Consider the following 108,037-nt stretch of genomic DNA (forward strand, 5'->3'; position numbering starts at 1 on the left):
CGATCGGTGAAGAAGACGCTCCAGTCGGAGGGGAGTTCTGCCTCCAGCGCAGAGCGCGCCGCAACGACCTCGGGGTTCTCCTCGTCCCAGACCATCCCGGTGAAGTTCTTCTCCTTTCTCTCGGGCGGACCCAACGGAACTGCCCAGCTCTCGGTCTTCTCCAACTCTCCGCGCATCAGACGCGTAAGTTGCCGATAGGCATTTACCTCGCCTACCGCGACGACAAGCGCTTTCTCTCCCGCGGGGCTGTAGGCGGAGATGCCGTAGGTCACGACCTTCCCGGCGGGCACCCAGAACGACTCGGGATCGACGACATGAATCTCCCAGCCGGGCGGCAGCGCGTTCTCGGCCTCCGTCTTCGCGACCTCTAGCTCGGGGTCGAGTTTCCGTTTCCAAAAGGGCATGGGACCTCCTAGGTAAGAGTGGGACGACGATCGAGTCTCGTCTACCTCGTCCGGAGAAGCGGCTTCCGTCGTCGATGTGCTTTCGGCCCCACGACAGACACTGCCACCATGCCAGCGAACGCCAGGAGGTGGGCACCCACTAGTAGCCCAGCATCAGGACATCGTTGCATGTCTTTGAAGGTGGGCCAGCTTCGCCTACGTCGCCCGCTGGTCAGGGAGTGGGCAGTAGATTGTGCGAGGCAAAGACGAAGGGCGGGGGACTTGCCAGGGTGGCGCGGAGTAACTCAACTAGTTGCATTGGTGGTCGCGGTCGTGGCGATCGGTTGCGGGGGCGATGCTGCCAAGCCTGACGCGTACAGTACGACGGCAGAGGACGCGCCTGCCGACACGGATACATCGACCCCGACGGCAGACGACGCGCCTGCCGACACGGATACATCGACCCCGACGGCAGACGACATCGAGATCTTCGACGCGGTGGTCTCCTCGAGCGCTGTGGTTCAGCGAGCCATGCAGCCGCTCTATGTCTGCTTGCCGGGCGAGGTCTCCTGCTTGAAGAAGGCAGCCCCGGGCGTAGCCGAGGTCATCGCTCAGGAGCGGAGCGCCGTCGAGTCGATGATCGAAGACGCCGATGACCCTTGTATCGAGAGGTATGTGGCGCTCTACGAGGAGTCGCTTGAGGCATACGAGGCCTCGGCGCGCGCTGCTGAGGAGGGCAACGGTCCCGCCTTCGAGCGGGAGTTGGCGAGGTCGACCCGGGTTGAGAAGGCGTACGTGCGCGAGTGGTCGCGATGCGGCTTCTTCGATCGCCAGCAATCTCGGTTCATAACCGCGCTCGGAGATGCCCTCTTCGATGTCCTTGACGCCGGTGAGGAACTCGTCGAGTGCGCCACCGTTCGCTGCATCAACCGAGGAGCTCGCAAGATCGAAGCGGCCGCCCGATCGGGAGTCGAGCTGGTAGACGACGCATCGACGGAGGCAGGGGAGAGCCCGGAGTGCGTGCAGGACGCGCTGGAGAACGCTCGGCTCACGTTCAGCGCGATGGGCAAGGCCGCCCGTTCCATACAAGAGGGCAGGTTTCGGAGGGCGGAGCAACAGGCGGAACGCGGCGCCCGCTTCGGGATAGCGACCCAAGACCTGTTCGCTTCGTGCACTCAACAGCTGTTCCAGCAATGAGGACCTTCGCGAGGGATCGCAGACGGCGACTAAGTGTTGGCGATCGATGGCATCAGGGACCGAGGGGTCCACATGGTTCGCTACCCCGGGCGGCCTGGACCTGTGGCTGAACTCGTTCAAGGCCGGCTGGTGCATCCGGCCGGTGTTCGGTCTCTGCGCCCGTTGCGGCGAGATCCACTACGACCGGGGACCTCGGCCTCTAGATCTTCCGGACGTGTATCACATGCCAGGCCGAACTGGTCGAGCTGGCTGTCGAGCTCCACCTCGGAACGGAGGTGGAGTGAGCGATTCCCTCCTCCATCGGTCGCTGGCGCGCTGCGACCTCGGGCGGCAAAATCATGCCGTGGGAAAGAGCATCGGCAAGAACAAGGTTTCCAAGGCTAACGCTCTTGAGATAGCGGAGTGTCAATCACGGCAGCTTCCATGGAAGGAGCCTGTGCGCCTCAGCCAAGTCCTGTTCGGAATGTGGATAGCGGGCGGACCAACTTTGCGACCTTCCACAGCCTCCCGTCCACGGCTGCGCTTCACCTAGCACCGGCCACTCCGGCGTCATCGCGGCCACACGCGGTCGCCGCGCATCACGTTGAGGTCCACACCTCCCTCGATTCCGTGAACGCTGGCGTATCCGTGGAGCTGCCAGATCGCCCATGCGGCGCTCGGACGGAGGAGGAACCGGCGCAGCCACAGCGGCCGGCTCTCGCGCTCTCCGAGTGGATACGCCTCACGCCAATCGTTACCGACATAGAGGACCGTCTCCCGCTCCCATCGCTGCTCGACCTGCTCGAGGAATACGTCAAGCTCCTTCATCACGTCGTCTTGTGGGGGCCGGGCCGAGCAGTTGCCCGCCAGCTCGAGATCAACGGCAGGAGCGAGTGCGTCGGGATCCGGTCGCGCGACGCGCAGGAAGTTTTGAGCTTGAGCCCGGCCCGGCGTGCACAAGGTGAAGAAGTGGTAGGCACCCCGCTGCAGTTCGGCTTCACCGGCGTCGCGCCAATTCACCTCGAATCGGTTGTCTACGAAGTCGCCGCCCTCGGTCGCCTTGATGTAGGCGAACTCCATGTCGTCTCCGGCCACGGCTTCCCAGTCGATGGCCTCTTGATGTGCGGAGACGTCGATCCCGTAGATCTCGCCGTTCCGCAACGGGGGCCGCCAGTTCGGGATCCAGTGGAACCACCAGGCTGAAGCGGCGCCTCCGACCAGGATCAGCACCGCGCCCAGCCTCAACGCCATTCCGCGACTGTTCGTCCGTTGCGTCGTCATGGCTGAAATGGTGACAGACGTGGGTTAAGGGCAGCAGGGGCAAGATAGAGGTATGTCGAGTTCTGCCGCGTCGCGGTCAAGAGGTGAGAGCAGCTCGTCGGTAGTGTTCAGAACCGCAGCGATCATCTTGGGGCCGTTCATGGTCATAGGCCTCCTGCTGTTGACGGTCTTCTTGCTGTTCGCAGCGATCGGCGACGCTGTCTGCGCCGACTACAACTCGTTCTCGAATGACTTTTGCGACGAGTGGCATTACGACACGCCTCCGGAGGACGCGTTACCAGTGTTCCCTGGGTGGGAGGTGGAGTGGTACGAGTTATCGTGCGGCAGTGGTGGTTGCCCGGCGCGGATGTACGTGCTGTCGTCGCCTGACGAGCCGGCGGGCCCTACGGCTACGCCGACCAATTACGCAGACGGGGGTGGCAGCTCTACGACCACCCCCGATCGACTCTGGTCACGTATCGCAGAGGGAACGTTGAGCTGGACATCTCAGATAGCAAGAGCTCATACCTGAAGACCCTGTACCCGAAGCGCTTGCAACGGGATGATCACGTAGTGGTGTCCGTGAGCCTCATCGACGACTAGGAATCAACACGCGAGACCACAAGCCATATTTAGTGAACCTGACTTGGTCGGGTCGCGGACTAACCAGCCCCTTTGTACGACCGCCACGTAACCGATCTTCCACAGCCTCGCCGTCGAGGCTCCTCTTTCACCTAGCACCGGAAGTGAAGCCGCCGTCGACCGTACTCACCTTCGTTCCGTCCGCTCTCGGGCTTCGCCCGAAAGGTCAAGAACGACACGTCGCCTCTCGGTCGCTCGGCCGTTCACCGTCATGGCTTCGCGGGCATAGCGGGCGGGCTACAACCGGTGACGAAGCTCTCTGCTGGTGTCGAAGCAGGGACCCTCGAGCCCGAAGGGGTGTGGGTTGTCGGCTATCCCCGGGCCGTCGTAGCTGCAGGGCCCTCGGCGAGTGCGCCAACTCGTTTCCGCGTACCAGCGATAGTTGGCAACATCTCGCCCTAAGAGCCTCTCCGGGAAGCGGACGACGAGGGTTCGTCGGTTCGGTCTCCGAACGGTCGCTTTGCCTACCTCTTCGTCGAGTGTGGCGTGTAGGCCACCTGAGGCTCGCAACACCACAGCGCGTAGCCGACCATCCCTGTAGTCGATCCAGACCTGTCTCTCGGGTCCTTCCGGATCACGAGGCCCGTCGTTGGTGCTGATCCAGAACACGATCCAGCGGTTGTACCCCCGGAGAGACTTGCCCCTCCACCCTTTATAGGTGCTCAGGCGATGAACGAGTTGTTTCCTGCCGTGGCGTTGAGCTACCGACTTGATGTCGAGAGGGCCTGGTGAGTCTTGCCTATCTGCCTGCCGAGCCGTGTCTGCCATGACCGGGGCCAAGAGGAAGAAGCTGAGGACCAAGGGCAAGATCGCCTGCCTGCGCATCCAGCGAGTCTGACAGCTGCAACCCGAAAAGACCATCCCCCACCCGTTGTGACTGCATTCGTCCGCCGACCTTCCACAGCCTCCTCCATCGACGGCTTCGGCTTGCCGGACCTAGCACCGATCGCTACGTCCTCAAAGCGGCTCCGGTACCGCTGCGCTGCTTATCCTCGCCGCCGCCTTCGGCGGTCCCTTTGACGACTCCGCGTCCTCGGCGCTTCGACGGTCCGGCAAGCCGTCGAAAGAAGAGGAGGCAGACGTGGAAGAAACGATCGGCTACGAGGCTCTCTTCTCCGCCGAAGAGTGGGCATCACTGGATCTGTTCGAGTGGGAGGACCCGGACCCCGAGCCGCCGAAGCACCGAGTCACGATCTGGTATCCGCCAGGTGAGGCCGTCGGAAACGAACGCAAGTACGAGCTCGAGTGCGAGAGCTGCGGGCTCATCGCTGCAACGGAGTCAAAGGACGAAGCAGATCTGGTGGCCCGGCTCCACGAAGTTGTCGGTGCACGTCGCATCGACACGCTGGAGGTGGGGGAGTGAACACCCACCTCTGCCGCTGCAGCCGCGGCAACGACATGACCTGTCCCGCGGCCCAGCCCCTGGAGACGCTGACCGCGCGGCTGGAGAAGGCGGGTTACGAGCGTGAGATCCACGTCGTCGACGCGCGCTGGGCCAGCAGCTTGATGGCGAACTGCACGAACTGCGGCTCGCGCGGCGGCTTCGACGCGCTTGGCTTCCGCAAGAAGAACAACGTCAGGGCCTTAGAGGCCGAACCACTGGCGATATATGCGGACGCCGTGTAGGCCCTGCTGACTAGTCGCGCTCCCTGGCTGACCTGAGTTCGAGGACCATCTACAGACGAGACGGCCGGACGCAGCTGATCCTCGATCGCCACGATGTAGTCGTCCTCGCCCGCATTCCGGACCTGGACGACTTCCCAGCGGCCGCTTGCTGAGGTAGCTGATGGTTACTCCGCGTAGGTTCATGTCCTCGCACCTCCGGTAGCTCGGCGTTGATGGAGTCACACGAGCGGCGGCCGAGCGCAGCCGTCAAGGGGACCCGAAGGGCGCCGAGGAACGGGAGCGACGCGGGCACCGTAGGCGCCATGGCGGAGGAGCGGGTGGCGCTAGGTCTTCGGTCTCCGACGCGCGAGCTAAAGGTTTAGAGCGCGAGGCGCAGGGCAGCAACGTCGCAGGACCACGTTCGCTGTGCGCGGCCGCTGCGTCGTATGAGTCACTGAGGCGATCGTGGGCGAGAAGACGAAACAAGACAAGCATCGGATCATGAGGCCGGCTAGTCACTTGCCTAAGCCCGAACAATTGGGGCGGCCAGAGAACGATGCAGCCGCTGCACATACGGCTGTCAGATCGCGAGGGGACAGGTAGATGGCAGGTCGAGCTCCCGTGACCAGGGCGTTTGCTTTCCTGTTGGGAGCCACCGTGGCATCGATCGGGGCGGACACTGGGGCCCACGCCCACCCACCCGGCGACCTAGTTGCATACCGCTGGCACGCCGAGAGCCAGGACGGTGCCTACCAGGTGCACCCCGACGGTGTGACTCCCAAGCGCAGGCTGGCGCCCACCACGCCATATTTCCAAAGTGCGACTACGGAGATGGCGATCAGCCCGGACCGCGGTCGCGTCGCCTTCGAGGGAGGCACGGCTTCTCGCAGCAACATCTTCGTGGCCGATCTGACAACAGGAGAAGTTGAACAGATCACCTTTGGGCGCAGGATGATTCAGCACCCCTCGTGGTCTCCCAACGGGCGAATGCTCGTAGCCGATTGCGGTCGGCAGATCTGCAAGATGAGAAGTGATGGTGAGGGGCGAACCGTCAAAATCACGCACAACCGATACCCGGAAGCGAACCCGGTGTGGTCCCCGGATGGGACGCGGATAGCCTTCGAGAGTCGGCGGGGCCTTTTGACTATCAAGCCCAACGGCAGACGTCTTCGACGACTCACCCGTAAGCGGGATGATGGCTCACCGAGGTGGTCCCGGGATTCCGGGCAGATCGTTTTCACGCGGGACTCGGGCACGACTGGTTCTCTAGTCCTCGTCAATCGCAACGGATCTGGTCGAACTCGCCTCACTGAGGCCGCCGGTTATGACCGTGAGCCTGACTGGTCGCCAGATGGTTCGGCGATCGTGTTCGTGCGAACGGAAAGCGACCCCAGCGGGGTGGACGAGCTGTGTTCGTCCATCTGGACGGTGGAGCGAAGTGGAGCCAACCCACGTCAGCTAACGGAAACGTGTTTCCCCCACACCGGTTACGCCGCGTTCTTTCCGGTCTGGTCTCCGGATGGCGAGAGGATCGCCTATACGGCTACGACGCGACCCGCATCGGGGGGTGAATCGCGAGGCGACATCTTCTCCATGAACCGTGACGGGTCTGATGTAAGTAACCTGACGCGGGAAGAGGAGATTAACGCCCGTTACTTCGGGCTCGATTGGTAGGCCCGCGCCTCTGCGCCCACTGGCAGGCCTCCTGTTGGACCGCCCGCGCACTCCTCTATGCGTAAGCGAGGAGGGGACCGTCAGGGGCGAAAGGTGCCCGCAGCAGATCGAAGAGCGGCTGACGGCGCTCCCTCATTGACACAGTTGTTGTCGCGTCAGGCCTCTAACTCTCGCAGTTGCTGAGCGTCTCGCCGTTGGTGCAGGCGTCGGTTCCTGGCCCACCATCTAGCTCATCACTGTCGTCACCGCCGTCGAGGAAGTCATCACCTTCCTGGGCATTGATGACGTCGTTGCCCGGCCCACCCATCAATGTGTCGCCGGCTCCGCCCGGATAGAGATCGAACGCGAAGTTGTTGTCGCCCCACAAGATGTCGTCACCGTTGCCGCCATCGAGTACGTCCGACTTCCCCGGCTCCTCGGAGTTGTCACCGATGATCAGGTCGTTGCCGTCACCGCCGTAGAGACGGTCGCGCGCACCACTCTCGCTGGAGTCCCCGTAGACGCGGTCGTCGCCGTCACCGCCGCGGAGGACGTCGGTGCCGTCGAGGCCCTCGAGGTCGTCGTTGCCGGCGCGCCCCGAGATGCGGTCGGCGTCTTCCTGGCAGCAGTAGGGCCCGCCGCTGAGGTCGTTATCGAATTCGTCGCCGCGAAGGACGTCGTCGAAGGAAGATCCCCGCACCGACTCGACGCTGTTCGAGATGCGGTCTCTGCCTTCGCCGCGGCCGAGGTTCCGGGCCAGATCGACGTATATGTCTCTGTCTGAATGCTCGTACGAGACGATGTCCAGACCGGGGCCGCCTCGGAACCTGTCCTTGCCGGGACCGCCGTACATACGATCGGTCTCTCCAGGCCCGGCATAGATGACGTCGTTGCCTCCGCCGCCACAGATCACGTCGGCGCCGTCCAGCCCATAGATCACATCGTTGCCACCGCGAGCCACGATCACGTCGTGGCGACGCGTCGCGCGGATCACGTCGCCGCGATCGGTGCCGGTGTGCGTCGCCACGAACCCGTCACATTTCGGTCGCCCCGCCACTGCAGGGGCCATCGGCAGGATGGTCACTGTCATAGCGGCTCCGGCCACCAGCGCCGACACCTTCTGCTTCAACCTCACTTTGATCCCCCTCGAGATCTGATACCGCAGCTTGATCAACCAACGTGGGGAGCGTCCCCGTTGTTCCTACCCGGTGTGACGATCGAAGCCGCCGCGTCTGCTTGGCATTGTCCGGTTGACTTCGGGCGGCGGACCGCACCGGACCGATAGCAGTACAGCCGAAGATGAGCCCCGAGCAGTGTCACCCCATAGATCGTCTTCTCTTCGTGCTTACCCGACGCCTGAGGTGCCCAAGACGCTGCACGCCTCAGGACATCAGTGGAAAGAGGCGGAGCAGACCCACCTGTGACGCCGTAGCCACCCTGACGCGCAGCGAGGAGCGGGGTCAAGGGCTTTGGTCCGCGTAGCGGATCGAAGGGGCGAAGCGGCTGGAGCGTAGCCCCGGCGACCCTTGACGGCACAGCTCCGAGCGAGCACCTGAGCCGTGGGATTCAGGCGACCTTGGTGAGTAAGGTCGCGCCGTGGGGTTTGCGGACAAGCAGAAGGTCAAGGTCGACGAGCGCATCAGAACTCTGGTCGCGTCATCCCTCGAACCGGGGGAGGCCATCCGCGAACAGTTCCAGGCCATGACCCTCTTCCGCTTCTGGCCGGTCTTCCTTGGCGCCTTCCCCATCGCCTTCTATCTCGAGTACACGGGGAGAGGCGACCTCGTGCCGTGGCTGATGGGGCTGAGCATCGGGGCGTACTTCGTGATCAAGGTGCGGACCTATCTCTTAGTGCTCACGGATAGGCGTCTCCTGATCTTGCTGCTCAGACGCATGTCAGCCAAGAGGCTCGAACGGACCGACACCTACACGCGAGGAGACGTGAGTGAGGCCTCGTTCAGCGACGGGTTCCTGAACGGCCGGTTGAACCTGAGGACGCACGACGCAACATTCGATCTGAAGATCGGAGTCCCGTTCAAGGATCGCGCTCGTCGCCTTGTTGACGACCTCAGGGCGCCTAAGGACTGACCGTCGCGTCCGGGCAACGAACGACCCACGGGAGTCCCTTCCCCGGAGGCCCTCGACGGCCTCCGAGCGAAGCAAGCGTCGTGCGCACGGATAGCGAGAGCCCCAAGAGAGAGAGGTGAAGGAGGAGGGTGGCAACGACAGTCGATTACGTTTGCGTACGAGCGCGGCGGGACTGTCGTGGACCTATGCAAGATCATCTTTGGGGGCGACGGGTCGTACTACGTCACTGCGCCGTACCACCCTCATAATCGGGCGCTCGTCTCGAGGCTGACCATCAACTATGCCGCTGGCGCTCCGTTTTTCTCTCTGAGCGATGCTTTGGACCTTGCGGTTTTCGACGATGATCAGCGGAGGCTGAAGTTGTCACATCACCCTGATGGGTTCCTTCAGTTCTCGGGTGAGGGTGTGACATCAGGCCGCGAACGGGACGGTCGAGCGAAGGGGATTGGGACTCGATCGTGGCCCCTGCAAAAGCCCACCATGGGTCCAGCTTTCGCGATGTCCTTCTCGGATCCGCTGGAGTTGGGTCGTCCAACGGCTGGCAAACCCAGGACTCTTGTGTTCACTGAGGCAGACATCGAACACATGCGTCCGGCGAAGGACACCACGGGGGGCCTTGGTGTCACTGGTTTCTATTTTCCTGTGCCGTGGAGGCAGTACGTGGAGCGAATCGGTGATGGCGAATACCAGCTCCGGTTGGTCAACCCATCGGCTCAGGCAATCCTGCCGCTTCGGGTGCTGCTCGCGTCAAAGACATGCAGCTATCCAGGGCTGATCGGAGTTCACGTAGAGCCATGTCTGCCGCGCTATAGATGGGTCCACCGCGCCGAGTCGTAACGGCAGGCGGGCTGTCGACCGATGCCGTGGTGCCGCAGGGATTCAACCGCCCGCGCTGGTCGAGCTACTTCATCGATTGGGCGCTGGTTGATCCCGCGGCCGCCCCGAGCTCAACCTGACAACTCGACGACCAACGGCGTACAGACGGTGAACCAACGCTCGAGCATCCCTCTGATCCGTTCTGAGGTTGGGAGGCCGGTTCTGTGATTGAGATATGAAAGCCGGTCGAAGACGGTGAGGGTGCCGCAGTAGATCGCTCGTGCCGTTTCGTATTCGTCTCGATCCCTTATCTCACGGGCGGTGCCTTGGAAGGTGCCTCCTCGCATGCGAAGGTTCACCTGCGGTTGCCCCTGGATGTTGCGGAACCATGAGCTGTATCGGCCGGGCAGCGACACCAGGTAGACCTTGTCGCCGTCTCGAATCGCGCGCACGCATTTGCGGCGCCTCTTGCCGGTCTTGCGCCCCGTGGTGGTAAGGACGGCGTAGCCGCGCGGCGGCAGAAGCATGAAGAACGGCTGTTGTAGCGCGTTGAGGATGCGCGGGCCCGTACGCTTGGTCGTCGTGAGCGGGTTCCCCCACTCGCCTTCTAGATAGGCCTTACGTTGCTCCTCCCTTGAGGTCGCCCCGCCGGGCGAAGGCTGATCCTGAGTCACCGTCCATCCTCCTCCCTACTCTGACAATATTCCTTATCACATATCTGATAAGGTAGCATGTCAGATATGCCCACACAAACCGCGCAGCGTGTGTACGCAGGCATGACGGCTACCCAGCGCCGCGCCGAGCGCAGGAGCCGGCTGCTCGACGCCGCAATCGACGTGCTTGCGAGCCAGGGGTGGGAGCGAGCCACCGTTACCGCCATCTGCGAACGAGCAGGCCTCATCCCGCGTTACTTCTATGAGAGCTTCAGGGACCGTGAGGCGCTTTTGATCTCGGTCTTCGACTCGATCATCGACGAGGTTTCCGAAGAGATTGGCAAGCGCGCGACCGATGATCGGTCCGTGGAGGGACTCATCCGGGCGACCATCGATGCGTGGCTGGCGGTCGCTTCGCGGGACCCACGCAAGGGCCGCGTCGCCTTCGTCGAGGCTCTCGGTAGCGAAGCGTTGATGCAACGACGCCTTGATGCGACGCACGCGTATGCCGAGCTGCTGCTAGATCGATCTATATCGACCCCGCACCGGGCAGGTCATTCCCGAGCTGCCGTGCAGTGCGCGAGCCTCATCACAGCCGGTGGGTTGATCGAAACCATGATTGAGTGGATGCGCGGCAACGTCGACCTATCCGCAGACGAGATCGCCGAGAACTACACGCGGCTATGCACAGCGGCATTCCGTACTGCCGGGGGTCGTGGAAATTGAACTAGCCACCGCTCGCTACCGGTGATCTCGACCGCGTGCTCCGTCGCTTCGTTCGGCGCTGCACTGCGCCGAGATGACGTTTTCTGCTCGCGCAACCGTACTCCGCTAGTTGCTTCACGCAACCGCACGCTGCGCGTGAGAACCGACATTCCGTCTCCCGCCTCGCTCGCTGCGACCTCGCTCGGCAGATGGGAAAGCCCGTCTAGAGGACAGCTTCCGCATAGCTGTCGAACTGCGTGAAACCCATCCGTCGGTACATCGACTCAGCCATGTCCGATGGTTCCAGGACAACGGCACGGTGACGGCGTCTGGCGGCCTCGTCTATGGCGGCTGCGGTAAGCGCGGTGCCGAATCCACGGCGGGCACCGTTGGGTCGGGTGGCGACGCTATAGACGCCGGCGAGCCCACCACCTTCGGTTTCCGCGAGCACGGATGTGGCCACCGGCTCTTCGTCGACGTATCCGATGAACACCGTAAAACGCGGAACGGCGAGGAGGTTAGTTCCCAGCTCGCGTCCGATGCTGGCGTTGTCCGCATCGAATCCTTCTGCGAGGCATCGCACCGCGTCGTCGATGTTGGTCTCCGTGGCTGGGACGACCGAGAGCTCTTCGGGGATCGCGGGAGCTTCGTAAGCATCCATCGAGAGCGCGAACAACGGGACAGGGGAGAACTCCACGGCGCGACCCTGAGCCTTCTCGAGCATCGCGCTGTCCCGTTCAGGATGGAGCTTGAGGAGCCATCGGAGGTTTGCTCGGCGGTAGCGATTCACAACCGCGTCGAGTGCTTCGGGCGGCGAGGCGACAACGTGGGAAGGGAACGCGGGATTGAAGGATGGGCTTTCCGAGCCGGTGGCTATACAGGTGACGCCGTGGTGGTCCTCCACCCACCCGTCCGGGATCGAGAGGGCGAGGAGTGTCCAGACCTCCCGCACGTGCTCATGGAACCGTTCGAGGAGCGTCATGATTCGCCGATTCTCTCCTGAGCTAGCCGGCTTATCACCCACTACCTGGCGCGCCGCTGACCCCTACCAGCCATTCCTGCTTACGCAACCGTAGTCCGCCAACTCCTCCACGCAACCGCACGCTGCGCGTGAGAAACGACGCTTGGTCGTTCTCGCTTCGCTGCGCTGCGACCGCGGTCCGCAGGGCGGCCTTCGGGCGAAAGAGCGGGTTTGCTCTGAGCCGTGGTGCCGTCGGTGAATAGGTGCATGATTGAGGCGCTATTAACAAAGAAGAGGACCTCCTTACGCTCCGCATGAACTTGGTGACGAACGCCGACCCGTTCTGGATGCGATTGCGGGCGCTCTTTGAGGAGAAGGGCATCGATCCGAATACGTGCCTGTTCGACCTTTGGAGCGAAGACACATCGATGGAGGAAGGGTGGGTGGTTACTTCCGAGGGTGAGGTCTATGGGTTCGACCTTACTTTTGGCGGCGGCGATATCGCCTCGCAGGCTCGAAACGCATCGCTCACGCGTTGGAATCATCTGACCCACGCGAAGGAGAAGTGGTACCCCCGGGAGGATGTGGAGCTGGCTCTGTCGATGGTCCGTCGCCCGTCCTAGTTGGTTCCCTCCCTCGTTCTCTGCGGCAGACGTTCTTTTTGACGGCACGTTAGGACGGCCGCTCCTTCGGTCAACCCTGAGTCCTGCGCGTCCATGGATGCTCGGACCGGCTTTAGTTCCGCCTTCGGTCGGTCTCTGGGGGCTGCGACCTCATGCGGCGAGAAACATCAACGTTCAGCAGGTTCGAAGGCTTCACAACCGTCGTGCTCGAACATGACCTGTTTATCGAACGGTGACGCTTCATTCGTGCACGCGCCGTAGTCGCTATGAAAGACGCCGGTGAGTGCGATCCAGAACCGGCAATTCAGACATTGCTCCGCGTACCACTCATCCCGATAGTTTTCTGACTCCTGGACGCGGTTTCGCCACGTCATCCAACGCTCGTGAACTCGCCGGAAGTGATGTGGGTCATCCCGAAGCGTCATCTGTTCAACGCAGCAAGTGCAAAGCCGCCGGTTGCCCTCGTCGCTATCTCCGCCCTGAAACATGGGCCGTAAGAACGTCTAAGCGCCGCAGGAGGCGCGAAGGAGGTAGCACCATGAACCAGGTCGCTCTAGTCGGAAACGTCACCGACGATCCCGAGCTCCGCTATACCCAGAGCGGCGCGGCGCTCGCAGGCTTCACGGTCGCGGTCAGTCACCGCTCCAAGCGCAACGGCGAGTGGCAGGACGTCATGACGGGTTCTTCCGCGGCGCGGCATGGCATTCGGTCGCCGAGAACGCAGCGCAGACCGTGAAGGAGGGCATGCAGGCGAGGGGCCAGCGCAGCTGGCAGGGTTCTTTTTGATTTCGATTTTGATCTTGATCCTGGGTTTCCCCGCTGAGGTCGCCAAGGCGACCCAAAGCGGCTGAACGACGGCAACAAGCGGCAGAGCGTCGAGATCCAGGTCACCCACGTGGGACCGGACTTCAGTTTCAGTCGGTCGAGGTCAGGAAGTCGGCGGCGGACGGTCCTCCGGTGCGTGCTCGGCCGCGTAAGGCAGGGAGCCTAGAGAGCCTCCGGCGAACTGCCGGAGGCTCTCGCCACGTGGACTAGCAGCCGCGGAAGTTCGGCCGGCCCGTCTGTTCGGTAGGCGTTCCCATCGCTAGGCGTTGCTCTCCGGCACTTGGGTAGCCAGGTTCTTCTTGGATGGGGGCGAAGTTGAGCACTACCGTATCGACATCTCTGAAGGTCGCACTCGTAAGTGCGGCATCCGGGGGGATCGAAGCGACCTCAGTAGAGTTGCTCTTGACGTCGTAATTGAAGACAACCTCATAACCCGCCCTCTGAAGAACATCGCGCGCCGCATCGGCGGTCTTCTCTTCGAGGGCGTAGCAGTAGAGGGCGCCGCTCGGAGCGAGTTCGTTGCTCCAATCCATGTTTCGCGCCCAGTATTCCTCCCCGGGCTTGGCTGCGCGCCCGACGACCAACGTCATTGGACCTGTTACCGAGCCGGGAATCTCGAGGATTGATGTTCGCTCGCACAGGGCTGCAGTTGGGCCGCAGTGTTCGGCAACCGATTCGTAGCGATAGTCAATCTCACCGACATAGGAGTTCAGGAGCGCGAACGTTTCTGCATCGACATCAGTGGTCGGGTCGAGATACAGGTGGAACCACTTGCCGACGAGGGCGTCCTTCACCGGGACCACTTGGACTTGAGCCTCGATTCCTTCTTCAGCGAGCTGTCGCTCAACCGCTGATGGGTGCGCCAGCGCGTCCTGCGCCGACACAGGCACGACCTTGTCGCCCGCGATTGCCGAAGCCAACACCAAGGCGCTAGCGCTGAGTACGACAAAGACGGGGATGGTCACAGTTGGACGCCGCCACCGAGGCCGCTTGGGGACCGGTCGGAGCTCTCCTGCGTGAGCTTCGATCCGAGAGAACACCGCAGCCCCGGCGTCACTATCAGCCCAATTGGATTCGCCGGTCTCGGGCACGGGGTTGTGAGTCTGGAGCACGAGCAGGTCGTCTGTCTTGTTCTTCATCGCGCTTCCTCCCGTGCTGGTGTTGGGGTGGTCAATGAGGATCGTGGAAAGGGCTCGTCGATCTTGCTCAGCCGTTGTCGTAGGCGTTTTCGAGCCCGGTGGAGCCGTAGTCGGAAGTTCGTGTTCGACCAACCCATGGCCGCCGCAGCCTGAGAGTGATCAAGGTCGTCCCAGGCGACGAGGAGAAGGACTTCACGGTCGGCAGGCGACAAGGATGCGAGTGCCTTACGCAGTTCGTCCGGAAGCTCGTGTTGATCAGAGGCATCGTCGCGCTCTGGTCGAAGTGTGGCTATGCGCGCCGTTATCCGTGCGTGGCGTCTGCCTGAACGTTGCAGGTTACGGATGACGTTGCGCGCTATCCCGAACAACCAAGGGACCGGATCATCCTGTGGAACGTCCTGCACCCGGCGCCAGGCGACGAGGAAGGTTTGGGCCACGACCTCCTCGGCATCGTGGGCCGGTACGCGTCGCTGCGCGTATCTGAGGACTCGATCAGCATGCCCCTTATAGAGGGCTTCGATGGTGTCTCTCGGCTGTGTGTGCAGGGCCGCCTCCTAGGTAGGTCTACGACCCCATATGTCCGCCATAGCTCACCATGTTTCACCTTCCCGGACTTGATTCGACGTTCCCTTCGTGGCCCGGGTCCCTGCGGCGGCCGCCGGCTAACCCCTCCTCACCCGGCACGTTAGGAGCCCGGCGTTGGCCGGGCTCCTAGCGTGCTTGTTTAGACCTCGGTGCGAGGCTTCCTCGACAGCGGGGCACTGCTCAGCTGGCCAGCACTGCCCGGAGCGCCGATTCGTCACCCTCGATGCGAACGGACTTGCGGATGTCCTCGAATCGGAGCGCTCCGGCGGCGAGGCCGAGGGTTGTCAGTGCGTCGGCGTGGAGCACTGCGTCGAGTTCACGTCCAGCGTGATGCTCCATGGTCATGTCGGACGGTGACGCGTGAACTTGAACGACTTGGTTGTCGATCGCAAAGCCAACCCTGACCGTTCGCCGCGACGCCCATCGGGGACGAAGGAGGGCGGGTAGCGCGACCATGAGCCATTCAAGCTGGAACTCGTCGTCGCCCTGACCGGGGATCATCAGTGGCTCGGACCAGCGGATGAGCCCGTCAATGGGTTCGCGCAGTTGCGCTCCCCACTCGGTGAGCCCGTAGGCGACCGCGTTGGCGTCCGCGGCCGGACGCCGCTCAATGACCCCAGCGGATTCGAGATCCCGCAGACGAGCGGACAGGAGGTTGGTGGCCATTCCCGGCAGGCCGTCGAGGAGCTCGCCGTAGCGGGCCGGCGCGATAAGGAGCTGGCGGACGATGAGGAGATTCCAGCGGTCGCCGACCACGTCGAGCGCGCGGGCGAGACCGCAGAACTGGCGATAAGACCTGGCACTCATTGGTCACTCCATTCGATCTTGATGTCGTCGAACCTCAGGTCCAAAAGGATCGGGTGCGGGAGCACCCGCCGTCCCGGGCCGCGTGGGAGCACCCGGCGGTGCGTGGGGAAGAGAAGTCCGTCGATCTCGCGATGCTGGTCGCAGTAGAGGGCGGCAGTGGCCCTTCGTCCGACCGGTTCTGCAAGGAAGTCGTGGCGGCGGATCAGGCCATCGGGGTCGACGTAGAACGTTTGGTGTCGGCAGTGGGTGTGGAACCCGGTCGGGAAGGTCGATTCCAGCCGACGCCAGGTCTCGCCGCGTTCGCGCCACGCTTTGCCTTCGCGGAGCTCCACACCATCACGCGCCAGTAGCCACGGCGATGTCAGGTAGTTCCACGAGGCGTAGCCGCCGAAGTAGGCGACGTCGAGTGAGTCCCAATGGAAGTTGCGGCGGAATCCGCCCAGCCCGAAGAACGCTGCACGTGCGCCGGCGCGAGTCTCGAGCGGCGTGCCGTCTTCGGATTCGATCCGAACGTCTCCGCGGTCGAAAACGGCCCGCTTGCCAGGACCCGGGAAGCCGTGGATCGCCGTCTGCTGCTCAGCGGTACGGATCTTGAAACTGAAGTCGGCCAGCTTGTTTCCGGAAAAGCGCTTGGGCAGCAGACCCTCGATGTGGCCCGTGGCGGTGATCGTAGAAACCGAGTTCCAACGATCTGCTCCGCCATGCGCCGTCAGCACCTCTTGAAGGAGTGCCGTCTTCACGTCCGCCTCCCTGATGCTTGACTTTCTAAAGTGCGCTTGAAAGTATCACGTCACACTTTAGGTGAGGACACATGAAGACACGTATCGCACTGGCGCTCGTCGCACTGTTCGCAACGGTGATTCTGGTCGAAGCACCGGCGCACGCCGGTGACCGGGTGCCGTGGTCGTGCAGGTTTGACGGGGCGGTGACGTTCAAGCCAGCAGTCCGAATCCTGCCCACCGAGATCTCTGCCGTCACCAAGGCGACTGGCACGTGTGACGGCCAGCCGGCCACCTGGAAAGCCACCAATGCGGGCGCCGCCTCGTGCGCCCTGCTCTCCGGACCGGAAACGGGGTGGCTCACTGTCGGTGACCAGACCACCAAGCACCCGACGCAGACGGCGATCCTTGCCGGGATCGGGACGATCACCCTTCCCGGCACGCCGCTCCTCGCCTATGCCCACCTGCAGCCCTCCGGCGGGCTCGGCGTCCTCACAAGCTGCCTGACCACGGGAGCATCGAGTGCACCGATCCACATCCAGATGCTCAACACGTCCCTGAACTGAGCGAGGGATCAAGACATGGCCACTGCACAGCCAGTCGGCGAGCGCCCGGCGTGGGTTGACGACGAACTCTTCCCATTCGAAAGCCGCTTCGTCGAGATCGACGGGAGCCTCGTGCACTACGTCGACGAAGGGTCGGGGCCGATCCTGCTGTTGCCGCACGGCAACCCGGTCTGGTCCTTCGTCTGGCGCGACGTGATCGCTGAGCTCCGCGACCGATTCCGTTGCGTCGCCCTGGACTTCCCTGGGTTCGGCCTGTCGGCCGGGGCGGCCGACTACGGCTACACCGCTCAAGCCCACGCGGACCTGCTCGTGTCCTTCGTCGACCGACTGGACCTATCGGGCATCACCTTGGTGGGCCACAACTGGGGCGGGCCCTGGGGTCTGTACGCCGCCGAGCAACGACCGAACCGCTTCGAACGCTTCATCCTCAGCAACACGTGGGCATGGCCACTGAACGGAGACCCGAGCAGCGAATTCTTCTCCCGCGGCATCGGCAACCGAGCCGGCCGGGCGATGCTCCGGCGCTTCAACCCCCTCGTCAACCAGTTCATCCCGTCAGCACACAAGCGCCGCACGCTCTCCGAAGTGGAGATGCGGCACTATCGTGACGCGACGCCCACGCCGGAGCGTCGCCACGCTGCAGCGATGCTCCCCGGCGAGCTCGTCGGCGCACGGGAGTTCTTCACCGGCCTCGAAAACCGCCTCGGCCCGCTGTTGAACCGTCCGACCCTGATCGTCTGGGCCGACAAGGACCCGATCTTCACCGACAAGTACCGCCGACGGCTCGAGCGGACCTTCCCGGATGCGACAACGAAGCTGATCACCGGCGCCGGCCACTTCGTGCCGTCTGACGCTCCCGGGGAGTTCGCGGCGGCGATCCGCGAGTGGCGGTGCGCACTCGATGGGCGGCGCGCATCTCCGGCTCGCGGGAACACCCGGCGCGCAACGCCAAGCGAGTCGTAGTGGCCTACGACGTGCACCTGGCCGACCGAGTCCGAGAGCTGCTGGTGGACGGCTCGCCGGTGACCGAACAGTTGATGTTCGGAGGACTCGCCTTCCTCGTCGCCGGGAAGATAGCGGTAGCGGCAAGCAGCCAGGGCGGCCTCTTGGTGCGGGTCGATCCGGCACGCGCCGACCTTCTCCTCGCGACCACCAACGCGCGGTCGATGGAGATGAAAGGCCAGGTGATCCGGGGCTGGCTGCACGTCGACGGCGATGACCTGCGTACCGAGCGCCAACTGGCCCAGTGGATCGCCGTTGGGACAGCCACCGCCAGAAACGCGCCCGCCAAGAGACCAAATCGATGACCGAGACCCCTAGGCGAGGTCTGGACCCTGACTCCCAGGAAGGTGCTGACATGGTCCCGGCTGCGACGCACAGTGGTGCACCCCACACCCTGGCCCAGGCTCGTGCGGCGTTGCGGGAAGTTGTGCCCCGCCTTGTCGCACTTGTGCGCAGCGTCCCTGACGCCAACTCCGCTTCGGTCGGTACTTGGACGGTGGGCGATGTCGCTGCTCACCTATCTCATTGCTTTCGCGCCGACACCGACGCCATCGCCGGAAGACCGGTCCCGGAAGCCATCGTGACGAAGGCGGGAATAGCCGAGGCCACCGCGAAGATTCTGGCCGAGGACAGTGAACGGCACCCAGCCGTACTCGCGGATCGCATGAGCACGCTTGCCACCGAGTTCGACGACGTCGCGTCGCGTTCGCGATCAGCCACCGTCGATTGGCTGCAAGGCACGCGCCTGCCACCGGCGGCGGTCGCGTGTCACCTGCTCAACGAATGCCTGGTCCACGGCCACGACATCGCCAAAGCCACCGGGCGCCCGTGGCCGATACAGCGTCACCACGCCCTGCTCGCGATCGAGGCCTTCGTGCTGCCGCTGATCGCGGCGCTGCCGCCCACCGCTTTCGTGAACCAGGAGCAGGCCGGCTCCTTCCGCGCCCGCATCGAACTGCGCCTGCGCGGAGGTGGACGCACGGTCATGGTCTTCGACCGCGGTTCATTGACCCTCGACACGGCGCGCGCACGTGACGTTGACGCACACATCTCTGCCGATCCTCCGACTCTCATGCTGGTTCTCATCGGCCGACAAGGAATATGGAAACCGCTTCTCGAAGGGAAACTCACCGCTTGGGGGCCTCGGCCTTGGAAGCTCACCCGCATGCTCACCATCATGAGCCCCCCGTAGCCCGTTGGGGAAGATCGACCAGAAATACGGGCAATGGGACCATTCGGGTCGCCTACGCCTGTAGCAGGGATCGGCGGGAGCCGTAGGGGGGTCGAGGGGCGGCTCGCGGGGCATGCCAGACGAGGCACCATAGGGAGCCATGATGCGCGACGAGCTCGGATCCGAACTCGCTCACTGGGCGCAGCTGCTCGAGGAGCTGCGCTGGGCGGGGTTCCTCGTGGACCGCGACGCGCGCCTGGTGTGGGTGTCGCCCGATCTCCAGCGCTTTGCCGGCTCTCCGGCCGACGACGAGCTGGGCTACGGCCTCCACGTCCTAGAGGCGTTCTCCCTCGAGCCGTGGCGGCGGATCGCTACCCCAGAGAGCAGCATGCGACTGATGCGGGACCTGGCTCCCGTGGTCATGGGCGTCACCGACGAAGGGAAGGTCGATCTCGAGGCCGTCGCCGAGTGGATGAGGGAGCTCGTGGCGGACGTCGAGCCGCGTCCCTTCACGCTTCCGGTCGCGACGTCCTTCGATTACGTCGAACCGGGAGGCGAGGGCGGTAGCGATCTGCCCGTCATGCGTGTGAACGTGCTGGCCGCACCGATCCGATCCGAGGACGGGGAGCTGCTGGGTGCGGTCGCCATCGGCTATGCGGGGCTTCGTCCCGGCCTCGTGTCCCTGCTCGCGCGCGGCGACGAGGCCATGTACGAACGGATGGCGAAGCTCGTCGAGCCGGCGTCGCGCCAGGGAGCAGTCCTGTTCTGCGACCTCGAGGGTTCTACCGAGCTGGCGCGCACGCTGCCGACCGCGCAGTACTTCCGGCTGATCAGGAGCCTGTGGACCGAGATCGACGCGCTGGTCGCCCGCAACTCAGGCATCGTCGGCAAGCACGCCGGTGACGGTGCCACCGCGTTCTTCCTGGTCGACGATATCGGTTCTCCGTCGGAGGCGGCCGCGGCCGCGATCCGCACGGCGCGCGAGATCCATGAGCGCTCCGGGGACGTGTTCGGCGCCGCGCTGGACTCGTCGTGTCTGATGCGCGTCGGGTTGCACTGGGGAGGCTCGCTCTACATCGGCCAGCTGGTGCCGGGCGGTCGGCTCGATGTCACCGCGCTGGGCGACGCGGTCAACGAGTGCGCCCGCATCCAGGAATGCGCCGACCCCCACGAGACTCTGGCGTCCAAGGAGCTGATCGAGCGTCTGTCAGACGACGACAAGGCCGCGCTCGGGATCGACCCCGAGAAGGTCCGCTACCGTCCGGTGTCGCAACTGCCGCACGTCACCGAGAAGGCCGCGGCCGCCGCGGGGGCGATCCCCGTGACGACTCTGTAGCGCTCCGACCCCCGCTCGAGCGCGGCCGTACAACGGCAAGGTCGCGTCGCGCAGCGCGCCGGCCGGCTCGCTCACGAGGAACGAGATCGCCGCGGCGACCTCCTCGACCGAGACCCAGCGGGAGGTGTCTGCATCCGGCAGCGCGCTTCGGTTGGCGGGCGTGTCGAGCGTCGAGGGCTCCACGGCGTTCCCTCGTATGCGAGCTTGGCGACTGACTTGTTGACCCCCTCCTTCGGCACGCTTGTTCATCTCCTCGTCTGGACGCTGCTGCGCGCCGATATCAGCCGTTCCTTGTGACGCAACCGTAGTCCGCTAACTCCTCCACGCAACCGCCCGCTGCGCGTGAGAACCGACGCTCGGTCGTTCTCGCTGCGCTGCGACCTCGCCGGGCAAGATCAGATGGGTTTCGGTTCTTCGCCCCACCACGGTTCAGTCACGACCACCTCGGTGTCGGGAAGAGAGCGGCGAATAGCAGCTAGGCATTTCTGACCTTCCGCGAGCCAGTCGGGATCACCCGGTCCCTCGAGCGGTAAACGGTCCTCGGCGTAGTTGGTGGTCCATTCCTGTATCGCCTGGCGGACGTCATCTGCAATGGGGAGTTGATCGAGGGACACGTTGCGACCCTTCTCCCACAACGGACTATGTACGCCGTAGTCGGGCCAGAACTCGAAAGTGCGATTCGCCACTCACTGAGTTTGTCACGGAGAACGAAAGGCGGCGGTTGACCTCGTCGACTAGGGGACGGCGCTTCACGCCTCCGGCTCGGAAAGCCGCCGAGCAACAGGAGGTGCAGTGATGAAGCAGCGGGGAGTAGCGATTTTCGCCGACTGAGTCGCGTTGCCTTCGAGAGGTGCAGGAAGGCTCTTCGGCTTGTTTGATGGTGGTGGGGAACACCACGGAACGGCAACTGGAGGGAGTCGACATCACGCTGGACTCACGCCACGACATCGCCGAGACCGCAGCCCGTGGTACGGCGTTGATCGATATGAGCCATCCGGTTCGGCTTCCGGAGGCTCTTCGTTAGGGGTCGCTGGAACTCGATGTCGGGCGGCATGAAGCGCGCTGGGAGGGCAGGTTGATCAATCTCTCGCCCCCGCAGTTTCGCATCATGGAGGTCCTGGCCCTAGCCGCGGGTTCGCTCGTAACCGACGACGGTGATGGCGAGAAGCTGATAGAAGAGCTCCTCAAGGGTGCGCTGACCGGCTAATGAACAAAGGCGGCTTCTCCATGGAAGCGCTTGGTCGGCATCAGCGGTGCCAAAGCCCGCATCTCGCGCAAGACACGTCTTTGAATTGAAGTGCAGCGCCTGGCTAGCGCAGCGGAGCCGCGTTGGTGAAGGTGGCGACTAGGCCCTCCCCCTCAGAGCCGGCAGAGCCGTTGGGGACGACCCCATCAACGAATGTTGCCCACGGCCTCCCCCTCGCATCGATCTGGACATCGATGAAATCGAGGAGCCAGGGACAGCGACCAGGGCCGCACGAGCCTTCGACCAAGGGATCAGACAACCGATTGACGCGGGCTGTGTAGAAGAGCGGTCGCCTGCCGACAGCATCGAAAGCTATCGCGATATACCCGTTCCAGGTCGGCGTGATCGGCATGATGGTCTCGTCGCGGCACCCGTTGCCGGTCCCACATTCTTGAAACAGCGAGTTCTCACTGCCGACGTATGCGAGCGCGATACCTCCTGTCGGACTGGCTGCGATGGTCGCCAGGTTCGACTCTCGAACACGTGGCGCGCCCACCATCATTGGATTACCCCACGTCAGGCCGCCGTCGCGTGACACCGCGAGGTAGGGCAGCCGGTCGTTGGCTATCCAGAGGTAATAGACGTTTCCCCTCCGATCGACCGCCACCGCGGGATCGGTTCCGCCGCGCGGCGTGCTTCCCTTTGCCACGCGAACTCGCGTCCATGTCAGGCCCTCATCGCGGCTGACGGCGAGCCACGGACCGCCGCAGTGCGCCTTGGGGAGGTAGATCGTTCCGTCGGGTCCTGCGACCCCTTGCCCGTGCCAGCCGGGACAGGGATTCCCATCCGCGTAGAAGTCCGCGGCGAACGCGGGCGATCCCGTGGGCAAGAACGTGACCCCACCGTCGAGGGATTTGGAGCACGCGGAATTCGCGAGATCACTGAAGCAGTAGTAGACGACGCGTGGATAGTCGATTGGCGTGTTGTTAACGGGTCGTCCCGTGAAGAGCGTCTGATGGTCGTTGACAGGCCTGCCGCAGGCCAGCGGGTTCGTCGTCCACGACATCCCCCGGTCATCACTGAACGATAGAAAGGAGCACGCGACCGTAAGGTCCACTGTGAATACTCGATTTGTTGCGGCGTCGACATAGAGGTATGGATCGGCAGATAGAAGGTGAGTGTTCTGCTCACCGATCGTGGGGGATACGACATCCCACGTGTTGGCTCCGTTCGATGAACGAAGCACTTCGATGCGCGAGCTCGTCTCGAACGCAGTGAAGAAGATGTCCCCACGACGCGTGACCCCTAGCGTGGGCTCGATCGCCGCGTGGCCGACGCCGAACAGATGAGGCCGCGGCCTATGACTGCGATTGTCGTTGGAAGAGGCAGGGACTCCTCCTGGGTAGTGAGCGACCGCGGGCTCTCGCGAGACATCAGATCTGCGGCCGGTGTTCGCTGTACCTCTCATCGGTACGAGCATTAGCGCGACGAGCATGACTACAACGATTGGTGGTGGCCCGCGATAAGACTCGTTCGGAGCACCTGAATCACGAGTGCCCATGACGCTGATCACGGCAGGTTCGAGAGCACGGTTGTGATCGTGCCGGATGAGGCCATCGCTGGCGTCCCGTCACTGCAAGGGCCAGCGAACACCCAGACGAGGAATTGTTCATCGGATCCGAGGAAGACTGTTTTCTCTGTAGTGCCACAGAACTCCGCGACGATGTGATTCGCCTCGATGTCGGTTATGAAGCCGTGGACCGGCAGGCTGAGGGCATCGGCGATCTCCACCCGTGCGAACAGCTCGCCCGGCTTGGGCGTGATGAGAATGCATCCGGCTCCGTCTCCGTGCTTGCAGGCCCCGTAGAATTCGCCGCCGACCGCGACGCCCGCTGCGGGGGCCTCGTAGGGCGCCTCAATCGTACGTTCGACGCGGTTCGGTTTCTTACGCTTGGCCGCGGACACCGGTACGGTTGCAACGTTCAATACCAGGCTCCCAACCATGACTGCCACCAGCAATCGCTTCATGGTCCCTCCCTCCGTTCTGGAACGTTTGCTCGCAGGTTTATGTTCGATGTCCACTCCCTCCTTCCGCTGACGCAGCCCGTCTGATTTGCGACCTTCAAAATCCGCGTCGCGCCAGTTCAGCTGCGAGCTCCGCGTTGGTAGCGACACGGAAGTCGTCGCGCAGGGCAGCGAGCCGGCGGTAGACGCTGCGGTCCGTGATGTCCAGTTGCCTGGCGATGTCCTGAGCGGCACGTCCGCGAGCTACGAGCTCAAGAAAAAGGGGGTCGCCAGGCGCCTGCTGCCGTTTGCCTTCGATCAGGGAGGAGACTTCCCCCGGAAGCAGGGGCACGAGGAGCATTTGAACGGCGCGCTCGGCCCATTCCGCCGGGACATCTGTCCCCACAGGAATGAGCACGCACGCCGGTCCACCTAGGTCCCTTGAAGATGAGGACATCACCAGCTCCGAGTCGTCGCGTTTCGCCAATGACCATGTCGCGAGGGATACGGATTCGGGGAGGGACGCGTCACGCGTGGCAGAGGGACCAGGGGCGCTTATGACGGCAAGCGTCGGTATTGCGACAACCGCACCGTCGCGAGTGACGTCACGTGTTGTGGCCACGTATAAAGAGGGGCAAGACGCGCTTACTGGGCATGGCTAGATGGAGGTGGCGGTGGAAGATCAGGGAAGAGCGTCTTTTGAGGTTGAGTGGCCCGCCCTAGCGCGCGAACTTGGCTCGATGCTGCGTCGTCGGCGAGTCCCTGAGTGGCTCGCAGACGACATCGTCCAGGAGACCGGGATAAAGCTGTGGAAGATGTGGGACGACGTCGATCCCGATCGTCCGGTCGCAGGACTAGGCAAGGCCGTCGCGGTGAATGTCTTGCGCGATTACTGGCGACAGTCCGCACGGCGAGAAGTGACCGGGGCGGTACCCGATCGAGCAGGGATCGCCGATGTTGAACGAGAGGGACTGGCGCGGACGGAACTTAGAGCGGTTGGTCGTGCTCTCCGGCAGCTCCAGCCGGATTATCGAGGAGTCCTCCTTGCAGAGGTTGGGCTGATGGACGAGCCGGTGAGGTCGGGACGCGGGGCGATCCGGATGCTGCGCGTTCGAGCACGGCGAGAACTGGAAGGCTTGGTAGACCGTGGGTCAAGCTGGGGAGTCGTGTTCGGCGAGAGGGTTTCCGGCATGGCCCGCGACTTCGCCGGCCGTATGTCTGCGCGCCTTGGCCCCCGCGAGGCAGAAGGTCTCGCGTACGCAGCGGTCGGGATCGTGGCTGTTGTTGTGGCAGGAGGTTTGCTGCCGGGTGACCTATTTGACAGGTCGGGACTAGATGGCCGAGCTGACACGGACCCGGTGATGGTTGCTCCGAACGCGCGAATGGACGTGATTGCTTCCTCGGCCGCGTCGAAGATGCATGATCCCGCAAGCATCCACGGTCTTAGAGGTCTGACGAGAGAGGCTTTCGACCACGCGAACGACCTGCTTGGAACAGGAAGGAAGCGGCCTTTGGCCAAAGGCCGACTAGGGGGGATGGGTGGGGTAGCAGCAAAAGGGCAGATCGAAACGCTGGGGGTACGGATCGGGACGGCCGACGACGGGTCATTGTTCGTCGGTTGTTCAGACGGCACTGAAACGGGTGCAACTGGTATCGGGGAGTGCGACATCGGCCAGGGGCAAACACGCGCGAAGGCGGAGGTGCAGTACAGATTCCGCGACAAGAAGGGTCGAGTGCGCCTAGGCACGGACCGCCGGCATCGTCTGAGCCTGCCCTGACCCGCAGCGCCTCCACCGAGTGAGCGACTCGTGACCCGCAGTTTCACACCTCCGCACGGCGGCTAGTTCCTTCCTTCTAGCCCCGTCTGCCTCGCCGTCAAGGCGGGTGCGGTACCGCTGTCGCTCCTTATCCTCCCCCGCCCGCTCAAGCGGGCTTCCCTTGACGCCTCCTGGTAAGCAGCGCTGATCGCTCACGCCGGTTCGGTCGGGTTCGAGGTCGTCGTCACCGCAAGGGCAACGAGAACGGGTACTGCGACTTCCTCAACAAGAAGATCGGTGCGACCCGATGTAGCACCGGCTCAAGCCGTCAAGACCCTGATCCACGAGCTCGGCCACGCTCTCCTCCGTTCCGAGGGTCCTGTGGCAAGTCGCGAGGTCGCCGAGACCGAGGTCGAATCGGTCGCATTCGCCGTATGCGATGCGATCGTACTCGACACCGGCGACTACAGCTTCCCCTACGTCGCCCGCTGGTCATCGGGTGACGTCGGCAAGGTCAAAGGGATAGGCGAGCGAGTTGTGCAGTGTGCCGGCGAGATACTTCGGGCGCTCGCAGTAGAAGAAACGACCGCTAAGGCGGCGTCCTGATTGATGAATCGCTCCCGCGACCATAAGGAGGCGGAAGCGGGAAGGCAAAGCGCTCCGCCAGCAGCGTCATATCTCGCCGGTCGCCGTCGTCTGGTTCGTAGCCAAGGTGAGTTTCGACCTGGAGCTCTGGCGTGAGGCATCGAACCGTTCGGTGGCCGATCGTGCCTTCGCCGCTGAGCCCTTCCGGCGTGAAGTAGAACTCGGAGCCCCAGCTGTCCCCTTCATACAGTTGTTGCGTAGCGCCGCCCTCGTGGTCGAGGGTGACCAGGTCAAAGGTCACGGCGACTCCGTCTCTTCGCCCAAAAGCAAGTTGGACGGGCATGTTGTCCTTGGTGGTCTCCCATTCGGGTGCCCTGAAGATCTGTCTCAGCTGTTCAGCAGACTCGATCGGAACGAGGAGATCGATGTCCTTGTGTTGCCGCGTCTGCGTTCCGATAAGGGCATCTATGCCCCAGCCGCCGTGAACCCACGTGTGGATTCCGGCCTCATCAAGGAGATCGAGGACGGCCATCAGGTCAGAGACTTGTGTCGTCATCTTCTGGCGATTGTCACAGGTCGTTCAACGGCCTCGGGTTGCACGCTGGGCTGGGGGGTCTGAGGATCAAGGAGACCGCTCGGATGGATGGTCGAGTGCGCCAAGTCCACCTCGGGTGCCTGACGGTCGTCTCGGAGGATGATGAAGAGATGGAGAAGGCGTCGTGACTGAGCCGACTGCTGTTGTACTGACCACAACGCTGAAGTGGCAGCATGATGCCGGTGGAGAGCGTGCCCTGCTGGCTTCGAGCTCTACGATCAAGGGTGGCCGCTAGCGCATCGGGACTTCGGACTCAGTGGACTCGCGGTGCGTGCGCGGTCTCGTGATGGCGCGAAGCAGAGGACGATGATGTCTGACTTCGAAGCGGAGGGGCCAGTGAGTGGACGCGTCGTGGGCGTCGTGGGGTTACTGATCCTGTTCGTGCCGCTGGTCGCGTACCACCTTCGCAAGGCGCACGAGGCGACGCGAAGGCGCGACGTGATCACCCGGCATGCCCGTGCCGGGAACTTGATCGTCGTGGGTGGTGTCGGAATCACAGCTCTGATCGTGGGAGACGACATCAGGCGCTTCCTGCCCGCGATCGTCCTGTTGATCCTGCTTCCGCTGGTCGTGATCGTGTGGGCCGGGCTGAAGTATCGGAAGTCGGAGCGGATGCCGTAGCGTGCCGACCGTCTGCAACGGAGCGGCAGGAGCGCGACACGAGCGTCGTCGGCTGCGTCTGTGCTTAGACCGTCGGCGTTAGGCGGAACTTCATAGGCTATGCCTATGGGCGATGACGTGGGCAAGAGAGTGCGACTCGTGTTGGGCCTGGTGATCCCTGGGCTCGTGGCACTGGTCTTGGTGGGAGCGGCCGTGCTGGCGGCGCTGCGTTCAGGGGACTGGGGATTCGTGGGTGCCGAGATCCTGATGCTGCTGGTTCTCCTAGGACCGTTCTTCATCTATTACTTCGTGCTGCGGACTGCGGAGTTCTCGATCGCCATAGGCGCCTTGCTGGTGGCGACTGCCACGTACGCAGCTGTGGACTTCCTCCGGGCTACGGATCGGGGTAGCTCGACTGCCGCACTTGCGGTGCTGTGGGTGCCGATGATCGGATATCCGGTGGTTGCTGTGGGCGCGTTCCTGGACGTATGAGTCGCTGATCGTGGGGCCTTATCCGAGAGGATGTAGATGAGCGTGATGCAGTGGCTTGCGATCAGCGGTGTCGTGCTGTTCCTCGTCGTCCTTTTCGCCTTGTTCTGGGCCTACGCGGCCGGGAGGTTGAAGGCCGCGTCCAACCAGCCCCGTGTTCGGTTGCGCTGGCTCCCGCATTCCTTGAGGACGAGGCCTCTCGGTCACGGCATCTACCACGCACACGACGAGCGCCGAGCCGAGCGACAGGCGCGGGACGCACGAGGCGATAGCGGGTAGAACATCTCCGTGGGCAAGTGGACGGACCGGACAGCTGAGTGGGACGACAAGACGCTGATCTACAACCCCCACGATCCGAAGCACAGGTTCGACTGGCGGCGGTATTCGATCATCCGCGGTGTAGCTGCACTGGCTGTTGTCGGCCTAATCGGCCTTCTCGACGTGTTTCTGGAACGAGGTGTCGCGATCGCGATCCTGCTGACCCTCATCGTCACATTTCTCGTCTTCTATGTCCCGTGGCGTCGCAAGCGCAACGAAGGACTGACCGGTTCCCCGACCAAGTGGCCAACCAGGTAGGTCTCTGACTGATGCCAGGGCCGCTGCTGTTGACCGGCATCGTGTTGGCCGTTGCTGCAGCGGGACTCGGTGCGTGGCTGGGCAGCAAACCGCTTCGCGATGCGTGGCGACCCCGACATGCGAGAACAGCTGAAGCTCCCGTTGCGCGACCGATGGCGCTACGCGAAGTTGGCGCGCAGTGAGCAGGTCATCTCTGACCCCGAGGAGGCCCGTCGTGCGCAAACAGCGGTTCGTGTGGCGCTCACAGCAACGACTCACGCCTTCTCGCGGAGGCAGATGCTGTTCATCGGCGTCGGGCTATTACTCGCGGGAGCGACCCGGTTGCGTGGAGATGTGGACCTGCGCGCGGTGCTGTTCACCTTCGGTTTCCCGCTGCTGTTCGCCCTCGCATGGACCATGAACCGTCGTCAGGAGAAACAGATGCGTCGCACGCCTGAGCTCAACGGTTGGGACCTGAGCTAGGCCTAGCAACGTCGCCGCGCTCACTTCGTCGCGGGGGTAACGTGTCGGTTGGGACAGGAGGACGGATGCTCGATCGGGCGGCTTATTCAGCTATCGCGTTCGGGGTCGCGGTGACAGTGGTCATACCTGCAGGTCACGCGGGTGGATCGGCGCCGACTTGTTTCGGCGAGCCGGCGACGATCGTAGGCACTACCGCCGATGACACCTTGCGAGGGACAGAGGGGAGGGATGTGATCGTCGGCGGCCGTGGAAACGACAAGATCTTCGGGTACGGCGGTGACGACCTCCTATGCGGCGGGCCGGGCAGCGACACCGTGAATGGAGACTTCGATTGTGAGAGTCCGTCCGGCGCCGACCAGGTCCGAGGAGGACGTGGCCCGGATGTCGTTGGGGGCGAAGGGTGCGGGATCCCGACGGACCCGGATGCGGCCCGCGACGTCGTTCTCGGCGATCGCGGCTCGGACAAACTAGTGCCGGCGATCGGGGATGACGTCGTGGACGGAGGTCGGGGTCGCGACACCTTCATCGTCTCCGCCACTGAAGCAGCCACGGTTGATCTGGGCCGGGGCATCACCGCTGGGGGCGAGGGCAACGACACGATCGCGCGAGCCAGCGTCGAGGACATCGTCGTGATGAACTGCAATCCGTTGCCCCACGTGCTCGTCGGGGACCATCGCCGCAACTTCATCTACGCCGAGGAGGGAGCGAACGTCGTCCGGGGCCGGGGCGGCGATGACGAGTTGTATTCGGGGAACGGGTACTACCACTTCCAGGAACCGTGTGACCACGACGGTGACGACCGTGTCTCGGGTGGATCAGGAGATGACGTGATCTATACCCAGTGGGGAGATGACGTCGTCGCGGGCGGCCGTGGGAACGACCTCATGGTTGGCGAAGACGGCGACGATCAGCTGGTGGGCGGACGGGGAGATTTCGACGCAGCGCACGGCAAGGACGGTATCGATACTTGCAGCGCGGAGAGCATGTTTGAGTGCGAGCAACAGCCGTAGGAGGCTGCCGCTCGCAGGGTCGGCCTCCGATCGGAGGGACACCGACGGCGCCGTGATCGGGCACGAATGACATGTACTTCTTCCACGTTTTGACGCGGTGGAGCGCCGGAGCGTCTAGCGTTCGGCCCTCGCGGCACAGTACGTTCCCGATATGGGCGCGCCACATTCCGTGGAGCGAACCGGAAGAAGACGCGGTGTCGCTGCTTGGCTCTTCGGGCTGATCGCAGTTGGAGTGGTGGTCGTCCCTTGGCTCGGCGTCGTAGCGCCGCTCCTTGCCGTCATTGGAGTCATTGAAGCAGTGCTCGCGTGGGGAGTGCTTGAGGATCGCTGGCGGTACGCCCCGCTATCTGCGGTGTCGTGGTATTCGCTGCCCTCGTGATGGGCACAATCATCTTGGTCGACGCCACGACAGGAGCGCGCTGAGCAAACAGGGTCGCGTAGTGGCGTGTCTAGCAGCGACGTAACTCCTGGTGCCGCTGCAGAAAGGACACCTAGTGACGAGGGAACACCCGGCTGAGAATAGGCGACATTCGACTTCGGTGACAGTGTCAAGCTCCCACTGAAGGAGCCGTCCGTCGATAGCGATCGCACGCCTCAAGGTGGTTTGGTCGCGCGCGGAACCGAGCGCGAGATCGCAAACGCGTTGGTCCGCCAGGTCAAGCGCGCTTTTGGTCTCGACCCATTGGTGGTCGCCGCCGGAGAGGCAGACCACCTCTGGGTATTCGCCCCCAGCAGAGAGGTAGATGCGGATGTGGTGAGCTGGGATGCGCGCTCGGGAGAGGGCGACATGCTCAGCGTCGCCGTCTCCGTTCGTCCCGAGCATCCGCCGATCCGCCTCGGTGTCGATCCCGTCGTGCGTCGGGCGTGTCTCGATCAGGAGATCCTCTTGATCGATGAGTTTGACATCGTCGAGAACCCCGCGCTGGGACGGTTGATCGGCGCCACGAAGCGCCTGATCGTTCTGCCGCTCTTTTCCGAGCCGTCGCTGTTCGGCACTCTCGTCGTCCGGGTCCCGGGGTCAGGACCGGTAAGCGCCGTGACGCTCTACGACCTGTGGGAACTCGCCAGCTACGTGGGGTCGCTATTGCTCGACGCTCGGCTCGCACAGCAGAAGCAGTCCCTCGCGCGCGTCGATCCGATGACCGGTGTCTTGGTGCGGCGAGCGTTCGAGTCAGCGCTCCGGCGGGAGACGAGGCGTGCCGTTGAAAGGGGTGGGCGCGTGAGCCTGGTCATGTTCCACGTTCTCGGGTTGCGCGATATCAACGAAGACTTCGGCCATCTTGTTGGCGACCAACTCCTACGGCGTGCCGCGGCGTGTCTAGCCGCACACGCCCGCGACTTCGATGTCGTGGCGCGCTATGGCGGCAATGAGTTCGTCATGCTGCTGCCGAGCGCGGGGCGCGACTACGCTCTTTCGGTCGCACGGTCGGTCCAAGAACAGACCGCGCGGTTGCGGGAGGGAGTACACGCGACCGTGAGTACTGCGGTTGCGACCCTCCCTGATGATGCGCCTGGCGGCGCGTCGCTTGAGCGAGCAGTCAAGCAAGCCCTGAAGCTCACCGAGGAGTGGCACCGGGGCCCGCGCGGCGACGGGTAATGACCAGAACATCGAAAAGCACTGCTGGTGTGAATCCTCCGCAGCCATCGCTGTGGCGCTAGACGTGCTTTCGTAGAGGCGCGGCGCAAAGTTGTTCCTACACGAGTCGGAAGCAGCGGATGATCCCGCGGAACCTGAACTTGTGAAGTGCCCCGCCGGCGAACCATCGCTCGGTCTCAGCTCGTAGGCACGTCTGCGTCTCTTCGGCGGTCTCTCGTCCTTCGGCATTCGCGCTGATCGTGTTGCTATTGGACATCAGATACAAAACGAACTCGTCGTGCGTGAACCAGATGTCGTCGTCGAAGTCCAGCGCGCCGAGCTCGACGTACTCCGCTGGATGCCCCAGATCCCGGTCCGGCCTCGAGCCATGTGCTGGCGTCGGATACCTCCTTTCGAACGTTTGTTCTAGCCAACCGTCGATCGCGGGTTCATCGACTGCGCCCTCCAGCGGATGGTCGTAGAAGGCCAGCGCCCCACCTCGATCGAGGACACGAGCGGCCTCAGCGAAGAAATCCGACTGCTGGAACCAATGCACCCCCGAGGCCACCGTCACGAGGTCGAATACCCGGGACTTGAAAGGCAGCCTTTCGGCCTGCGCCACGCTATAGAAGATGTTGGTGCCATGAGGTGCGACCGCGACCATGGCTTCGGTCGCATCCACTCCAACGACAAGGTCGGCACGATCTGCGAGAGCGACCGTCGACAACCCCGTTCCGCATGCGACGTCCAGCGCGCGCGTGACACGCGTTCGCTCTAGAAGCCCGAAGATCTTCTCGAGCGAACGCGGGTGGTGGAACGGCCGCCCGCGCTGGTAGCGACGTGCTCCTTCGGCTGTCGCGAAGGGGTTTTGGACGTCTTCGTTCATGTGTAGACGGTACGGGAGTGGCTCGTTCCGACGTCACTTCAGGGCGGCTCCGCCAAATCGAGCTACGTGTTGCCTCGACCGTGGTCCCCTAACTCCTCCACAATTGCCCGCTGCGCGTGAAGTCCGGCACTCGGGCGGTCTCGCTTGCCGCGCTGCGACTTCGGTCGGCATGCCTCTGACAGTGGTTCTCGGGCCGATACTTAAACGCATGAAGATCCGAGACGGTCAAGTCGGCGATGACAAAGACGCAGTCGCTCTGTGGGTGGACGCCCATGCTGCACGGACAGGCGAGCGATCTCGATCCTTACGTGGAGAGGGATTCAGGCTCTCGCTTCACTCCCCGGATTCGCTCGTTGTCGTGGCGGAGGAGGACGGCAGGTTGGTGGGCCTTGTCCTCGGGCGACAAGGACGCTCCGATGACGGCGCCGGTCCTCCCGTCGCGGGTCTCATTCATATCTCGGCGGTGTTCGTGAGCCCGGAACATTGGGGGAAAGGGATCGGTCGTGAATTGGTCTCCGCCATCCTTAGACGTGCCCGTATCCGCAACTATGACAAGGCACAGTTATGGACCCAGAGCGACAACGAGCGAGCAACTCGTCTATACGAAAGGCTCGGATTCAAAAAATCTGGTCGAGAAAAGATCCACGCGGGTGAATCGATAATTCATTACGAACTAGATCTGCGACAAGAGCTATAGGTCTGGCTATATCTCGCGGCCGCTTCTGTCGTGCGTTCTTTTCCGAAACGCGGCAGGCGTTTCATCCCTTAGCGGTTACGAGATCTCTTGGATCCCGTGGCGCACCAGCTTGTCGAATCGTCTCATTCGGAGATGTTCCCAGACCTCACTTGGTCTTGGCGAGCCTCCTTCGCCTCCGTGTCAGACGTTCTTCTTGACGGCACGTTAGGACGGCCGCTCCTTCGGTCAACCGCACGTTGCGCGCTCATGAGTGCTCACTTCCTGCGGATCGGTTGACCTCGTCGCTATCTCCGCCCTGAAACACGGGCCGTAAGAACGTCTAAGCGCCGCAGGAGGCGCGAAGGAGGTAGGACCATGAACCAGGTCGCTCTAGTCGGAAACATCACCGACGATCCCGAGCTTCGTTACACGCAGAGCGGCGCGGCCCTTGCAGGCTTCACCGTCGCGGTCAGCCACCGCTCCAAGCACAACGGCGAGTGGCAAGACGTCAACGACGGGTTGAGATTCCGCCTTCGGTCGCAAGGCGACCTCAGCGGCAAGCGTGGTGTCAGTAGTAGTCGCGGGATGAGGAGTTGGAAAGACCACATGCGGGTGTAATGATGGTGATTAAGACGCTAAGGAGGTTTCTGTGGCCGAGCCACGCGACTGGCTGACCTACGTTGGCCTTCGTGGCGACTCGCGACCTCTATCCACCGCCGCAACGTTAGGGTTCGCGTTCTTCTTCCTGTACTTCTTTATGTGGCGCGAGCCGGACGATTCCCTTTGGCTGACGACCGGAAAAGCCATCATCGTTGCATCTATTGCCTTCGTTATCTCCTGGATCGTCTCGTCCCTGCTCGGGAGCGCGTCCGGTGGGACGAAGAGCCGCTGATCGTGAGTCAGTAAGGAGCGCTGGGCGTGGGCGAGATCGGAATCGTTCCCTGAGGCCGCTGCACGGCATGGCGATCGGTCGCCGAGAACGCAGCGCACACCCTGAAGAAGGGGATGCGGGTCTTCGTGGCCGGCAAGCTCGTCCGGCGGGCTGGCAGGACAACGACGGCAACAAGGCGCCAGAGCGTCGAGATCCAGGTCACGCACGTGGGGCCGGATCTTCAGTTCGCCACCGCAGAGGTATTTAAGTCCACCGCAGAGGGTTTGGGTGCGGCCTCGGACGGTCCTTCGGCTGCGTCCTCGGCCAAGGAGAAGCAGAGCGCATAACTCGTCTGCGATAAGAAAGCCTCCGGGCAAGCGGGGGCTTTCTCGCGTTATGCATAGTTAACCGCTTGGTGATGGTCTCCACGCCTTTCGCCCGAGATAAATCGCGGTCGCGATAGAAGCCACAACCAGAAGCCCAATCACTATGGCCATCATCCACGGCTCAGGGCCGGTCGAATAGCAGGTGGAGACATCGAGGCGCGGGCGACGACCCGGCCGGGACTCGACAGCCTCACAAACTTCCCCCCCGATCGAAACGAAGCGGAGGAAGTAAGGCAGCGCAAGTCCTCCGGGGACGATGAGCGTGCCGATCACTTTCTCGCGCGTCTTCCATACGGGAGAGATCCACAACAAGACGACTCCCGCAAGCCATCCGATCCCAGGAAGGATGAAGGGTCGCATCGGCAGCGGGATGATGAACCCACCGATCAAGAGCAGAAGGATGGCCGCGCCCTCGACAGCGCCGCCGCGGTTACTCGTTATCCCGAGACGTTCCCGAGCGTCGGCCGCGATGGTCTGCGGATCACCCAGCTCCTCGAGGACGTTGCGAACCTGCGCGTCGCCAACCCCCGGCGGGGTGGCTTCGTCGATGTGACCCCGGATCTCGTTCACGATCTCGTGGCGTCGATCCCGCGGGAGGTCGGTTAAGGCCCGGTCCAGTTCCTTGAGATAGCGCTCGGCAGCCGGATGTGCAGTTGCGTTCATTCGTCCTCCTCAATCAGCTCGTCCACGGATGATCTGAATCGCCGCCATTCCTGTGTGAAGTCCTTGAGAGCGCCGCGTCCCTTGGGGGTTAACCGGTAATAGCGCCGAGGCGGCCCCTTCGGTGACTCCTCCCACGAAGACCGGACGAGCCCGTCCTTGCGGAGCCGTGTCAGCAGGGGGTAGAGCGTTCCCTCCGAGGTCACCATCCCGTCGACGCTGGCGAGCATCTTGACGAGATCGAAGGCATAGCGCTCGCCCTTCTTGAGGACGGCTAGGACGCAGTACTCGAGTGTCCCCCGTCGCATCTGGCTTACCAGTCGGTTCTCGGTCTCTCCAGGTACCATGTGGTGCATGGTAGCAGGTGTCGCCTGATACCGGGCGGCCCCTCAAGAAGGGCATGCGGGTCTTCGTCGCCGGCAAGCTCGTCCAGCGAAGCTGGCAGGACAACGACGGCAACAAGCGTCAGAGCGTCGAGATCCAGGTCACCCACGTGGGGCCGGATCTTCAGTTCCAGTCGGCCGAAGTAAACCGCACTCCGGCCGAGGAGAAGCAGAGCGCATAGGTTCTGCCGTTTAGAGGAGCCTCCGGCGACGCCGGAGGCTTTCTCGCGGACTGAAATCGGCAGAACTACACGCGATACTCAAATCGATGCCCGAATCCGGCCCATACGGACCTCTTTCATCGTCACACCCGCGGCCTGGTTCCCTTCAGGCGTACGTAGCGGTCTTCGTCGTCACCTTCGTCTATTGGGCGGCATTCATCTGGTACGGCGGCTCCAGCATCCTCGGATGGTTACCTGGGTTCGTAGTGAGCTATCTGGCGTGGCGAGGATCCAAGATGGCGTGGCTCGTCGCCATCGTGGCGACGGGGATCTACTTCGTGGTCTCTGCGATCGAGATCGAGATGGCGACTACTCCGGGCGGACACCACCCGATACTTCATGTGATCGAGTCGGTCCTTGTGGTGACGATGCTGACGCTCTTGTTGGTGCCGACAACGCGTCGCTTTTACAACCTAGAAATGCGCCAAGAGTCGGCCTAGGGACAAACGCGGCCCCTGCGGCTGCCGCCGGGTAAACCCTCCTCACCCGGCACGTTCGGAGCCCGGCTTGGACGAAGTCGGACGCTGGCAAGAGATCCGCACTCGGTCGATCCCACGGCGCGCTGCAACTCTCGTGCGGAGAAACGTCAGAATGAGTGCCTCTTCCAGCGAGTGAAGTCGACACAGGTCCCGTATCGCCTTTCGGGTGGAAGATTCTCGGGCGGCGGGCAGTCGGCGTGGTGCTCCTCTTCGAACGAGGTCGCGGCCCTCCACCTGTACGCCTTTGAGTTACGACTCAGCCACCGTTCTGGGATCGCGACCTTGATGCTGTGCTGGTCGGGCCGACTAGCGAGGCGAGTGCCGACCTGTTGCTCTTCGAACTGCTGAACGCAGCCAGCGAAGGTCCCCTTGTACATGGTGGACTGGAGCGTTCCGTCGAGAGCGATGTCGAGGCAGCGTTCGGGCTCGCCATCGTTGTTCTTGTCGAATTCGAACGAGACGAAAGTCATGCCTCCGAGTTGCTGCCACTTCTCATAAGTAACGAGTTTCAATATCAGCTTCTTCGGCGAACCTTGGTGCTTCTGACGAGCGGCTACGAGATCGAGCGCGCCCGCCGAGTCATCCCCGTCGAGCCGCGTCTGAGTGTGAGCGAAAGCGGGACTCGTCAGGACCATTAGTGCGAGCACCGGTGCGAGAACTCTCTTGATGCGATGCAATCTGGGTACCTCCCGCTCTCTGCCGAGGATGACGTCCCGTCACTGATTACAACGGCGTGGTCCTTCACCGGTTGCTTGGCTTCGTTATTCTGTGTGACCGCTCAGCCGGTGCGCTGCGACCTTGGCCGGAAGCGTATGAAGAAGAGATGACGACGCAGGCGCCTTCCGGCATTCGTCGCGGTCGTACGCTCGCCGTCATCATTGGGTGGCGGCCGGCCTCCTGACCCTGATTCTCTTCTTCCCGCTCGGATGCTTCGATTCCGACGGAGGCCCTTTGAGCGGTGGGCGCGAGCGCGGCGAATGCCCCGGAATCTCACCCGTGTCGGCGTCGAGATCCAGGTAACCCACGTGGGACCGGATCTTCAGCTCGCTACCGCAGAGGTAGCCAGGTCCACCGAAGAGGGTTTGAACTCGGCCTCAGATAAGGGCTCCTGGGCCGACGCAAAGCAGAGCGCGTAGACGAGGACTTAGGCACGGACGCCTCCGGTTGTACCGGAGGCGTCTCTCGCGACGTGACACGACCATGTAGTTTCTGACGATGCCTCTGGTTCAATTGGAGTTTGTCAAGGGACGCCTGCCCTGTGGAAAGAAGTTGGTGTTCGACGCGATCCACGAGGCCCTCGTCGAGGCGCTCAAGATTCCCGACAGTCATCGCCACCAGCGGTTGATAGAGCATGAGGCCGAGGACTTCGACACCCCGAGCCCGAACTACACGATGGTGACGATCACGATGTATCCAGGGCGGTCCCTAGCGGCTAAGCGCAATCTGTATCGGGGAATCGTGGACAAACTGGGAGAGCTCGGCATCGCAGGAAGCGACATCAACATAGTTGTCATAGAGCCGCCGCTGGATAACTGGGGAAGCGGAGGTATACCAGCGAGCGAACGGGATCTTGGAGTTGACCTAAACGTCTAAGGAGCCAAACCAGTACGCGGCCCCTGCGGCGGCCGCCGGGTAACCCCTCCCAACCCGGCACGTTCGGGGCCCGGCTTCGGCCGGGCTTCGACGCGGGGATCGGCCTATGGCGCTTCTGCGGCTGCGTCCTCGGCCGAGGAGAAACAAAACGCGTAACTGTCTTTTGTCTTTCGCATTTGTAAGCGCAGCGAACAGGCGCTTGTTTCCGCCTAAACGCGCTGAGCGTGTCACCATGGTCCGAGGGCGCGTCACCGCGCCGCCCCACGGTTGTGAGAGGCGGGATGTCGACCCACATCGTGTTTAGCCTCTAACAGATGGGCATTAGGAATTATCTGATCGAAGGCGTTTCCGGCACCGGCAAGACGTCGGTCTGCGATGAATTGCAGCGGCGCGGCTACCACGCCATTCATGGTGACCGGGAATTGGCTTACCAAGGCGATCCGGACACCGGTGAGCCGACGGATGGCTTCACACACGAGCACCACATTTGGCGTGCAGATAAAGTAAAAGCGTTGGTCGCCAACAAAGATGAACCGGTAACGTTTTTCTGCGGTGGTTCAAGAAATCACGCAAAGTTTGTAGATCTCTTCGACGGCGTCTTTGTCCTTGAAGTCGACCTTGACACATTGAATCGGCGACTTGACGAGCGACCGGACTCTGAGTGGGGTGGCGGAAAGCCACCGAAACGGGAACTCATCTGGCGATTGCATCAGACGAAGGAAGACCTTCCGAAGAACGGCATTTCGATCGACGCGACCGCACCGGTCGTACACGTCGTCGACGAGATCCTTCGTCACTGCGAAGCAAGTAAATAGCAGGCAAGGGAAACCCCCGGCCCTGCGGTGGCAGCCGGGTAACCTCTCCCCGCGACCCGGCACAGCTCGGAGTCCGGCGTCGGTCGGCTTCGGTACGTGAAGAGGACTCCATAGGGTAGTCATGCGACGATACAGAAGTGATTGGCGTTATTGGCGACTACAACGAACGCAACCCGACCCATGCCGCGACGAACAATGCCCTACAAGCGATCGATGGACTCCCCTTCGGGTGGGTGGGCACGGAGGAAGTGCGGCAGAGGTGGGCTGAAATAGAGCGTTTGCGTGGGATTCTCGTCGCGCCGGCCAGTCCGTATCGAGACATGGAGGCGGCGCTCGATGTGATTCGACTCGCCCGGGAGCGCGGAGTTCCGCTCGTGGGTACCTGAGGTGGTTTCCAGCACATCGTTGTTGAGCATGTGCGCAACGTTCTCGGGTTCCGAGACGCAGACCATGAGGAAACCTCGCCGGATGCGCGACGCCTTGCGATCACAAGTCTCAGTTGTTCGCTGGTCGGTCAAGAACATCCGATCCAGCTCGTGCGGGATTCACTAGCGCGTGATTGGTATGGCCGTGAGCGAGCGCTCGAGGACTACTACTGCAACTACGGAGTCAACCCCGAATTCGTACCTCTTCTAGAGGAATCGGGCCTCCGCATCGGGGCAATCGACGACGGCGGCGAAGTGCGATTGGTGGAGCGCCGTGATCATCCGTTCTTCGTGGGCACGCTCTTCCTCCCACAGACGCGATCGGACAAGCGGTCCCCTCACCCGATCCTGCGCGCATTCGCCGCTGCAGTTGGCTGACTTCGCTGCCTGTTGCGACGTGTCCGTGTTTGTGGCTGGCAAGCGCGTCGAGCGCAGCTGGCAGGACAACGACGGTGACAAGCGCCAGACGGTCGAGATCCAGGTCAACCACTTGGGACCGGATCTTCAGTTCGCGGTCGCAGAGGTAGCCAAGTCCACCGCAGAGGGTTTGCGTCGGCTCGGACGGTCCTTCGGCTGCGTCCTGGACGAGGAGAAGCAGGACCGCCTGAAGCGGCCGCAAGTAACAGAGCCCGGCTAAGCCGGGGCTCTGTTCATGTATGAGGAGAGGACTACCTTGAAAATGTGGCTGTGATGGTTCCTTGCGTGACGAGCGAGGGCGTGGCGTCGGAACAGGTGCCCAGATGCACCCCAATCTCAACCTTCTTAGCGGCTCCCAGTTCGATCGGTGTCTGGGTCTCGTTGCAGAAGTCGACGTGGTCGAGCTTCCCCTCGCGTCTGATGTGCACGTGGCCGCTGACTGGCTGCCCTGCATCGTCGGATACCGAGATCGACACGAAGCGTTCACCCGGCTGCGGGCGGAAGACCTTGTACTGAGTGCCAATCGACCACTCGGCCGAAGCTGAGTTGTAGACGACCGTGCCGTTGGCCATCGTGTATGCCTTCGTGACCTCCCGGTCCGAAGCTGCCGCGCCCGATGTGGGTGCGAGAGACACCGACAAGAGGGCGGCGATCAGAGTGGGGATGATCTTGCGCATATGTGCCTCCTGCGTCAAACGCGTCTTTAAAGGACCTACCAACCTAGTCCGGATTCTAGGTTTTTGTCCCTTCTCCTTCCTTTTTGGCGGCCCGCAAGCCCCGTGTAGATGACCACTTTCGGCGGTGTTCCGACCACGGGCCCTGCGGCGGCAGCGCGGTAATCCTCCCCACGACCGGGCGAGTTCAGAGCCCGGCTTCGGCCAGCTTCGACGCGACTTAGCTGGGTTCGGCCTTCGGCTTCGTCCTCGGCGGAGGAAAACCAGAGTGCGTAATTACTTCAACTAGAGAAGCCTCGGGCTCTAGCCGGAGGTTTCTCGCGTAAGAGATTCAGATGAACGTGAGCGGCTTCGTCCACTTCGGGAGCGTGGCGGTACTGCATCCCGCAGCAAGCTCACGTCAGACTTACATGATGAGGAGCATCGTCGACGCTCTTGCTCTCGTCATGGCAGCACATCCTCTACGGTCCTTTCGGCGTCCCTTACTATCCGCCGGCCGCTGTTCCGAACGTCCCGCGCGGCCCGGCTCATATCCCGTGCCGCACGGTCGCCAGAGCGGCGGAGACGATCTGCACTCCTACCGGCTCGTCGCGCTGTCTCCTGCGCGTAGATGGGATCGTCCTGCCAGTCACTTTCGGCTCCTTGCTCAGCGGTCCCGCCCGAATCGTTCGAGCGTCCGGGCGAAGTCGCGAGGCGCCGAGCGCCGCCAGCACTAAGGATGCCGTTTCTCATGTCCGCGAGGCCGCCCCTAGTCAAGTCCCCTAGCGCGATCGTGCGCCGGGAAGCGGATGCCTCGACCCCGTCAGTCCCAAGGCCGAGCGAGGCGACGGTTACGGCGAGCGAGGCAAGCACCGCCAAGGCGCCCTCGGCGAACTGCGGATGCATCATCAAACGTTCGAACAACTTCCGCCCGGATGCCAAACGCACCCGTAGCGCGACGCCCGCAGGGGCCCAGGGACCAACCTTTCTCTTCAACGCGGCTCGTGCCCTGAAGCGCAGGACGTTTATGCGGCTATTAGGCCCATCGAGACTGGGTGCCTCGCCTATTTCTGCCAACAGCACACGGCGTTGTTCTTGAGGGACTTGCTCGAGTGCGGTCCGCGTCCTTATGAGGTGGAGGCGATGCAGTGCTCGGGTCTCAACGTCCTCGACTTCGGCTTGCGGGACGTGGGGGACGAGGTCAGCTCTCGAGGCCTTCCGGCGTTCGTCGACCAGGACGCCAAGCGCGATCGTGACGACGAGGTTCCACAGCGGGCGAGATTGATCGAGTCTCGGCCACTTTTGATAGACACGGGTCGCAGTCTCCTGAACGACATCTGCGCGAAGCCAAGTGTCTACGCCCTTTGCTGCAAGGAAGCGCTCCAGCCGACGCGCGAACTCGGGCCACTCCTGGTCAAAGGAGCGTCCGGATTCGTCGTTGAGGGACATCCCTCGCGTGGCCACCGCTGCCTAAAGGTACTCGCAACGCCGATCTCGGTAATGCGCGTCAATCGGTGTCGCGGTGACGACTCACGTTGTCGCAACTTCCACCCCTTCTTTGTCATGCCATGTAATCGCCAGCCCGGTGCTGCGGGTACCCCGTTGGCAAAGCCGGCACGAGGAAGGGGATTCGGATGAGAAACGAGGGCCACCCAGAGCGGGAGGTCCCCGGGTGGGTGATCCTTAGCCCGGAGTCGGTTCCGGAGCGGTGGCGGTCGCGGGCGATACCGATGATGCTCGTGCCGATGCTGCCGGCAGAAACCGCGCAGCTCCTTTCCAACGCTCCGGTCGAACATGGCATCGCTTCCGCCCAGGTTCCACTCGTGCGCCTCCTGGCTCGGGGTCTAAGTACCGCGCAGATAGCGCGCGAGCTCGGGATCTCGGCCAGGACCGTCCAGAGACAGGTTGCGCGCCTGAGTGATCAGTTCGGAGTAAGGACGATCCAGCAGCTTGCGACCGAACTCGCGCGCCGTGGCTTTTGAGCTGATGCGTCGCCGGTTGGTCATCGGCTGTCGCAGGAAGCTAGATGAAGAAGTTGAAGTGAGGAAGAGCACCTGGGGTCGCGTGCTGCCGCAGGCTGGATGCGCCTCTCTCACGACAGAGGCAGGCAGCAATGAGAAAGGAAGAATTTGATGAAGAGGACAGGAACAGGTTTCCTGCTCGACCGCCAGTCGCATGTACGACCATCCGGGTTGTTGGCCTGGCGAGTGCTCGGCGTTGTAGGCGTTCTTCTCGTCGCGGTCGTGGTGAGCTGGGGTCGCGCGACGCCATCCGACGCGGGCGCATGTCGCCATCCCGCGGGGCAGTACGAAGGAGGCGCCGCGGGCAAGGGGCGGGATCCCCTCTTTGAACAGCAATGGGGATTGCGACGAATCAACGCCCCCGCTGCGTGGAAGCAGGGCGCGACCGGAAAGGGTGCCGTGATCGCGGTCCTCGATGGTGGGGTGGACCTCAGCCATCCCGATCTGCGGAAGAAGCTAGTTAAAGGCATGGATTTCGCAGTGACACCGGGCTGTGATGGCCCGCAAGACGAGGATGGTCATGGAACCCACGTCGCCGGGATCGCTGCTGCTAACACCAACAATGGGATTGGCATTGCAGGTGTGGCCCCGGACGCGAAGATCATGCCCGTGCGGGTTCTAGGTCTTGAAGATGCAGCTCAGAACAATGGGGCCGTGACCGAAGCGGTTTCAAAAGGCATCCGCTATGCGGCCGATCACGGGGCCGAGGTCATCAATATGAGCTTCACGATTTTTCCATTGGTCGAGAACCCCACCAGTGCGCAGGCAGTCTCGGACGCAATCAAACACGCCTGGAAGAAAGGGGTCGTGCTTGTAGCTGCGGCCGGCAACGACTTCGTCCTGCCCTGCGAATACCCCGCCAGCGACCCGATGGTGCTATGTGTCGGAGCGGTTGATCGCGACGGCATGCACAGCTGGTACGGGAGTCCCCTGGTCAAGTCCGAGCCGCGTTTGACGCTTTCGGCGCCCGGAGGGTCTCTCGCGGCCAACTTCGATTGCGCAAGCGATGAGGGCGTGTGGTCGACGGTCCTGCCGGGGCCGGAATACAGCTGTGGTACGAGCGGCTATATCAGCTGGGTGGGCACCTCGATGGCGAGCCCGCACGTTGCTGGAGTTGCAGCTTTGCTCGCAGCCGAGGGTCTTAGCAACGAGGAGATCGTTGAGTGTCTCACCGCAACAGCCCTGAACCCTCATACGGGTCAGCGCGGCCAATTCGATCCGGTCTATGGATATGGAGAGGTTGACGCGGCCGCGGCCGTAGAGCAGTGCTCTTGAGCTGAGGCGAGGGTTCCCCCGGCCCCTCCGGCGGCCGCAGCGTAGCCTCCTCCTTGTACCCGGCACGTTCGAAGCCCGGCTTCGGCCGGGCTCCGGCCTCGGGTGGTGCTTTGGCTGGGTCCTCGCCCGACGAAGCGTCGACCGTCTACGAAGGGGTGGGGCGTTATAGGTTCTCGCGAGCCATTCGCCCCAGGTCTAAACGCTCACGTCGATCACGCTTCACAGTTGCGAAGCGTCTCGCCGTTCAAGCAGGTATCCGGGCCAGCTCCGCCGTCAAGCGTGTCGATCCCTTCCCGCCCGTCCAGGTAGTCGCCCGAGTCGGGACCGTTTCGCGGTCCTCCGGTGATGACGTTGTCGTCACCATCACCCAGCAGCCGGTCCGCCCCGTAGCTGCCGTAAAGGTTCTCGACGGCGCTGATGGTGTCGGTGCCGTCCCCGGTCGCGATCCCGACGGCAAGGTCCACCTCAACCGGCGCGATCAGGTAATTCAATTGATCCACCCCTTCCCCGCCGTCCACTGCATCGTCTCCCGGCGTCGCACGCCCATAGTCAGAGTCGTGAGCGTAGATGACGTCATCCCCTGCGCCTCCTGAGAGGTCATCGTTCCCATCAGCTCCGAGGACCAAGTCGTTGCCACCGCCGCCCTCAACCCTGTCGTTGCCGCTGCCTATGGCCGCGTCTGTGTACTGCCCCCCGCTCAGCTCATCATCGCCATCGCCACCGACGATGTGGTCATCACCCCGACTCCCGCGCAACTCCTCAGCGGCATCGCTTCCGATGATTACGTCGTCATGGTCGGTGCCGAAGACCGCTTCGATGGCCGTGAGGGTGTCTCGTCCCTGTCCGCCCTCGGCCGTCCCTGCACGAAGGTCGACGATCATGCCGCTAGGTGTCGGGGATCCGAGGTAGTCGACCTCGTCTCGTCCGAGACCTCCGTGCAAGGCGTCATCGCCCGCTGCGCCATCGAGGCTGTCTGCACCGGCGCCACCTGTAACGCGGTCGTTCCCTTCCTCGGCCCGCAGTACATCGTCACCTCCGCGGCCAATCACCGTGTCATCGCCGGAACCTGAGAGGATCCGGTTGCCCCCGCTCGTCCCACGCAGGATGTCGTGGGAAGCCGACCCCGAGATGTTCTCCAGCCGGGTGAGTACGTCTCGGCCCTCGCCGCGGGCGAACCCACGTGCGAGATCGACCTTGACCGATCTGGGGGCCGCTTCGTACAGAACCTCGTCCACGAACGCGATGCCTTCGTCAGACGTCTGTCCTCCGCCATCGACACGGTCTCGTCCAGGTCCCGGCGTAAGAGTGTCCCGCGTCGGTCCGCCGATCAATACGTCATGACCCCGGCCGCCGACGAGGATGTTTTTGCCGCCATCCCCCCGGATCCGGTCATCGCCGCCACCACCGATCAGGCGGTCTGTGAAGCCGGCCCCGCCACAGATGAGGTCGTCGCCGCCGCCCCCATAGATCCGGTCGGCGCCACCCCCGCCGAAGATGACGTCGCCTCCAGGCGTTCCCCGTAGGGTTTCGGAGCGATCACTCCCGACGATCGTCGCGCGCCTGCCGAAACAGGCCGGCGCACCGAGCGCAACGCCGGTCTGAAGAACGCCGCTCGTCAGAGCTGCTATGAGTCCGCAAGACAACGTTCGGTACATCATCTGATCCTCCTGCTACCTCGGAGTCCTGTAGCGAGGGATCGGCCGTCGCTGCCGCGGCTTCACCGCCTCTTGTATGCCTAGACGGGCAGGCGTACCAAGACGTTGCTTCTAAAGCTGGTCTATGGCGCCGTCGCTCTCCATCTGGTGCAGGCCCGCCAGGTACTCCTTCGGAACCTCCTCATGGTGATGAAGAACGTGTCGCTCATTGCGGCTCCTTTCATGCTGCGGTCGGTACTCGCCCGCGGTTGTTCGGCGTGTCCCTCGACTATAGGTAGCGAACTAGACCTCATCTCTTCCTCGCGCAGCGCCGGCCAGGTCGACGGCCGTTTTCCGTTTAGCGCACGGCGCTCCTGGGTCAAGGCGGCTCCGGTACCGCTTCGCTCCTTATCCTCGCCGCCGGCTCCGCCGGTTCCCTTGACCCCTCCGCTGATGCCGCGCGCTCCGCGACGACGAAAGCCGTCGACCAGAAGGAGGGCGCAGTGGCACTACTCGAGAAGGAAGTCACCCGCTTCGCAGATTCGCTCGACGATTACGAGCACGTTTCGGCCAGTGACATCGGTGGTCAAGGCTCGGACGGTTACTGGCTCGTCGTCCGCGACCGCGGCTTCGGTCTCGACTACGAGATCGCCTCCCACTGTGACTACTGGGACTTCATCGGGGCGTTGGTGGACCACAAGCAGTACATCGGCCGCGTGGTCGAGAAAGAGGTGGCGTGATGAAGGCCAGTGACAACCACCGCCGGCTCGTGGGGCGCTTCGAGCTTGCGTTCCGCAGAGGGGGAGGACTTCGAGCGGGCGCTCGTCGAGCTCGGCTTTCGGGTGGCTGTCCACCTCGCGCTTGAGAACGAATCGAGCGCCGCGGCTCGTCCGCTGATCCTGGCAACTCGTTTCGGGAAGGCCGTGGGGTGATGGCGGAGCTCTGCTACTGGTGCCACGAACCGCTGCCTCAGCTTCGGCTGATGCGAGCTACGTGGAGGAGATCAACCACTACGCGCACGACGTGTGTCTCGAGGAACGAGACGAACGCAACCGGCGCATTGACCAGCTGCGCGCCGGCATCGCGGGAGGATCGATCTACTTGATACCCGATGCGGTCCGCCAAGCTGTACTTGACCGCATCAAGCGATCGGGGTTCTCGCGCCGGTGTCCGTGTCTCTACGACCCGGACTACGGCTTCCGGGATACGAGTCGCACTCGTACTCCTCTGACGAAGCCGATGTTGACTACGACGAGTGCAACAGCGTGAAGGGCTGCGCTCTCCGAAGGCTCCGGCAGCCGCGACCCGCTGCCTCAGCTCCTCGAGCTGACCGACGGCAAGGCTGCTAAAGCGTGGGTCGCCGAAGAGCTCCGGCGCAGCTCCGGCCCGTGCGACCACTGGACCGGCTTCCCGGAATCAGGTTGGTACTACGACGCGCTCGGCTACAACCGCGTCGGTAAGGGCCCCATCCGAGGCGTCACGCTCTACAACCCGGACCGGATGCTCGGCGGCGTCATCTCCTGGCTCGAGATCGCCGACGTCTTCCGCCCCCGCGTGCAGTCAAGGCTGTTTTGATCCGAACTCGCTCGGTCCCTGCGGGCTGCGAGCTCGCTCGGCGGGCGTTGTCATGGATAGTCGTCGAGGTTCACATCAACAAGCGATTCCACAAGCATCACTTCGTCGGGAAAGGTAGAGAACTTTGTCACCTCGCATGGACACACGACGACACTCATTCCTGCTGCTTCTGCCGCTTGGTAGCCCGCGATGGAGTCTTCGAGCACGAGACATTCGTGTGGATCGAGCTGCAATCGGCGAGCAGCTTCCAGCAATATGTCAGGCGCCGGTTTGGATCGTCCAACCTCCGTCGTTTGAACGATCGCGTCGAATCGTCCGAGGAGTCGAAGTCGCTCCAGGGTGCTCATCAAAGGCGTCCCGTCATGCCCAGTCGCGAGCCCGATCTTCCAGCCCTTCTTCCGCGCTGCCTCCATCAGCTCTAGGACTCCAGGTAGCGGCTGCAGATCGTCAACGAGAGGCCGGCGACGTTCCGTGAGTAGCGCATCAAACTCAGCCGGATCCACGTGGGGCCCGAGCAGCCGTGTCAATGTTCGGCCCCATTCAGTATCGATATCGGGCCCGGTGGGTCCGAAGAGCGGGGCCCAATCACCTAGCTCGCTAGTCCCCCCGCGCTCAGAAACGATTTCCATCGCAACCTTCGCGGTGAGTGTTTCGCTATCGATGACGAGGCCGTCGAAGTCGAAGATCAGCCCGCGCATGTGTGCAGGGTAATTGCCGACCTAGTAGAAGTCTCCTGGGTCCTTCCAGCGGTCCCGGCTGGATATTCCGGGGACCTCTGATCCGGCTAGTGGCGGTACCAGCCCCTGTTCGGAGCGAAGTCCTCGTTGGGGAAGTCGTAGCTGCGGACCTTCCAACGGAGATGGCGCGTCTGGTTGAGGTCCGCGCGGGGGAACGAGCACGACATCGAACGGGGACGCTTGGTCCCCCGATTTCCGTAGCGCGTGAACCCGTCTCGGGCGTAGAGCGTGCACTCGGGGACCGTATGTTCGGTATTCATGAGCAACGTGAAATCCCACCGCCTATCGCGGCGGCTATCGAGACGGACGTGGAAACCCTGTTCTTGTGCCTCTAGATCGTCGCGATGGAACCGGTCGTGTGTGCGGACGGTGACGGTTAGGTGTCGACCCGAAGGCGATATCTCGACCCGCCTCATGTCCAGCTTCCCACCAACATCATCAGGATCGCTGTGGCCGCCCAGGTGTGCGGACGCGCCGACCTGCGACAGGACGATCGCAGCGGTTGCTAGCAACAGCGTTCGGACTCTGGTGACCTTCTTCACAAGCCCCCCTTGTCGTCGATGAAAGCCTGGTGCTCCCGCGTCTACCTAGGACTACGGCAGGAAAGACGTCCCCGGTTTTGCTGGGGAGCGTTATTGCTGCTGACCTGATCGCAGTCCGCTAGCTCTTGTAGGGGTGCAGGTGCGGCGACTGGTCGATCTCGTCGAAGAACGTCTGGTCTCCGAATTGTCCGTTCAACTGGCTGCCCGCGTAGACCCGTAGGCGCTGCTTGCCGAGCCCGAAGCGGTTTACAGGCAGCGTCACTTTGACCGTGCGGCGGCTCGGCCGGCGTGCTCCGTAAGAGGCATCCTGGCGATGCATCTCGAACTTAAGCCGACCGTTCTTGCAGCGGAAGAACCCAGTGTGCTCGGCGTCGCCTCTGCGATCCGTTCCGAAGCTCCACAGCAACCACGCGGCCTTGCCGTCTTCGTATGCCTCAGCTGCTCCTTGTGCGGACGATGTGTCGTCCTTCAACAGGCGACAACGCCACTTCTCGTACGTGCGCAGGGTCAGGGTGACCTTGTCGCCACCGCGTTGGAATTCGACAAAGCTGATGTCCAGCCGCCCACCCGCGTCGTCCGGGTCGTTGGCGCTTGTGGTTGTTGCCGCATTGGCGACAAGAGCTGATCCGACGAGGACGCCTACAACCAGGAGACTCAGGATCTTCTTCATCGTGCGTCCTTCCGCCGAGAGCCCTTCGCTGGACTCAGTAGATGGACCTTCGCCAGTTCGTGCCGATACCTGCAAGTTGTGGCGATTTGTCGCTTCTTACAACCCTGCGGGCGGGCTCCGTCGCTGTTGGCGGAACGGCAGCGTGGGTTGCCATGGCGCCTCCTGGCAAGTGCCTCTGCCGCTAGGTGTTGAGACTGCCCCTTGTAGCCAGTTGGAAACCGAAAGACCCAACAAGCCATATTTAGTGGAGCTGACCTCTTCTGGATCGGTGACGTTCCACCTGCGGACCGCCACGTAGCCGACCTTCCACAGCCTCCCGTCGACGGCTCCCTCTTTCACCTAGCACCGGCCGCTCCGACGTCAAGCTGTCAGGGTGATTGACGCATGACGTTGAGGTCGACGCCTCCCGAGACGCCGTCCACACGCGCGTATCCGTGCAGCTGCCAGATGAGCCACGACTCGCCTGGACGCAGGAGAAATCTTCTCAACCAAAGAGGTCGCTCCAGTCGCTCTCGCACGGGATACATGGCTTCGAAGTCGTTACCGAGGTAAAGCAGGACCGGGCGTTCCCATGCCTGTTCGACAACGTCCAGGAACGTCTGCAGTTCCTCGTAGACGTCTTCGGCCGCAGGCCGCGCGGAACAGTTGCCTGCAAGTTCGAGATCCACCGCGGGAAGTAGTGCGTCTGGATCGGGGGCAGCCACTTTTAGAAAGTGCTCCGCCTGAAGCCGGCCGGGCGTGCACAGGGTGAAGAAGTGATACGCACCCCGCTCTATGCCCGCGTCAGCGGTGTCGCGCCAGTTCACCGCAAATCGCCTGTCTACGAAGTCGCCGCCCTCGGTTGCCTTGACGTAGGCGAACTCGATCTCATCTTGGGCAACCGCATCCCAATCGACGGCCTCCTGGTGGGCGGAAACATCGATCCCATATGTCTCGCCGTTCCGCAACGGGGGCCGCCAGTTGGGGACCCAGATGAACCACCAGGCCGCAGCGCCGAATGCTACAAGGATCAGCGCCGCGGTGAGCTTGAGCGCTGTTCTGCGACTGTTGGTGCGGACGCTGGGCATGCGTGAATGGTGACAGAGGTAGGTTGAAGCGGTAGCAGGGGCAAGATAGAGGTATGTCGAGTTCTGCCGCGTCGCGCCCTAAAGGTGAGAGCAGCTGGTCCATCGTGCTCAGAACCGCAGCGATCGTCCTGGGCCCCTTCATCGTTATAGGCCTTCTTCTGTTCGGGGCTCGCTTGATCTTCGGAGCGATTGGGGACGCGGTCTGCGCCGACTACAACTCTTTTTCGAACGACTTCTGTGACGCGTGGCACTACGACACGCCGCCGGAGGACGCTTTACCCGCATCCACCAGATGGGAGATCGAGTGGCACGAGTTGTCGTGCGGCAGTGCAGGTTGTCCGGACCGGATGTACGTCCTCTCCGGGAGTGAGGAACCAACTGGTGTCCAGCGTTACGTCGAGCACCTGCGTAGAGAAGGGTGGGAGCTGTACGACCACCCGCAGTCGAATCTGCTCACGTACCGCAAGGGCAACGTTCAGCTCGATATCTCAGATAGCAGGACCTCCTACCTCAGAACGGTGTACCCAAAGGATCTGCGAAGTGACGCGCACGTTGTTGTCTCCGTGAGCCTCGTCGACGATTAACCGGTCAAGGCGGAGGCCACGACCCATATCTCGTGAACCTGAGCTGGTCGGACTGAACGCCGGGCACCTCTTCGCCACCCTCCGATCTTCCACAGCCTCCTCGGCCGACGGCTCCCTCTTTCACCTAGCACCGAAAGGAACCAATCCTCAACGCCTCCTTCGTCGGCTGCGTCCCTCGGGTCGGTGGGGTCGGCCTCTGGCCCGAGCGAGCACTGCGAGGTGAGGGTGCAAACCAATACCCTTAGTTGACCTGGGTTGTTCCTGCGGGTTCCCATAGCCAATCGCGAACGCTGCGGATCAATCTCGCGTCGTCGGGTCACCTGTCAGCAGACCGAAGAGGTACTTACATGCTTCTGACTCGCTGTCGAAGGTCCGCTTTCCGGTTTCGAGGCCACGTTCTGAGTAGAAGACGCTCCACTGTTGACCCTGCTCGAGCAGCACGTATCGCTCAGACATGTGAGCTCCGTAGAGGTGATACGACTCGGGGCGGACGCCAGCCTCATCGAGCCGTTGCTTCAGCTCCTCGCGATCCATCGACTGAGAGTAAGACCTGCCTGCCCCTCGGGGCGGGCGTAGCCGACCTTCCACGGCCTCCCGGTCGACGGCTCCTCTTTCACCTAGCACCGGAAGGAAGTCCATCCTCAGCGCCTCCTTCGTTGGCTGCGTCTTCGGACGGAAGAGAAGGGGAGCGTGTCCCTGTAGCTAAGACGTGGTTGGGAGGTCCGAGGCGGGGACAACAGTTGAATCGAGCTTGGCATGGGTGAAGATGCCGACAGCTACTCCTACGAGTGCAGCCACGAGAACGATCCAGAAGGGCGTACTTATGTCGGGGCACAGTGGAACCCGAACACCGCCGTCAGGTAGTGGGATCGGGTCGCACCTCGGGTCATGTGCAGCCGAGGCCCAGAGCATCGCGACCGCCGCATAGCTAACAGTTGCAGCCCCGAGACCGGCAAGCGCACCACCTACAGCCGAGTGGCGCGCCCATGTGGTTCTAGGGAGGTGCAGCGAGTAGCCGACGGCGATCCCAACGGCCGGTAAGCCGAATAGCAACAAGAAGACCCACGGTGGCTGGACAGTACCTACGGTCGCGTTGTCGCGCAGCCACATGCCTGCGGCGAGGCCGACGATGGCACCGAGGATCGCGAGGGGGAAGCGCCACAACACAGTTGCGCCGAGGAGACCTCCGATCACGACACCGGCGGCCGTCACCGCGGGTGTCGCGTCGTTGCCACCTAGTGAGTTGATGGTGAAGCCGTTGCTGGTGTCGACCAACCCCATGGTCGAGAATCCCAAGCCCGCGAGGGCTCCTAACGCGGCTCCCATGGCCCGTCTCATATCGCGAGCGTATCTCTGTGCCAGGTTCTCGATCGAGATCGCTATGGCTGTTCTTCGTAGCCGACGTCCACAGCCTCCTCGGTCGCCGGCTCCTCTTTCACGTAGCACCGGAAGGAAGTCCGACCTCAGCGCCTCCTTCGTCGGCTGCGTCTTCGGTCGGTGGGGGTCGGCCTTCGGCCGAAAGGGCTAACGAGCCTCGAACGTCCAGAGGTACCCAGCATCACCTCCCGCGAAGGTCAGCCAGATATCCAGGACGTAGATGCCCTCGCGCAGTTCGACCGTCCAAGTTGTCTCCTCAGACAGGTCGAGCCGATCGCCGGCGATAGAGCGCTCGCATCGCGGGTCGAGACACACCTCCATCACCGCCGAGTCCACGCCACGGAACGCGTCGAGATGGAATCTGACCTCACCTGCCTCGATGGCCCAATCGGGTGCCCCGATCTCGGTGTTAGGCAGACCATCTGCAGCCGTAGCTCCGCCTGTATCTCCGCGAGATGCGTGCGTCAAAGTGAAAGAACCGGTACTAGCGCGGTGACGTCGGTCACCGGTCGAGGCGAACACACGTGGCAAACCACTGTTCGCTCGGTTGATGGATATCGCCACATCAGTGGCGGCCTGCGTAGAGCCCGGGCTAGTGGAGGCCGCTTCCTGACCACACGCCGTCAGTAGCAGGAGCACAAGCACGAAGAATCGCATCCGCATGCCTCTCGGACGTCGCCACGGCCTCACTTGTTCCCCGACCTCCGAGCTCGTGAACGAACTTCCGCTCTGCCACCTGTCGACGGCTTCCGCCTGCCTGACCTAGCAGCGATCGCTACATCGTCAAAGCGGCTGGTACCGCCCCGCGCCTTATCCTCGCCGCCGCCTTCGGCGGTCCCTTTGACGACTCCGCTTCCTCGGTCGCCCCTGTCACGACCGACCCACAACGTGCACCTGGGCCGCCCAGCTTCGCCCCCGACGTTCGTGACGTGAAGCTGGGGTGAACCTGCGCGGGTTGTGGACGCCGCGAGCGATGCTCACCTATCTCCCTCTGGGATGGTGAAGCGGGCCGGCGTCCTTGTCACCTGGGGCTCCACCTTCGGGCCGGCGTCCCGCACGCGACCAACAGCAACGCTACGGGGAGCACGGTGACGCGGTGGTTCACCGTCCGGTCCAGTCTGGGCTCTCCATGTTGATGCTCCCGACCTTCAACTCAGCTCGTAGACCACCTCCGTCCCTGCGCACGAGCCAGAGGTTCTGACCGTCACCGAACACGTCCCCATGCGTTGCGACTTGACGAACAACCTGGTGGTCTTGTTGCGGGCGGGTTAGCCGACGGACCCGCGACCCATCGCGTCGCCTCGTGAACAGGTCGAAGACCCCGAGCTCCGTGGTGCGCTGGAATCCGATCCAGTCACCGCGCGGCCCCCAGCGGGGATGTCCTTCCTCGCCCTCGTGTGGGCGTGTCAAGCGGCGCTTGCCCCTGCCGTCGGCGCGGATCGTGTAGATGTCGCCTCCGTCCCGGCTTCCGCCGACGTAGACGATGCGGGAGGCGTCCCGCCACCCAAGCTCTCCAGAGTTCGCGGTCCGGGGCACGGGTCTACGCCCTTGACCGTCGACGCGCATGACCTCGATGCTGGTCGCCCCCTGGAAGGCGATCCAGCGCCCGTCCGGGCTCCAGTCGGGGGAGAACTCGTCCTCCGGTGTATCCGTGAGTTGAGCGAAACCAGATCCGTCACGAGCGATGACGCAGATCTCTTGGCCCATCGTTGACCGCGGCGTGCACACGAACACGATGCGCTCGCCATCCGGTGACCACCGAGGTGAGTAGACGTCAGCGAGTTGTGGCGGGGTCAGGTCCCGCCTCTCGTTTGCTCGAGGATCGGTGGTCATCAGGTGCCCGGAGACGACATACACAACCGCAGCACCGTGCGCGACTGGAGTGGGCGGAGAGGAGACCGATGGCTTTGGATCTGGTGATCGGTTCTCGCATGCCACCAGCGAGGTCCCGATGACAAGCCAGCAGACGACGCGCCGGAACTTCTTCATGCACACCCGACGCTTCAGGTGCCCAAGACACTGCATGCGTCACGGACATCAGTGCGAAGGAGGCGGAGCAGGCCCCCACCCGAGATGCCATAACTACCCTCTCCTGCGCAGCGAGGAGCGCGGTCAAGGGCTTTTGTCCGCGCAGCGGATCAAAGGGGCGGAGCGGCTGGAGCGGAGCCCCGCAGACCCTTGACGGCACAGCTCCGAGCGAAGCACGCCAGCGAGGGTCCCCGTTGTGCGGCGGGTGCCAAACCTGCCGGCGTGTCCCGGTATGTCTATGCTGTTGAGATGGGGATGGCGGCCGAAACAACCTTTAGTACCGGCGCTGTTTCTCCCCAGCGGCCTCGCTCGGTGACCGTGTTCGTCAGCTGCATGGGCTCGTTCCTCCTGGCGGACGTTGTCACCTATTACTCCCCGCCGTTCTTCCCCGGAGTTTTCCTAGGTCTCCCCATCCTGGTGTCGAGCTTCGGACTGCTCGCGTACGGCATCTGGAACGGGTCGCGGGTCTTGTGGCTTCTAAACATCTAGATGTGGGCAAGCTTGTTGTCGCGCTCACTTGATGGACTGCAGTCTTCTCCGGGGGACGCGTGGCCGCCGGGCATCGAGGTAAATCAGTTGCTATTGCGGGCCGTCATGTCGGTGGTCCTACTGGCCCTCTTGTTGACTCCTCCGCTGTTCCGGTGGGTCTGGAGCAAAGAGGTTTCCCCTTGAAGGAACACGAAGAGGAACCCTCATGGAAGCACAAGGAGTCGAGGATTCTCAGCTCCGGGGCGAAACCGGGAACCGCATAGGTCCGACCGCGTCGCTGCAGGCGAGGATGCAACGAGCCAGCGATACGGGTTCCGTCTGCCGCTGCGACCGTGCCATGAACTCGATCTCGTACGCGTAGGTGCCGTCGTAGAGCGAGGCCTCCGGGATGTCGAACCAGACAGATGTTCGTCTGCTCGTCCGAAAGGCCCCGCTGGCTGAGGCCAGGTCACTACGCCTACCGCTCGCCCTCTGGATTAGTGCTCCGGATCATGTGGCGTCTGGCTAGAGCTTTGCCGCGTTAGCCCTCGCACAAGATGGGAGCCTCGGCCTCGATGCACTCGTCGGCTCCGTCTCCACCATCGAGAGCATCGACACCGCGGCCGCCGTGAGTTGGCCGGCGTAGTCCTGTCAGCTGCGCGGACGACCTTGCCCGCGAAGACGCGGCTTGGATCACTCGCAGAGAACCGTCACTTCTCCCTCGATGCAGAGGTCGGTGCCTTCTCCACCATTGAGAGCGTCGGACTGCGCTCCACCGAATAGGGAGTCGTCTCCCGCGGCTCCACGTATATCGTCGTTGCCGTCGTAGCCGTACAGCGCGTTCTCGCCGCCGTCGCCTATCAGGACATCGTCCACGATCGTGCCGTAAACCCCTTCAATGTCATCGAGCTGAGTCTCCTGGTCTCCCCTTTTGGCCGTGCCCTGTTGAAGGTCCACAGTGATTCCGGAAAGTGGGAAAGCCGTACCACCACCGACATCGAACTGGCAGGAATCAGCCGCGAAGTAGTCGAAGCCTTCACCGCCCAAGACCTCATTTGCACCTAGACCTGCATCCAGACAATCGTTTCCGCTTCCACCTTCCAAGCGGTCATCTCCACCGGCTGCCTTAAGGAGATTGTCGTAATTGTTTCCCCTGAGGACGTCGTCGTGGTCCGAACCAATCACATTCTCGACCTGTCGGAGTCGGTCCCAGCCGTTGCCGCTGGCGTCGCCTGCCGCCAAATCAACTACCACCGGCCGGGGACTGAACGAATAGACAGCAAAATCTGTTCCTAAACCGCCTACCAACCGATCTGCACCCTCGGAGCCATCAAGGCTGTCGGGGCCTCCGTTCCCGGTCAAGGAATCGCGGCCCAGGCCACCTCGCAGCTCATCTCTTTCGCCACCACCGCGAAGTATGTCGGCGCCGCTCATTCCTCCCAGCACGTCGCTGTCGCCGCCCCCGACCAGCACGTCCGCCCCCGTGCCACCACTGAGACTGTCGGGTCCCGCTCCACCATAGAGTTGGTCACGACCGGTTCCGCCCAGCCCGGCCTCCATGCCACCGTAGCCGGAGTCCAGCCGCCCAGCCTCGCCGGAACCCAAGCAGATGACGTCATCGCCGCCGCGTCCACGGATTTCATCCCTGCCGCCTAACCCGACGATGACGTCCCTCCCATGGGTTCCCCGGAGCTCGTCGTCGTGGTCCGTGCCGATGATGGTGGGGATGAAGCCGTGGCACCTCGGGATGCCGGCCGCGCCAGCAGAAGTGATCATCGAGGAAGTCAGGACGAGCGTAACGATGCCGCCACAGGCGAATCGCACGATGCTCACGCCCACTCCACTCCGGTCGCTCTGCCGGCTCGCGCCGCTCTTTCCCTCTGTTAGACGAGCGAGGTGAGTATCCTGCCTCCCTTGACTGGAGAACCGCCGTGTCTAAGGCCGGCGGCCGCCGGGTAGGCGGTGCTCGAGCGGGGTGCGGTCCTAGACCCCCGTTGCCTGCTCGATCTGCAGTTTGGCGATAGCCAAATCCTCGTCGGTCTTTAGGGCGTGCTCGTGCCAGTGGGCATCGTTGAGCCCTTCTCACCGCGCCGCTAGACGGACGAGGGTGCAGCGACCATCGCCGGTCTCGAACAGACGCGACCGCTTTGCCTAGATGCGCGTTCTCACGCCTTGTCAGTTCTTCGTCGGGTGGGCATGAGCAGAAGAGCGATCCCTGCGGCTACCGCTGCACCCGCCAGCGAGAACAGGGGGACCGGTTCGGGTTGTACGCAGACGGCCGACACGACGTCGTTGCAAGACCGGTCGGACGCAAACGTGTCGATGAGCACCCACTGCACTTGGATGGAGAGATACAGCCCCACGACTGCGGCGGCGGCCGTTGCCGCTGCGCGCGTGAGCAGCCTCACCTGACGTGACGAGTTTCTCGAGCCAGTTCCTTCTGCCGACGGATCACCCAGCGAGCCGCGACATAAACGAGGCTGAAGGGGAAGAACACAACGAACGCCAGGATGTAGATGAGCTCCACATCGCGCACGCTCGCAGTGTCGAGATGCCCGCCATCCAACGCCATCTCGGAAGAATACAGAGATGAGGCATCGACTACCGGGACTTCTCGGAGCCCTGGTCGACCAGCGGCAGTACATCGACCGAGTCGTGACAGGGTCGAGTGACGGAGAGACGGAACCGCCTGGTTCGGTCCTCCTCGGCCGCGAACTCAGGCGGAAGGAGGGCCGGTGCCAGCGCGCCAGTCGCGAAGGATGTCGCTAAACGGTCTCTGGTCCCGTCGAATCAACCTACGGTTGACGATCAACGCAGTCAGAAGAAAAAGGACAAAGATGGCGACGAATCCGAGGAATTCGATCACGTCCGAAGCATAGATCGGTTCGCTTACTCCTGGGACTTCATCGGGAGTCCTGTCGACCATGGTCAGGTGCGTCGCGCGGAAGGAGGTGGCGTGAGAGCTGACCCGCTACCGTTCGACATGAGGCGCATAGATCACGTTCGTCGCTCAGCGCCTGGGCGCCACTAGGGTGTGGCAGTGGCGGATTCAGAGGAAGTGCTCGGCGGATCTGGACTTACCCACGTCGTACGCGTGGGCCAAACGGTCCGCCGGCCCGCTCGCCGCTTCACGCCGTCCGTCCAGGCGTACCTCCGACACGTTAGGAGCCGAGGGATCGACTTCGTGCCCGAACCTCTGGGCTACGACGAACAGGGGCGGGAAGTGCTGAGCTTCATGGCTGGCGAAGTCCCCGTCGAACCCCTTCCCGACTGGGCGACGAGCGACGAAGTTTTGGTTGCCCTCGCCGGCCTAATCCGCCGACTGCATGACGCTTCTGACGGGTGGGAACCGCCAGCGGGCGCGGTCTGGGGCAGCCTCCCCGGGGAATCTGAAGCGGCACTGACGCCGTTGTTCGAGCGACCCGACCTCGTATCGCATCAGGACTACTGCCCGGGCAACGTCGTCTTCCGCGACGCACGGCCGATCGCTCTCATCGACTTCGATCTGGCCCGGCCGACGACTCGTGTCGCGGATTGTGTCAACGCTCTCTATTGGTGGGCGCCCCTCATGGATCCGCTCGATCGCGCTCCCTCGCTGAGGGAAGTCGATGCGGCCCCTCGGGTGCGGTGCTTCGCCGATGCTTATGGGATGGACAAGCGTCAACGGGAAGAGATCGTGGCTATGGCCGTCAGGCGCACTCGCAACAGCTACTTCACGATGCGCGCCGCCGCTGCAGTGGATCCCGTGTTCAAACGTTGGTGGGACGAGGGGGTCAAGGAGCGAATTCCGAGGACAGAGCAGTGGCTGTTCCAAGAGCGTGAAAGCATCGAAGCTGCACTGCTGGCCTGACCACTGACCTTCGCACGTCGAGCACCGTCTACTCAGGGTCCGACCGTAGGCGACCTTCCACAGCCTCCCGTCGACGGCCCTGACTTTCACCTAGCACCGGCCGCTCCGGCGTCAAGGCGGTCCGCTTACCGCTTTGCTCCTTAATGCTCCCGCCGGCTCCGCCGGTTCCCTTGACCCCTCCACTGATGGCCGGCGCTCCTCCGGACGGCGAAAGCCGTCGACCAACAGGAGGCAGACGTGGAAGAAACCATCGGCTACGAGCTCTCTTCTCCGTCCCAGAGTGGGCTTCGCTGGATCTCTTCGAGTGGGACGACCCGGACCCCGAGCCCCCGAAGCACCGGGTCACGATCTGGTACCCGCCGGTGAGGCCGCGGGTTACGAGCGCCGCTACGAGCTCGAGTGCGAAAGCTGCGGGCTCATCTCTGCAGCCGAGACCGAAGACGAAGCAGACGTCGTGGCTCGGCTCCACGAAGCCGTGGGCGCGCGCCGGATCAAGACCGTGGAGGTGGGGGAGTGAGGACCCACCTGTGCCGCTGCAGTCGCGGCAACGACATGACCTGTCCCGGGGCCCAGCCTCTCGAGAAGCTGATCGCACGGCTGACCAAAGCCGGTTATGAGAAGGAGATCCACGTGGTCGATGCGAGGTGGGCTAAGACCCCGTTGGTCGAGTGCAGCAACTGCGGCTCCCGCGGCGGCTTCGACGCGCTGGGCTTCCGCAAGAAGAAGAGCATGCGCGCCTTCTGGCTCTGTCGCACCTGCGCGCACTGGACCGAGGTGTAGCCCGACCCCGCCTCAGCATGGGCTTTAGCAACATCGCCTCGACGGCGGGCGAGTTAGAAAGAACAGCCCCAGGGTCGCTCAGGGTCCAGTCCGCGTAACGCCTCCTGTCGGGCCCGCTCGGCATTTGGGCCCAACGTGTCTACCTGGGCAAGGCGCGCGTGGGCTTTGACCTGCCAGGCGTCGCAGCTCAGACGCCACGACGAGACATAGTAGAAAGAGCCCGCGACCAGCAGCAAGACGACGAACAGGATCGTCGCCGCCCGACGCCAGTGTCCCAACGCGCATCCTTCCTTCGGCGAAGCAGCGAAGCTTCACCTCCCTAACTGATGCTACGTCGACGCGATCTGGACCAAGAGCCTCACGCCGAAGTGCACGGCTGCAGTTCACGCGATGGTTCCGATGCCCTCGGCTTCCGCAAGAAGACGAAGGTCAGGGCCTTCTGGCTCTGTCGCACCTGTGCCCACTGGACCGAGGTGTTGGTCCGCATGCGGTGGTCGCGACTAGAGGATTACCAGTCGAGTGAGAAGTACTCAGCCGAACCGTTGGTCACCTGAACGAGGCCCGACCCATCGGCGTTCATGCGATAGATCTGGAAGCCTCCGATGAAGACGATCTCGTCGCCGTCCGCTGACCATCTCGGCGACGAGAACCCGAACTCCGAGGTGAGCAAAGTCGTTTCCTCTGTTCCATCGGAGTTCATCACCATGATCCGCTCGGTCGTCCCCTCCCACGCCCGACGCACGAAGACGATCCGTTCACCGTCGGGAGAGATGTCTGCGCCGTATTCGTCAGCCCCTGTGTCGGTCAGCCGCCGGAGGCCGCTCCCGTCGGGTCTGATCGACATCAGGTCGTACGTACCGTTTCTTCGTGCACGAGAGAAAACTATGCGGCCGTCGGGTCCCCATACGGGTTGATAGTCAACTACGTTGTTGCGGGTTAAACGCCGTTTGTCGTCGCCGTTCGCCTTCATGATGTAGAGGTCGATGTCGATACCTGCAGTGTCCCCACCCTCGAACAACTTGAGGAAGACCAGCCTCTTCATGCCAGGTGCCCAGTCGCCTCCCCCGGCTCCCGATCTGCTCCGGGTCAATCGCACCACGATGGTGCCATCGACGTTCATCTTGTAGACGTCACCGTCGAATGTCGCTCCGCTGGTCTTGGTGAACAAGAGCTTTCTGCGGTCGGGTGATAGCGCCGGCCCAGCGTCCGAGAGGCTGCCCCCGGTCAGCGGTGACCGTCCACTTCCGTCTGACTGCATCGACACGATGTCAGAGTCACTGTTGTCGCGATCCTCCTGGGCGAATATGAGGTCTTCGGGAGCAGGCGCTACAACTCGCGGCTCGGTTTCTGAAACCGAGCGTCGTCCGCTGACAATTCCTTGTTCGACAGGCGCCGTCGCGCATCCCAGCAGTAGAGGTAGAACGACGATCCTCCGTCGCCACTTACGTCGAGTCACACTTCGTTCCCTCTTCAGCGGACAGCGTGCGCTCTAGCAGGCGTGTCACGCAGCCCTACGGACGATGGGGAAGCTCAGGTCTCCGCTGTCTGGCAGCGTGTCCACGCAATATCGGACACGGCAATCGATGTTGAGATCAAGCCACAAGGGATCTCTCCAGTAGGTCCGGAAGCTTCCCTCGTAGCGCCGGCTGTCGGGATAGAAGAGATGTTCCGGGATCGAGAAAGCGATCGTTCGCTCGTCTACCTGACGGACGTCTATGTCGATGCCCACGCAGTCTCCGCAGTCGACCATGATCTCGATCAGGTAACCGACCAGGCCTTCCTCATCGTCCCAGTAGATCTCCCCCTCCCACAGACCTGAGCAGCGACCTGGGTAGCAGTCGCTGAAGTCTGGGTCCTCCTCGCCGAAACCCATCTCCAGGTAGAACTCATTGGGATCGAAGCTTTCGTAGGTACGCACGGTGTGAACGAAGAGGTTCCCGGCCGGTGTGGGCTTCACCCTCCAGCGCATGTACTCGATGTCCAGCGTCCCGGACGTGTCGTCGGGGTCGGGGTGGATGAGTTTCCTTGCGGCGACTTGCGACGGGGCGGGTAGCAGAGCGGAGGCCAGCAGGGCGAGTGCCAGGCTAGTCATCGCGACGCGCTTCATGGGTGGAGCTTCTCCCTCTGTCGGCTAGTCCTTCACTACGTGACGTCCGGGATGCATCGGACGCTGCATCCGGTCGGCGCGATCCAACCCAGAGGGCGGCGGCTCAGGACGACCCGCATTGATGTGGGCGGCTGATCGCGTCGCTCGGGGGCCGCAAAGAAAGATGCACCGCCGAGCCTTCGTCCCGGCAAGCCGGGCTTCCAGTTCAGCGGTGCACCCGCAGCGTACGAAGAAACCCTTGCGCTCCACAAGACCCGATCAGCAGGTTCTCGCGTTCTTAGAACCTCTTCGAGCAGGGGATTCGCACCTTATATATAGGCCATCCGCGATCATCAGTCCCTGACTACGTAGTAGAGGCCCCGCTGGCCTTCGTCCCACGAGAGCGCCATCGTGTTCTCTTCTATCTCGACCGTGAAGCCGGCTTCCAGCACCGAGACCAGGTGCTCATCCTGCTCGGCTTTGAGGCCTCTACAACGTCCCGGGCCGAGCTCGATCTCGCTCGTCGCTACGCCGTCTCCTGTGTCTTCCCATCGTCCGGAGATGTCGCGGCACCCGGTCGTGCCCTCGAAGGTCCCATCGTCGGCGAACCTGATCCGAGCAGGTTGCGGACTGCTCATGGTTCCCTCCATGCCTGAGCCCTGAAGCAAGCCCTCGAGCCTCCAGTCGGTGTTGGTGAGTCGAGCGGTGGGGGTGGCAGGAGTCCTCTCGAAGATCAGCTCCGTCTCCCGACCTACGAACGTGAGCGTGCCGGATGACCGTCGGAAGGATGTGACCGCGTCTAGGGCAGTGACGAATCTGTCTTCGTTCCTCATCAGCCGCCGCGAGCAAGCCATCTCGGTCATCGCGCCGACCTGAGCCTGGACATCGGAGCCCCGCACCTGCAACCGCCCGTCGTAGGAGTTGCATGCGGCTGTGCCGGACATCCGCTCGCCCACGACCTCCAGCGTGATCTCATCCGGAGACGCCACCCGTATGTCACCCTCGGGTCCCTTACCCGACGCGAGGTGCCATTCACCTTCGAGATCGCTGGAGGCGGCGCTCAAGCCAGGCGCCGCGCCACAACCTGCGCCGAGGAGGAAGAGAGGAGCGATAAGAACCAGCAACCGTCGAGCCATGTGGCTTGACGCTACCGGACGCAGAGATGTTGCTGACCTCCGGCAGTTCCTCTATCGGGGCCATGGATGATGGAGTGGAGCGACTAACGCATCGTTCCAACGGTGATGGCGATGACGTCTCCCACCTCCGCCCCGAGGCCGGGTTCTGCATCCTGAGCGACCACGACGGGTGCTCGGCAACGTCGCTCGAAAGCCGGATATGAGTAGGCGATCTCCATGAGTTCGGTCTTGCTGCACGGCGTTTCCTCGCTTGCGATCGCAACGTCGAGGCCCCGGCGGAAGCTCGGAAGCAAGGCGTCTAGGGGTCTCCCCACTAGGTCTGGGACCCTCGTCCGCCGGCCCATCTCGAGCAGACGGCGCTCGCGCACCAGCTCGCGCTCGATCTCCTGGGGCAATCGGTCGTAGCAGAACGCGTCGCCAGACTCGTAGTCGTCCAGCGGCCGGGGGAACGCGCTTTGGCCGCTGAGCCGCGTCCTTTCTCCGGGTTCGAGGGAACTTCCGTTGGTGTCAATCAGTGCCGTCTGGCTGCCAAAGGTCAGGACGCAGACCGGCACGACCTCGTCTTCGAGGTTGTTCTTCACCTCGATATCCGTGGTCAGCACGACGATGTCGAACGGTTCGCCGCTCCTTGTCCCGTTGAGCGTGACGGTGTAACCACCTACGCCGAGTCTCTCAGCAGGCCCGGGCGGATGACCGGCGGCTCGAACAGCTGACGGGGCGGGTTCTGCCGGGTTCGCTACGGGTGCATCACATCCGGCCGCCACCATGACTGCGGACGCGAGCAACCCCCTGAAGAGCAGGTTCATGTGGAAGAGACGCTCGAACCAGGCTCTGCGATGCACCAGCGAGGCCGCCATCGCGAAGGGGTGTAGGCGATCAGCTCCTGACCATCCGCGGCACCGTGCGGCATCTGGAGTAGCCGGAAGGGAGGAAGCCCCGGCCCCGCACGCAGCGATGAGCGTCGGCGCGCAGGACGCACCCGCGGGCGGAGCCGATGAAGCCGCCGGCGCCGCGCGAGCGCAGCAGCACGGGCGAGACCTGGTTCAAGAGCAGGGCGAGGGGGAGCTGCGGGCCTTTTCTTCTTCCAGACCGCCGTTTTGAGACCCGACCACGGTCGAGATCCAGCAGAAAGTGGAGCGCGCTTGCGGGCGGGCCGGCCACTGCTGTGTGAGAGAGACCGGCGGCTGGGGGAGGGGGCGGATGAGGCACGGCGACAGGCGTAGGTGTAGGCGCTCCGTGGATGGAGCATGTTCGGGGCGCCGGCTAGGTGGCGCTCGGCTGCCTCGCCACCTGTGCGCCGGGTACCTGCGGCACCTGGACGCCCGCCGCGAGTTGCTGCGCGACCAGATCTACGGCGTCCTTGGCGCGCGCCACACCCACGACCTTCCACGTGAAGTGTGTGGGCGGATTTTCCACCACATAGGCATCGACCAACCACGGTCGTCGGAAGACCACTCGCAGAGCGATTCCGACCGCGACGACGAGGGCCACGATGACGAGCTCGACGATGAACACGAATACCGGGAGGATGAACAGCGCAGCGATAACGAGCAGGACCAGCAACACGATCGCGGTCACGAAACCGCCTAGCCCGTCGTCGAACCAGGCGAAGGGCTCGCCGATGTCCAGCCAGTCGGACCAGCGGGTTTCGCCGGCCTCCCTCTTCCGCTGCGGCCCACGCCAGCGGGGCGCCCAGGGCAGCCAGCGCACCTCTACCCTCCAGGTTTGGCCGGTTGGGTCTCTGGTCGATGCCGACTTCACACATCTCAGTATCGCCGCGTCTTCCTGCCCGCGCACGGGGCGCACCTTCCGCGCTCTTGCGGTGGCTCCCGCCCGAGGAGTGGCGGCAGGATCGCGGCTGTGGTGCTGGGTCTGGGTTCCGAGCCTCCGGGGGAGTTGCCGTACGGGTGCATCATTGCTGTATGTCGGCGAGGTGGAGGACCCCAAGGCGCCGTCGCGGCGCGGCGCTAGCAGCCTCTAGTCGATGAAGTACTGCCCCAACTGCGGCGCCGAATACCTTCCTGGCCCCGACGAGTGCGCCGACTGTCAGGTGGCACTGGTCGACGATCCTCCCGAGCTGGTTGCGAAGCCGAAGTTGCAACCGACACTGCGCGAGCAACGAGTTGTGTTCCGCAGCGGTCGTCGCATGGATGCGGAGCTCGTCCGAGCGCGGCTGGAAGCCGACGGACTCGAGGCTCGTATCTGGTCATCGGGGCTAGGACCGTGGCGGATGGAGTCCGCAGTGACAGAGATCACAGGCGTCCCCAGCGACTTCAACTCCCACCAGGTCGTCGTCGATCTGAAAGACGAGGAATGGGCCCGTGAGGTGCTCGGTGAAGTTGTGTCCCCGGCAGAGGACGAGCCGACGTCTCGAGCCATCCCTGAGGCTGACTCCTCTAGCAGTGTCTTAGCCCTGCTGCGACAGCGCTGGATGCTGCTCGCGTTCGCGTTCTTTCTCTTGCTGCTGGTGCTCCTGTCAGTAGGCCCCGGCGGCAGCTAACCATTGCTCTCCCCACCAGGAAGATCAATGACGCAGCAGCCCCGACCTGCGACGCCATGGCCACCGCTCTTCGCGGGGGCCGGACTAGGGTTTGTTCGGAGCTCGACTGAGACTTGCTGACAGGGGACTGCCGCGCTTGAAGGCGACAGTGAGCTCAAAGAGGCGCGGCTTTTCGAGAGGAAAGACACGACGTCCGGTCCCTCTGGCACGTCGAGGTAACCCGTGCGCAAGCTCTCGCCATGGAGTGGCGCCCCTGACTGACCGACGAGATCCCCGCGTGGCCCCCGTTCCCCAACCGTGAAGACGACGACAGGACCCTCGATCTTGACGTCATACCGGATCGACCTGCCCGTTCCACTCGGTTCGATGTACCCCGTCACAGACCGGGACCCGTCCCTCGCGGAGACCCAGAGCCGCGGCCGGGTGAGCTGGTGTTTCGTGGGCGATGCCGTCGGATGCTTTGCGGTTGGGGCTGCGCTTGGGCCGCGCGCGGTCAGCACCAGCACCAGGGTTAAGGAGCACCCCAACAACCTCTTCATGTCCGAAAGGACGCCTCAGAGGATCAACACATTGCATCAGCGAGCGGCCCTGCTCCCATAAGACCCTTCGCCGCAGCGACGAGCCCGGTCAAAGACGACCTCCGCGGAGCGGATCGGACGGGCGGAGCGGCTCGAGCGGAGCTGCGCAGACCCTTGACGGCAACAGCTCCGAGCGAGCCACAGGTTCAGGTAAACCCTCAGCGAGTTGAGGGACTCTTACTTCCGTGAGGTCTACCCCAGGCGGGACGGATGGCAGCTGACGACTTCGCTGACTTCTACGCTGCGGGCTTTCGGACGGTGTCCGCGGCCGTACGGGCTTTCTGTGGCAACGCCGATGTCGCGCATGAGGCGACGCAGGAGGCCTTCGCGCGTGCCTATGCGCGCTGGCCGCGCGTCCGAGACTCGGCCTATCCGCAAGCCTGGGTCACCAAGACCGCGATCAACCTGACCCGTCGTCACTTCCGTAGCCGATCCGGCATGGCGGCAACCACCGACTCTGCCGGCCCCTCGGCCGACCGCGTGGACCTGCTCTCCGCCTTGCGGGCACTCCCGGAGCGGCAGCGCCAAGCGGTGGTGCTGCATTACCTCATCGACTCTCCTTTGGCCGCGGTCGCCGAAGTGATGGGCATCTCAGAAGGCGCGGTCAAGGCTCATCTGTTCAAGGCTCGTGCCGCATTGCGCGGCGAATTGGAGGTAGGTCATGCGTGACGATCTGAGTGCCGAACTTGAAGCTGCGGTGAACGCCGAGCTGGGTGACCGACAGCCCGACCTCGCTTGGGTGATGCGGCGCGGCGGTCGTGTGCGTCGGCTCCGGCGTGCTGTGATGTCCGCCACCGTGGTGACGGTGATCGCGGTGGGCACTGTCGGCGTGGACGCTTTGCAGGAGGACCGCGAGCGCGCCCCTCTTCCGGTCGCGGGGGCGACCTCGAGCCCCGATGTTCAAGGAGCGCAGCAGGGGGAGGTCGTCGAGGAGATCCCCGAGCAGTTCCAGGCCGAGATCTTCGCTTTCCGAGCCCTGGCTGCAACCGGGCTCATGGATCCCTTCGGCGCCCGCAGTTACAACTGGACCTATGAAGAGGACACGTCGGAAACCGCAGATGGATGGCGGGTGGGATTCGCCGCGAGCGACTGCGCGCCCAAAGCCAACGTCTTCACCTGCACAGGTCTCTCTGGAGAGGACCCCGAGGATGGCAACGCCGTCACCGACACATGGGTAACCGTCCGACTCGAGGATGGCCAGTGGCACGTGGTCGAGGTGGAAGGCAACATGCTCGAGGAAGAGAAGAGTCGCGTGATCGGATATGCGTTGCCTCAGCTCGAAGAACCTTCTCACTGGGACTTCGCTGCGACGGGTGTCTGGCAAGGCCGTTCCAACACCAACTCGATGATGCCGATCTGGGTCGGTCCCTTTCCAACTTCCGCGCCGGGCAGCATGTGCGAGATGCAGTTCGTCGACGCTAACGGGGAGCCGGTTGGTCCCGCGTCGAGGTTCTATCAGGAACCCCCCCACCGAGAGTTCGAACGAGGCGGTTGGATACGCGGAGGGGGAGCCTCTGTGCCTGTCGGTGAGGTCGTCGATGTGGAGGTTGCATGCCGTCAGTACACCGGTCGCGGATGGGAGTTGGCGTCGGAGCCCGAGAAGACGACGGTCGGCCGCGACATCGTCGGTATTTCCGCAGAGCTCGTTTGGCGCGGGGAGGAGGGTTTCACGACGGCAGCGGTCTGCAGTGCGACCTTGCTGGATGAGGACCAGGAGGTCGTATTCGAAGGCTCGGGGCGAGTGGAGCCACTCTGGCGCGACAGTGAGTTGAAGGACTACCCATATCGAGCAACGGTGTTCATCGACTTCGGAGGCAAGCGGTTCTTCGGTGTCGACAACTACTACGTGGACGAGTTCGATTGCGTGTCTCGCTGAGCAGCTTCGCGCCCGTCCATCGGCTCGAACGGCGTCACCGATCTGTAGTGCGCGCGGTTCGGATACCCGTACCTTGGTCGGCGTCGCGGATGTCGGCGTCACGGTCGCAGTCATCGCTGACCTTGAGCTCAAGCTTCGTTCGGACATCCCGGCGTTCATCTACCGCGCAGAAGGTGGGTTCTGGCGAGGGGCAGCCGCGCACCAGGCATATCTGCGGCGGCTTCCCCCGCCACAGCCGCCCGTGCGCGCCGCTGTCGAAGGAGCTCCGTGGTCGAGCCGATTTGTCCTCCGCGATGGCCGGCGCTGCCTCTTTGGTCTCAGCTAGGGGGAGTGAGCCAGGCGTCGCTCCGATCACAACCCCAAGGATCAAGACGCCGCCGATCAGGGGGAGGCTCCATCTCCACATGCGTTCACTGTAGCGACTCCACGCCCGCAGAGAAGGAAGAGCGCGTAGAGGCCCTTCAGCTACATGACACGTCGCCGTCGATTCAGCCGAGGCGGCGCGCCGCTCCAACCCGCAGCACCTCAGCGGCGCTTCCTGGATACACGTAGGGTGCCCCGGGTGTGGGAGAAGCTCAACCGAGAGAAGCTGGGCGACGTCGAGATCTTCTGGGCAGAAGCTCCCGGGCCGCTGGCCGCCGCGCTCATGTTCCGAGTGGGGACGACGGACGAGTCCATTCCCACTCGCGGCATCACCCATATGGTCGAGCACCTCGCATTGCAGCGCCTGGGTCGGCAGTCTTATGGCTACAACGGGCTCGTCGACCACCTTCGAACCAGTTTCTTCGTGACGGGATCTGCGGAAGAGGTCGTCGGGTTCCTCGACGCGGTGACCGGGGCTCTCGTTGACCTTCCGCTGGACCGACTAGAGCACGAACGACAGGTTCTACTGACCGAGACCGACCGCCATACTTCAGGACCGCTGGATTGGTCCCTGGCGATCCGTTACGGCCCTCGAGGCCCGGGTCTCTCAGCCCAGGAAGAATTCGGTCTTCACAGCGTCACCATCGATGACATCGCGCAGTGGACACGACGCTATTTTCGAGCCGAGAACGCGGTGCTCTGGATCAGTGGTCCTCCTCCCGACGGACTCTCGCTGCAGATCCCCGCTGGCGGTCAGCGCGTGGAGGTTCCGGTGATAGAGCCGGTTCCGATGAAGCTGCCAGCTTGGTACGAGATAGGCGAGCGAGGCATGGCCATTGCGTCGATCGTCCCGAGGGCCACTGCAGCATCCGCGCTCAGCAACATCCTCGAGAACCGGCTGCAAGCGTCTCTTCGTTACGAACGCGGGATCTCTTACGAGACAAGTGCCGTCTACCTGCCTCTCGCCGCTGAAGTAGCGCTGCAAGGGGTGTGGACCGATACGCTGAAGCAGAACGTCGATCAAGCTCGAGACGCGGTTCTAACCACCGTGGACCACATCATCTCCACTGGTCCGTCCGACGCAGAGATCGAGCGTTATCGGACGGACATGGAGCGTGCGTGGAACGAGCCGTCTGCTGTTCCCGCCATCCTCGACTCCACAGCTCTGTCGTACCTCCTGAAGCCGTCGGACCTGAACCGGGATGTGGTCGAAGAGGCTCGCGCTGTTCAGCCAGCAGATGTGCGTGTCGCTGCCGAGCTGTTCAAGGAACAGTCACTCTCCGGGCTGCCGGTCGGCTCCAAGATGCCACGCGGTTACAACCGCGTCCCGGAGTGGTCCGAGAAGAAGGTTCGCGGGAAGACCTACCAGCCGACGCGCAGGAGCGAGACGGCCCTTACGCACCACCGTTTGGTCCAGGGGGAGAAGGGCGTGACGCTGATCCAGGACCGCGGCCGCTTCGTCTCCATCACCTACGACGCCTGCGAAGGCCTCATCCGATGGAGCGACGGGTTGCGGCTTCTGTTTGGCTCTGACGGATTCATGCTCCGCATCCACCCGAACGACTGGCGGAACGGCAAGCGCATCGTCGCCGAGCTAGACCGTCGACTCGGCGACCGCGCCGTTGAGATGCGCGCTGATCCACCTCCTCATAGAGCCGCTCGCTGGGACTCCGGCACCTACCTGAGGTGGGCTCTGATCAGCGCGTTCTTCGCGCTGAGCGGTCTCGCCAACGTTTTCGATCCCGAGCATCAAGCGGATGGATCGTGGGGCTTCTACTTGGTGATGTTCCTAGTGCTCCTGCCGATCGCGATCTACAACGGGCGGCAGTGGTTCTTGACTCGCAGAACCTGAGCAGTCTCCTTCACTGCATCAAGGCCCGGCAGCCGCGGCCACAGGCTTCGGCGCGCGATCAGCCGACGGCCGGCATCTCGAGAGTCGGGGCCGGCGGTGCTCCGACTTGACCTAAGACGAAGGTCGCCATCTCCCGCGCTTCCGATTCCGGTAGCGACATCACGCAGCGGGCTTCGTTTTCCACCCACATGCTGACGCGGACATGGTTCCCACTCATCCTCACCGAGCCCTCTTCCGATTCGATCCGGTGGTCCTTCCGGTAGCAGGAGACCCTCAGGTATCCATTCTCTGGATCGCCGCCGCCGACTTTGATGCCGGCGAAGAACCTGGCCACCTTGAGCGGGGTTTCGTCGACCAGGTAGGAGGGGAGTTCCGCCCCACAGGCTACGCAGTAGACGTGCTCGGTCGGCTGGCGCAGCCGGCACATCGGACAGAAGAGGTTGTCCATCTCGCCTCCTTATCCCCGGAAGACAGGAGCTGAGTATCGCGCCGAACCTGGTGGCATCTGTTCCGGTAGCGACCGATCGGCGGCAATCCTCGGTGCCTCGCATCATCTTTGCTGCGTTTCTCGTCCTTTCCCACGACCGCTCGGACGCGCGGGGAGTAACGCTTTGCGGGCAAGATGGCGGGATGGTGGACGCCACCGAGCGGGCGGAGCTTCAGCAGCCAAGCCCGTCTCGTCGCGACGAGCTGAAGCGGTCGTGGTGGATCGTGCTCACGCTCGTGCCGTTCGGATGGCTCGCCTCCGCGGGCTTCTTCTACGCTGGGCACAAGGCGAAGCACAACCGCTGGAAGATCTGGGCGCTGGTCTACTTCGTGCTTGCGTGGGCCGCGACGGTTGTTGCCTCCGTGGAAGAGCTGTCGGAGCCGTGGCGGCAAGCCGGGGGGATGGTCATGTTGTTCGTCGCGTGGCCGGTTCCTTTCCTTCACGCCTTGCGGATCCGGCGCCGCTACCTCGACCGCGCCGCTCCGCGCTCAGAGACCTTTGCGGCGCAGGACGCCGGACCAACGGAAGAGTCGGAAACACCGATCGGTCGACGGGGACCGTGGCTCGCGCTGGGCTTCGTGCTCTTCACGGTGTTCGGAGCGATCATGGCGGTCACGGGCGAGGGAGCCGATCGCATCTGGGGGCTCATCACCTTGCTGTTCTTCGGAGTCGGCGGCGTTGCTGTCTACCTTCCCAAGGGAGACGAGGGACCGGGGGTCGAGGTGGCACGGGGCTCCTACCGAGGTTCGGAGCAGTGGGGGCTCGTGTTCCGCATCGATCAGCGACGGCAACGGGTCCGCTCGATCGGATCACTTGGTTTCGCGATCGCAGGTGGGTTGATGCTGGTGTTCGCGGGTGAGATCGGCGAGGAAGGTACCCGCTACAGCCCGGTGCTGCTGCGGGTTGTCGGCGGGCTGATGCTGGCGTTCTTCGGCCCTCTCGGTGCTTTGGCTGTGTTCCGCTGGCGCGCGCGGCCGCGGGTCGTGTTGTTGGAAGACGGCGTCCTGATGGATCAAGGTCACAACGTCACCTTCGTTCCCTGGGACGCGCTCGAAGACGTCGGTGTCATATCCATCTATGGAAACGACATGTTGGGGATGCTCGTCGGCGACAGAGGCCAGGTAGAGGCGAATGTGTTCGCCCGGCTCCTGCTCCCGTTGAACAGGGCGATCTCACGTGTGGACATGGCCTACCCCGTTGACACGTTCGTCGCGGACCCGCGTCTCGTGGTCGATGCGATGCGGCATTACCTGGCGCACCCAGAGGAGCGGCCGCGGCTTAGCTCCGGCGACGCACGTGCCGTGAGGCCAGGGGGCGTCACGTGATTCGCCTGGTTCTGCACCTGGGGAACGTGGGTATGCGATTTAGATGACGCGGATGAGGAGCGGGTTCCGTCTGATCCGCCAGAGCGCTCACGTGGTGCGAGGCGAGCCGGTTCTGCTGGGATTGATCTTGCTCGGCATCGTGGTGCAGGTGGCGATCTTCTTCGCTCTGTTCTTCGCCGCCTTTGGTAGGGCCCCGGTGACAGAAGACTTCAGGTTCCCCGCTTTCCTGTGGGTGGTCCCGATCTTGTTCGTGGCGGGGCTTCCGGGCTCGGTCGCTGGGGCCACCGTGGTTGCGGTTGCGATGCAGAAGCTTCAGGGGCAACCTGGCTCGGTGCGGGACGGGTTCGCTCTCGCGTTGGCGCGCTTCCCCCAGATCGTGCTGTTCAGCGTTCTCGCCGCAGGCGTCGGAATCATCATCCAGCTGATCGTCGAGAAGCTGAAGATCGGCGGCCGCTTGGCGGCGATGGTCGTAGGCGCGAGCTGGACGGTGGTGACGATGCTCGTCATCCCCGTGATCCTGTTCGAGAACGCGAACGCGCTCGAGGCGGTGAAGCGCAGCGGTTCGCTGATCAAGCAGCGCTGGGGTGAAGGCGTCACCGGCCACGCCTCGCTCGTGCTCGCTCTCATGATCGTGATGGTCCCGATCCTGATGGTGGGCGCCATCCTGATCCCCTTCAACCTTGCCGTTGGTGTCACGGTGATCGTCGGGTCGATGTTGGTCCTGATGACGATCAGCGGAGCCTTAGGTGGCGTCTTCAATGCTGCGCTGTATCGCTACGCCGCCGAAGCTCAGGTCAGCCCGCCTTTCGAACGCTCCCAGCTGGAGGGTGCCTTCGAATCCAAACGGGACCGCAGCCAAGCATCGTCAGGCCGCAAGGCACTGCGGATCGTTTGGATCGCGTTAGTGGTGGTCTACGTCGGATTGCGCCTCCTGCGGACGCAACTAGGCGGGCCCTAACACAGCGCACCGACTGACTGGAACTGGAGCGCGTCTAGTCGATCTGGAACGTTCGCCGAACCTTGCCGTCTGGATCGCTGGCGGCTCCGACGTTACAAGCCGCTACTCCTGCTGCTCGGACCAATTCGGTCGAGTCGTAGCCCTCCCATGGCGCGGGCTCGTTCAACTCCCGCCCGCCTAGCGCAGCCTTTGCCGTTGCAGGACGACCGACGAAGAGCGTCTGAGCCGTGCCTTCGTCGCAGACCTCTTCCATCCTGTATGCGTACGCGGCGGGTTTGGCGGCCCATTCGACGGAATATGAATCGCCATCTTTGCCTTCGAGATCGAGCCTCGCGGTTTGCATCGCAGGGTCCATATCGAACACGTCTTTGTTCTTGGCTCGCGCTAGCTCTGGAGCCACACAGCCGAGATAGGTACCGGTGCCGTTCGTCTTCACACGGCATCTGCCCACGCCGATGCTTGCGAATTCCTCTGGGCCGACTCCCGTGTCACCCATTACGATAGCGAAATACCACCTGAGGACCTTGGGGTTGGAGGTGGGGAAGAACCAGTTCGCGTCGGCGTAGAAGAACGCCCCTGCGCCCGGTCCACCCTCTGCGACCGCGGGCAGGGACATCAGGATCGCGAGCAGCGATAGCGCCAGCTTCCTCTTCACCCGGTCATGGTTCGACGCCCGCACCAAGGCTCCTAGACAGTCAACCGTCTCAGTCGTAGTGAGGAGCGGACGCTGGTCGACCAACTGACACCGGGAGCTTCTCCACGCACGGTTCTGGTCAAGCCGTTGAGCCACATGCCGATATCTGGAGTCATGCTCAGGAAACTGATCTCCCTAGCGCTCAGCGTGTTGATGGTCACGAGCCTCACCCTCAGCACGCCGGTTCTAGCGCGCGATGTCGACCTCCAGACTCCCGCCGTCATCCGCTGGGCCACGGTGCTGTGCAGATTCGCCGACAGCCGAGACGTGCCACACGATCAGAGCTACTACGCCGACCTGATGAAGGACGAGTTTCCGGGCATCGAGCACTACTGGGAGGATGTCTCCTACGGTCGCATCGACTTCGTTGCGCCAACTCCTCGAGGGTGGTACGAGCTTCCACGTGGCCGCGCCTACTACACGGCGAATGAACCGTGGGAGGTCCCGGAGCGAGCTCTTCGCGACTGCTTGAAGAAGGCCGAAGCGAACCTGTACATGCCCCTGTACGAGGGAGTGAACCTCTGGTTCAGTGGAGCGCTCACCAATAGGGGGTGGGGTGTCCGGCGTCCATTCCAGCTCGACGACCGATCGAAGGTCTACGGCGTCACGATCATGTCGGAGCCGACCACCTGGACCACTGACAACACCGCGCCGCAAGGGATCCTGGCGCATGAGATGGGCCACGGACTCGGACTCCAGCACTCCGGCGGCGGGCCACACGAGGAGTTCTCGTCCTACTGGGACGTGATGAGCAGCATCGGGACCCAGTGCGGCTACCAGAACCTGCCCGAGTTCTCCTGTATCCCCGTGCACCCCATCGCGTTCCAGAAGCGTCGCCTCGGCTGGATCCACGACGAGGAGGTCGTCACTGTCCGACCCGGCCAGGAGAAGGTCTTCTATCTGAAGCCACTCAGCCAGCCGGCTCTGGACGGGCTGTTCATGGCAAAGGTTCCCCTGCATGGAGACATCCCCGGCTATCTCACAGTGGAAGCGCGCACACCGACGGGTTATGACGAACACACGCTGGGCGAGGCCGTGATCCTCCACCGATGGAACCCCAGGGCAACGCAGGCGACGGGGGATCACCCTTACCTGGTGGGTAGGACCTACCGCGACGGCTCCGCGGATTGGTCGGGCGAGATGTGGGTAGCCGGCGAGACATACGAGCATCGACAGACCGGGATCAAGGTTTCGATCCTGTCTCGCACCGACGACGGACGGTTCGCAGTACGCATCACGTCCCCGTGACGGACTCTCCTTCGAGGGCACAGCGACCTGAGTAGGAGGTTCTATCCTCGTGCGTCAACATGACTAGGCGGAGGCCAAGTTGACGGCAAACTCAGTACTAAGCGCTGTTCTTGCAGCGCACACCTCGCCTGTCGATCACCCAGAAGATGTGGAAGGCGGCACCGGGATCAGCCGCTGATGTCCACTTGCGCGCTAGCTGGATCTCCCCCGACTCTTTCCGCTTGGCGTGTGCGTAGAACTTCGCCAGCTCCATCAGCGTCACGGCCCGACGGGATCAACCGACCACATGCTGAACAGCCACAACAGGAACCCGGCGTGCGTCACCAGGCCCGCGCCGACACCGATCAACACCGCCGTCGGAACGATCCTTAGACGCCACAGTCCCAGGGTGGCCACTGCGATGAGCACGAAAGGAACCCAGGTAGGGGTGGTGAAGGGAAGGATCCTGAAGAGACCCGTGATCACGAACGGCACCGAGACTGCGGCGAGGATGCCGAAGACGATCTCCCGCAGCACAGGCTTCGTCCGGGCATGCCTGTCTCTCAGCTGCTGAACTTCGCCCATCCGCACGTCCCCCCTTTGGTCCTCACGTTCTAGCAGAACACGGTTGCCGCGACGACGGTGAGCTCAGCTCCTACTATCTGCAGATGACCCTCACAACCGTGCCGCTCTGGCTCCGGCTCTGGCTCGCGCTGCAGGTCGTCTTCCTACTCATGGACCCACTGCTGGCGCCGAAGCCGGGTCCCACCGTCCAGTCTCTGGTGTGGGTCATGGTCATGTTCGTCCTCGGGTGGGGGATGTGGAAGCACGCGAAGCTCCCCTGGGTGATCGCCGTTGCCCTCGCGACGCTGTCGGTGATCGGCGGGCTGCCCGTGCTGTGGATGTGGAGGCAAGGCCTCACACAGGCGTTCGTCTGGTTGGGCGCAGGCCTCGTTCTCGGCGCAGCGGAGCTGGCGATCCTGTTGTCGCGGCCGACGCGCGACTGGGTCAACGAGGCGACCGACCGGAAGTGGGACTACGCGCAGTCGAAGTAGATCAACGCATCGGATGACACTCGAGCTCGGCGTTCGCGACCCGATCCGCTGTGCCGACGGGAGCGGTGAAATCGATGGTGAGGATGTCAGACCTCATCGCCTCCGCACTCACCAACCCTCGCGTGAGCTTCTTCAGCTGCTTGCCCGCGTCATCGCGAACGGTCAAGGTGCATTCCTGCGCGGTTGTCATGGCACCGGTCTCCCACGAGAATCTCGCGCTCGCGGTGAAGCGTCTCTGCGTTCCTGGCTGCTTCTCGATGCTCACCGGGCCGAGTTCGATCCGGTTCGTCGGGTCGTCCAACCGATCCGCAGAACATGAAATGCCGAGGCGATCTGGCACCGCTTCCACATCCAGCGAATCGAGGAGGACGCCAGGTCCTGGATCCAGAGCCAGGAACTGCTTCGTAGCACTTCCAGCCAACTCGCCCGCGTGGTTGTAGACGTCGAATCGACATTCGCGCACACCCGGAAAGCGATCCTTGAACGCGATATCTCCGCGTACCGCCACTGTTCCCGCCGTCGGATCGCCGTAGCGCGAGGTGAACTTCGTCCTCAGGTTCTTGAAGATGTAGCCGTGCGTTCGGATGGGGGGTTGCGACAACGGCGTCCATACCGGACCGGGGGAGGAGCGCAGCTCCGCCACGAGGCCTGGATGATCGTCAGGTCCGCGGTGGAAGTCGACCGCGAAGCGTTCTTCGTCATCGATCACTGACCGGAGCAACTCGGCCTCGTCGGTCCGGATGCAGTTGGCGCCGGGACTCGGCTGGAAGGCTCCCTCGGGTTCCTCTACCGGATCGAAGAACGTGATGACGGGAGCATCATCGGCGGCCCGATCGATCAGGTGAGCTGCCTTGACGTTGTCCGACAAGGTTCCCTGGAGGCAGATGGTTCCTTCCCCCGAGTTCACCTCCACCACACCACTCACCGACATGTCCTTCTCCGCGGCTTCGAAGAAGTAGCGGGCAAAGGTGGTGTGTTGTCCGACCTCGGGATAGACACGTTGCAGATACGAACCGAACGAGCGGATCAACGCCGTGGCAGCGGCTATCTCATCTTGGGTCACAGGTCGTTGTTCCGCGGTGCTGGCGGTCGACTGTGACAGCACCATCACTCGACCCAAGACGGCATGACATGACAGGAGCTGCGGCAGGCTAACGCCGCACCTCGTCCCGGGCAGCGCGTTCGGGACAGCTAGCGGCTCGAACGCATACGGCTCACGCTGCTCGCGAAGCGCCCGCCATTGGCCTTCTTCCCCCGCCAACCGCTGACGCCGCATCTCCGCCGCTGCTTCCGGCGTCGGGTGAACGAAGAAGATGACGCGTGCGTACGGGACGGGTCCGGCCATCTGAACACCGACCGTGGCGTAGTGATGATTCGTCTCAGGCGGCCCGTTCCGGACGATCGTCCTCAACGAGAAGCCGTCCTCGCTCGGTACCGCCCCGGCCAGCTCGTCGTCCGATAAAAGCGCTGCGGCGAGCTCGCTGACGCTCATCGTCGCGACGTCGGTGGCGTCGACTACCTGCGGTCGCGTGTCGCTCTGTGAGACGGACCTCTCTCCAGTACGGCTGCTCCACGCTGAAGCACCTGCGATGCCCCCGATGACGATGAACAGAGACAACGTCGTGATCGCTGCGGTGAGTCTTCTCCTGCGCCGCGCCGCCTTCAGGAGTCTCTCCTCGGCTCCGGGGCGCGGCTGTACCCTGTCGGCAACGGTCCGCAAGATCGCTCGCAGGTCGTCGTCGTGCTCACTCATCGCCTTCTCCTCTTAGGTGCTCTCGTATCGCCGCGGTTCCGCGCTGGGTCAGTGACTTGACCGCCGCCACGGTAGTGTCCATCACATCTGCGGTCTGCTGCTCGCTGAGGTCTTCGAGGTATCGAAGCGCCATAGCTGCGCGCTGTCGTTCGGGAAGACGCTTGAGTAGTTGAACGAGATCGCTGGGGTCGTGCTGCTGAGTGTGAAGCGGCTGACGATCTGTCCGCTCTAGCGCTGATCGCTCATTCGAGACCTTGCGGTAGTGGTTCTTCGAGAGGTTGATGATCGTGCGCCGAAGGTAGGCGTCGAAGTGGTCGGGGTCCCTCAGCTCGCGGTAGCGACCGAAGAGTCGCAGGAACGCCTCGTGGACCACATCTTGCGCAGTGTTGTCGTCTCCGACCAAGACGTAGGCGAGGCGCAGCGCGCCGGGGGAGTGTGTGCGGTAGAGCTCGGCGAGGCTAGGCCGCCGCACGTTCGCCCACCCGGCTACCTTCGCGGTCGAGTCGTGTTCCACATCCCTTAGACACCTCAGGTTGCAGAAAGGTAGCGCTCGGAGACCGGCGGTCCCGGGAGTCCCGTGGCGCCGGCATGGACGTTGATCGAACTGCGGCACGGACGTTGTTACGCTCGTTAGGTGAAGCCGGTGACCCAGAGCCCGCTCCTCAGGTTCCTTCGCAACGCCGACATCCGCACGGCGGCGTTTTTCTCCAGTGCCGCTCTCTTCATCGCGGGGCTCTGGGTCGGATTTAGATTCGAGCTCTGGAACCAGTACTTCCTCGAGTTCGATCTCGGCGTGTGCCCCGCTTCATTGAGTTGCGTCGCCGGAGAACCCATCGGCGGAGAGGTAGCCACGTTCGTGCTGTTATCTCTGGGAGGTGTTGTCGCCCTCGTCGGCGCCACCCTGCTCGTGCTTCGTGGTGGCACAAAAAGGGGCCGGCGTTGACTCGCGCATCAGCGCCAGTTAGCGCTGTCGTCCTTCTGCTTCTAGCGGTCGCGGCTCCGGCTTCGGCTGGCATTCAGATCACGAGGATCAACTTCAACCCCAGCGGAGCGGACACCGGCAGCAACGCCCACCTGAACCGCGAGCTGGTGATGGTGAAGAACACCGGCGAGCGCCGGACGTCGCTTGACGGGTGGAAGCTGCACGACAAGGGCAGAGGCCACGCGTACCGCTTCTCGAACATCACGCTTCGGCCAGGAGAGTACGTCCGGGTCCACACCGGCCGCGGTGATGACGGCGCCGTGACAGGTTGCAACGGTCACTGCTTCACCTACTACGACTTCTACTGGGACCTCGACAGCTACGTGTGGAACAACGACGGCGACGCTGCCACGCTGAAGAACCGGGCTGGGGATGTTGTGGACCGCTGCCGTTACGGCGCCTCTGCCTCCAGCCCAAGGCGCTGCTGAGCCGCTACAGGGAGACGATCAGGCGATGAACTGGTTTAGGGTCGGCTTCACTTCTGGCAGCAGCGATCTTTCTCGCGGAGGCTGACGCAAAGCGGTCGAGTCGATCGTTTTGGCGACGACTGGGCGCGGATGCTCTATACGTTGATGCTGCGCCCCCCGGAGTGTGACCTCGGCGGCTAATCGTCCCCAGAGGGACCGAGTGCTCGCGGAGGCAGTGAACCCTCTGGTGCAAGCGCCTTGTAGAACATCTCTCGGGTCGCCGCGACGACGCGCTCGAGATCAAATCGGTCCTCGTAGGCGAAGGCATGAGTGACGCCCGCGGTAAGGGCAGCGTTCAAAAGAAAGGCGGTCATGTCAGGGTCGGAGGTGTGCATGCGCCCCTGGCGCGTCGCCTCCTCGAAAGATTGGGCCATGAAGTGTACGAACTCATCTTCGGCGCGCGCGCCGCGCTGGCGGTGCAACTGCGGCCCCGCGTCGATCAGGAGTCGGCACAGATCCCGGTTCTCCAGGCTGTAGGAGATGAGCCCGTCGAAGACACGATCGATCGCGTCGCGGTAGTCGCGGATCGCCCCAGCCTCACGGTCTTCGATGAGGCGGGTGATGATGGCGGTGAAATGGGCTCCCAGCCCTTGGTAGAAGGCCTCGTAAAGGCCGCGCAGAACATCTTCCTTGGACGGGAAGTAGAGGTAGACGGTCCCCTTGGCGGCGCCGGCCGCCCGCGCTATGTCGGCGACCGTCGTGCTTTCGAAGCCCCGCTCGTTGAACAAGCGCAGCGCGGCGTCGAGGATCTCCTGGCGCCGCTGTTGCGGCTTTAGGACCCGCTTGCCCGCACTCTGCCCACGCGCCGTCGCCCGCTCCGTCTGAATCATCGTCACGAACGTACCCCCACCGGGCGAGCCCCGTCCCCTTACTTGACGCGGGAATGACTATGGGTCAGTATAACTGACCAAGGGTCATTCCAGCCCAAAGAAGGAGGGTGAGATGGCATCGACCGCAGAGGCGCTCGGGTGTCTAGGGAGAGCGGAACGACGGGGGGCGTCGGACGAGGGTGTGGAGCTGGAGCTTTACCCGTCGCTATGGACGACCTTGCGGGCCGCGATCGCGAACGGCCGTGTCTGGATCGACACGACCACGACGGCATTCGGTCGCGCGACCGGCGCCCGGTGTTAGGCCGGGCACGCAACGAGGCGGGGCCGAGCGCGGGAGTGGCCCCGTGGTCAGCGGGACTGGAGACAGTGACGCGCGAGCTCGCCGGCATAGAGCTCGACGTCCAGGGCGATCTGCCGTCCTGGCTGCGAGGCACCTTGATCCGCAACGGCCCCGCGGATTTCGACGCCGGTGGGCGCCGTTTGCGCCACTGGTTCGACGGGTTCGCGATGCTCCACGCGTTCTCCGTCACGGACGGCGCGGTCTCGTACAGCAACCGTTACCTCGAGACACAGGCCTACAGGGCCGCCCGCGACCACGGCCGCATAGCGTTCAAGGAGTTCGCCACCGACCCCTGTCGCTCGATCTTCAAGCGAGCGACAAGCTTGTTCTCGCCGCACCCGACCGACAATGCAAACGTCAACGTCGCCCGGCTTGGCGGGAAGTTCGTCGCGATGACCGAGACGCCGATGTCGGTGGAGTTCGATCCGGTGTCGCTGCGCACCGCAGGGATCATCCAGACCGGCGATGACCTCCCCACCAACCTGACGACTGCGCACCCCCACTTCGAGCGTGAGACCGGGGATGGAGTGAGCTACGCGTTGCGGTTCTCGCTGACGAGCACGTACGTGCTCTACCGACACGAGGCCACCGGGCGGCGCGTCCCGATAGCGCAGTTGCCCGTGCGGGAGCCGGCGTATATGCACAGCTTCGGGATCACAGACAACTACATCGTCCTGGCCGAATTCCCGCTGCTGCTGAACCCACTCAGGTTGCTGCTTTCAGGAAGACCGTTCATCGAGAACTACAGATGGAAGCCCGATCGCGGCACTCGCTTTCATGTTGTGGATCGGCGAACCGGCGAGCTCCACCGGACCGTCGTAGCTCCCCCCTTCTTTGCCTTCCACCACGTCAACGCGTTCGAACAGGAGGGTGAGGTCGTGGTGGACATCGTCGCCTTCGACGACGCGTCGGTGATCGACGATCTCTACCTCGCCCCGCTTCGGGGCGAGGAGCCCTTCGAACATGCGCTGCCTCAGCTCCGGCGCTACCGCCTCGGGCCAGGAGCGGCCGAACCGGAGGCCCTGTCACACGACCCGTTCGAGTTGCCCCGCATCAACTACACCGCGCACAACGCGCGCCCGTACTCCTACGTATACGGCGCGGGCCTCGACGCTACGAACTTCTTGGATCGTCTTGTCAAGGTGGACACAACGACCGGCGCTTCAAAGACGTGGAAGCAGGAGGGTTGCTTTCCGGGCGAGCCTGTCTTTGTGGCTGCCCCCGAGGCGGGGGAAGAAGATGCCGGGATCATCCTCTCAGTAGTCCTCGACGCCACCACGGCAACGTCGTTCTTGCTCGTGCTGGATGCAGCATCTTTTGCCGTCGTTGCGCGGGCGGATGTCCCGCAGCCGGTGCCTTTTGGGTTCCACGGAACCTTCTTCGGCGAAACGTCTCAGACGCCGGTGTAAAGGAACTTCTCTGATGGTCAAAGGAGGTCCCGAACTTCTGCGAGCTATGTCTGGTCTGTCAGGTGGACCTGACCGCAGTTGCCTTTGAAGCCCACGCGACGCATGTCGAACGCCGATCGCTAGCGGCTGGTGCCGGCAACAGGCCCCGGCAGGGGTGCCTTCCTAGAGTACGTATTGCTCAAGGACACTGTGATCCATGCCGAAGTGTTCCCATGCGGCGACGGGAGCTCGTTCCGGTGCGGGCGCGCCTGAAGGTGGTGGCTGTTCTGCTCCTCTCCGTACTCGGAAACGTCGGCGTCGCGACGGTGCCCGCCTCCGCAGCATCTGAACTCCTGGATGACACGGCCCACGTTCCTCTCGGTCGTCCCGGGATCCCCAGGGGAGTCGTTGGGGATTACCACTTCATAGAAGGATCTCCTGAGAAGACGATCCGGCGATCCGAGAAGATGAGCGAACTGCTGGGTGACGACGATGCTGAAATCACAGTTGTGGATGTCTACGAGGAGATGTGTGGCTGCCTCATCTACCGCGGCCGTGTCTATGCGATCGTGCGGAGCACCACGGCGTCGGATGCAGATGCATCTTGGCTGACCGAGACCCTCGCTCGTGACGCCGGGTGGAGTTCGGTACAGACGATCCGACGCAAGGGGACCTACCTGCAGGTGGCTAGCAACGGCGGGATGACTGTTGTCGGTCTTGAGCACGGCAACCATGCAGTCGCCGTCATGGCACTCGACCGTTCTACTGCGATACGTGTGGCTGTCGTCGCTCGCGGCGCAGCCTTTCTTTGGTGATCCTCTAAACAGTCGGCCCGCCCTCGGGTCAGGGTGGGACTTCGTCGCCACTCCGCACCTCTCCGTCGGCGGCTTCTGCTAGCTCACCCGTAAGAACGCGTAGGCCGCTTTACGAACTAATCCCCTCGGAACCCGAGAACCGCAAGCACCGTTCCATGCGTAGTCCCTTCTGAGATGTCAGCGATATCCACAGAAGGGGTGCGGACATGAAGAAGCGTTCGATCGCGGGACTCACGATCGTCATGACACTGGGCGTGGCTGTCTCGTCGGCCTCGGGTGCAGGCGCACCGGTGCGGGCCGTCGCCTACATAAACCCGGACTCTGGCGCCGCCACCGAGAACAGCAACGTGAACCCGACGTCAGACTGCGAAGCCCCAGACCAGCGAGACCGGCAGCGTCTGAGCGCGAAAGGCACCTCTGATCGCAACGTTCACGTCGATGCATGCCTCTCCGATACACAGGGGCAAGCATTCGACGGCACCGCGACGTTCGCGTCACGAGGCGCGGGCTCGATCAGCGCCTGTCCCGATCCCGATCAGGTCGTCGCGCAGGCTCCGCAGGTGATGAACGGTCCGCGGGTGGCTTACCTGCACGATCACAACAGCGATGGCCGCAACGATCACTGTCATCAAACCGGCTACCAGATGAAAGATGCGGCCGGCGACGACGAGTACCACGTCCGTGTCAACGATGACACCGAAGCGGGCCGCCAGACGGTTACTTTCTGCTTCGATCCCCAGCAGGATCCCGCCGCGGATGCATCGGGTCAGCCACAGGGGCATGGCTGTCGAGACACCGACGTCAAGAGCAGGGTCATCATCCGATGGATCCGGTAACCGTCCGCCAGCCCCCCTCGCGGCGTCAAGAACGTCCGTATCCCGCGGTAGGGCGCTAAATCCAGTCGTCTGGTCTGCCACGCCGAGCTAACGGCGGGGTCTTCGAGGAGGCGTCATAAGACGAAGGACGAGCGTTGAACGCGGGCGTGCAACAGGCGAAGCCGCTAAGACGTCTACCCATGGACATGACTCATCGAGCTAAACGGCCCCGCGCCGTCACCCGTGGATGTGCTCTTGTGGCGTTCGCTGTGGCCGTGGGTTCGCTTCCCGCGGCGGCAGCACCGGCCACGGAGAGGGGGCGCGGTGGTGAAGAAGGAGTACCTGCTCGCGTCGAGCGTCGGTTTAGATCTCGGACCCTTGTCCGTAGGCGGGATCCATTACTTCAGGCGTGTTTCGACGGACAGGTTCTTCACCGTGAAGTTGGACGACGCCTCGGGCATGCCAGTGCCCGCCATCGTCTATCAGTACTTGAGGTGCTGTGATGACAACGCCGAGCAGCAAGACGTCGAGCGCCGGGACATCTGCGGCGCCATGAATCGGCCCGTGAAACTGCTTCCCAGAACCGTGCGGATCTCGGTCGCGCCTCAAGCTGGCTTGTGCGACGAGGTTCCAGTGGCTCCGACCGCTGGAACCATTTCTGTTCGTTTCATGGCAGCTGAATCAAGATCGTGACGTCGGCGGCGAGGTCTCCGAGCTCTGTCTGGTCCGCCAACCCGAACTGACAGCGGCTGCCTTCGAGGAGGCTCGCAAGGCGGAGGACGAGCGCCGGCCGCAGCGCGGATGCAACAGGCGAAGCCCGGCAGACGTCTAACCATTCAACATGGTTATCCCGTCAACAGCACCTCATCGAGCGGCCGTTGTCGCGTGTGCTCTCCTGCCCGTGTTGGCGGCGTGCTGTGCTGACGACCCTGACCGGAGCGGGCGTAGGAAGCCTCAGTCATGAAGCCCCTGCGGAACGTCCTTCTAGCCACAGCGCTCCTCGCCGCCTTGCCTCCTGCGGCAGAGGCGCGCGCCTACACGTGTTTCGGGAAGGTCGCGACGATCGTCGGGACCCCGGACCGTGACTCGCTGCACGGAACCGAACGCGACGATGTGATCGTCGGGCTCGGAGGAGCCGACATCATCCGCGCCGGGCGTGGTGACGACCTCATCTGCGAAGGTGGCAATGGTGGGATCTCGAACGGCACCGTCTATGCGGGAGGGGGCAACGATGTGGTTATCGGAGGTCGGGGCGGCGACACCGTGTTCGGTCGCGGCGGGAGCGACCTCGTCTACGGAGGTGAGGGGCAAGACCATCTCTCGGGCTGGCACGGGAACGACCGCCTCTACGGCGGGAACGGTGACGACCAGATTGGTACCGGACACGGACGTGATACCGCCGACGGCGGTATGGGAGCTGATCTCCTCGCCTGGGAGGCGATCTGGAGAGAGCACACGGAACTATCGCGGTGGATCGTGGATCTAGAACACGGTACGGCGACTGGTTATGGATCCGACCGCTTCAGCAACATCGAGGGAGTGTTCGGGTCACCAGAAGATGACCTCCTGATGGGCAGCTCCGCCTCGGACAGGATCATCGGAAGTGGGGGCGCAGATGTGATCCGCGGACTTGATGGTGACGACCACTTGATCGGCGAAGGCGACCACGGGATGACCGGGTCGAATGACAGGATCTTCGGAGGGCGAGGGAACGACGAGATCTTCGGCGACGGAACAGAGGACGTTGCGGGAGACGACCGCCTGTTCGGTGGCCCCGGCGCAGATGTCGTGTACGGCGATTATTCCTATTTCATCGAATTCGAAGGGGCACACGGTTCCGATCTCATCGCCGGTGGGCCTGGCGCGGACGAGTTGCACGGCGACTACGTGGGCGACGAGAGCCACATCGACGATGGCGAGGGGACGACGGACGAGATCCGCGGAGGCGCTGGCCGCGACCACGTGATCGGCGGTGGAGGAGACGACCGACTCTTCGGTGGACTAGGAGCCGACGTCTTGGACGGCGACACCATCAGGGGGCACGGATGGGACGACACGCTGCACGGCGGTCCGGGCGACGATCTGCTCAACGGTGAGCTCGCCTGGCACGGTGGCGGTGAGGACCGGCTGTTCGGCGGGCGGGGGGATGATCGCCTCTTCGGTGATGTGTTCGTGCCGAACGGGATCGCCACGTCTACCCCGGAGACCTTCCGGCCCGCGGGGGATCACCTTGTCGGCGGGCGCGGAGCCGACCTCCTCGTGGGAGACGTGCCGGACGACGAGGGACATCGAGGTGCCTCAGACAGGTTGTACGGCGGCAGGGGCAATGACGACCTCCACGGGGAGGGCTGGAACGACCATCTCGACGGCAACGGAGGCAACGACCGCGCAGACGGAGGTTCGGGCTTCGACGAGTGCGAGAACTCCGAGGAGAACGTCAGCTGCGAGTGAGATGCAGAAGCTGAAGAGAGCTAACTAGCCGACCCGCAGACGCCTACGACTCGTTTCGTTGCGGCGCAGCCTCCTCGCGCTCCAGCTCCTGCTGCTTCGCGATCTCCTCCCGCACCGAGCGCGACTCGCCGAAGCTGTTGCCGGCGAGGCCTAACAGGCTGACCACGAAGCGCGCCAGCCCGTCGAAGAAACCGCCGCCCGACTCTCGCGTCATGGTTCCAGCTTAGGGGAGGGTTGCTGAGCTGGCGGGCACCAGAGCCTAGAGCCAGCTGAGGTCGAGGAATGCCCCACAGGAGGAGCTCCGGGCGCCGCAAATGAAGTGCTGGCGCTACGGGCGCTACTCAGTTGCCGGGTTCCCGGTCCCGTCCCCGCAGTAGGGGTCGCCGTGTGTCGGCTGAACCCAGAGATGACCCTTCGCTTCGCAGAGCCAGCGGTACCTGTCGTTCAGGTCCTTGTTCAGCAGTAGACCGGCAGCGACCACGACGGCAACCACTGCGACACCAGCGAGAAGCGCTCGTAGAGGAGTCATCGATGTCATCGTCGCGCAGGTCGAGAGGCGCGTTCGACCCCACGTGCTCATCAGGAAACTGGCATCATCGAATGCATGGCGACCACTGAGGCAGCTGCGGGTGTGGAAACGCCCCCCGGAGCTGGAATGGATATATGGAGCGGCAGCGCGAGGAGCTGGTTGGTGCCGACCCTCCTCGGCGCCATCTTGATGTACAACGCCGCACGAAGCGGCTTCGCCTTCGCCTATGTCTTCGCGCTCGTGATGACGATGGTCGTCATCCACTTCTGCTCGGTGCACATGCGCGTCGGCGCCGACTCGATCGAGTACGGCTTCGGGATGTGGATGTCGCCGAAGCGGACGATCAACTACGACCAGATCAACAACGTGGAAGTCATAAACGTGAATCCGTTGAGGTACGGCGGGTGGGGCTTGCGTGGCTCGAGACACGCGATCGCGCGGCGGGGGCCGGGTCTCCTACTGAATCTCGGCGGTAGCCAAGCCGTAATCACCACCGATGGTGCAGACGAAGCGGCCGACCTGATCCGCCAGCACATGACGCGTACGGCAGTGACCCCGTCGGGCAACGGCTAGCTGGTATGTCGTCCGGACGGCGGCTCCAGCCGGTCCGGGTTCAGTAAGCTCGCGGCATGCGGCGGGTAGTGGTGTCGGTCGTTGCTCTTGGGCTGTTGTGGGGAGCGCCTTCGGCCGCTCTTGCCGACCGAGCAGGGGTACGCGACGCCGAAGACACGCCTGGGTTGTTGGACATCCGGTCCGTCTCGCACGGCCATGACAGTCGCGGGCGACTCGTTCATACCGTCCGGACGTTCCCGGAGTGGAAGACGAGGGCACTCCCTCGCACCGACGAGAACTATGTGGGGTTCGTCTTCGAGTCAGGTTCTGGCGAGTTCGGAAGCGATCGCTTCGTATGGGTTCGCCGCTCCGATCAGGGACGTCTGTACGCCGAGCTCTATCGAGTTGAAACGCACGCTAACGGCGAGTTCCTCCGTCGGGTCCCCGTCTGGCGACCGAATCGTCGCTCCGTCACTATCGCCATCCGTCCCCGTTTCCTAGGAACAGAATTCGCAGACGGGTATCGCTGGCGCGCCATCACCAGCTTCGAAAAGGGAGCAGACGGACCCTGCCGTCGAGACAGGGAAGCATCTAGCTTTCCCACAGGGCACTGTACCGACGCGGCCCCGGAGTACGAACAACAGGGGCTGGCGCACAACCCCTGACGGAGGCTCGGAGTCCGCGGCGCGCTCGGTGCCCTGCGCCCGACGCATCCTGGAGCCACTCGGGGGCAGGGGCGATAACATCTCTGTTATCATGAGTCAGCGATGAACACCGCCACCACCCTGCGTAACGCCCGCCGTGCCGCCGGCCTCACCCAGCGTGAGCTGGCCCGCCGCGCTCGGGTCGCCCAGCCGGCGATCGCCCGGATCGAATCTGGCGGAGTGGTGCCCCGCGTCGACACCCTCGAGCGGCTCCTGCGCGTCTGTGGTCACGGCCTCGAGGTCACCCGCCGCGCCGGGGCCGGCGTCGACCGCAGCGTGATCCGCGAGCTGTTGCGACTCACCCCCCGCCAGCGTCTCGACCTAGCGGTCACGGAGGCGCACAACCTCGATCGTCTCCTGCACGACACGCTGTGAGGGCCTTCGACCCGCTCGGCGCGCTGCGCACCCTGATCGCCTACAAGGTCGACTTCGTTCTGATCGGCGGTCTCGCCTCCCGCCTCCACGGCTCGCCCACGGTCACCAACGACCTCGACGTCTGCCACGATCAAGCGCCCGTGAACCTAAAGCGCGTCGCTCGAGCGCTTGCAGAGATGGAGGCGCGACTGCGACTCCCCGACCCGGCGGAGCACATAGAGACGCCGCTCGACGCAGGGCTGCTAGCCGCAACCGGCAACCTCACACTGTCGACCGACTTCGGGGCGCTGGATCTCCTCGCTCGTCCCGCAGGCACCGACGGCTACAGCGACCTCATCCGCGGCGGGGTCACCCTGAAGCTCGGTCGGGGGCTGAGCGTTCGCGTCGCCAGCATCGACGACCTCATCAGGATGAAGCGCGCCAGCGCTCGCCCCAAGGATCTCATCGAAGTTGAGATTCTCAGCGCCCTACAGGACGAGACGGAGCGCCGAAGCCCTGATCCCGGCGGCCACCATGTCGGCCGCGTCGATTCGGAAAGCTCAACCGAGATGTGACAGAAGTTCGTCCTCGGCGCCATAGTCGAAGAGCGAGCCGTAGTACTTCTGCGCGTTCGGTAGTACTTCCGTCCAGTCTGATTGAGCGGTCGCCGAGAGGAGCCACTCGCATGTTTCCGTTAAGGCATCCTCGTACTCGACGCGGCCTTCATACCCCAGTTCTTCTTTCGCTTTCCGGATATCAATGACAAACGGCCCGGGCGAAGACCACGGAGTTTCGCCGATGGGTTCTTGGGGTGAGGGACCTTGGAGCAGTAGCTCGTCCCACTCGTGGTCCAGCACCTTGCTAACGGCAAAACCTATCGAGCGAGCGGTCTGCGGTTGTGGGTCAGCAGCGTTCACTATTCGAGTCCCCGGGGTGTTTGCCGCGAGGCGGATGAGCTCTGCGAGGTTGCGCGACGCGATGACGGAAACTGGTGTCGCGCCTTCATAGGCGAGGACGAGGTGGCGTCGGCCATCGCGGACTCGCTTGACGAAGAACCATTCGCGAGAACTCTTGTCGCCGACGCCGTAGATCATCCCCGGTCGGACGATCGTGACCGGTACCTTCGCGTCCGCGAGTAGCGCCTTTTCGATCGCTACCTTCTTCGTTGAGTACGTCGCCGAACTGGCCTTCACAGTCCGCTGTGATTCTGGAATGGGCTGGGGAAGATCTGGGAAGTGGTCGGGCGTGTCGGCGTCGTCCATCGAACGCCCGTGATCGTCTGCATAGACCGACATTGTTGAGACCACGATCACAGCGCCGATCCGATCACGAAGCTCGCTGAGCTGCCGAGCGGCCTCGGGTTCATACGCGACGATGTCGATGAGGGTGTCGTAACCGCTGCGAACTATGTCGCGCAGTGATGCAGTCTCTCGATCGAACAGGACATGCTCGACCTCGGCCGCCCATCTGGCGTCCGCCGGGATACCGCTGCGGCTAGCGACCGTGAGCTCCCACCCGGCGGCGAGCATGTCGGGAACGAGCGCGCGCCCGATCAGGCCGGTGCCGCCAAGAACGAATGCCTTCTTTGTCATGCGTGGGAGCTAACCATTGATCGACCCGGGCGGTAGCCGCCGGATAGTCCGTCCTTCTACCCGGGAAGTGAGAGGTGCGTTGGGACTCTTTGAACGCGGGAAGATTGAGCGATGGACATCTTCCTGGAAACCGAGCGATTGGTGCTGCGCCGGTTCACCGAGGCCGACGTCGACCACCTCTTCGAGCTCGACAGTGACCCCAGCGTCATGCGCTACATCAACGGAGGGAAGCCCACTCCGCGCCACGAGATCGAGAACGACATCCTCCCGGCCTTCCTCGACTACTACGACCGGTTCGAGGGATATGGGTTCTGGGCCGCCATAGAGAAGTCCACCGGGGAGTTCCTTGGCTGGTTCCACTTCCGACCCAAGAAGGGGGCTAGCCTCGACGAGCCCGAGTTGGGTTACCGGCTGCGCAAGTCGGCCTGGGGCAAGGGCTACGCAACAGAGGGGTCGCTTGCGTTGATCCGCAAGGGCTTCACCGAACTCGGCGTGCGGCGTGTGGTGTCAGAGACGATGGTGGTGAACCCCGCCTCTCGACGGGTGATGGAGAAGGCGGGGCTCGAGTTCGTGCGGGTCTTCCATCAAGAGTGGCCTGATCCCATCGAGGGCGACGAGCAGGGCGACGTCGAGTATGCCCTTAGCAGGGCCGAGTGGGAGCGCCGGCAGGAATATCCTCGGTAGCTCCCGAGCGTGTCTCTGCTTCGTGCAAGCTCCCGCCTCGCGGCATCCTGAACCCGCTGCCAGTGCAACGCGGTCTGTGCCTGAGGGCCCCTGCGGCGGCAACCGGGTAATCCCTCCCCACCCGGCACGTTGCGCCCAGCTTCGGCCGGGGTTCGACGCGTGATCTAGAGCGGCTTCACTGCGTGTGCGTGACGACTCGATCAGAGGCCAATCTTGAACAAGCTTCATCAGCCTGCGACTGCGACCAGATCGCTGCCAGCGAACAGGACAGTTCCACCACCGAGCTCGTCGATCAGCTCGTAAGGCTCGAAGAACCTCTTGAATATGGCGTAAGTGGACCCGTCGGCGAGGCTGCGCTCCTCCCAGTCGGTCTCCGAGATCCTGTGACCCGGTGCCGCATCGACGATCACCAACTCCTTTGACACGCGTCGCGCCTCACTCAAGAACTGGGCGGCCTCGCTCTGTTGAAGGTGTCCGTAGAAATTGGCGCTGAAGACGCGGTCGAAAGAGCCGTCTTTGAAGGGCAGGCGTAAGGCATCCGCTCGCAGGAAACTGCAGTTTCGTGCTTTTGTCCGCGCCAGGCCGAGCATCGTCTCGCTGTGGTCGAGCGCGACCACGGCACCCGGAAGGTGTCGAGTTAGGAACCCGGTGCCGCAGGCGACGTCCAGCGTTGTGGCGGGACGCAGTCTTCTGAGTGCGTCTAACAGCGCGCGCTGCTCCCGGCGCTGTTCGTCGGAGGCGTCCGGATGCTCCCATGACGTCGCGTCGTATTCAGGAGCCCTGCGCTCGTAGTACTCCTTCATTCGGCGTGACTGTATCTAACGACCGGTCGGCGCTCTCGAGTCCGCGGCTACATCCGGGTCGACCAAGCTGTGGTCGGTGACTAGCTGGTGTGGCGAAGCTCCGGGACTCGGTCGTTCTCGTCGTGCTGCGCTGCGACCCCGGTGCGTGGCGTGAACCGAGCGGCGTGATCCTTAGCTGATCAAGACTCCGCGCGTGGTTCCGGAGAAGGATCCTTGGAGATGTCGTACTCCACCCCGAAGCCCAGGAGACGCTTGACCGAAGACGCGAACTCATCTGGGCTCACTCCTAGTCGGACCCCGAAGCCGACAGCGATCCACCAGACCGCGAGCGCTCCGATCAACCCGAACCCACCACCCTCTGCTATGGCGTTGATCGCGATGAACGATCCCGCTATGTAGAAGAGGTACGCGACGCGTCGGCGCATCACAGGATCGTATAGCCCTTGGTGTGCTGCCCTGAGGGGCCTTGTTCGAGGTGGATGTGAAGATGCCTCAGTGGTATCTGTCGTCGTCGGAATCGCGCTGGGACTCGCAGCGCGCCTCGTTGACGATGTCGCGCCCCGCTGGGTCGGCAATGTCGGAGCTGTCTGGTTCCTAGCCGGCTTCCTCGTAGGCCGTAGGCAACGGTCTCTGCGGAAAGGAGCAACCGCAGGCGCGCTCTGTCTCCTCACTGCAACACTGGCTTACTACGCCTGGCGGATCGGCATCGACCAGACCATCTCGCTGCGCTACCTCACGCGCGTCGGTCTCTTTTGGTTGGTAACGGCTGTAGTGGTGGGAGTGATCTCAGGGATCGCCGGCGCCAAGTCCCACCGTTGGTCGCTCGCGTGGGGAGTGGCCATCGGCGTGCTCGTCGGTGAAGCAGTCGCGGCCGCTTTACTCGCTCAGCGATGGGAACAGGTGGCTCTTGAAGCAGCGGGTGGAGTTGGCCTCTTCTTCTATTCGAAGCGTCCGCTGGCCAAGATCTTCTCCTCGACGGTAGCCACTGCAACCCTCGTGGCGATCGGTGCCACTATCTATCGGGTGCTCCTCCGTTGACTTGTTAGGCGCTGGACCGGACGCCTGCGCCAGTGGAGCGAGGTGTTGGGTCTGTCTCGCTAGCTCAAGGAACCCTCGCGACCAAAGGCGGCTTCTTGGTGCGGGGGGGTCGTTATCCCGCGTTCCGGACGATGGGGAAGCTGACCGTGCCACTGTCCGGCAGCTTGTCCACGCAATAACGGATTCGGCAATCGACGCTGGGCTCCACCCGCAACGGCCTTTTCCAGAACGTCTGGAACTCTGCGTCGTAGCGGCGGCTGTCTGGATAGAAGAGGTATTCCGGGATCACGAACGAGACCGTTCGCTCGTCCACCTGACGAACGTCGATCTTGAGAGGGGAGCAATCACCGCAGTCGACCATGTCTTCCATCAGATAGGCCACGAGGCCACGGTTGTCATGCCAGTAGATCTCGCCCTGCCATAGACCTGAGCACCGACCTGGGTAGCAGTCGCTGAAGTCCGGGTCCTGCTCGTAGAGATACATCCACAGATAGAACTCCTGCGGATCGAAGCTCTCATAGGTGCGGACCGTGTGAACGAAGTGGATGCCGCCTGGCGTGGGCTTCACCTTCCAGCGCATGTACTCGATGTCCAGCTTCCCGGAAGTGTCATCGCGGTCCGAGTGAGTGACCTTCGTTGGCGCCGCCTGCGAGGGGACGGATACAAGAGCGGAGGCCAGCAGCGCTAGTGCCAGGCAAGTCATCGTCACGCGCTTCATGAGTGAGCTTTCTCCCTCTCCCCGGTAGGACCTTCACTACGCAGACGCCCGACATGCTTCAGACGCTGCATCCGTCGGTCACATCGGCGGAGAGAAGGAGGTCAGACCAGGGCTCGGCGCCAACAGCAGCACTGCGATGAGTACGCGCCTCACTCGACCGTGAAGCCCGCTTGTTCCGATCGGCACCCTGTCCGAAGTAGGGGATCTAGGGCTGCCCCGCCGGTCCGCCTCAGGCGTGCTTGCGGTAGAGAAGCGTGTACCGGTCGTACATGTGGCGACGAACCTTCGAGCACGGAAGGATGGCGTCCGCCGCTGTCCGGATCTCCCGTAGCGTGTCGTGCCAATCGGCAACAACACCTCCTGATCGTCTCAGTGGTGCTTGGGTGTGGTGTCGGACGACGCCGACGGGCAGGTCGAGCAATCCCGTAACCGCGGCGTAGGCGTAGTCGAACGCGGTGGCGAGCTTGTAGAGGCCGAGGACGGCTAGGACCCCGTGTGGCGCGAGCAGCGAGCCCAGCCGCTCAAGCCCAGGCCGCAACGGCATGTGATGGAGGGCCGACAGGCACGAGACGAAGTCGAATGCGCCGACAGGAAGGTCTGCCTCCAGCAGGTCAGCCTCGAAATACTGAACGACGGCCCCTCCCGGCGCTGAGCGCGCTGTACTGATCATGTCGGCATCGCGGTCTATGGCCACTACTTCTGGAACCTTCTCCGCGACGCGCGTGGCAAAGAGGCCGGAGCCGCAGCCGACATCAAGCGCCCTCTGTGCTCCGGGCGGTATCTGTTGAAGCAGGAACCGGTGGTAGTGGATGTTGTGGTCCCACATCATCCACTTCGGCTTCTGCGGAACCTTCATTGACGCGATCGTAGCCATATGGGCGGCCGCGCGACCGGTTGCTGCGCACGTTCTGGTACGGGTATGACCTGGCTATATCGCGGCTGATAAACAGTCTCCGTGGCGGACACCAGACGAGACCTCGCCGCTCGGCGCGCATCGTTCTTGACTGAGGGCAACGGGTACGAGCGGTATCGACCCGGTTATCCCGAAGCGGCAATCAAGTGGGTGGTTCATGGCTCGCGTCAGCGGATCGTCGACGTTGGCTGCGGGCCTGGGAACCTGACGGTTCAACTGGCGGAGGCAGGTCACGAGGTTGTGGGGGCCGATCCGTCGACTGCCATGTTGGGCACAGCGCGGAGGCGAGGTCTGAACGTCGTCCGAGGCGTGGCCGAGGCGCTCCCATTCGTTGACGCATGTGCTGACGTGGTCACGGCCGCAACCGCCTTCCACTGGTTCGACCACGAGCGCGCGGTCCTTGAGATGCGCCGTGTTCTGCGGTCGGGGGGCCGCGTGGCTCTGCTGACGAACATGCGCGACGAGAGTGTCCCTTGGGTTCGGGCGCTGTCGCAGATCATCGGCAGCGAGGCCGCGATGGGTGTGACGTTGGGCGGCGCAGACGGAATGGAAGAAGAGTTCACAGCGACGCTTGAACGCCGTGGCTCATTCCGCTCGACGCAGTGGCGGATCTTCGACCATGTGCAGGAATTGACGCCAGAAGATCTGGTCGGCCTCGTCCGCACCCGCAGCTATATCGCGATCCTCCCACCCGAGGAGCGGGAGCAGCTGCTCGAAGGCGTCAGGGAGCTGTGTCGGACACATGTAGACCTGCGCGGCAAGAGGTCGTTCGTTCTCCCGTACAAGACGCACGTTTGCCGTTCGGGAGCGTCCTAGTCGATAGTTCTAAGCCGGCTAACCGATCGATGATGGGGGCGAAGCCCGGCCCGCCTCCATGGCTTCGAAATGACTCGCTACTTCTTCCGCCGGAGGCGGATGCAACATGGTCTCGATGAAAGCCTCCGCGACATGCGGGCAGCCACTTGCTTTCATCGCAGTGGCCGCGGCCTTCGTGTCGTAGTTGGTCCTACGAAATTCGATGTTCGGGCCAAGCAGGGCCCAGTAGGCGCCAGGCTCGCGTTGGTATGGCATTCCGACGCTTCCCGCATTGATCACGTGGTGACTCCCTACGTCCCGCTCAAACTGCATATGCGTGTGACCACAAACGATCGTGCGTTCCCGCACCTCCGCAAGAGCCGTACGGAGCCGGTCTACTGGACTCAGGGGAGTAATGACTTCCTCGTCGCTGCGGGGTGATCCGTGGCAGAACATCACATCGCCGATCCCATCGACGTCTGCGACGAAGCTTGTGGCGAGGCGGTCGAGCCACTGCTGCTGCTCGTTCGTCAACTGGTCCGCGACCCACAGAGTGATGTCAGCAGTAATCTCATCGATACCGTCTGCCGTTCCGAGGCGCTGCGCTACTTCCCGGTCAGCGTTGCCGCGAATGAAGGTCGCGTTCTCAAGGTGTTGCAGATGGTCAACTGTTTCACGCGGGAACGGTCCCCACGCGATGTCGCCCCCAATGAGAATGACTTCAACGCCCTCTCGCTCGACTTCCCGTAGCACTGCTTCGAGCGCAGGTTGATTGCCGTGGATGTCGTAGAGAGCCGCGATCCGCATCGCCTCGACAGTAGCTCTCTGAGGGCGCAGGAGTAATCCGCCTGGGGCGATCGTCGCGTTGGGACAGTTACGTCGGCGGCCCAGTGGGCGTGCCCTTCTACGAGAAGCGTCTCGGCTACCACCGCCACTCCATCAACTTCCACAAGCGTCACTAGGCGTCGCGGGCCTTGTCGGCGGCTGACGCTATGTTCGTCGGCCCTCTTTTCGAGCGGACGTTCGGGCATCGATAACGCTAGGACGTCTTCGTTAATTCCCGCGCGTCGTCCGGTACCCGTTCCAGGAAGAGATCAGGATCCGAAGATCGCTCTGTCGGTCGGCGACGGAGCGAAACCGCAACACGGGCCCCTGCTATGAACCACCCGGCATAGGCGATCCACGCTGGCATGCCCTCGTGGAGTTCGGTTCCCGGGGTCGTTGCGGCCGCGGCAACCTCACCTTCTGCCTCATCCCCTTGATCCTGTAGAAGTTGTAGCTGTGGCTGCGTTTGGCGGACATCGCGGCGAACGCGATCCAGCGACAGCCTCAGGCGCTGGTTCGTCCCCTCCAGACGAGCCGCCGTTCGCGCGAGCAGAGCATCCTCGGTCACGGTCACGTCGATCGGTATGTGCTTGCCGAGCGGGGTGTGACAGCCGCCGTCGCAGAGCATGAGCGCGTACCTGCCGGGCGGAACGTCGGGAACGGTCAGGTGCAGACGCGCTCGAGCGAGATTCGCGTCGCCCTCCAGAATGGTGACCTGTCCCGCGGGTATGACCGGACTGAGCGGGCGCCACCACCGCTCCGGATTAGGTCGACCCATCGCGTGCTCCAGGAGTCGTCGGTCGAAGTCTTTGACGAGGTAGGCGTAGTAGTTGGTGCCGTGCGCCTCTCTCGCTTCTTCAACGGAGTCGTAGAAGACCTCGGAGACCTCGAGTTCGAGAGATTCCCCAACCACGAGGTACTGGTCGTGAAGGTCGAGGGTCGTCCACCAACCTCCGGCAGAGGCCGGTGCCTGCAGCAACAGTAGCGATGCCGAAGCCGTGAGGACGAAAAGCGCGCTGCGTCGCATTGAGCTTCTCCCTTGTCCGCTTGAAGAGATTGGCGTCCCATCTATGTGACGCTGAAGCGGGCGCGGAAGTTCGCTAGCCGAATCGAGCTCCGTTGTCAGAAGGTGCGACCGGCAACCCGTTCCAGTTCCACCTTGAGCTCCTCGGGCGACCGGTCCAGCAGCTTCCCGGGCAGTACGAGGAACGGGTGACCGGTGGCTCTCCCGATCCTCATGTTCACTCGCATCACCGGATTGCTATGTCGAACGATGTACTTGTCCCGGTCGCTGACCTCGATGCCAAGCACAGGTCCGAGCTGTCCGATGGACTGCACACTGATGGACTGGACATCGGCCCAGGGGATCAACCCAACGTTCTCGTGATGCAGACCTTCAGGGTCCGCCACTAGTAGAGGCTTTCGTCCGAGCTGGAAGGCTCGGCCGGTGAACGACACCGCGGCACAGATGACCGCTCCTACTAACCAGGAGGCTCTCATCACCCAACCCTGGTCACTCGCGAGGAGCGCCGCGAGAAGGAGAACGACTCCGGCAATCCCGACGACGAATAGGTTGCGGTTCCCCTTTCGCGCCGAGATCGCGATCGCCAGCGATCTGTTGTCAGGTTCCATCGGATGCCTTCATGATGCGACGTCGCGCCTCGCTGCGGTCACACGGCACTAGAAGATCCCGGGGACACCAGGCGGCCAGGATGAGGAGGACCGATGACGGACTTCTCGTAAACGAATCGACCCAGCGCGTGTCGGACTCGGCGGCCACTCGCATTTCACAACTGCTCGGACAATATGAGGTTGAGCCACGCATCAGCCTCGCGATAGAGGATCGGGTTGTTATCCGGCGTGTAGTAGGCAAGTACGGCGACTGCCTGCGATAAGGCCCAGCCCCTAGCCCGTTCCCACGTGGCGTCGTCGACGTGAAGTGCTTCCCGGAACGCGTCTCGAGCCTCGGCTGAGTGAAGTTTCCACGCCACCATGACGTCACATCCGGGATCGCCGATTCCCATCGAACCCCAGTCGATGATCCCGGTTAGCCGCCCGTCCCGCACCAGCCAGTTACGGACGTCGAGGTCGCCGTGGTGCCAGACTGGCGGACCGCCCCACGGTGGCGCCGCCAGTGCCCGCCGCCACTCGGCGTGGACTCGCCGGTCGCCGTCGAACTTTGCGAACCAGTGCTGCATCTCCATGTCGCGTTCGGCGAGAGGGATCCCCCGGCCCGGCGGCGCTCCCTCGGAAGCGGCGGACTGCAACGCGGCGAGGAAGCTTGCGAGATCGCGAGCCGCTTGGAGTGCATCGATCTCCTCGACAGGGACGCGGTCGCCCTGAACCCATGTATGTATCTCCCAGAACCATGGATAGCCATTGGTTGGTTTGCCCTGTCCCACAGGGACGGGGATGTCCAGAGGCAACGCGGGCGCAAGCCGAGGGAGCCATTCCGACTCCTTGCTGGCTGGCGTGGTGGGACCGTTGCGGCGCGGTAGCCGAACCGACAACCCGTCACCGAGTCGAAAGATCGCGTTGACGGTCCCTTGTGGCTCGATCCGACGCAGTGGCAACTCCGCCCACTTCGGAAATTGCTCCCGAAGGAGGTGCCGCACGACTTCTTCGCTGATGTCGATTTCATCGACGTGCATCGTCGCCATGTCTTAGATTGTCCGCCTTGGAAGGCCTGCGTCCGCGGGGTTACTCCTCGGCGGCTCTTCCTCTCTTAGCACCGGCGCTCGGGTGTCAAGGCGCCCGCGAGCGGTGCCTTCGCGCTGCGCCCTTTGTCTGACGTGCTGGGTCCCACCCAGACTCACCGAACTCGCTTCGAGCGAGATCGTCTACGGAAGACCCACCACCACGGGTTCGAGGATGGCTACGTCGAACGCCGTGTCTACAGGATCCCCGGCCTGGTTCCATAGCGAGACCCTGATCACGACACCTTCCTCGCAAACCGTCTCCTGGGTCGCGATCACCGGCAGGCGGCTATGAGCGGTAGCTACCGCGGGCAGATGCTGGGTGAAACAGGGCAGCGGCTGCCCGCTTGTCCTGATCTCGTAGATACCGGTTCCGACGCGTCGCGCCTCGAGTCCTTCTGGGTCACATCGGTCTACGCCAGGCGGAGGCCCACCGATCCAGTGCACGAAGATGTATCCGCTCGCAAGGGCCGTCCACTCGGACGAAAGATTGGACGTGCTGTCGACCGCGACGACGCCTCCCAGCGACCCTCCACCGCATCGCGTCGCGTAGCGGGCAGCTTTGACCCCGCCCAGCGCTCGGGCATCTATGGCTTTGCGGATGATGTTGTTGGGAAGGTGGCCGCGGCGGTTCGTAGCAACCAACTTCCCTGCCCTTTCCGTAGAAGAGGCGCGCGAGCCGACGGCGTGCCTCCGGTCAACCTTGTCCGCGTTGCGCGCGTAATCCGCAACGACCTGGGACACGGCAGGAGCTGCCGCACCCAGCAGAAGTAGCAGCAAACTCACGCCTAGCAACGTGTTCCACCCACGCCGTCTGTTGCCCACCATGGCCCTCCTTACTCGTCCCATCTACAACAACGCCACTCACTCCCCGCGGTTGTCCCTCCACCTCGTCCGCGGTCTAGCTCGGCGTTTCGTCCCTCCCGTAGCAGGATGCTCGACCACATGCCGAAAGGGCGGAAGCCAGGAAACTGCTCGTCAGCTCCGCTAGCCTTGTGGCCGATGGCAGGCAGGGCGCTGATCGTGGCTTCTATCGTGCTTGTCGTCCTTATCGGCGCGGCGATCGTCATCGGCATCGCGACGAGCGGGAGCGACTCCGCGCTCGCCTCGCTCGAGGACCTGCGAGAACGGGAGGTCGTCTTCCTCGATGACGAGCACATCTTCCTCGTCTACAACGGTGGGGAGGTTCTGGCTCTATCGGATGATCCTCAGCACCTCGAGGGGGAGCACACCGAGTGGTGCGAGACCTCGCGGATGTTCGAGACGCCGACGCATGGCGAGACATTCGACTCCCGCGGCTACTACTACGGTGGCCCAGCGCAGCGAGGGCTGGATCGTTATCCGGTCCGGATCGACGGCGACCCCATCTACGTGGAGCTCGATCAACGGATGCAGGGACCGGACCGGGGAGAGGGTCCTGCTATCGAGCCACAAGGGGATTTCTGTATCCCCGGCTAAGAAGACGCTGTCAGTGCCCGATTGGGCTGCCTGACACGTCCGTGACTGGCCCGAGGTGATGCCTCAATGGTCATATCTTGATCGGGGCAGCGTTCGTCTAGCCCTCGCGGACTTCGGCGGTCGGGGGACGCCCGTGCTCCTGCTTCATGGTCTCGCGGGGCACGCTGAAGAATGGAGCGACACTTCTTCATGGCTGGCTGCGGAGCATCATGTCTTCGCTCTGGACATACGGGGGCATGGTCGCAGCGAGCGCAGACCTAGCGATGTATCGACAGCGGCCCTCGTCGAAGATGTGGTCGCGACGACCGAACACATCGGCTGCCCCGTCATCCTCGGCGGCCAATCGTTAGGCGGGCTCATCTCGATCCTCGTTGCTGCCGCGGAACCAGATCTTGTACAAGCTCTCGTGGTGGTGGAGGCAAGTCCCACTGCCATGGATGAACAGGCCGCCATGACTCTTGCGGCTGAGGTAAAGGAGAAGCTGAGCAGCTGGCCCACGCCGTTCCGCAGTCGCGAGGCCGCGATCAGATTCTTCGGTGGACCGTCTGTAGCGGCGACCGCGTGGGCGGCAGGCCTGGAAGAGCGTGACGACGGGCTGTGGCCGCGTTTCGACGTCGACGTCCTCGTGACGATGCTGGAGAAGGTCGTTCGCCACGATCACTGGAGTGAGTGGGATCGCATCCGATGCCCGGCCCTTGTCGTGAGGGGCGAGACAGGTTCATTGTCAGTGGAGGATGCGCGTGCGATGGAGGAGCGACTATCGCAAGCGCAACTCGTGGAGATACCTGGAGCGGGGCACGATGTTCACCTCGACCGGCCCGACGAATGGCGAAAGGGTGTATCTACGTTCCTACGTGGCCTGGTCTAACCGATTAGCGTCCCGCGTATGGGTGCGGTCGTCTCTCGCGACGAGCTCCTGCGGCGAGTTCGGCGGCTAGAACGGCATGACGGGGAGCCGTACTGCCCCAGCGTCCATTGCCGCGGCGTCGATAGTCTTTCCTTGTGTACGACGAGTCAGCCGCTTTCTACGATGCGATCTATGGGTGGAAGGACTACGAAGCTGAGTCGAAGCGGCTCCTTGCCGAGATAGCCAAGCGAACCCCTGACGCCAAGAGCCTGCTGGACGTGGCATGTGGGACGGGCCGGCACCTCGAGTTGCTGAGCGGAACCTTCGAGGTGGAGGGCGTCGACCTCAGCCCCGAAATGCTTGCGATCGCCAGACAGCGCCTGCGTCACGTTCCTCTGCACGAGGCGGACATGCGATCTTTCGAGCTCGATCGACGATTCGACGTGGTGACCTGCCTCTTCGGGAGCATCGCTCTTCTCCAGGTGATCGACGAGGCCCGCAACGCCGTGCGCAACATGATGCGTCACCTCGCTCCGGGCGGCCTCCTGATCATCGAGCCGTGGGTACGCGAGGAGGACTTCGAGAACGGCCGAATGGACGTAGAGACGTATGACACTTCTGATGGGCACGTGCTCATCGGATCCGTGGCGCGGCGGCAGGACCGACTCGCCATGCTCGATATCCAATATCTGCTGGTGAGGAGTGACGGGGTGCGGCATGTTTCGGAGCCGCTCCAGCCGGCGCTATGGACACAAGCGGAGTATGCGGCGCTGCTATCTGACGAAGGACTGCGGGTTGACTACGACCCCGATGGCCTGATGGGTCGCGGCTTGCTGATCGCGACGAACGCCTCAGGCGGGTAAGGGTCCGTTCTTCGGTGCAACGAGTTCGATCTTGATTCCATCGGGATCTTCGAAGTAGACCGCGTAGTGATCCTCGGAGGGATAACGATCTCCGTAAAGGACGCGCGAGCCACGTTTCGTCACTTCGGTCGCCAGGCGATCGACGTCCGCAGGGGAGGCGACGTGGAATGCGATGTGGTTCAGGCCGACCCTGCGTCGGTCGTAGCGGGGCTCCGTGAAATCGTCTCCGACTTGGACGAAGACGATGTAGGTCTGTTCGAGTTTCCAGCTCTCGCCGTCGTCCCATTCATCCAAGAGCTGATAACCAAGCTCGCCCAGGAGCCATCTCCAGAATGCGAGTGACTTACGCAAGTCGGAAACGTAGAGCTCTACGTGATGCAGGTGCCCATGCTGCTCCGTCATCTCCTCAAACCTTCCCCCGGGAGGTGTCGTTCCGCGGAGTACACGAGGCAGGGCCAGTCGTCTACCACAGCCTCCTTTTCCAGTTGCATGCCGATCTTGGCCGCGACTCTTATGGAAGCAGGGTTGTCTGGGTCGATAAGCGCAACCAGTCGAGGGATATCGAGCCGGGTGAATGCGAGGTCGCGACAGGCGGCAGCGGCGTGCGTAGCAATCCCCTGATTCCAGAAGTGCTTCACTGTGTGCCAGCCCATCTCAACTTCTTCAACTGCATCAACCCACCGCGGTCTGATACCGCAGTAACCGAGGAACTCAGCGCCTTCGACGGACTCCATGAGCCAGAACCCGAAGCCGTGCTTCCGATAAAGGGCCACGGTGCGATCGAGCCAGGCCGTCGTTTCCTCTTTTGTCCGCGGCCGGGGATATAGCCTCATCTGGTCCTGATCCGCCATCATTGCGGCGAGCACCTCGAGGTCAGCCGACGTGAACTCGCGCAACAGCACTCGGGCGGTTCGCAAGACGGTGCTCATGATGCTCCCATTCTCGCGACGGTTCGACCTGTCCGGTCGCTGCCGCGCGCCGAGATCGGTCGTTCCTTGAGACACCAGTCGCTGCGGCCGAAGATCAACAGGCTTTACGGCGTGAGAGCTCCTGTATCTCTGCGACAACGTGCTCGGCATATGGACGCGCTCGGGGAACGAAGTCCTTGAACTCCTCCTTGGCCTCGCCGACGTAGATCGCCCTAGCCTCGATGAGAACCCGTCGGTGTTGCGCGGGCAGTCGAGGTAGCGCCCAGTCCGCGGCAGCATCTTTGGAATGGATCTCGCCCGTACTAATGCTGCTCCACATCCTGGCGAGTGTCAGAACCACGTTGTGGGCGTCATCATCGATGTCTTGTAGCAAAGGGTCGATCGCATCCACGGTCGCGGCGACCAAGTCCTGCTGGGGCACGGGGTCGAATACCTCACCCGGAGGTGGTCCCTCGAGGGACGCGTCCGCAACCAGGACCATTTTGATGAGGCTAGCGAGGTCTGGGTTGACCTCTTGCCATGGTTCAAGGTCGCCGGTCTCGAACTCGTCGCGCCACCAGTCTCCGTATTGGAAGTCCATACGAGGGGGGTATCGCCATGGCTTTATCTCCTCCTCGACGAGGATCGTCACTTCGAGGTGACGAGGCTTCCCGGAGAGGTCAAGGAGTTGGTGAATGAGAGCCTCTCTCTCGTCCTTTCTTGTGCATCTCTGAGCCACCACCATTAGGTCAAGGTCGCTGCGCGGCTTGAGACCACCGCTAACGGCGGACCCGAAGAGATAAGCGCCCACTAGTGCCTCTCCCAAGACGTCGTGCAGGGCGCGCATCACCCCATCCAGCTGGACCCGTTCCTCTCCTGGGATATCGACGATCTTGTGCGTGTCGCGATCGGCCACCTGCTCTACCTGCCTCCTGTCGGCATTGCTGCACCCGAGATCGGCGTTCCTGCTGACGCAAAGGTCGGCCGCGAACTCCTCCACGCAACCCGAGGCTCTCGTTCAAGGCGTCTAGAGGCGAACCTCGTAGACCAGTTCTGGGTCGAGAGTCTCCTCGACCACCTCCGCCAGCACCTGCCGGTGTTCGTGATCGATTTTCTAAGTCGATAGCACGGAGGCTGTGCTACCCGGAGCCCCAGTGAGCATCGCGATGTTGTAACCGGACGGCCCCCGAACGACGTCTCCTACGACACAGGTGATGTTGTCCTGGCTTCCATGGCGCAATGCCAACCGAATGAGTTCCTGAGGTCGTCGTTGGGGGTCGGGCATCTCCAGGATGGCCACGATCTCCTCCGATGTCACGTAGTCCGATAGGCCATCGGAGCAGATGAGGTAACGGTCGCCGGGATCGGTCTCGCGGACCTCGAAGAACGGTTCGGTTTCCTGGCCGGTGAGGACCTTCAGCACCATGTTGCGTTGGGGATGACTCGCAGCTTCCTCAGGTCTGACGCGACCTTCGTCGACGAGCGACTGAACCAGCGTGTCGTCGCGGGTGACCTGGTGCAAAGAGCCGTTTCGCAGGAGGTAGGCGCGGGAGTCCCCGATGTGTGCGAGCGCGACCCGTCGTCCGGCGAACAAGAGCGCGGTGAGAGTGGTTCCCATGCCCGAGGTCTCAGGATCGCTAGCGGCGCGATCGGCGATGGCGGCGTTTGCCCGACGGAAGGCCCTACGCAGGTCGCCGAGCATGTCGCGGGATGGCCGCCCCTCATCGAGTGGGAGGAGCTCCTTGATTGCCAAGGAGGCCGCGACCTCGCCCGCGGCATGGCCTCCCATGCCGTCGGCCAACGCAAGGAGCCGCGGTCCCGCGTAAGCGGCGTCCTCGTTGTTCGAGCGCAGGCCGATTTCGCTCTGTACGGCAAAGCGCAGGCTGGTGTACATGCCATCCCTCCGTCTCGACGAGCTTCCCCCAGTACGGCGGGTTAATCAGCCTCTCAGCCTAGGCGCTGTTGCGCGCCGAACACGCCGTGGTAGCTCTCACTCTCCGATAGGAAAACCCGGCGGAGTCGTCGAATCCGTTAGCTATGAAGCGGCTCGTCCTGCTCTTGTCCGTGTTGGTTGTGCTGGTCGCGTCTGCGGCTCGAGCAGACGATCATCGGCCGCCGCGAGCGACGCTTCATGTCGCCGGGAAGGTCCAAGAAGGGCACCGTTACCACGCCGACGGCTGGTCGACCTCCAGCGAGCCCGGCTACTGCGATATCTCGTTCGCGACGGGTTTCTCGAAGTTCGGCAAGCCGATCAGAAGGACCAGTAGGGATGAGATCGTCGTGCGCTTGCACAAGCCCGCGATGCCGCGCGAGGTCGAGGCGCAGAGCTGGCCGCGCGTGAACGACGATGGACAAGCCGCGGGTCAGCCCACGCCTCTTCCTTGGGCGCTGCGTCCACACATAACGGGCGGCGGCATTACGGCGTGGGAGGTCGTGGTGCTTGCTCCTTCTGCACCGGGGCACCTCTACCTCGGTGTCGGCGCCTATTGGGCGGATGAGGACGGGTGCAGCGGCAGTCCACTGGATCTGGGGAGTCAGTACGCCGCTTGGAACTTCCACGTCTTGACGCGGTAGACCATTTCGCGCCTGGTGTGCGCGGCAGTTTCTCGCATCAGGAATGAGGAGCCGTCCTGATGGCGGGGGCGGAGGCTGCGGTGCGCGGCCGGCCACCGGTGCGGGTCTCGCTGCTGAATCCCGCTTCTCCACGGCCACTCTCGGACCGGCCCTGGCCCTCCTAAGCAGCTAGGCGTACGTTTGGGAGCGTGGAACCACTGGCTGTGCTGCTTGTGATGCTTCTCGCCGCCCTCGGCTGCTGGAGCGTCGCGAGACGCATCCGTAGACGCGCCTTTGGTTTCGGACCGCCTCGAGGGTGGGACGGCGGCGACCCATCAGGTGACCGCGAGCCGCGTAATCCGCGTCCCAGCCCGCGAGCGGGTGCAGAGGCGGTACCGGAACCCTCGCAGGTCGACTAGCTAAAGAAGCCCCGTCGGATGCGAAAGACCGTCTTCATGGCGACCTTCTTGTCTCTCCTGCTGGCGTGCAGCGGATCCGAAGCCGATCCGGCCTTCGAGTCGACGAGCGTAACGGAGATAAGAGTGTTCGGCGGTGACTGCGCGCAGCAGCGATGTGTGGCGGTCACGGCCTCAGTGGTCGGGTCTCGCGAGGGCCAGGGCTCATGTGAGCTTTACGGTCCCGGGGATCCAGACGACCTCAAGCCTCTCGCGAGCAGCGGGTCGCTCGAGATGATCCCGGACGAGGAGACGGTGTGGACAGCGGAGCTCCCCGGCGGCGCCCCTCCACTATCCGATCTGAATCCCGTGTGCGAGCCGATGATCGAGGGGTGATCTCTTTGCATCGCTCGGTGCTCGCTCTCGCTGTCTTCCTGCTTCTGTCGCTGCTCGCCACTGGCTGCAGTGACGACCTCGCTCCCGGCGAGGAGCGCCATCGGCTCCTGACGCACTGCGGGCTGTCTTTCCCGATGAGATACGAGGGCGACAACTGGCTGCCAGTCGATCCCGAGCTGCGCGCTACGTTCAGCGCGCCCGACGGGTTCTCCTCCGATGACTACTTCGACGAGGGGAGCGTCCGTCGCGTCGACGACGACACCGTCATCTACACCTCATCAGGTGGCACCGAGGTCGAATACGAACCCACGGAGAAGAAGCCCGGCGGCTGCGAGTGAACGACCCACTGTTGCTGCTTTCCGTCATCGCGGTGACTGTCCTTGCTGCGCGTGGAGGCACGACCTATTGGGCCACGCGTAGAACGGCACTTAGTTGAGTCGAGAATCGTCGACGTGTCTGCGCCGGTGCGACGAGCGTTCCCCAACAGTCAAGAGGCTGCACCAAAAGGCCGCTGTAGTGATTCCGGCTGCCGCCGCAGCGAGCAGCGACGCTAAGAGTCTTCCGGAGGTCGCGTACGCGATGGCGAAGGCGACCGCGAGCGCTACGGTTCCCCAGCCGTACACGGGGCGAAAGTAATGCGGATCGTTCCTGTCCACCAGCACCTCACGGGATCGGCGCGCCCCGTCACGTTACCAACGGGGTTCTCGTGTGATCTAACGATCCCCGGCCCCTGCGGCGGCCGCCGGATAACCCGCTGCACAACGGCTGCTATCGCCGGCGATCGTCGCTCAGCGCCCGGCCGATGTAGAGCAAGAGGAGCGCGAGGAATATGGCTCCCACGACATAGCTCGATCGAGCACCAGATCCACACGAGGTGAGGACGTCGTCCATGCGGCATGGCCGTGGGTTCGCGAACAACGACGCCAACACGCCGGCGACGAACACCGCTGCCGCAGATCCGTACAAGATCCGGCTCACCACTTGCCAATCGTCGCGCCGGTTCGACCGCAAGCGAGACAAGCAGCGGTTGGGGCCGCCGTTCGTCTACAGCGATGAGGGGAAGCTTCTAACGAACGAGGAGATGAAAGCGATGTGCAAGTCGAGATCGATCAGAACGGCGACCCTGGGCGCCACGGCATTGCTGATGTCGCTTCCCGCGGCGTCACCGGCGCAGGCCGCTCCAACCTGCTTCGGGCGCGAGCCCACGATCATCGGCAACGACTCGCGCAACCGCCTCACAGGAACGCCCGGGGCCGATGTCATCATGGGTGAGGGTGGCGACGACGTCATCTTCGGCCGCGGTGGTGACGACCTGATCTGTGGGGGCGGCGGTAACGACGAGATGCTGGGCGGCCGGGGCAACGATCGCATCCGGGGGAACAGGAGTGCCGGCGCGACGGGCCACTCCGAGAGGCTGCTCGGCGGGGTCGGCCGCGATCTCCTGATGGGCAACGGGGGCGAGGACGACCTCGTGGGTGGCCCCGGCAGAGACCGCCTGATCGGTGGCAGGGGGAGCGACACAGCGGCTTACTACACGGCGAAGTCCGGCGTAAGCGTGGACCTGGGGCGGGGCGTGGCGACGGGGGATGGTCGAGACCGTCTATACACGATGGAGAACGCCACAGGCAGTGACCATGACGACGTGATCATCGGCAACGGCGGAGACAACTATCTCGGGGGCGACTACGGCCGCGACCTCGTCATCGCCAAGGGCGGGAACGATCGGATGTCGGGCGACGGGATCTACGAGGACGGAAGTGGCGACGTCTTGCGTGGTGGCGCCGGCGACGACTATGCCTCCGGCGACTACGAGCCGGACTCCGGCGGTCCCGATCGCATCTATGGAGGAGACGGCAACGACAGCCTGTATGGCGGGCCCGCCGATGATCTCATCGACGGGGGCGACGGCATCGACCTGATCCGCGGAGGTCCCGGCGACGACGTCTGCCGCAATGGTGAGGACGTCGAACGCTGTTGACCGGGCCGACGACGAGCGACCTTGTCCGGATCGTCTCGTTGTATGGGTAGAGCATCCCGATTCATCGGCCGGTCAAGGGAGACCAAATGCGACGCCATCACCAAAACGTTGTTCTCATAGCGGCGCTCGTCGCGGCGGGTCTCCCTGCGGCGTCCGCAGAGGCGGCTCCGACCTGCTTCGGCCGGACCGCCACGCTAGTCGGGACTGACGGCAACGACCGCCTAGTGGGCACCCCCGGGCCGGACGAGACCACGGTGGATGGGCCGGTTCGCAGGAACTTGAGTCTTCCTGTTGACCTGCGGCTGCGCGAGGAAGCGGGGCTCGGTTAGTCCGGGGTTTGGACAGCACGTCGGATCTGAAGATGGTGGATCCATCGCCGCACGAGTAGCAATACGTGCCCTGGAGCGTCGCGTGTCTGGGGGCGGTCCTGGATTTAGCGAGAGCTATAAGACCTGAAACGATCTGGCTCCGGCGTCTAGCCGTGCCTGTGCGCCCATCCGCAGAGTGAGCATCGGATCGGTGTGCCCGATGTCAACGTCTGCGAGCACCGGGATACCGGCACGCTCAGTGCGTCGAGCGACCACTTCCAGCATCGCGGTCTTTCGTTCATCGTCGTAGGCCGCTGGCCGCCCGACTATCAGGCCGGTGACCGCGTCAAAGACACCGCCTCGGTCGAGGGTGGTCATGTAGGCGTCAACGTGGCCCGGCGAAGGAGCCTCTTCGGACGTCTCAACAAACAGGATGGCTCCTTCTGGCTGCGTCCAAATATCCGTGTCCCGGATATGCCACATGATCGTCTCGAGACAGCCCCCGATCAGGAACCCCTCGGCGGTTCCTTCTCTGACGCACTGCCATCCGTCAGATGGTTTGCGGTCGCGAGGCCGTTCTAGGTCTTTCTTCTGTTCCCAGTCGAGGAACTCGTCGGTCCATTCGTCAGCCGGTTCGAAAACCATCGGTCCGCCATTCCACGCCTCCTTCATCCAATTTTCCGTGTAGGAGAGCACGTTTGGGAATTCGGCCAGTTCCGAAGCCAGCGCGGGTCCGTGGAACGTTTGAAGGTGTGAGTTCTTGAACATCGCCCAGTGGAGCGTGCTCACATCGGAGTAACCCTGGAAGACCTTCGGATTCGAAGCGATCAAGTTGTAATCGAGATGTTGCAGCAGCTGAGCCGAGTGGTTGCCTCCGATCGCGGCTAGGACGACGCTTACCTCCGGGTCCGCGAAAGCGGAGTGGATATCGGCGGCGCGCTGTTCACCGCTTCCAGCGGTCCAGCCCGTGCTCAACGACGCGTTCGGCATCAGCTTGACCTTGAAGCCAAGCGACTCCAGGAAAGCACTTCCGCGTTCGACCCGGTGAGGGAACTCTGCAACTGCCGGAAACGACGGGCAGACGATCGCGACGGCGCTGCCGGGTTGCGGGGGTGGAGGCGCGAGGACATCGGGCATCTGTTGAGCGTACGGGGTGCCGTGACCGGCCGATTATCGGGATCGGTATCGCTCCGCGAGTCGAGGTGCCACCCGCTACGTCGAGGATCACTTCTCCCGTCGGGAACCTGCGGAACCCTCGCCTGGTTGCCAACGCTAGACGTAGTCATGGCCCGACCATGGCGCCGGCCTCTAGGCTCCGGCGCAATGGCCCTCACAACCGACCGGGCGATTGCCGAGCACGTAACGCTGCGAGCGATCCTCGCCGACCGCTACATCGGACCCATCATCGGGCTCGTCTTCCTCGTGCTGGCGGGCCTCGGCGTGGTGTTCCCCGTTATGCCCCTATTCGTACGGTCGTTCGGAGTCGGCTACGACGGGGTAGGCGTCTTCATCGGAGCGTTCG

137 protein-coding genes and 5 pseudogenes (1 of these 142 cut by a window edge) are annotated in these 108,037 nt (G+C 63.3%); 75 read left to right on the top strand and 67 right to left on the bottom strand.

Features of this window, described 5'->3' with window-relative positions:
- Positions 1-404, bottom strand: a 404-nt coding sequence (locus M3N53_05935) for a hypothetical protein (GenBank protein ID MDP9067871.1), incomplete at its 3' end; no start/stop codon positions are given.
- Positions 405-704: 300 nt separating this feature from the next.
- Here M3N53_05935 and M3N53_05940 point away from each other — a divergent pair.
- A complete protein-coding gene (locus M3N53_05940) occupies positions 705-1,580 on the top strand; it encodes a hypothetical protein (protein MDP9067872.1) in 876 nt (291 codons plus the stop codon).
- Between the two features lie 549 nt (positions 1,581-2,129).
- On the opposite strand, the gene M3N53_05945 is transcribed toward M3N53_05940, so the two are convergent.
- Positions 2,130-2,840 (bottom strand): lysozyme M1 (1,4-beta-N-acetylmuramidase), encoded by a 711-nt coding sequence (locus M3N53_05945; protein MDP9067873.1) that lies wholly within the window; start codon positions 2,838-2,840, stop codon positions 2,130-2,132.
- 103 nt (positions 2,841-2,943) lie between these two features.
- On the opposite strand from M3N53_05945, the gene M3N53_05950 reads away from it, so the two are divergent.
- The gene (locus M3N53_05950; protein ID MDP9067874.1) at positions 2,944-3,351 is read left to right on the top strand and encodes a hypothetical protein; all 408 of its coding nucleotides are present in this window, start codon (positions 2,944-2,946) and stop codon (positions 3,349-3,351) included.
- 347 nt (positions 3,352-3,698) lie between these two features.
- Here M3N53_05950 and M3N53_05955 read toward each other — a convergent pair whose 3' ends face one another.
- The gene (locus M3N53_05955; protein ID MDP9067875.1) at positions 3,699-4,286 is read right to left on the bottom strand and encodes a hypothetical protein; all 588 of its coding nucleotides are present in this window, start codon (positions 4,284-4,286) and stop codon (positions 3,699-3,701) included.
- 256 nt (positions 4,287-4,542) lie between these two features.
- On the opposite strand from M3N53_05955, the gene M3N53_05960 reads away from it, so the two are divergent.
- Both M3N53_05960 and M3N53_05965 read left to right on the top strand, forming a co-directional pair.
- A complete protein-coding gene (locus M3N53_05960; protein MDP9067876.1) occupies positions 4,543-4,824 on the top strand; it encodes a hypothetical protein in 282 nt (93 codons plus the stop codon).
- On the top strand, positions 4,821-5,087 hold the full coding sequence (locus M3N53_05965; GenBank protein MDP9067877.1) for a hypothetical protein: 267 nt from the start codon (positions 4,821-4,823) through the stop codon (positions 5,085-5,087). The genes M3N53_05960 and M3N53_05965 overlap by 4 nt, the downstream gene beginning before the upstream one ends.
- A gap of 1,816 nt (positions 5,088-6,903) precedes the next feature.
- On the opposite strand, the gene M3N53_05970 is transcribed toward M3N53_05965, so the two are convergent.
- From M3N53_05970 to M3N53_05980, 3 genes and pseudogenes are all read right to left on the bottom strand, one after another.
- Positions 6,904-7,419 carry a hypothetical protein gene (locus tag M3N53_05970; protein ID MDP9067878.1) on the bottom strand — a complete coding sequence of 172 codons (516 nt, stop codon included), beginning with the start codon at positions 7,417-7,419 and terminating at the stop codon, positions 6,904-6,906.
- The gene (locus M3N53_05975; protein MDP9067879.1) at positions 7,370-7,627 is read right to left on the bottom strand and encodes a hypothetical protein; all 258 of its coding nucleotides are present in this window, start codon (positions 7,625-7,627) and stop codon (positions 7,370-7,372) included. Before M3N53_05975 ends, M3N53_05970 begins: the two co-directional genes overlap by 50 nt.
- A pseudogene (locus tag M3N53_05980) lies at positions 7,567-7,788 on the bottom strand (hypothetical protein). The gene M3N53_05975 and the pseudogene M3N53_05980 overlap by 61 nt, the downstream one beginning before the upstream one ends.
- Before the next feature lie 527 nt (positions 7,789-8,315).
- On the opposite strand from M3N53_05980, the gene M3N53_05985 reads away from it, so the two are divergent.
- Entirely contained in the window at positions 8,316-8,807 is a 492-nt protein-coding gene (locus M3N53_05985) for a hypothetical protein (GenBank protein MDP9067880.1), read from the top strand.
- Positions 8,808-9,754: 947 nt separating this feature from the next.
- Here the strand turns inward: M3N53_05985 and M3N53_05990 are convergent.
- Complete coding sequence (locus tag M3N53_05990) at positions 9,755-10,297, bottom strand: nitroreductase family deazaflavin-dependent oxidoreductase (GenBank protein ID MDP9067881.1); 543 nt, start codon at positions 10,295-10,297, stop codon at positions 9,755-9,757.
- Between the two features lie 66 nt (positions 10,298-10,363).
- Between M3N53_05990 and M3N53_05995 the strand changes: the two genes are divergently transcribed.
- The gene (locus tag M3N53_05995) at positions 10,364-11,002 is read left to right on the top strand and encodes a TetR/AcrR family transcriptional regulator (protein MDP9067882.1); all 639 of its coding nucleotides are present in this window, start codon (positions 10,364-10,366) and stop codon (positions 11,000-11,002) included.
- A gap of 202 nt (positions 11,003-11,204) precedes the next feature.
- On the opposite strand, the gene M3N53_06000 is transcribed toward M3N53_05995, so the two are convergent.
- Positions 11,205-11,963, bottom strand: coding sequence for a GNAT family N-acetyltransferase (locus tag M3N53_06000; protein ID MDP9067883.1), 759 nt, complete (start codon positions 11,961-11,963; stop codon positions 11,205-11,207).
- Between the two features lie 302 nt (positions 11,964-12,265).
- Here M3N53_06000 and M3N53_06005 point away from each other — a divergent pair, with 302 nt between their 5' ends.
- Positions 12,266-12,565: a hypothetical protein gene (locus M3N53_06005; protein ID MDP9067884.1), complete on the top strand. Its 300-nt coding sequence runs from the start codon at positions 12,266-12,268 to the stop codon at positions 12,563-12,565.
- Positions 12,566-12,732: 167 nt separating this feature from the next.
- On the opposite strand, the gene M3N53_06010 is transcribed toward M3N53_06005, so the two are convergent.
- On the bottom strand, positions 12,733-12,939 hold the full coding sequence (locus tag M3N53_06010; protein MDP9067885.1) for a DUF3027 domain-containing protein: 207 nt from the start codon (positions 12,937-12,939) through the stop codon (positions 12,733-12,735).
- 164 nt (positions 12,940-13,103) lie between these two features.
- Between M3N53_06010 and M3N53_06015 the strand changes: the two are divergent.
- Positions 13,104-13,220 (top strand): annotated as a pseudogene (locus M3N53_06015) (single-stranded DNA-binding protein).
- A gap of 376 nt (positions 13,221-13,596) precedes the next feature.
- Here the strand turns inward: M3N53_06015 and M3N53_06020 are convergent.
- Positions 13,597-14,355, bottom strand: a complete 759-nt coding sequence (locus M3N53_06020) for a hypothetical protein (protein ID MDP9067886.1) — start codon at positions 14,353-14,355, stop codon at positions 13,597-13,599.
- Positions 14,356-14,684: 329 nt separating this feature from the next.
- Between M3N53_06020 and M3N53_06025 the strand changes: the two genes are divergently transcribed.
- A complete protein-coding gene (locus M3N53_06025; GenBank protein ID MDP9067887.1) occupies positions 14,685-14,855 on the top strand; it encodes a hypothetical protein in 171 nt (56 codons plus the stop codon).
- A gap of 439 nt (positions 14,856-15,294) precedes the next feature.
- Here M3N53_06025 and M3N53_06030 read toward each other — a convergent pair whose 3' ends face one another.
- Positions 15,295-15,921, bottom strand: coding sequence for a helix-turn-helix transcriptional regulator (locus M3N53_06030; GenBank protein MDP9067888.1), 627 nt, complete (start codon positions 15,919-15,921; stop codon positions 15,295-15,297).
- Complete coding sequence (locus M3N53_06035; GenBank protein MDP9067889.1) at positions 15,918-16,661, bottom strand: hypothetical protein; 744 nt, start codon at positions 16,659-16,661, stop codon at positions 15,918-15,920. The genes M3N53_06030 and M3N53_06035 overlap by 4 nt, the downstream gene beginning before the upstream one ends.
- 71 nt (positions 16,662-16,732) lie before the next feature.
- Between M3N53_06035 and M3N53_06040 the strand changes: the two genes are divergently transcribed.
- The 5 genes from M3N53_06040 to M3N53_06060 all read left to right on the top strand — a co-directional run bounded on the left by M3N53_06040 (position 16,733) and on the right by M3N53_06060 (position 20,715).
- Positions 16,733-17,206 (top strand): hypothetical protein, encoded by a 474-nt coding sequence (locus M3N53_06040; protein ID MDP9067890.1) that lies wholly within the window; start codon positions 16,733-16,735, stop codon positions 17,204-17,206.
- Positions 17,207-17,221: 15 nt separating this feature from the next.
- Entirely contained in the window at positions 17,222-18,169 is a 948-nt protein-coding gene (locus M3N53_06045) for an alpha/beta fold hydrolase (protein MDP9067891.1), read from the top strand.
- Positions 18,169-18,513 (top strand): TfoX/Sxy family protein, encoded by a 345-nt coding sequence (locus M3N53_06050; protein MDP9067892.1) that lies wholly within the window; start codon positions 18,169-18,171, stop codon positions 18,511-18,513. The genes M3N53_06045 and M3N53_06050 overlap by 1 nt, the downstream gene beginning before the upstream one ends.
- Positions 18,514-18,563: 50 nt before the next feature.
- Positions 18,564-19,400: a maleylpyruvate isomerase N-terminal domain-containing protein gene (locus M3N53_06055; protein MDP9067893.1), complete on the top strand. Its 837-nt coding sequence runs from the start codon at positions 18,564-18,566 to the stop codon at positions 19,398-19,400.
- A 139-nt stretch (positions 19,401-19,539) separates the two neighbouring features.
- Positions 19,540-20,715, top strand: coding sequence for an adenylate/guanylate cyclase domain-containing protein (locus M3N53_06060; protein MDP9067894.1), 1,176 nt, complete (start codon positions 19,540-19,542; stop codon positions 20,713-20,715).
- Between the two features lie 395 nt (positions 20,716-21,110).
- Here M3N53_06060 and M3N53_06065 read toward each other — a convergent pair whose 3' ends face one another.
- Positions 21,111-21,401, bottom strand: coding sequence for a hypothetical protein (locus M3N53_06065; GenBank protein MDP9067895.1), 291 nt, complete (start codon positions 21,399-21,401; stop codon positions 21,111-21,113).
- Positions 21,402-21,592: 191 nt separating this feature from the next.
- Here M3N53_06065 and M3N53_06070 point away from each other — a divergent pair, with 191 nt between their 5' ends.
- Positions 21,593-21,739: a hypothetical protein gene (locus M3N53_06070; protein ID MDP9067896.1), complete on the top strand. Its 147-nt coding sequence runs from the start codon at positions 21,593-21,595 to the stop codon at positions 21,737-21,739.
- Positions 21,740-22,025: 286 nt separating this feature from the next.
- On the opposite strand, the gene M3N53_06075 is transcribed toward M3N53_06070, so the two are convergent.
- The 3 genes from M3N53_06075 to M3N53_06085 form a co-directional block, all read right to left on the bottom strand.
- On the bottom strand, positions 22,026-22,967 hold the full coding sequence (locus tag M3N53_06075; protein MDP9067897.1) for a glycoside hydrolase: 942 nt from the start codon (positions 22,965-22,967) through the stop codon (positions 22,026-22,028).
- Between the two features lie 503 nt (positions 22,968-23,470).
- Positions 23,471-23,929: a hypothetical protein gene (locus M3N53_06080; GenBank protein ID MDP9067898.1), complete on the bottom strand. Its 459-nt coding sequence runs from the start codon at positions 23,927-23,929 to the stop codon at positions 23,471-23,473.
- Between the two features lie 94 nt (positions 23,930-24,023).
- Positions 24,024-24,257 (bottom strand): hypothetical protein, encoded by a 234-nt coding sequence (locus tag M3N53_06085; GenBank protein MDP9067899.1) that lies wholly within the window; start codon positions 24,255-24,257, stop codon positions 24,024-24,026.
- A 388-nt stretch (positions 24,258-24,645) separates the two neighbouring features.
- Here M3N53_06085 and M3N53_06090 point away from each other — a divergent pair, with 388 nt between their 5' ends.
- Together M3N53_06090 and M3N53_06095 are read left to right on the top strand one after the other, a co-directional pair.
- A complete protein-coding gene (locus M3N53_06090; GenBank protein ID MDP9067900.1) occupies positions 24,646-25,683 on the top strand; it encodes a sigma-70 family RNA polymerase sigma factor in 1,038 nt (345 codons plus the stop codon).
- Between the two features lie 276 nt (positions 25,684-25,959).
- Entirely contained in the window at positions 25,960-26,268 is a 309-nt protein-coding gene (locus M3N53_06095) for a hypothetical protein (protein MDP9067901.1), read from the top strand.
- On the opposite strand, the gene M3N53_06100 is transcribed toward M3N53_06095, so the two are convergent.
- Positions 26,252-26,803: a hypothetical protein gene (locus tag M3N53_06100; protein ID MDP9067902.1), complete on the bottom strand. Its 552-nt coding sequence runs from the start codon at positions 26,801-26,803 to the stop codon at positions 26,252-26,254. The two genes, M3N53_06095 and M3N53_06100, sit on opposite strands and share 17 nt — an antisense overlap.
- Before the next feature lie 345 nt (positions 26,804-27,148).
- Here M3N53_06100 and M3N53_06105 point away from each other — a divergent pair, with 345 nt between their 5' ends.
- From M3N53_06105 to M3N53_06135, 7 genes are all read left to right on the top strand, one after another.
- The gene (locus M3N53_06105) at positions 27,149-27,463 is read left to right on the top strand and encodes a hypothetical protein (protein ID MDP9067903.1); all 315 of its coding nucleotides are present in this window, start codon (positions 27,149-27,151) and stop codon (positions 27,461-27,463) included.
- Positions 27,464-27,568: 105 nt separating this feature from the next.
- A complete protein-coding gene (locus M3N53_06110) occupies positions 27,569-27,934 on the top strand; it encodes a hypothetical protein (protein MDP9067904.1) in 366 nt (121 codons plus the stop codon).
- A 36-nt stretch (positions 27,935-27,970) separates the two neighbouring features.
- Positions 27,971-28,210 carry a hypothetical protein gene (locus M3N53_06115; protein ID MDP9067905.1) on the top strand — a complete coding sequence of 80 codons (240 nt, stop codon included), beginning with the start codon at positions 27,971-27,973 and terminating at the stop codon, positions 28,208-28,210.
- Between the two features lie 9 nt (positions 28,211-28,219).
- Positions 28,220-28,507 carry a hypothetical protein gene (locus tag M3N53_06120; GenBank protein MDP9067906.1) on the top strand — a complete coding sequence of 96 codons (288 nt, stop codon included), beginning with the start codon at positions 28,220-28,222 and terminating at the stop codon, positions 28,505-28,507.
- A 51-nt stretch (positions 28,508-28,558) separates the two neighbouring features.
- On the top strand, positions 28,559-28,969 hold the full coding sequence (locus M3N53_06125) for a hypothetical protein (protein MDP9067907.1): 411 nt from the start codon (positions 28,559-28,561) through the stop codon (positions 28,967-28,969).
- Between the two features lie 65 nt (positions 28,970-29,034).
- Positions 29,035-29,979, top strand: a complete 945-nt coding sequence (locus M3N53_06130; GenBank protein ID MDP9067908.1) for a hypothetical protein — start codon at positions 29,035-29,037, stop codon at positions 29,977-29,979.
- Between the two features lie 604 nt (positions 29,980-30,583).
- Complete coding sequence (locus tag M3N53_06135) at positions 30,584-31,576, top strand: GGDEF domain-containing protein (GenBank protein MDP9067909.1); 993 nt, start codon at positions 30,584-30,586, stop codon at positions 31,574-31,576.
- Positions 31,577-31,673: 97 nt separating this feature from the next.
- Here the strand turns inward: M3N53_06135 and M3N53_06140 are convergent, their stop codons facing one another.
- Entirely contained in the window at positions 31,674-32,441 is a 768-nt protein-coding gene (locus M3N53_06140; protein MDP9067910.1) for a class I SAM-dependent methyltransferase, read from the bottom strand.
- A gap of 1,051 nt (positions 32,442-33,492) precedes the next feature.
- Here M3N53_06140 and M3N53_06145 point away from each other — a divergent pair.
- From M3N53_06145 to M3N53_06155, 3 genes are all read left to right on the top strand, one after another.
- Entirely contained in the window at positions 33,493-33,735 is a 243-nt protein-coding gene (locus M3N53_06145; protein ID MDP9067911.1) for a single-stranded DNA-binding protein, read from the top strand.
- A 31-nt stretch (positions 33,736-33,766) separates the two neighbouring features.
- Complete coding sequence (locus M3N53_06150) at positions 33,767-34,009, top strand: hypothetical protein (GenBank protein ID MDP9067912.1); 243 nt, start codon at positions 33,767-33,769, stop codon at positions 34,007-34,009.
- Between the two features lie 113 nt (positions 34,010-34,122).
- A complete protein-coding gene (locus M3N53_06155; protein ID MDP9067913.1) occupies positions 34,123-34,335 on the top strand; it encodes a hypothetical protein in 213 nt (70 codons plus the stop codon).
- 57 nt (positions 34,336-34,392) lie between these two features.
- Here M3N53_06155 and M3N53_06160 read toward each other — a convergent pair whose 3' ends face one another.
- Both M3N53_06160 and M3N53_06165 read right to left on the bottom strand, forming a co-directional pair.
- The gene (locus tag M3N53_06160) at positions 34,393-35,037 is read right to left on the bottom strand and encodes a DUF1700 domain-containing protein (protein ID MDP9067914.1); all 645 of its coding nucleotides are present in this window, start codon (positions 35,035-35,037) and stop codon (positions 34,393-34,395) included.
- Positions 35,034-35,381, bottom strand: a complete 348-nt coding sequence (locus tag M3N53_06165; GenBank protein ID MDP9067915.1) for a PadR family transcriptional regulator — start codon at positions 35,379-35,381, stop codon at positions 35,034-35,036. The genes M3N53_06160 and M3N53_06165 overlap by 4 nt, the downstream gene beginning before the upstream one ends.
- A 53-nt stretch (positions 35,382-35,434) precedes the next feature.
- Here M3N53_06165 and M3N53_06170 point away from each other — a divergent pair, with 53 nt between their 5' ends.
- Together M3N53_06170 and M3N53_06175 are read left to right on the top strand one after the other, a co-directional pair.
- The gene (locus M3N53_06170) at positions 35,435-35,599 is read left to right on the top strand and encodes a single-stranded DNA-binding protein (protein MDP9067916.1); all 165 of its coding nucleotides are present in this window, start codon (positions 35,435-35,437) and stop codon (positions 35,597-35,599) included.
- 86 nt (positions 35,600-35,685) lie between these two features.
- Positions 35,686-36,078, top strand: a complete 393-nt coding sequence (locus M3N53_06175; GenBank protein ID MDP9067917.1) for a hypothetical protein — start codon at positions 35,686-35,688, stop codon at positions 36,076-36,078.
- Positions 36,079-36,224: 146 nt separating this feature from the next.
- On the opposite strand, the gene M3N53_06180 is transcribed toward M3N53_06175, so the two are convergent.
- Positions 36,225-36,794, bottom strand: a complete 570-nt coding sequence (locus M3N53_06180) for a hypothetical protein (protein MDP9067918.1) — start codon at positions 36,792-36,794, stop codon at positions 36,225-36,227.
- 538 nt (positions 36,795-37,332) lie between these two features.
- On the opposite strand from M3N53_06180, the gene M3N53_06185 reads away from it, so the two are divergent.
- From M3N53_06185 to M3N53_06200, 4 genes are all read left to right on the top strand, one after another.
- Positions 37,333-37,710 (top strand): tautomerase family protein, encoded by a 378-nt coding sequence (locus M3N53_06185; protein ID MDP9067919.1) that lies wholly within the window; start codon positions 37,333-37,335, stop codon positions 37,708-37,710.
- A gap of 314 nt (positions 37,711-38,024) precedes the next feature.
- Positions 38,025-38,525: an AAA family ATPase gene (locus M3N53_06190; protein ID MDP9067920.1), complete on the top strand. Its 501-nt coding sequence runs from the start codon at positions 38,025-38,027 to the stop codon at positions 38,523-38,525.
- A gap of 416 nt (positions 38,526-38,941) precedes the next feature.
- Complete coding sequence (locus M3N53_06195; GenBank protein ID MDP9067921.1) at positions 38,942-39,328, top strand: hypothetical protein; 387 nt, start codon at positions 38,942-38,944, stop codon at positions 39,326-39,328.
- Positions 39,329-39,359: 31 nt separating this feature from the next.
- Entirely contained in the window at positions 39,360-39,587 is a 228-nt protein-coding gene (locus M3N53_06200; GenBank protein MDP9067922.1) for a hypothetical protein, read from the top strand.
- A 31-nt stretch (positions 39,588-39,618) separates the two neighbouring features.
- On the opposite strand, the gene M3N53_06205 is transcribed toward M3N53_06200, so the two are convergent.
- The gene (locus M3N53_06205) at positions 39,619-40,044 is read right to left on the bottom strand and encodes a hypothetical protein (protein MDP9067923.1); all 426 of its coding nucleotides are present in this window, start codon (positions 40,042-40,044) and stop codon (positions 39,619-39,621) included.
- Positions 40,045-40,485: 441 nt separating this feature from the next.
- Positions 40,486-41,484, bottom strand: coding sequence for a sigma-70 family RNA polymerase sigma factor (locus M3N53_06210; protein MDP9067924.1), 999 nt, complete (start codon positions 41,482-41,484; stop codon positions 40,486-40,488).
- A 170-nt stretch (positions 41,485-41,654) separates the two neighbouring features.
- Between M3N53_06210 and M3N53_06215 the strand changes: the two genes are divergently transcribed.
- Together M3N53_06215 and M3N53_06220 are read left to right on the top strand one after the other, a co-directional pair.
- Positions 41,655-42,002, top strand: coding sequence for a helix-turn-helix transcriptional regulator (locus M3N53_06215; GenBank protein ID MDP9067925.1), 348 nt, complete (start codon positions 41,655-41,657; stop codon positions 42,000-42,002).
- A 150-nt stretch (positions 42,003-42,152) separates the two neighbouring features.
- Positions 42,153-43,316, top strand: a complete 1,164-nt coding sequence (locus tag M3N53_06220; GenBank protein MDP9067926.1) for a S8 family serine peptidase — start codon at positions 42,153-42,155, stop codon at positions 43,314-43,316.
- Between the two features lie 569 nt (positions 43,317-43,885).
- On the opposite strand, the pseudogene M3N53_06225 reads toward M3N53_06220, so the two are convergent.
- The 3 pseudogenes from M3N53_06225 to M3N53_06235 all read right to left on the bottom strand — a co-directional run bounded on the left by M3N53_06225 (position 43,886) and on the right by M3N53_06235 (position 44,810).
- Positions 43,886-44,056: pseudogene (locus M3N53_06225) on the bottom strand (calcium-binding protein).
- A 564-nt stretch (positions 44,057-44,620) separates the two neighbouring features.
- Positions 44,621-44,647: pseudogene (locus M3N53_06230) on the bottom strand (hypothetical protein).
- A 58-nt stretch (positions 44,648-44,705) separates the two neighbouring features.
- Positions 44,706-44,810, bottom strand: a pseudogene (locus tag M3N53_06235) (hypothetical protein).
- Between the two features lie 643 nt (positions 44,811-45,453).
- Here M3N53_06235 and M3N53_06240 point away from each other — a divergent pair.
- The 3 genes from M3N53_06240 to M3N53_06250 are packed head-to-tail and all read left to right on the top strand — an operon-like array spanning position 45,454 to position 46,219.
- Entirely contained in the window at positions 45,454-45,690 is a 237-nt protein-coding gene (locus M3N53_06240; protein MDP9067927.1) for a hypothetical protein, read from the top strand.
- A 9-nt stretch (positions 45,691-45,699) separates the two neighbouring features.
- Complete coding sequence (locus tag M3N53_06245; protein ID MDP9067928.1) at positions 45,700-45,882, top strand: hypothetical protein; 183 nt, start codon at positions 45,700-45,702, stop codon at positions 45,880-45,882.
- 19 nt (positions 45,883-45,901) lie between these two features.
- Positions 45,902-46,219, top strand: coding sequence for a hypothetical protein (locus M3N53_06250; GenBank protein ID MDP9067929.1), 318 nt, complete (start codon positions 45,902-45,904; stop codon positions 46,217-46,219).
- Between the two features lie 356 nt (positions 46,220-46,575).
- On the opposite strand, the gene M3N53_06255 is transcribed toward M3N53_06250, so the two are convergent.
- The 4 genes from M3N53_06255 to M3N53_06270 form a co-directional block, all read right to left on the bottom strand.
- Entirely contained in the window at positions 46,576-47,223 is a 648-nt protein-coding gene (locus M3N53_06255) for an HAD-IA family hydrolase (protein ID MDP9067930.1), read from the bottom strand.
- Positions 47,224-47,309: 86 nt separating this feature from the next.
- Positions 47,310-47,804 (bottom strand): hypothetical protein, encoded by a 495-nt coding sequence (locus M3N53_06260; GenBank protein ID MDP9067931.1) that lies wholly within the window; start codon positions 47,802-47,804, stop codon positions 47,310-47,312.
- Positions 47,805-47,922: 118 nt separating this feature from the next.
- On the bottom strand, positions 47,923-48,474 hold the full coding sequence (locus tag M3N53_06265; GenBank protein ID MDP9067932.1) for a hypothetical protein: 552 nt from the start codon (positions 48,472-48,474) through the stop codon (positions 47,923-47,925).
- Positions 48,475-48,842: 368 nt separating this feature from the next.
- The gene (locus M3N53_06270; GenBank protein MDP9067933.1) at positions 48,843-49,541 is read right to left on the bottom strand and encodes a lysozyme M1 (1,4-beta-N-acetylmuramidase); all 699 of its coding nucleotides are present in this window, start codon (positions 49,539-49,541) and stop codon (positions 48,843-48,845) included.
- A gap of 104 nt (positions 49,542-49,645) precedes the next feature.
- Here M3N53_06270 and M3N53_06275 point away from each other — a divergent pair, with 104 nt between their 5' ends.
- Entirely contained in the window at positions 49,646-50,125 is a 480-nt protein-coding gene (locus M3N53_06275; protein ID MDP9067934.1) for a hypothetical protein, read from the top strand.
- 297 nt (positions 50,126-50,422) lie between these two features.
- Here M3N53_06275 and M3N53_06280 read toward each other — a convergent pair whose 3' ends face one another.
- The 4 genes from M3N53_06280 to M3N53_06295 form a co-directional block, all read right to left on the bottom strand.
- Positions 50,423-50,659 carry a hypothetical protein gene (locus tag M3N53_06280; GenBank protein MDP9067935.1) on the bottom strand — a complete coding sequence of 79 codons (237 nt, stop codon included), beginning with the start codon at positions 50,657-50,659 and terminating at the stop codon, positions 50,423-50,425.
- Between the two features lie 168 nt (positions 50,660-50,827).
- Positions 50,828-51,463 (bottom strand): hypothetical protein, encoded by a 636-nt coding sequence (locus tag M3N53_06285; GenBank protein MDP9067936.1) that lies wholly within the window; start codon positions 51,461-51,463, stop codon positions 50,828-50,830.
- 186 nt (positions 51,464-51,649) lie between these two features.
- The gene (locus M3N53_06290) at positions 51,650-51,970 is read right to left on the bottom strand and encodes a hypothetical protein (GenBank protein ID MDP9067937.1); all 321 of its coding nucleotides are present in this window, start codon (positions 51,968-51,970) and stop codon (positions 51,650-51,652) included.
- 633 nt (positions 51,971-52,603) lie between these two features.
- Entirely contained in the window at positions 52,604-53,491 is an 888-nt protein-coding gene (locus M3N53_06295; GenBank protein ID MDP9067938.1) for a hypothetical protein, read from the bottom strand.
- Positions 53,492-53,779: 288 nt separating this feature from the next.
- Here M3N53_06295 and M3N53_06300 point away from each other — a divergent pair, with 288 nt between their 5' ends.
- Both M3N53_06300 and M3N53_06305 read left to right on the top strand, forming a co-directional pair.
- Positions 53,780-54,019 carry a hypothetical protein gene (locus tag M3N53_06300; GenBank protein MDP9067939.1) on the top strand — a complete coding sequence of 80 codons (240 nt, stop codon included), beginning with the start codon at positions 53,780-53,782 and terminating at the stop codon, positions 54,017-54,019.
- 205 nt (positions 54,020-54,224) lie between these two features.
- Positions 54,225-54,380: a hypothetical protein gene (locus tag M3N53_06305; GenBank protein ID MDP9067940.1), complete on the top strand. Its 156-nt coding sequence runs from the start codon at positions 54,225-54,227 to the stop codon at positions 54,378-54,380.
- A gap of 311 nt (positions 54,381-54,691) precedes the next feature.
- Here the strand turns inward: M3N53_06305 and M3N53_06310 are convergent, their stop codons facing one another.
- The 3 genes from M3N53_06310 to M3N53_06320 all read right to left on the bottom strand — a co-directional run bounded on the left by M3N53_06310 (position 54,692) and on the right by M3N53_06320 (position 56,570).
- Entirely contained in the window at positions 54,692-55,831 is a 1,140-nt protein-coding gene (locus tag M3N53_06310; GenBank protein MDP9067941.1) for a hypothetical protein, read from the bottom strand.
- A gap of 332 nt (positions 55,832-56,163) precedes the next feature.
- Entirely contained in the window at positions 56,164-56,406 is a 243-nt protein-coding gene (locus M3N53_06315) for a hypothetical protein (protein ID MDP9067942.1), read from the bottom strand.
- Positions 56,403-56,570, bottom strand: a complete 168-nt coding sequence (locus M3N53_06320; protein ID MDP9067943.1) for a hypothetical protein — start codon at positions 56,568-56,570, stop codon at positions 56,403-56,405. The genes M3N53_06315 and M3N53_06320 overlap by 4 nt, the downstream gene beginning before the upstream one ends.
- 468 nt (positions 56,571-57,038) lie before the next feature.
- Here M3N53_06320 and M3N53_06325 point away from each other — a divergent pair, with 468 nt between their 5' ends.
- The 3 genes from M3N53_06325 to M3N53_06335 all read left to right on the top strand — a co-directional run bounded on the left by M3N53_06325 (position 57,039) and on the right by M3N53_06335 (position 58,628).
- A complete protein-coding gene (locus tag M3N53_06325; GenBank protein ID MDP9067944.1) occupies positions 57,039-57,848 on the top strand; it encodes an aminoglycoside phosphotransferase family protein in 810 nt (269 codons plus the stop codon).
- A 304-nt stretch (positions 57,849-58,152) separates the two neighbouring features.
- The gene (locus tag M3N53_06330; protein ID MDP9067945.1) at positions 58,153-58,365 is read left to right on the top strand and encodes a hypothetical protein; all 213 of its coding nucleotides are present in this window, start codon (positions 58,153-58,155) and stop codon (positions 58,363-58,365) included.
- Positions 58,362-58,628: a hypothetical protein gene (locus tag M3N53_06335; GenBank protein ID MDP9067946.1), complete on the top strand. Its 267-nt coding sequence runs from the start codon at positions 58,362-58,364 to the stop codon at positions 58,626-58,628. Before M3N53_06330 ends, M3N53_06335 begins: the two co-directional genes overlap by 4 nt.
- Positions 58,629-59,136: 508 nt before the next feature.
- Here the strand turns inward: M3N53_06335 and M3N53_06340 are convergent.
- The 5 genes from M3N53_06340 to M3N53_06360 form a co-directional block, all read right to left on the bottom strand.
- Positions 59,137-59,892, bottom strand: a complete 756-nt coding sequence (locus tag M3N53_06340) for a hypothetical protein (protein MDP9067947.1) — start codon at positions 59,890-59,892, stop codon at positions 59,137-59,139.
- A 237-nt stretch (positions 59,893-60,129) separates the two neighbouring features.
- Complete coding sequence (locus tag M3N53_06345; GenBank protein ID MDP9067948.1) at positions 60,130-60,735, bottom strand: hypothetical protein; 606 nt, start codon at positions 60,733-60,735, stop codon at positions 60,130-60,132.
- A 332-nt stretch (positions 60,736-61,067) separates the two neighbouring features.
- Positions 61,068-61,850 carry an META domain-containing protein gene (locus M3N53_06350; GenBank protein MDP9067949.1) on the bottom strand — a complete coding sequence of 261 codons (783 nt, stop codon included), beginning with the start codon at positions 61,848-61,850 and terminating at the stop codon, positions 61,068-61,070.
- Between the two features lie 83 nt (positions 61,851-61,933).
- A complete protein-coding gene (locus tag M3N53_06355; GenBank protein ID MDP9067950.1) occupies positions 61,934-62,707 on the bottom strand; it encodes a hypothetical protein in 774 nt (257 codons plus the stop codon).
- A 406-nt stretch (positions 62,708-63,113) separates the two neighbouring features.
- Positions 63,114-63,560: a hypothetical protein gene (locus tag M3N53_06360; protein MDP9067951.1), complete on the bottom strand. Its 447-nt coding sequence runs from the start codon at positions 63,558-63,560 to the stop codon at positions 63,114-63,116.
- A gap of 274 nt (positions 63,561-63,834) precedes the next feature.
- Between M3N53_06360 and M3N53_06365 the strand changes: the two genes are divergently transcribed.
- From M3N53_06365 to M3N53_06375, 3 genes are all read left to right on the top strand, one after another.
- Positions 63,835-64,350 carry a hypothetical protein gene (locus M3N53_06365; GenBank protein MDP9067952.1) on the top strand — a complete coding sequence of 172 codons (516 nt, stop codon included), beginning with the start codon at positions 63,835-63,837 and terminating at the stop codon, positions 64,348-64,350.
- A gap of 788 nt (positions 64,351-65,138) precedes the next feature.
- On the top strand, positions 65,139-65,597 hold the full coding sequence (locus tag M3N53_06370; GenBank protein ID MDP9067953.1) for a sigma-70 family RNA polymerase sigma factor: 459 nt from the start codon (positions 65,139-65,141) through the stop codon (positions 65,595-65,597).
- Entirely contained in the window at positions 65,590-66,804 is a 1,215-nt protein-coding gene (locus tag M3N53_06375; protein ID MDP9067954.1) for a hypothetical protein, read from the top strand. The genes M3N53_06370 and M3N53_06375 overlap by 8 nt, the downstream gene beginning before the upstream one ends.
- 34 nt (positions 66,805-66,838) lie before the next feature.
- On the opposite strand, the gene M3N53_06380 is transcribed toward M3N53_06375, so the two are convergent.
- Complete coding sequence (locus tag M3N53_06380) at positions 66,839-67,210, bottom strand: hypothetical protein (protein MDP9067955.1); 372 nt, start codon at positions 67,208-67,210, stop codon at positions 66,839-66,841.
- Positions 67,211-67,366: 156 nt separating this feature from the next.
- Here M3N53_06380 and M3N53_06385 point away from each other — a divergent pair, with 156 nt between their 5' ends.
- On the top strand, positions 67,367-69,019 hold the full coding sequence (locus M3N53_06385) for a hypothetical protein (protein ID MDP9067956.1): 1,653 nt from the start codon (positions 67,367-67,369) through the stop codon (positions 69,017-69,019).
- A 58-nt stretch (positions 69,020-69,077) separates the two neighbouring features.
- Here M3N53_06385 and M3N53_06390 read toward each other — a convergent pair whose 3' ends face one another.
- Positions 69,078-69,467, bottom strand: coding sequence for a hypothetical protein (locus M3N53_06390; GenBank protein MDP9067957.1), 390 nt, complete (start codon positions 69,465-69,467; stop codon positions 69,078-69,080).
- Positions 69,468-69,649: 182 nt separating this feature from the next.
- Here M3N53_06390 and M3N53_06395 point away from each other — a divergent pair, with 182 nt between their 5' ends.
- The gene (locus tag M3N53_06395) at positions 69,650-70,831 is read left to right on the top strand and encodes a hypothetical protein (protein MDP9067958.1); all 1,182 of its coding nucleotides are present in this window, start codon (positions 69,650-69,652) and stop codon (positions 70,829-70,831) included.
- A gap of 43 nt (positions 70,832-70,874) precedes the next feature.
- Positions 70,875-71,789: a DUF6159 family protein gene (locus M3N53_06400; protein ID MDP9067959.1), complete on the top strand. Its 915-nt coding sequence runs from the start codon at positions 70,875-70,877 to the stop codon at positions 71,787-71,789.
- A 34-nt stretch (positions 71,790-71,823) separates the two neighbouring features.
- On the opposite strand, the gene M3N53_06405 is transcribed toward M3N53_06400, so the two are convergent.
- Positions 71,824-72,444: a hypothetical protein gene (locus tag M3N53_06405; protein ID MDP9067960.1), complete on the bottom strand. Its 621-nt coding sequence runs from the start codon at positions 72,442-72,444 to the stop codon at positions 71,824-71,826.
- Positions 72,445-72,597: 153 nt separating this feature from the next.
- Between M3N53_06405 and M3N53_06410 the strand changes: the two genes are divergently transcribed.
- Entirely contained in the window at positions 72,598-73,731 is a 1,134-nt protein-coding gene (locus tag M3N53_06410; GenBank protein MDP9067961.1) for a hypothetical protein, read from the top strand.
- Between the two features lie 97 nt (positions 73,732-73,828).
- Here the strand turns inward: M3N53_06410 and M3N53_06415 are convergent, their stop codons facing one another.
- Positions 73,829-73,993 (bottom strand): hypothetical protein, encoded by a 165-nt coding sequence (locus M3N53_06415; GenBank protein MDP9067962.1) that lies wholly within the window; start codon positions 73,991-73,993, stop codon positions 73,829-73,831.
- Complete coding sequence (locus tag M3N53_06420; GenBank protein MDP9067963.1) at positions 73,990-74,295, bottom strand: hypothetical protein; 306 nt, start codon at positions 74,293-74,295, stop codon at positions 73,990-73,992. Before M3N53_06420 ends, M3N53_06415 begins: the two co-directional genes overlap by 4 nt.
- Positions 74,296-74,378: 83 nt before the next feature.
- Between M3N53_06420 and M3N53_06425 the strand changes: the two genes are divergently transcribed.
- Positions 74,379-74,765 (top strand): hypothetical protein, encoded by a 387-nt coding sequence (locus M3N53_06425; protein ID MDP9067964.1) that lies wholly within the window; start codon positions 74,379-74,381, stop codon positions 74,763-74,765.
- Position 74,766: 1 nt separating this feature from the next.
- Here the strand turns inward: M3N53_06425 and M3N53_06430 are convergent, their stop codons facing one another.
- Both M3N53_06430 and M3N53_06435 read right to left on the bottom strand, forming a co-directional pair.
- Positions 74,767-76,518 carry a hypothetical protein gene (locus M3N53_06430; GenBank protein ID MDP9067965.1) on the bottom strand — a complete coding sequence of 584 codons (1,752 nt, stop codon included), beginning with the start codon at positions 76,516-76,518 and terminating at the stop codon, positions 74,767-74,769.
- The gene (locus M3N53_06435) at positions 76,511-77,032 is read right to left on the bottom strand and encodes a SigE family RNA polymerase sigma factor (protein ID MDP9067966.1); all 522 of its coding nucleotides are present in this window, start codon (positions 77,030-77,032) and stop codon (positions 76,511-76,513) included. Before M3N53_06435 ends, M3N53_06430 begins: the two co-directional genes overlap by 8 nt.
- A gap of 120 nt (positions 77,033-77,152) precedes the next feature.
- On the opposite strand from M3N53_06435, the gene M3N53_06440 reads away from it, so the two are divergent.
- Together M3N53_06440 and M3N53_06445 are read left to right on the top strand one after the other, a co-directional pair.
- Complete coding sequence (locus M3N53_06440) at positions 77,153-77,461, top strand: hypothetical protein (protein ID MDP9067967.1); 309 nt, start codon at positions 77,153-77,155, stop codon at positions 77,459-77,461.
- Positions 77,458-77,928 (top strand): lamin tail domain-containing protein, encoded by a 471-nt coding sequence (locus tag M3N53_06445; protein ID MDP9067968.1) that lies wholly within the window; start codon positions 77,458-77,460, stop codon positions 77,926-77,928. Before M3N53_06440 ends, M3N53_06445 begins: the two co-directional genes overlap by 4 nt.
- 176 nt (positions 77,929-78,104) lie before the next feature.
- Here M3N53_06445 and M3N53_06450 read toward each other — a convergent pair whose 3' ends face one another.
- Entirely contained in the window at positions 78,105-78,797 is a 693-nt protein-coding gene (locus tag M3N53_06450) for a TetR/AcrR family transcriptional regulator (protein MDP9067969.1), read from the bottom strand.
- Between the two features lie 112 nt (positions 78,798-78,909).
- Between M3N53_06450 and M3N53_06455 the strand changes: the two genes are divergently transcribed.
- The 6 genes from M3N53_06455 (at position 78,910) to M3N53_06480 (ending at position 84,606) form a co-directional block, all read left to right on the top strand.
- Positions 78,910-79,098 (top strand): hypothetical protein, encoded by a 189-nt coding sequence (locus M3N53_06455; GenBank protein MDP9067970.1) that lies wholly within the window; start codon positions 78,910-78,912, stop codon positions 79,096-79,098.
- Between the two features lie 35 nt (positions 79,099-79,133).
- Positions 79,134-80,546, top strand: a complete 1,413-nt coding sequence (locus M3N53_06460; GenBank protein ID MDP9067971.1) for a carotenoid oxygenase family protein — start codon at positions 79,134-79,136, stop codon at positions 80,544-80,546.
- A 257-nt stretch (positions 80,547-80,803) separates the two neighbouring features.
- On the top strand, positions 80,804-81,340 hold the full coding sequence (locus tag M3N53_06465; GenBank protein ID MDP9067972.1) for a hypothetical protein: 537 nt from the start codon (positions 80,804-80,806) through the stop codon (positions 81,338-81,340).
- Between the two features lie 206 nt (positions 81,341-81,546).
- The gene (locus M3N53_06470) at positions 81,547-82,176 is read left to right on the top strand and encodes a hypothetical protein (protein MDP9067973.1); all 630 of its coding nucleotides are present in this window, start codon (positions 81,547-81,549) and stop codon (positions 82,174-82,176) included.
- Positions 82,177-82,479: 303 nt separating this feature from the next.
- On the top strand, positions 82,480-82,848 hold the full coding sequence (locus tag M3N53_06475; GenBank protein ID MDP9067974.1) for a hypothetical protein: 369 nt from the start codon (positions 82,480-82,482) through the stop codon (positions 82,846-82,848).
- Between the two features lie 267 nt (positions 82,849-83,115).
- Positions 83,116-84,606, top strand: coding sequence for a hypothetical protein (locus M3N53_06480; GenBank protein ID MDP9067975.1), 1,491 nt, complete (start codon positions 83,116-83,118; stop codon positions 84,604-84,606).
- A 43-nt stretch (positions 84,607-84,649) separates the two neighbouring features.
- Here the strand turns inward: M3N53_06480 and M3N53_06485 are convergent, their stop codons facing one another.
- Together M3N53_06485 and M3N53_06490 are read right to left on the bottom strand one after the other, a co-directional pair.
- The gene (locus tag M3N53_06485; protein ID MDP9067976.1) at positions 84,650-84,820 is read right to left on the bottom strand and encodes a hypothetical protein; all 171 of its coding nucleotides are present in this window, start codon (positions 84,818-84,820) and stop codon (positions 84,650-84,652) included.
- A gap of 123 nt (positions 84,821-84,943) precedes the next feature.
- Complete coding sequence (locus M3N53_06490) at positions 84,944-85,135, bottom strand: hypothetical protein (protein MDP9067977.1); 192 nt, start codon at positions 85,133-85,135, stop codon at positions 84,944-84,946.
- Between the two features lie 162 nt (positions 85,136-85,297).
- On the opposite strand from M3N53_06490, the gene M3N53_06495 reads away from it, so the two are divergent.
- From M3N53_06495 to M3N53_06510, 4 genes are all read left to right on the top strand, one after another.
- Positions 85,298-85,708 (top strand): hypothetical protein, encoded by a 411-nt coding sequence (locus M3N53_06495; GenBank protein ID MDP9067978.1) that lies wholly within the window; start codon positions 85,298-85,300, stop codon positions 85,706-85,708.
- Positions 85,709-85,764: 56 nt separating this feature from the next.
- A complete protein-coding gene (locus tag M3N53_06500; GenBank protein MDP9067979.1) occupies positions 85,765-86,352 on the top strand; it encodes a hypothetical protein in 588 nt (195 codons plus the stop codon).
- Between the two features lie 102 nt (positions 86,353-86,454).
- A complete protein-coding gene (locus M3N53_06505; protein MDP9067980.1) occupies positions 86,455-86,766 on the top strand; it encodes a helix-turn-helix domain-containing protein in 312 nt (103 codons plus the stop codon).
- Complete coding sequence (locus tag M3N53_06510) at positions 86,763-87,320, top strand: hypothetical protein (protein MDP9067981.1); 558 nt, start codon at positions 86,763-86,765, stop codon at positions 87,318-87,320. The genes M3N53_06505 and M3N53_06510 overlap by 4 nt, the downstream gene beginning before the upstream one ends.
- On the opposite strand, the gene M3N53_06515 is transcribed toward M3N53_06510, so the two are convergent.
- Positions 87,306-88,337: an NAD-dependent epimerase/dehydratase family protein gene (locus M3N53_06515; protein ID MDP9067982.1), complete on the bottom strand. Its 1,032-nt coding sequence runs from the start codon at positions 88,335-88,337 to the stop codon at positions 87,306-87,308. The genes M3N53_06510 and M3N53_06515 overlap by 15 nt on opposite strands.
- Before the next feature lie 111 nt (positions 88,338-88,448).
- On the opposite strand from M3N53_06515, the gene M3N53_06520 reads away from it, so the two are divergent.
- Entirely contained in the window at positions 88,449-89,021 is a 573-nt protein-coding gene (locus tag M3N53_06520) for a GNAT family N-acetyltransferase (protein ID MDP9067983.1), read from the top strand.
- Positions 89,022-89,248: 227 nt separating this feature from the next.
- On the opposite strand, the gene M3N53_06525 is transcribed toward M3N53_06520, so the two are convergent.
- Entirely contained in the window at positions 89,249-89,824 is a 576-nt protein-coding gene (locus M3N53_06525; GenBank protein MDP9067984.1) for a class I SAM-dependent methyltransferase, read from the bottom strand.
- Positions 89,825-90,003: 179 nt separating this feature from the next.
- On the bottom strand, positions 90,004-90,249 hold the full coding sequence (locus M3N53_06530; GenBank protein ID MDP9067985.1) for a hypothetical protein: 246 nt from the start codon (positions 90,247-90,249) through the stop codon (positions 90,004-90,006).
- 70 nt (positions 90,250-90,319) lie between these two features.
- Here M3N53_06530 and M3N53_06535 point away from each other — a divergent pair, with 70 nt between their 5' ends.
- A complete protein-coding gene (locus M3N53_06535; GenBank protein ID MDP9067986.1) occupies positions 90,320-90,862 on the top strand; it encodes a DUF6518 family protein in 543 nt (180 codons plus the stop codon).
- 112 nt (positions 90,863-90,974) lie between these two features.
- Here the strand turns inward: M3N53_06535 and M3N53_06540 are convergent, their stop codons facing one another.
- Both M3N53_06540 and M3N53_06545 read right to left on the bottom strand, forming a co-directional pair.
- The gene (locus M3N53_06540) at positions 90,975-91,580 is read right to left on the bottom strand and encodes a hypothetical protein (protein ID MDP9067987.1); all 606 of its coding nucleotides are present in this window, start codon (positions 91,578-91,580) and stop codon (positions 90,975-90,977) included.
- A 229-nt stretch (positions 91,581-91,809) separates the two neighbouring features.
- Positions 91,810-92,436, bottom strand: a complete 627-nt coding sequence (locus M3N53_06545) for a class I SAM-dependent methyltransferase (GenBank protein ID MDP9067988.1) — start codon at positions 92,434-92,436, stop codon at positions 91,810-91,812.
- 99 nt (positions 92,437-92,535) lie between these two features.
- Here M3N53_06545 and M3N53_06550 point away from each other — a divergent pair, with 99 nt between their 5' ends.
- The gene (locus M3N53_06550; protein MDP9067989.1) at positions 92,536-93,309 is read left to right on the top strand and encodes a methyltransferase domain-containing protein; all 774 of its coding nucleotides are present in this window, start codon (positions 92,536-92,538) and stop codon (positions 93,307-93,309) included.
- A gap of 18 nt (positions 93,310-93,327) precedes the next feature.
- On the opposite strand, the gene M3N53_06555 is transcribed toward M3N53_06550, so the two are convergent.
- From M3N53_06555 to M3N53_06575, 5 genes are all read right to left on the bottom strand, one after another.
- Positions 93,328-94,095 carry a metallophosphatase family protein gene (locus M3N53_06555; protein MDP9067990.1) on the bottom strand — a complete coding sequence of 256 codons (768 nt, stop codon included), beginning with the start codon at positions 94,093-94,095 and terminating at the stop codon, positions 93,328-93,330.
- Between the two features lie 232 nt (positions 94,096-94,327).
- Positions 94,328-95,140 carry a hypothetical protein gene (locus tag M3N53_06560; protein ID MDP9067991.1) on the bottom strand — a complete coding sequence of 271 codons (813 nt, stop codon included), beginning with the start codon at positions 95,138-95,140 and terminating at the stop codon, positions 94,328-94,330.
- Positions 95,141-95,235: 95 nt separating this feature from the next.
- Positions 95,236-95,745 (bottom strand): hypothetical protein, encoded by a 510-nt coding sequence (locus tag M3N53_06565; GenBank protein MDP9067992.1) that lies wholly within the window; start codon positions 95,743-95,745, stop codon positions 95,236-95,238.
- 155 nt (positions 95,746-95,900) lie between these two features.
- Complete coding sequence (locus M3N53_06570) at positions 95,901-96,773, bottom strand: aminoglycoside phosphotransferase family protein (protein MDP9067993.1); 873 nt, start codon at positions 96,771-96,773, stop codon at positions 95,901-95,903.
- A gap of 180 nt (positions 96,774-96,953) precedes the next feature.
- A complete protein-coding gene (locus tag M3N53_06575) occupies positions 96,954-97,637 on the bottom strand; it encodes a hypothetical protein (GenBank protein ID MDP9067994.1) in 684 nt (227 codons plus the stop codon).
- A gap of 174 nt (positions 97,638-97,811) precedes the next feature.
- Between M3N53_06575 and M3N53_06580 the strand changes: the two genes are divergently transcribed.
- The 3 genes from M3N53_06580 (at position 97,812) to M3N53_06590 (ending at position 99,977) form a co-directional block, all read left to right on the top strand.
- A complete protein-coding gene (locus M3N53_06580) occupies positions 97,812-98,267 on the top strand; it encodes a Rieske 2Fe-2S domain-containing protein (GenBank protein ID MDP9067995.1) in 456 nt (151 codons plus the stop codon).
- A gap of 58 nt (positions 98,268-98,325) precedes the next feature.
- Entirely contained in the window at positions 98,326-99,135 is an 810-nt protein-coding gene (locus M3N53_06585) for an alpha/beta hydrolase (GenBank protein MDP9067996.1), read from the top strand.
- A 134-nt stretch (positions 99,136-99,269) separates the two neighbouring features.
- On the top strand, positions 99,270-99,977 hold the full coding sequence (locus M3N53_06590; protein MDP9067997.1) for a methyltransferase domain-containing protein: 708 nt from the start codon (positions 99,270-99,272) through the stop codon (positions 99,975-99,977).
- On the opposite strand, the gene M3N53_06595 is transcribed toward M3N53_06590, so the two are convergent.
- From M3N53_06595 to M3N53_06610, 4 genes are all read right to left on the bottom strand, one after another.
- On the bottom strand, positions 99,966-100,379 hold the full coding sequence (locus M3N53_06595) for a VOC family protein (GenBank protein MDP9067998.1): 414 nt from the start codon (positions 100,377-100,379) through the stop codon (positions 99,966-99,968). The genes M3N53_06590 and M3N53_06595 overlap by 12 nt on opposite strands.
- Positions 100,376-100,906: a GNAT family N-acetyltransferase gene (locus M3N53_06600; GenBank protein MDP9067999.1), complete on the bottom strand. Its 531-nt coding sequence runs from the start codon at positions 100,904-100,906 to the stop codon at positions 100,376-100,378. The genes M3N53_06595 and M3N53_06600 overlap by 4 nt, the downstream gene beginning before the upstream one ends.
- Before the next feature lie 94 nt (positions 100,907-101,000).
- Positions 101,001-101,885, bottom strand: coding sequence for an aminoglycoside adenylyltransferase family protein (locus tag M3N53_06605; protein ID MDP9068000.1), 885 nt, complete (start codon positions 101,883-101,885; stop codon positions 101,001-101,003).
- A 114-nt stretch (positions 101,886-101,999) separates the two neighbouring features.
- Positions 102,000-102,779, bottom strand: coding sequence for a protein phosphatase 2C domain-containing protein (locus M3N53_06610; GenBank protein MDP9068001.1), 780 nt, complete (start codon positions 102,777-102,779; stop codon positions 102,000-102,002).
- 143 nt (positions 102,780-102,922) lie between these two features.
- On the opposite strand from M3N53_06610, the gene M3N53_06615 reads away from it, so the two are divergent.
- The 4 genes from M3N53_06615 (at position 102,923) to M3N53_06630 (ending at position 106,207) form a co-directional block, all read left to right on the top strand.
- The gene (locus tag M3N53_06615; protein MDP9068002.1) at positions 102,923-103,459 is read left to right on the top strand and encodes a hypothetical protein; all 537 of its coding nucleotides are present in this window, start codon (positions 102,923-102,925) and stop codon (positions 103,457-103,459) included.
- 416 nt (positions 103,460-103,875) lie between these two features.
- Complete coding sequence (locus M3N53_06620; protein ID MDP9068003.1) at positions 103,876-104,229, top strand: hypothetical protein; 354 nt, start codon at positions 103,876-103,878, stop codon at positions 104,227-104,229.
- Positions 104,226-104,567 (top strand): hypothetical protein, encoded by a 342-nt coding sequence (locus M3N53_06625; protein ID MDP9068004.1) that lies wholly within the window; start codon positions 104,226-104,228, stop codon positions 104,565-104,567. The genes M3N53_06620 and M3N53_06625 overlap by 4 nt, the downstream gene beginning before the upstream one ends.
- A gap of 551 nt (positions 104,568-105,118) precedes the next feature.
- Complete coding sequence (locus tag M3N53_06630; GenBank protein MDP9068005.1) at positions 105,119-106,207, top strand: hypothetical protein; 1,089 nt, start codon at positions 105,119-105,121, stop codon at positions 106,205-106,207.
- Positions 106,208-106,650: 443 nt separating this feature from the next.
- Here the strand turns inward: M3N53_06630 and M3N53_06635 are convergent, their stop codons facing one another.
- Positions 106,651-107,652, bottom strand: coding sequence for an LD-carboxypeptidase (locus tag M3N53_06635; GenBank protein ID MDP9068006.1), 1,002 nt, complete (start codon positions 107,650-107,652; stop codon positions 106,651-106,653).
- A 186-nt stretch (positions 107,653-107,838) separates the two neighbouring features.
- On the opposite strand from M3N53_06635, the gene M3N53_06640 reads away from it, so the two are divergent.
- Positions 107,839-108,037, top strand: the beginning of a protein-coding gene (locus M3N53_06640) for an MFS transporter (GenBank protein MDP9068007.1). Its footprint extends 1,085 nt past the window's final position; 199 of the gene's 1,284 nt are visible here — the first part of the coding sequence; the start codon lies at positions 107,839-107,841; its stop codon lies off the right edge, out of view.

The organism is Actinomycetota bacterium (genome assembly GCA_030776625.1).
Lineage (GTDB): Bacteria > Actinomycetota > CADDZG01 > CADDZG01 > WHSQ01 > MB1-2.

Coding starts and splice junctions, on each gene's coding strand:
- M3N53_06145 (MDP9067911.1), top strand. CDS start 33,493: ATGAACCAGGTCGCTCTAGTCGGAAACATCACCGACGATCCCGAGCTT.
- M3N53_06075 (MDP9067897.1), bottom strand. CDS start 22,967: ATGTCGTGGACGACGAACCCGCTGGCCTGCGGCAGGCCTGTCAACGAC.
- M3N53_06190 (MDP9067920.1), top strand. CDS start 38,025: ATGGGCATTAGGAATTATCTGATCGAAGGCGTTTCCGGCACCGGCAAG.
- M3N53_06130 (MDP9067908.1), top strand. CDS start 29,035: ATGCTCGATCGGGCGGCTTATTCAGCTATCGCGTTCGGGGTCGCGGTG.
- M3N53_06350 (MDP9067949.1), bottom strand. CDS start 61,850: ATGGCTCGACGGTTGCTGGTTCTTATCGCTCCTCTCTTCCTCCTCGGC.
- M3N53_06515 (MDP9067982.1), bottom strand. CDS start 88,337: ATGACAAAGAAGGCATTCGTTCTTGGCGGCACCGGCCTGATCGGGCGC.
- M3N53_06615 (MDP9068002.1), top strand. CDS start 102,923: ATGAAGCGGCTCGTCCTGCTCTTGTCCGTGTTGGTTGTGCTGGTCGCG.
- M3N53_06480 (MDP9067975.1), top strand. CDS start 83,116: ATGAAGCCCCTGCGGAACGTCCTTCTAGCCACAGCGCTCCTCGCCGCC.
- M3N53_06400 (MDP9067959.1), top strand. CDS start 70,875: ATGACGCGGATGAGGAGCGGGTTCCGTCTGATCCGCCAGAGCGCTCAC.
- M3N53_05955 (MDP9067875.1), bottom strand. CDS start 4,286: ATGCGCAGGCAGGCGATCTTGCCCTTGGTCCTCAGCTTCTTCCTCTTG.
- M3N53_06365 (MDP9067952.1), top strand. CDS start 63,835: ATGAAGTACTGCCCCAACTGCGGCGCCGAATACCTTCCTGGCCCCGAC.
- M3N53_06040 (MDP9067890.1), top strand. CDS start 16,733: ATGAAGACACGTATCGCACTGGCGCTCGTCGCACTGTTCGCAACGGTG.
- M3N53_05945 (MDP9067873.1), bottom strand. CDS start 2,840: ATGACGACGCAACGGACGAACAGTCGCGGAATGGCGTTGAGGCTGGGC.
- M3N53_06380 (MDP9067955.1), bottom strand. CDS start 67,210: ATGTGGAGATGGAGCCTCCCCCTGATCGGCGGCGTCTTGATCCTTGGG.
- M3N53_06140 (MDP9067910.1), bottom strand. CDS start 32,441: ATGAACGAAGACGTCCAAAACCCCTTCGCGACAGCCGAAGGAGCACGT.
- M3N53_06390 (MDP9067957.1), bottom strand. CDS start 69,467: ATGGACAACCTCTTCTGTCCGATGTGCCGGCTGCGCCAGCCGACCGAG.
- M3N53_06185 (MDP9067919.1), top strand. CDS start 37,333: ATGCCTCTGGTTCAATTGGAGTTTGTCAAGGGACGCCTGCCCTGTGGA.
- M3N53_06090 (MDP9067900.1), top strand. CDS start 24,646: ATGCTGCGTCGTCGGCGAGTCCCTGAGTGGCTCGCAGACGACATCGTC.
- M3N53_06635 (MDP9068006.1), bottom strand. CDS start 107,652: ATGCCCGATGTCCTCGCGCCTCCACCCCCGCAACCCGGCAGCGCCGTC.
- M3N53_06620 (MDP9068003.1), top strand. CDS start 103,876: ATGCGAAAGACCGTCTTCATGGCGACCTTCTTGTCTCTCCTGCTGGCG.
- M3N53_06545 (MDP9067988.1), bottom strand. CDS start 92,436: ATGAAGGTTCCGCAGAAGCCGAAGTGGATGATGTGGGACCACAACATC.
- M3N53_06070 (MDP9067896.1), top strand. CDS start 21,593: ATGGTGGTGGGGAACACCACGGAACGGCAACTGGAGGGAGTCGACATC.
- M3N53_06630 (MDP9068005.1), top strand. CDS start 105,119: ATGCGGCATGGCCGTGGGTTCGCGAACAACGACGCCAACACGCCGGCG.
- M3N53_06370 (MDP9067953.1), top strand. CDS start 65,139: ATGGCAGCTGACGACTTCGCTGACTTCTACGCTGCGGGCTTTCGGACG.
- M3N53_06155 (MDP9067913.1), top strand. CDS start 34,123: ATGCGGGTCTTCGTGGCCGGCAAGCTCGTCCGGCGGGCTGGCAGGACA.
- M3N53_06570 (MDP9067993.1), bottom strand. CDS start 96,773: ATGGCGACGATGCACGTCGATGAAATCGACATCAGCGAAGAAGTCGTG.
- M3N53_06560 (MDP9067991.1), bottom strand. CDS start 95,140: ATGCGACGCAGCGCGCTTTTCGTCCTCACGGCTTCGGCATCGCTACTG.
- M3N53_06160 (MDP9067914.1), bottom strand. CDS start 35,037: ATGAACGCAACTGCACATCCGGCTGCCGAGCGCTATCTCAAGGAACTG.
- M3N53_06575 (MDP9067994.1), bottom strand. CDS start 97,637: ATGGTGGGCAACAGACGGCGTGGGTGGAACACGTTGCTAGGCGTGAGT.
- M3N53_06105 (MDP9067903.1), top strand. CDS start 27,149: ATGATGTCTGACTTCGAAGCGGAGGGGCCAGTGAGTGGACGCGTCGTG.
- M3N53_06045 (MDP9067891.1), top strand. CDS start 17,222: ATGGCCACTGCACAGCCAGTCGGCGAGCGCCCGGCGTGGGTTGACGAC.
- M3N53_06280 (MDP9067935.1), bottom strand. CDS start 50,659: ATGGATCGCGAGGAGCTGAAGCAACGGCTCGATGAGGCTGGCGTCCGC.
- M3N53_06320 (MDP9067943.1), bottom strand. CDS start 56,570: ATGGCGTTGGATGGCGGGCATCTCGACACTGCGAGCGTGCGCGATGTG.
- M3N53_06080 (MDP9067898.1), bottom strand. CDS start 23,929: ATGAAGCGATTGCTGGTGGCAGTCATGGTTGGGAGCCTGGTATTGAAC.
- M3N53_06580 (MDP9067995.1), top strand. CDS start 97,812: ATGGCAGGCAGGGCGCTGATCGTGGCTTCTATCGTGCTTGTCGTCCTT.
- M3N53_06030 (MDP9067888.1), bottom strand. CDS start 15,921: ATGAGTGCCAGGTCTTATCGCCAGTTCTGCGGTCTCGCCCGCGCGCTC.
- M3N53_06450 (MDP9067969.1), bottom strand. CDS start 78,797: ATGATTCAGACGGAGCGGGCGACGGCGCGTGGGCAGAGTGCGGGCAAG.
- M3N53_06505 (MDP9067980.1), top strand. CDS start 86,455: ATGAACACCGCCACCACCCTGCGTAACGCCCGCCGTGCCGCCGGCCTC.
- M3N53_06455 (MDP9067970.1), top strand. CDS start 78,910: ATGGCATCGACCGCAGAGGCGCTCGGGTGTCTAGGGAGAGCGGAACGA.
- M3N53_06165 (MDP9067915.1), bottom strand. CDS start 35,381: ATGGTACCTGGAGAGACCGAGAACCGACTGGTAAGCCAGATGCGACGG.
- M3N53_06175 (MDP9067917.1), top strand. CDS start 35,686: ATGCCCGAATCCGGCCCATACGGACCTCTTTCATCGTCACACCCGCGG.
- M3N53_06395 (MDP9067958.1), top strand. CDS start 69,650: ATGGTGGACGCCACCGAGCGGGCGGAGCTTCAGCAGCCAAGCCCGTCT.
- M3N53_06490 (MDP9067977.1), bottom strand. CDS start 85,135: ATGACTCCTCTACGAGCGCTTCTCGCTGGTGTCGCAGTGGTTGCCGTC.
- M3N53_06115 (MDP9067905.1), top strand. CDS start 27,971: ATGAGCGTGATGCAGTGGCTTGCGATCAGCGGTGTCGTGCTGTTCCTC.
- M3N53_06420 (MDP9067963.1), bottom strand. CDS start 74,295: ATGGGCGAAGTTCAGCAGCTGAGAGACAGGCATGCCCGGACGAAGCCT.
- M3N53_06410 (MDP9067961.1), top strand. CDS start 72,598: ATGCTCAGGAAACTGATCTCCCTAGCGCTCAGCGTGTTGATGGTCACG.
- M3N53_06220 (MDP9067926.1), top strand. CDS start 42,153: ATGAAGAGGACAGGAACAGGTTTCCTGCTCGACCGCCAGTCGCATGTA.
- M3N53_06520 (MDP9067983.1), top strand. CDS start 88,449: ATGGACATCTTCCTGGAAACCGAGCGATTGGTGCTGCGCCGGTTCACC.
- M3N53_06170 (MDP9067916.1), top strand. CDS start 35,435: ATGCGGGTCTTCGTCGCCGGCAAGCTCGTCCAGCGAAGCTGGCAGGAC.
- M3N53_06055 (MDP9067893.1), top strand. CDS start 18,564: ATGGTCCCGGCTGCGACGCACAGTGGTGCACCCCACACCCTGGCCCAG.
- M3N53_06285 (MDP9067936.1), bottom strand. CDS start 51,463: ATGAGACGGGCCATGGGAGCCGCGTTAGGAGCCCTCGCGGGCTTGGGA.
- M3N53_06565 (MDP9067992.1), bottom strand. CDS start 95,745: ATGGAACCTGACAACAGATCGCTGGCGATCGCGATCTCGGCGCGAAAG.
- M3N53_05995 (MDP9067882.1), top strand. CDS start 10,364: ATGCCCACACAAACCGCGCAGCGTGTGTACGCAGGCATGACGGCTACC.
- M3N53_06300 (MDP9067939.1), top strand. CDS start 53,780: ATGGGGATGGCGGCCGAAACAACCTTTAGTACCGGCGCTGTTTCTCCC.
- M3N53_06425 (MDP9067964.1), top strand. CDS start 74,379: ATGACCCTCACAACCGTGCCGCTCTGGCTCCGGCTCTGGCTCGCGCTG.
- M3N53_06525 (MDP9067984.1), bottom strand. CDS start 89,824: ATGAAGGAGTACTACGAGCGCAGGGCTCCTGAATACGACGCGACGTCA.
- M3N53_06485 (MDP9067976.1), bottom strand. CDS start 84,820: ATGACGCGAGAGTCGGGCGGCGGTTTCTTCGACGGGCTGGCGCGCTTC.
- M3N53_06530 (MDP9067985.1), bottom strand. CDS start 90,249: ATGCGCCGACGCGTCGCGTACCTCTTCTACATAGCGGGATCGTTCATC.
- M3N53_06305 (MDP9067940.1), top strand. CDS start 54,225: ATGGAAGCACAAGGAGTCGAGGATTCTCAGCTCCGGGGCGAAACCGGG.
- M3N53_06610 (MDP9068001.1), bottom strand. CDS start 102,779: ATGTACACCAGCCTGCGCTTTGCCGTACAGAGCGAAATCGGCCTGCGC.
- M3N53_06555 (MDP9067990.1), bottom strand. CDS start 94,095: ATGCGGATCGCGGCTCTCTACGACATCCACGGCAATCAACCTGCGCTC.
- M3N53_06430 (MDP9067965.1), bottom strand. CDS start 76,518: ATGAGTGAGCACGACGACGACCTGCGAGCGATCTTGCGGACCGTTGCC.
- M3N53_06205 (MDP9067923.1), bottom strand. CDS start 40,044: ATGCGCAAGATCATCCCCACTCTGATCGCCGCCCTCTTGTCGGTGTCT.
- M3N53_06265 (MDP9067932.1), bottom strand. CDS start 48,474: ATGAAGAAGATCCTGAGTCTCCTGGTTGTAGGCGTCCTCGTCGGATCA.
- M3N53_06355 (MDP9067950.1), bottom strand. CDS start 62,707: ATGGCGGCCTCGCTGGTGCATCGCAGAGCCTGGTTCGAGCGTCTCTTC.
- M3N53_06295 (MDP9067938.1), bottom strand. CDS start 53,491: ATGAAGAAGTTCCGGCGCGTCGTCTGCTGGCTTGTCATCGGGACCTCG.
- M3N53_06010 (MDP9067885.1), bottom strand. CDS start 12,939: ATGACGTGGCGAAACCGCGTCCAGGAGTCAGAAAACTATCGGGATGAG.
- M3N53_06595 (MDP9067998.1), bottom strand. CDS start 100,379: ATGACGGAGCAGCATGGGCACCTGCATCACGTAGAGCTCTACGTTTCC.
- M3N53_06600 (MDP9067999.1), bottom strand. CDS start 100,906: ATGAGCACCGTCTTGCGAACCGCCCGAGTGCTGTTGCGCGAGTTCACG.
- M3N53_06585 (MDP9067996.1), top strand. CDS start 98,326: ATGCCTCAATGGTCATATCTTGATCGGGGCAGCGTTCGTCTAGCCCTC.
- M3N53_06000 (MDP9067883.1), bottom strand. CDS start 11,963: ATGACGCTCCTCGAACGGTTCCATGAGCACGTGCGGGAGGTCTGGACA.
- M3N53_06345 (MDP9067948.1), bottom strand. CDS start 60,735: ATGAAGCGCGTCGCGATGACTAGCCTGGCACTCGCCCTGCTGGCCTCC.
- M3N53_06255 (MDP9067930.1), bottom strand. CDS start 47,223: ATGCGCGGGCTGATCTTCGACTTCGACGGCCTCGTCATCGATAGCGAA.
- M3N53_06110 (MDP9067904.1), top strand. CDS start 27,569: ATGGGCGATGACGTGGGCAAGAGAGTGCGACTCGTGTTGGGCCTGGTG.
- M3N53_06375 (MDP9067954.1), top strand. CDS start 65,590: ATGCGTGACGATCTGAGTGCCGAACTTGAAGCTGCGGTGAACGCCGAG.
- M3N53_06470 (MDP9067973.1), top strand. CDS start 81,547: ATGAAGAAGCGTTCGATCGCGGGACTCACGATCGTCATGACACTGGGC.
- M3N53_06215 (MDP9067925.1), top strand. CDS start 41,655: ATGAGAAACGAGGGCCACCCAGAGCGGGAGGTCCCCGGGTGGGTGATC.
- M3N53_06270 (MDP9067933.1), bottom strand. CDS start 49,541: ATGCCCAGCGTCCGCACCAACAGTCGCAGAACAGCGCTCAAGCTCACC.
- M3N53_06540 (MDP9067987.1), bottom strand. CDS start 91,580: ATGAAGCGCGTGACGATGACTTGCCTGGCACTAGCGCTGCTGGCCTCC.
- M3N53_06100 (MDP9067902.1), bottom strand. CDS start 26,803: ATGACGACACAAGTCTCTGACCTGATGGCCGTCCTCGATCTCCTTGAT.
- M3N53_06060 (MDP9067894.1), top strand. CDS start 19,540: ATGATGCGCGACGAGCTCGGATCCGAACTCGCTCACTGGGCGCAGCTG.
- M3N53_06500 (MDP9067979.1), top strand. CDS start 85,765: ATGCGGCGGGTAGTGGTGTCGGTCGTTGCTCTTGGGCTGTTGTGGGGA.